At 64.0% G+C, this 112,758-nt stretch carries 112 protein-coding genes, 1 pseudogene and 1 riboswitch (1 of these 114 only partly in view); of the genes and pseudogenes, 54 read left to right on the top strand and 59 right to left on the bottom strand.

What is annotated here, in order from left to right:
• Both ptsP and VLA65_RS14055 read left to right on the top strand, forming a co-directional pair.
• Window positions 1–1,623 carry the 3' portion of a phosphoenolpyruvate--protein phosphotransferase gene (gene ptsP, locus VLA65_RS14060; RefSeq protein ID WP_284988965.1) on the top strand. The gene continues 66 nt to the left of window position 1, outside the view, so only the last 1,623 of its 1,689 coding nucleotides appear in the window; its start codon lies off the left edge, out of view; its stop codon occupies window positions 1,621–1,623.
• A 39-nt stretch (window positions 1,624–1,662) separates the two neighbouring features.
• Complete coding sequence (locus VLA65_RS14055) at window positions 1,663–1,941, top strand: HPr family phosphocarrier protein (RefSeq protein ID WP_332602861.1); 279 nt, start codon at window positions 1,663–1,665, stop codon at window positions 1,939–1,941.
• Between the two features lie 144 nt (window positions 1,942–2,085).
• Here the strand turns inward: VLA65_RS14055 and VLA65_RS14050 are convergent, their stop codons facing one another.
• Entirely contained in the window at window positions 2,086–3,342 is a 1,257-nt protein-coding gene (locus VLA65_RS14050) for an acyl-CoA dehydrogenase family protein (protein WP_332602919.1), read from the bottom strand.
• 113 nt (window positions 3,343–3,455) lie between these two features.
• Window positions 3,456–4,232, bottom strand: coding sequence for a TetR/AcrR family transcriptional regulator (locus VLA65_RS14045; protein ID WP_307053224.1), 777 nt, complete (start codon window positions 4,230–4,232; stop codon window positions 3,456–3,458).
• Between the two features lie 60 nt (window positions 4,233–4,292).
• On the opposite strand from VLA65_RS14045, the gene VLA65_RS14040 reads away from it, so the two are divergent.
• Window positions 4,293–4,688 carry a helix-turn-helix domain-containing protein gene (locus VLA65_RS14040; protein ID WP_284988963.1) on the top strand — a complete coding sequence of 132 codons (396 nt, stop codon included), beginning with the start codon at window positions 4,293–4,295 and terminating at the stop codon, window positions 4,686–4,688.
• Window positions 4,689–4,693: 5 nt separating this feature from the next.
• Here VLA65_RS14040 and VLA65_RS14035 read toward each other — a convergent pair whose 3' ends face one another.
• The gene (locus VLA65_RS14035) at window positions 4,694–5,314 is read right to left on the bottom strand and encodes a TetR/AcrR family transcriptional regulator (protein WP_307053223.1); all 621 of its coding nucleotides are present in this window, start codon (window positions 5,312–5,314) and stop codon (window positions 4,694–4,696) included.
• Between the two features lie 70 nt (window positions 5,315–5,384).
• Here VLA65_RS14035 and VLA65_RS14030 point away from each other — a divergent pair, with 70 nt between their 5' ends.
• Window positions 5,385–6,479: a flavin-containing monooxygenase gene (locus VLA65_RS14030; RefSeq protein ID WP_332602860.1), complete on the top strand. Its 1,095-nt coding sequence runs from the start codon at window positions 5,385–5,387 to the stop codon at window positions 6,477–6,479.
• 84 nt (window positions 6,480–6,563) lie between these two features.
• Window positions 6,564–6,709, top strand: a riboswitch (cyclic di-AMP (ydaO/yuaA leader).
• Window positions 6,710–6,723: 14 nt separating this feature from the next.
• Entirely contained in the window at window positions 6,724–7,839 is a 1,116-nt protein-coding gene (locus VLA65_RS14025) for a hypothetical protein (protein WP_332602859.1), read from the top strand.
• 158 nt (window positions 7,840–7,997) lie between these two features.
• On the opposite strand, the gene VLA65_RS14020 is transcribed toward VLA65_RS14025, so the two are convergent.
• On the bottom strand, window positions 7,998–9,212 hold the full coding sequence (locus VLA65_RS14020) for a PucR family transcriptional regulator (protein WP_306963614.1): 1,215 nt from the start codon (window positions 9,210–9,212) through the stop codon (window positions 7,998–8,000).
• Window positions 9,213–9,432: 220 nt separating this feature from the next.
• Here VLA65_RS14020 and ald point away from each other — a divergent pair, with 220 nt between their 5' ends.
• Window positions 9,433–10,551, top strand: a complete 1,119-nt coding sequence (gene ald / locus VLA65_RS14015) for an alanine dehydrogenase (protein WP_332602858.1) — start codon at window positions 9,433–9,435, stop codon at window positions 10,549–10,551.
• A gap of 320 nt (window positions 10,552–10,871) precedes the next feature.
• Here the strand turns inward: ald and VLA65_RS14010 are convergent, their stop codons facing one another.
• From VLA65_RS14010 to VLA65_RS13990, 5 genes are all read right to left on the bottom strand, one after another.
• Window positions 10,872–11,600, bottom strand: a complete 729-nt coding sequence (locus tag VLA65_RS14010) for a hypothetical protein (protein ID WP_306963617.1) — start codon at window positions 11,598–11,600, stop codon at window positions 10,872–10,874.
• Window positions 11,597–12,148, bottom strand: coding sequence for an RNA polymerase sigma factor (locus VLA65_RS14005; RefSeq protein WP_059388725.1), 552 nt, complete (start codon window positions 12,146–12,148; stop codon window positions 11,597–11,599). Before VLA65_RS14005 ends, VLA65_RS14010 begins: the two co-directional genes overlap by 4 nt.
• A 133-nt stretch (window positions 12,149–12,281) precedes the next feature.
• Window positions 12,282–12,953, bottom strand: a complete 672-nt coding sequence (locus tag VLA65_RS14000) for a hypothetical protein (protein ID WP_332602857.1) — start codon at window positions 12,951–12,953, stop codon at window positions 12,282–12,284.
• A 136-nt stretch (window positions 12,954–13,089) separates the two neighbouring features.
• The gene (locus VLA65_RS13995) at window positions 13,090–14,136 is read right to left on the bottom strand and encodes a Gfo/Idh/MocA family protein (RefSeq protein WP_332602856.1); all 1,047 of its coding nucleotides are present in this window, start codon (window positions 14,134–14,136) and stop codon (window positions 13,090–13,092) included.
• Window positions 14,137–14,178: 42 nt separating this feature from the next.
• Window positions 14,179–14,790 carry a TetR/AcrR family transcriptional regulator gene (locus tag VLA65_RS13990; protein WP_059390272.1) on the bottom strand — a complete coding sequence of 204 codons (612 nt, stop codon included), beginning with the start codon at window positions 14,788–14,790 and terminating at the stop codon, window positions 14,179–14,181.
• 123 nt (window positions 14,791–14,913) lie between these two features.
• Here VLA65_RS13990 and VLA65_RS13985 point away from each other — a divergent pair, with 123 nt between their 5' ends.
• The 3 genes from VLA65_RS13985 (at window position 14,914) to VLA65_RS13975 (ending at window position 16,829) form a co-directional block, all read left to right on the top strand.
• On the top strand, window positions 14,914–15,477 hold the full coding sequence (locus tag VLA65_RS13985) for an NAD(P)H-dependent oxidoreductase (protein WP_306963624.1): 564 nt from the start codon (window positions 14,914–14,916) through the stop codon (window positions 15,475–15,477).
• An 80-nt stretch (window positions 15,478–15,557) separates the two neighbouring features.
• The gene (locus VLA65_RS13980; RefSeq protein WP_306963626.1) at window positions 15,558–15,956 is read left to right on the top strand and encodes a DUF1801 domain-containing protein; all 399 of its coding nucleotides are present in this window, start codon (window positions 15,558–15,560) and stop codon (window positions 15,954–15,956) included.
• A 315-nt stretch (window positions 15,957–16,271) separates the two neighbouring features.
• Window positions 16,272–16,829: a GerMN domain-containing protein gene (locus VLA65_RS13975; RefSeq protein ID WP_332602855.1), complete on the top strand. Its 558-nt coding sequence runs from the start codon at window positions 16,272–16,274 to the stop codon at window positions 16,827–16,829.
• Window positions 16,830–16,838: 9 nt separating this feature from the next.
• Here the strand turns inward: VLA65_RS13975 and VLA65_RS13970 are convergent, their stop codons facing one another.
• Complete coding sequence (locus VLA65_RS13970) at window positions 16,839–17,666, bottom strand: isocitrate lyase/PEP mutase family protein (protein WP_284988951.1); 828 nt, start codon at window positions 17,664–17,666, stop codon at window positions 16,839–16,841.
• Window positions 17,667–17,780: 114 nt separating this feature from the next.
• Here VLA65_RS13970 and VLA65_RS13965 point away from each other — a divergent pair, with 114 nt between their 5' ends.
• The 3 genes from VLA65_RS13965 (at window position 17,781) to VLA65_RS13955 (ending at window position 20,007) form a co-directional block, all read left to right on the top strand.
• Window positions 17,781–19,088, top strand: a complete 1,308-nt coding sequence (locus VLA65_RS13965) for an aminotransferase-like domain-containing protein (protein ID WP_332602854.1) — start codon at window positions 17,781–17,783, stop codon at window positions 19,086–19,088.
• Window positions 19,085–19,513 carry a universal stress protein gene (locus VLA65_RS13960; RefSeq protein ID WP_059388730.1) on the top strand — a complete coding sequence of 143 codons (429 nt, stop codon included), beginning with the start codon at window positions 19,085–19,087 and terminating at the stop codon, window positions 19,511–19,513. Before VLA65_RS13965 ends, VLA65_RS13960 begins: the two co-directional genes overlap by 4 nt.
• Before the next feature lie 155 nt (window positions 19,514–19,668).
• Entirely contained in the window at window positions 19,669–20,007 is a 339-nt protein-coding gene (locus VLA65_RS13955) for a hypothetical protein (protein WP_113990649.1), read from the top strand.
• On the opposite strand, the gene VLA65_RS13950 is transcribed toward VLA65_RS13955, so the two are convergent.
• The 5 genes from VLA65_RS13950 to VLA65_RS13930 form a co-directional block, all read right to left on the bottom strand.
• Entirely contained in the window at window positions 20,004–20,468 is a 465-nt protein-coding gene (locus tag VLA65_RS13950; RefSeq protein ID WP_332602853.1) for a phosphatidic acid phosphatase, read from the bottom strand. The two genes, VLA65_RS13955 and VLA65_RS13950, sit on opposite strands and share 4 nt — an antisense overlap.
• Window positions 20,461–22,068, bottom strand: coding sequence for a dihydrolipoamide acetyltransferase family protein (locus VLA65_RS13945; RefSeq protein ID WP_332602852.1), 1,608 nt, complete (start codon window positions 22,066–22,068; stop codon window positions 20,461–20,463). The genes VLA65_RS13950 and VLA65_RS13945 overlap by 8 nt, the downstream gene beginning before the upstream one ends.
• Before the next feature lie 57 nt (window positions 22,069–22,125).
• Entirely contained in the window at window positions 22,126–23,106 is a 981-nt protein-coding gene (locus tag VLA65_RS13940; protein WP_332602851.1) for an alpha-ketoacid dehydrogenase subunit beta, read from the bottom strand.
• Window positions 23,106–24,314 (bottom strand): pyruvate dehydrogenase (acetyl-transferring) E1 component subunit alpha, encoded by a 1,209-nt coding sequence (gene pdhA / locus VLA65_RS13935; protein ID WP_059388733.1) that lies wholly within the window; start codon window positions 24,312–24,314, stop codon window positions 23,106–23,108. Before pdhA ends, VLA65_RS13940 begins: the two co-directional genes overlap by 1 nt.
• A 143-nt stretch (window positions 24,315–24,457) precedes the next feature.
• Window positions 24,458–25,576, bottom strand: a complete 1,119-nt coding sequence (locus VLA65_RS13930) for a histidinol-phosphate transaminase (RefSeq protein ID WP_332602850.1) — start codon at window positions 25,574–25,576, stop codon at window positions 24,458–24,460.
• Window positions 25,577–25,696: 120 nt separating this feature from the next.
• Here VLA65_RS13930 and VLA65_RS13925 point away from each other — a divergent pair, with 120 nt between their 5' ends.
• Window positions 25,697–26,122 carry a phage holin family protein gene (locus tag VLA65_RS13925; RefSeq protein WP_059388735.1) on the top strand — a complete coding sequence of 142 codons (426 nt, stop codon included), beginning with the start codon at window positions 25,697–25,699 and terminating at the stop codon, window positions 26,120–26,122.
• Window positions 26,123–26,174: 52 nt separating this feature from the next.
• Here the strand turns inward: VLA65_RS13925 and VLA65_RS13920 are convergent, their stop codons facing one another.
• Window positions 26,175–27,545 (bottom strand): hypothetical protein, encoded by a 1,371-nt coding sequence (locus VLA65_RS13920; RefSeq protein ID WP_332602849.1) that lies wholly within the window; start codon window positions 27,543–27,545, stop codon window positions 26,175–26,177.
• Window positions 27,545–27,853 (bottom strand): hypothetical protein, encoded by a 309-nt coding sequence (locus VLA65_RS13915; protein ID WP_332602848.1) that lies wholly within the window; start codon window positions 27,851–27,853, stop codon window positions 27,545–27,547. The genes VLA65_RS13920 and VLA65_RS13915 overlap by 1 nt, the downstream gene beginning before the upstream one ends.
• Window positions 27,854–28,045: 192 nt before the next feature.
• On the opposite strand from VLA65_RS13915, the gene purB reads away from it, so the two are divergent.
• The 3 genes from purB to VLA65_RS13900 all read left to right on the top strand — a co-directional run bounded on the left by purB (window position 28,046) and on the right by VLA65_RS13900 (window position 30,826).
• Complete coding sequence (gene purB / locus VLA65_RS13910) at window positions 28,046–29,488, top strand: adenylosuccinate lyase (protein ID WP_284988944.1); 1,443 nt, start codon at window positions 28,046–28,048, stop codon at window positions 29,486–29,488.
• A 50-nt stretch (window positions 29,489–29,538) separates the two neighbouring features.
• Complete coding sequence (locus tag VLA65_RS13905) at window positions 29,539–30,198, top strand: histidine phosphatase family protein (RefSeq protein WP_332602847.1); 660 nt, start codon at window positions 29,539–29,541, stop codon at window positions 30,196–30,198.
• 124 nt (window positions 30,199–30,322) lie between these two features.
• On the top strand, window positions 30,323–30,826 hold the full coding sequence (locus VLA65_RS13900) for a GNAT family N-acetyltransferase (protein ID WP_059388739.1): 504 nt from the start codon (window positions 30,323–30,325) through the stop codon (window positions 30,824–30,826).
• 33 nt (window positions 30,827–30,859) lie between these two features.
• Here the strand turns inward: VLA65_RS13900 and VLA65_RS13895 are convergent, their stop codons facing one another.
• Window positions 30,860–31,753, bottom strand: coding sequence for a cytochrome c oxidase assembly protein (locus VLA65_RS13895; protein ID WP_332602846.1), 894 nt, complete (start codon window positions 31,751–31,753; stop codon window positions 30,860–30,862).
• A 226-nt stretch (window positions 31,754–31,979) separates the two neighbouring features.
• Between VLA65_RS13895 and VLA65_RS13890 the strand changes: the two genes are divergently transcribed.
• Window positions 31,980–32,414: an acyl-CoA thioesterase gene (locus VLA65_RS13890; RefSeq protein WP_084784486.1), complete on the top strand. Its 435-nt coding sequence runs from the start codon at window positions 31,980–31,982 to the stop codon at window positions 32,412–32,414.
• A 177-nt stretch (window positions 32,415–32,591) separates the two neighbouring features.
• Here the strand turns inward: VLA65_RS13890 and VLA65_RS13885 are convergent, their stop codons facing one another.
• From VLA65_RS13885 to VLA65_RS13865, 5 genes are read right to left on the bottom strand one after another with little or no spacing between them, the layout of a single operon-like run.
• On the bottom strand, window positions 32,592–33,341 hold the full coding sequence (locus VLA65_RS13885; protein WP_059388741.1) for an SDR family oxidoreductase: 750 nt from the start codon (window positions 33,339–33,341) through the stop codon (window positions 32,592–32,594).
• A gap of 57 nt (window positions 33,342–33,398) precedes the next feature.
• Window positions 33,399–34,739: an MFS transporter gene (locus VLA65_RS13880; protein WP_059388742.1), complete on the bottom strand. Its 1,341-nt coding sequence runs from the start codon at window positions 34,737–34,739 to the stop codon at window positions 33,399–33,401.
• A gap of 57 nt (window positions 34,740–34,796) precedes the next feature.
• On the bottom strand, window positions 34,797–35,810 hold the full coding sequence (locus VLA65_RS13875; RefSeq protein WP_332602845.1) for a biotin-dependent carboxyltransferase family protein: 1,014 nt from the start codon (window positions 35,808–35,810) through the stop codon (window positions 34,797–34,799).
• Window positions 35,807–36,529, bottom strand: coding sequence for a 5-oxoprolinase subunit B family protein (locus VLA65_RS13870; protein ID WP_307053205.1), 723 nt, complete (start codon window positions 36,527–36,529; stop codon window positions 35,807–35,809). Before VLA65_RS13870 ends, VLA65_RS13875 begins: the two co-directional genes overlap by 4 nt.
• Window position 36,530: 1 nt before the next feature.
• Complete coding sequence (locus VLA65_RS13865; RefSeq protein WP_332602844.1) at window positions 36,531–37,319, bottom strand: LamB/YcsF family protein; 789 nt, start codon at window positions 37,317–37,319, stop codon at window positions 36,531–36,533.
• A 611-nt stretch (window positions 37,320–37,930) separates the two neighbouring features.
• On the opposite strand from VLA65_RS13865, the gene VLA65_RS13860 reads away from it, so the two are divergent.
• Both VLA65_RS13860 and VLA65_RS13855 read left to right on the top strand, forming a co-directional pair.
• The gene (locus tag VLA65_RS13860) at window positions 37,931–38,857 is read left to right on the top strand and encodes a LysR substrate-binding domain-containing protein (protein WP_059388746.1); all 927 of its coding nucleotides are present in this window, start codon (window positions 37,931–37,933) and stop codon (window positions 38,855–38,857) included.
• 141 nt (window positions 38,858–38,998) lie between these two features.
• Window positions 38,999–39,220, top strand: a complete 222-nt coding sequence (locus VLA65_RS13855) for a hypothetical protein (RefSeq protein WP_332602843.1) — start codon at window positions 38,999–39,001, stop codon at window positions 39,218–39,220.
• 112 nt (window positions 39,221–39,332) lie between these two features.
• Here VLA65_RS13855 and VLA65_RS13850 read toward each other — a convergent pair whose 3' ends face one another.
• Both VLA65_RS13850 and VLA65_RS13845 read right to left on the bottom strand, forming a co-directional pair.
• On the bottom strand, window positions 39,333–40,007 hold the full coding sequence (locus tag VLA65_RS13850) for a 4-carboxy-4-hydroxy-2-oxoadipate aldolase/oxaloacetate decarboxylase (protein WP_332602842.1): 675 nt from the start codon (window positions 40,005–40,007) through the stop codon (window positions 39,333–39,335).
• Between the two features lie 45 nt (window positions 40,008–40,052).
• Window positions 40,053–41,261 carry an aspartate transaminase gene (locus VLA65_RS13845; protein ID WP_332602841.1) on the bottom strand — a complete coding sequence of 403 codons (1,209 nt, stop codon included), beginning with the start codon at window positions 41,259–41,261 and terminating at the stop codon, window positions 40,053–40,055.
• 294 nt (window positions 41,262–41,555) lie between these two features.
• Between VLA65_RS13845 and VLA65_RS13840 the strand changes: the two genes are divergently transcribed.
• The gene (locus VLA65_RS13840; RefSeq protein ID WP_284988938.1) at window positions 41,556–42,086 is read left to right on the top strand and encodes a hypothetical protein; all 531 of its coding nucleotides are present in this window, start codon (window positions 41,556–41,558) and stop codon (window positions 42,084–42,086) included.
• Window position 42,087: 1 nt separating this feature from the next.
• Here VLA65_RS13840 and VLA65_RS13835 read toward each other — a convergent pair whose 3' ends face one another.
• The 7 genes from VLA65_RS13835 to VLA65_RS13805 form a co-directional block, all read right to left on the bottom strand.
• A complete protein-coding gene (locus VLA65_RS13835) occupies window positions 42,088–42,522 on the bottom strand; it encodes a hypothetical protein (protein WP_284988937.1) in 435 nt (144 codons plus the stop codon).
• A 117-nt stretch (window positions 42,523–42,639) separates the two neighbouring features.
• A complete protein-coding gene (locus tag VLA65_RS13830) occupies window positions 42,640–43,476 on the bottom strand; it encodes an HpcH/HpaI aldolase family protein (RefSeq protein ID WP_332602840.1) in 837 nt (278 codons plus the stop codon).
• Window positions 43,461–44,246, bottom strand: coding sequence for a 2-oxo-hept-4-ene-1,7-dioate hydratase (hpaH, locus tag VLA65_RS13825; RefSeq protein ID WP_332602839.1), 786 nt, complete (start codon window positions 44,244–44,246; stop codon window positions 43,461–43,463). The genes VLA65_RS13830 and hpaH overlap by 16 nt, the downstream gene beginning before the upstream one ends.
• 58 nt (window positions 44,247–44,304) lie before the next feature.
• Entirely contained in the window at window positions 44,305–45,393 is a 1,089-nt protein-coding gene (gene hpaD / locus VLA65_RS13820; protein WP_332602838.1) for a 3,4-dihydroxyphenylacetate 2,3-dioxygenase, read from the bottom strand.
• A gap of 147 nt (window positions 45,394–45,540) precedes the next feature.
• Window positions 45,541–47,064, bottom strand: coding sequence for a 5-carboxymethyl-2-hydroxymuconate semialdehyde dehydrogenase (gene hpaE, locus VLA65_RS13815; RefSeq protein ID WP_284988934.1), 1,524 nt, complete (start codon window positions 47,062–47,064; stop codon window positions 45,541–45,543).
• A 55-nt stretch (window positions 47,065–47,119) separates the two neighbouring features.
• On the bottom strand, window positions 47,120–47,809 hold the full coding sequence (locus tag VLA65_RS13810; RefSeq protein ID WP_332602837.1) for a GntR family transcriptional regulator: 690 nt from the start codon (window positions 47,807–47,809) through the stop codon (window positions 47,120–47,122).
• Window positions 47,802–49,268 carry a fumarylacetoacetate hydrolase family protein gene (locus VLA65_RS13805; RefSeq protein WP_332602836.1) on the bottom strand — a complete coding sequence of 489 codons (1,467 nt, stop codon included), beginning with the start codon at window positions 49,266–49,268 and terminating at the stop codon, window positions 47,802–47,804. Before VLA65_RS13805 ends, VLA65_RS13810 begins: the two co-directional genes overlap by 8 nt.
• A gap of 206 nt (window positions 49,269–49,474) precedes the next feature.
• Here VLA65_RS13805 and VLA65_RS13800 point away from each other — a divergent pair, with 206 nt between their 5' ends.
• Both VLA65_RS13800 and VLA65_RS13795 read left to right on the top strand, forming a co-directional pair.
• Window positions 49,475–51,391, top strand: a complete 1,917-nt coding sequence (locus VLA65_RS13800) for an FAD-binding monooxygenase (protein ID WP_332602835.1) — start codon at window positions 49,475–49,477, stop codon at window positions 51,389–51,391.
• Window positions 51,392–51,465: 74 nt separating this feature from the next.
• The gene (locus tag VLA65_RS13795; RefSeq protein WP_284988930.1) at window positions 51,466–52,170 is read left to right on the top strand and encodes an alpha/beta fold hydrolase; all 705 of its coding nucleotides are present in this window, start codon (window positions 51,466–51,468) and stop codon (window positions 52,168–52,170) included.
• Here the strand turns inward: VLA65_RS13795 and VLA65_RS13790 are convergent, their stop codons facing one another.
• The gene (locus VLA65_RS13790; RefSeq protein WP_332602834.1) at window positions 52,171–53,112 is read right to left on the bottom strand and encodes an NAD-dependent epimerase/dehydratase family protein; all 942 of its coding nucleotides are present in this window, start codon (window positions 53,110–53,112) and stop codon (window positions 52,171–52,173) included.
• A 177-nt stretch (window positions 53,113–53,289) separates the two neighbouring features.
• On the opposite strand from VLA65_RS13790, the gene VLA65_RS13785 reads away from it, so the two are divergent.
• Complete coding sequence (locus VLA65_RS13785) at window positions 53,290–54,444, top strand: hypothetical protein (RefSeq protein WP_306964584.1); 1,155 nt, start codon at window positions 53,290–53,292, stop codon at window positions 54,442–54,444.
• Window positions 54,445–54,506: 62 nt separating this feature from the next.
• Window positions 54,507–54,950, top strand: coding sequence for a hypothetical protein (locus VLA65_RS13780; protein WP_332602833.1), 444 nt, complete (start codon window positions 54,507–54,509; stop codon window positions 54,948–54,950).
• A 71-nt stretch (window positions 54,951–55,021) separates the two neighbouring features.
• On the opposite strand, the gene VLA65_RS13775 is transcribed toward VLA65_RS13780, so the two are convergent.
• From VLA65_RS13775 to VLA65_RS13765, 3 genes are all read right to left on the bottom strand, one after another.
• Window positions 55,022–55,336, bottom strand: a complete 315-nt coding sequence (locus VLA65_RS13775; protein ID WP_307053193.1) for a carboxymuconolactone decarboxylase family protein — start codon at window positions 55,334–55,336, stop codon at window positions 55,022–55,024.
• Between the two features lie 248 nt (window positions 55,337–55,584).
• The gene (locus VLA65_RS13770; protein ID WP_332602832.1) at window positions 55,585–55,863 is read right to left on the bottom strand and encodes a hypothetical protein; all 279 of its coding nucleotides are present in this window, start codon (window positions 55,861–55,863) and stop codon (window positions 55,585–55,587) included.
• A 183-nt stretch (window positions 55,864–56,046) separates the two neighbouring features.
• Window positions 56,047–56,478, bottom strand: a complete 432-nt coding sequence (locus VLA65_RS13765) for a MarR family winged helix-turn-helix transcriptional regulator (protein ID WP_284988925.1) — start codon at window positions 56,476–56,478, stop codon at window positions 56,047–56,049.
• Between the two features lie 100 nt (window positions 56,479–56,578).
• Between VLA65_RS13765 and VLA65_RS13760 the strand changes: the two genes are divergently transcribed.
• A complete protein-coding gene (locus tag VLA65_RS13760) occupies window positions 56,579–58,465 on the top strand; it encodes an ABC transporter ATP-binding protein (protein WP_307053191.1) in 1,887 nt (628 codons plus the stop codon).
• Here VLA65_RS13760 and VLA65_RS13755 read toward each other — a convergent pair.
• Entirely contained in the window at window positions 58,455–59,132 is a 678-nt protein-coding gene (locus VLA65_RS13755; RefSeq protein WP_284988923.1) for a response regulator, read from the bottom strand. The two genes, VLA65_RS13760 and VLA65_RS13755, sit on opposite strands and share 11 nt — an antisense overlap.
• A complete protein-coding gene (locus tag VLA65_RS13750) occupies window positions 59,129–61,777 on the bottom strand; it encodes an ATP-binding protein (protein WP_332602831.1) in 2,649 nt (882 codons plus the stop codon). Before VLA65_RS13750 ends, VLA65_RS13755 begins: the two co-directional genes overlap by 4 nt.
• A gap of 352 nt (window positions 61,778–62,129) precedes the next feature.
• Here VLA65_RS13750 and VLA65_RS13745 point away from each other — a divergent pair, with 352 nt between their 5' ends.
• The gene (locus tag VLA65_RS13745) at window positions 62,130–63,707 is read left to right on the top strand and encodes a hypothetical protein (RefSeq protein WP_332602830.1); all 1,578 of its coding nucleotides are present in this window, start codon (window positions 62,130–62,132) and stop codon (window positions 63,705–63,707) included.
• Entirely contained in the window at window positions 63,691–64,344 is a 654-nt protein-coding gene (locus VLA65_RS13740) for a hypothetical protein (RefSeq protein ID WP_332602829.1), read from the top strand. The genes VLA65_RS13745 and VLA65_RS13740 overlap by 17 nt, the downstream gene beginning before the upstream one ends.
• A gap of 51 nt (window positions 64,345–64,395) precedes the next feature.
• Here the strand turns inward: VLA65_RS13740 and kdpC are convergent, their stop codons facing one another.
• Genes kdpC through VLA65_RS13720 form a run of 4 tightly spaced genes read right to left on the bottom strand, consistent with a single transcriptional unit; the run spans window position 64,396 to window position 68,891 of the window.
• Window positions 64,396–65,004, bottom strand: a complete 609-nt coding sequence (gene kdpC, locus VLA65_RS13735; protein ID WP_059388763.1) for a K(+)-transporting ATPase subunit C — start codon at window positions 65,002–65,004, stop codon at window positions 64,396–64,398.
• Window positions 65,005–65,013: 9 nt separating this feature from the next.
• Window positions 65,014–67,140: a potassium-transporting ATPase subunit KdpB gene (gene kdpB / locus VLA65_RS13730; RefSeq protein ID WP_332602828.1), complete on the bottom strand. Its 2,127-nt coding sequence runs from the start codon at window positions 67,138–67,140 to the stop codon at window positions 65,014–65,016.
• Entirely contained in the window at window positions 67,137–68,804 is a 1,668-nt protein-coding gene (gene kdpA, locus VLA65_RS13725; protein WP_332602827.1) for a potassium-transporting ATPase subunit KdpA, read from the bottom strand. Before kdpA ends, kdpB begins: the two co-directional genes overlap by 4 nt.
• A 6-nt stretch (window positions 68,805–68,810) precedes the next feature.
• Window positions 68,811–68,891 carry a potassium-transporting ATPase subunit F gene (locus VLA65_RS13720; RefSeq protein ID WP_284988983.1) on the bottom strand — a complete coding sequence of 27 codons (81 nt, stop codon included), beginning with the start codon at window positions 68,889–68,891 and terminating at the stop codon, window positions 68,811–68,813.
• A gap of 385 nt (window positions 68,892–69,276) precedes the next feature.
• Between VLA65_RS13720 and VLA65_RS13715 the strand changes: the two genes are divergently transcribed.
• Window positions 69,277–71,253 carry a hypothetical protein gene (locus VLA65_RS13715; RefSeq protein WP_059388766.1) on the top strand — a complete coding sequence of 659 codons (1,977 nt, stop codon included), beginning with the start codon at window positions 69,277–69,279 and terminating at the stop codon, window positions 71,251–71,253.
• A 33-nt stretch (window positions 71,254–71,286) separates the two neighbouring features.
• Here the strand turns inward: VLA65_RS13715 and VLA65_RS13710 are convergent, their stop codons facing one another.
• On the bottom strand, window positions 71,287–71,523 hold the full coding sequence (locus VLA65_RS13710; RefSeq protein ID WP_059388767.1) for a hypothetical protein: 237 nt from the start codon (window positions 71,521–71,523) through the stop codon (window positions 71,287–71,289).
• A gap of 188 nt (window positions 71,524–71,711) precedes the next feature.
• Here VLA65_RS13710 and VLA65_RS13705 point away from each other — a divergent pair, with 188 nt between their 5' ends.
• The 3 genes from VLA65_RS13705 (at window position 71,712) to VLA65_RS13695 (ending at window position 74,333) form a co-directional block, all read left to right on the top strand.
• Window positions 71,712–72,344 carry a hypothetical protein gene (locus tag VLA65_RS13705; protein ID WP_332602826.1) on the top strand — a complete coding sequence of 211 codons (633 nt, stop codon included), beginning with the start codon at window positions 71,712–71,714 and terminating at the stop codon, window positions 72,342–72,344.
• 73 nt (window positions 72,345–72,417) lie between these two features.
• Entirely contained in the window at window positions 72,418–72,552 is a 135-nt protein-coding gene (locus tag VLA65_RS13700; protein WP_332602825.1) for a hypothetical protein, read from the top strand.
• Between the two features lie 230 nt (window positions 72,553–72,782).
• Window positions 72,783–74,333 (top strand): sigma-70 family RNA polymerase sigma factor, encoded by a 1,551-nt coding sequence (locus tag VLA65_RS13695; protein ID WP_332602824.1) that lies wholly within the window; start codon window positions 72,783–72,785, stop codon window positions 74,331–74,333.
• 139 nt (window positions 74,334–74,472) lie between these two features.
• Here VLA65_RS13695 and VLA65_RS13690 read toward each other — a convergent pair whose 3' ends face one another.
• Window positions 74,473–75,507, bottom strand: coding sequence for a LacI family DNA-binding transcriptional regulator (locus VLA65_RS13690; RefSeq protein WP_284988916.1), 1,035 nt, complete (start codon window positions 75,505–75,507; stop codon window positions 74,473–74,475).
• Window positions 75,508–75,794: 287 nt separating this feature from the next.
• Here VLA65_RS13690 and VLA65_RS13685 point away from each other — a divergent pair, with 287 nt between their 5' ends.
• From VLA65_RS13685 to VLA65_RS13655, 7 genes are read left to right on the top strand one after another with little or no spacing between them, the layout of a single operon-like run.
• A complete protein-coding gene (locus VLA65_RS13685; RefSeq protein ID WP_059388771.1) occupies window positions 75,795–77,114 on the top strand; it encodes an extracellular solute-binding protein in 1,320 nt (439 codons plus the stop codon).
• Between the two features lie 3 nt (window positions 77,115–77,117).
• Window positions 77,118–78,020 carry a carbohydrate ABC transporter permease gene (locus VLA65_RS13680; RefSeq protein ID WP_059388769.1) on the top strand — a complete coding sequence of 301 codons (903 nt, stop codon included), beginning with the start codon at window positions 77,118–77,120 and terminating at the stop codon, window positions 78,018–78,020.
• Window positions 78,020–78,943, top strand: coding sequence for a carbohydrate ABC transporter permease (locus tag VLA65_RS13675; protein WP_306964519.1), 924 nt, complete (start codon window positions 78,020–78,022; stop codon window positions 78,941–78,943). The genes VLA65_RS13680 and VLA65_RS13675 overlap by 1 nt, the downstream gene beginning before the upstream one ends.
• A 33-nt stretch (window positions 78,944–78,976) precedes the next feature.
• Window positions 78,977–80,170: a Gfo/Idh/MocA family protein gene (locus VLA65_RS13670; protein WP_332602823.1), complete on the top strand. Its 1,194-nt coding sequence runs from the start codon at window positions 78,977–78,979 to the stop codon at window positions 80,168–80,170.
• A gap of 12 nt (window positions 80,171–80,182) precedes the next feature.
• Complete coding sequence (locus tag VLA65_RS13665) at window positions 80,183–81,187, top strand: sugar phosphate isomerase/epimerase family protein (RefSeq protein ID WP_284988914.1); 1,005 nt, start codon at window positions 80,183–80,185, stop codon at window positions 81,185–81,187.
• Window positions 81,188–81,234: 47 nt separating this feature from the next.
• The gene (locus tag VLA65_RS13660; RefSeq protein ID WP_332602822.1) at window positions 81,235–81,933 is read left to right on the top strand and encodes a ThuA domain-containing protein; all 699 of its coding nucleotides are present in this window, start codon (window positions 81,235–81,237) and stop codon (window positions 81,931–81,933) included.
• Entirely contained in the window at window positions 81,918–83,039 is a 1,122-nt protein-coding gene (locus VLA65_RS13655) for a Gfo/Idh/MocA family protein (protein ID WP_284988912.1), read from the top strand. Before VLA65_RS13660 ends, VLA65_RS13655 begins: the two co-directional genes overlap by 16 nt.
• On the opposite strand, the gene VLA65_RS13650 is transcribed toward VLA65_RS13655, so the two are convergent.
• From VLA65_RS13650 to xylA, 4 genes are all read right to left on the bottom strand, one after another.
• Complete coding sequence (locus VLA65_RS13650; protein ID WP_332602821.1) at window positions 83,021–84,217, bottom strand: ROK family transcriptional regulator; 1,197 nt, start codon at window positions 84,215–84,217, stop codon at window positions 83,021–83,023. The genes VLA65_RS13655 and VLA65_RS13650 overlap by 19 nt on opposite strands.
• A 120-nt stretch (window positions 84,218–84,337) precedes the next feature.
• Complete coding sequence (locus tag VLA65_RS13645) at window positions 84,338–85,423, bottom strand: Gfo/Idh/MocA family protein (RefSeq protein ID WP_307053178.1); 1,086 nt, start codon at window positions 85,421–85,423, stop codon at window positions 84,338–84,340.
• Complete coding sequence (gene xylB, locus VLA65_RS13640; RefSeq protein ID WP_332602820.1) at window positions 85,398–86,900, bottom strand: xylulokinase; 1,503 nt, start codon at window positions 86,898–86,900, stop codon at window positions 85,398–85,400. The genes VLA65_RS13645 and xylB overlap by 26 nt, the downstream gene beginning before the upstream one ends.
• Before the next feature lie 4 nt (window positions 86,901–86,904).
• On the bottom strand, window positions 86,905–88,095 hold the full coding sequence (gene xylA / locus VLA65_RS13635; RefSeq protein ID WP_332602819.1) for a xylose isomerase: 1,191 nt from the start codon (window positions 88,093–88,095) through the stop codon (window positions 86,905–86,907).
• A gap of 204 nt (window positions 88,096–88,299) precedes the next feature.
• Here xylA and VLA65_RS13630 point away from each other — a divergent pair, with 204 nt between their 5' ends.
• From VLA65_RS13630 to VLA65_RS13620, 3 genes are read left to right on the top strand one after another with little or no spacing between them, the layout of a single operon-like run.
• Window positions 88,300–89,565 (top strand): FAD-binding protein, encoded by a 1,266-nt coding sequence (locus VLA65_RS13630; RefSeq protein ID WP_306964532.1) that lies wholly within the window; start codon window positions 88,300–88,302, stop codon window positions 89,563–89,565.
• A 10-nt stretch (window positions 89,566–89,575) separates the two neighbouring features.
• Window positions 89,576–90,802: an ROK family protein gene (locus tag VLA65_RS13625; protein ID WP_059388778.1), complete on the top strand. Its 1,227-nt coding sequence runs from the start codon at window positions 89,576–89,578 to the stop codon at window positions 90,800–90,802.
• Window positions 90,792–91,739, top strand: a complete 948-nt coding sequence (locus VLA65_RS13620; RefSeq protein ID WP_332602818.1) for an aldose 1-epimerase family protein — start codon at window positions 90,792–90,794, stop codon at window positions 91,737–91,739. Before VLA65_RS13625 ends, VLA65_RS13620 begins: the two co-directional genes overlap by 11 nt.
• Window positions 91,740–91,757: 18 nt before the next feature.
• On the opposite strand, the gene VLA65_RS13615 is transcribed toward VLA65_RS13620, so the two are convergent.
• The 5 genes from VLA65_RS13615 to VLA65_RS13595 form a co-directional block, all read right to left on the bottom strand.
• Window positions 91,758–92,945 carry a 4-hydroxybenzoate 3-monooxygenase gene (locus VLA65_RS13615; RefSeq protein ID WP_332602817.1) on the bottom strand — a complete coding sequence of 396 codons (1,188 nt, stop codon included), beginning with the start codon at window positions 92,943–92,945 and terminating at the stop codon, window positions 91,758–91,760.
• Window positions 92,946–93,058: 113 nt separating this feature from the next.
• Entirely contained in the window at window positions 93,059–93,811 is a 753-nt protein-coding gene (locus tag VLA65_RS13610) for an IclR family transcriptional regulator (RefSeq protein WP_332602918.1), read from the bottom strand.
• A 48-nt stretch (window positions 93,812–93,859) separates the two neighbouring features.
• Entirely contained in the window at window positions 93,860–94,423 is a 564-nt protein-coding gene (locus VLA65_RS13605; RefSeq protein ID WP_059388779.1) for a hypothetical protein, read from the bottom strand.
• A gap of 106 nt (window positions 94,424–94,529) precedes the next feature.
• A complete protein-coding gene (locus VLA65_RS13600; RefSeq protein WP_284988978.1) occupies window positions 94,530–95,300 on the bottom strand; it encodes a GAF and ANTAR domain-containing protein in 771 nt (256 codons plus the stop codon).
• Between the two features lie 93 nt (window positions 95,301–95,393).
• Window positions 95,394–96,443, bottom strand: coding sequence for an FUSC family protein (locus VLA65_RS13595; protein ID WP_253257332.1), 1,050 nt, complete (start codon window positions 96,441–96,443; stop codon window positions 95,394–95,396).
• A gap of 306 nt (window positions 96,444–96,749) precedes the next feature.
• Here VLA65_RS13595 and mscL point away from each other — a divergent pair, with 306 nt between their 5' ends.
• The 4 genes from mscL to VLA65_RS13575 all read left to right on the top strand — a co-directional run bounded on the left by mscL (window position 96,750) and on the right by VLA65_RS13575 (window position 99,479).
• Window positions 96,750–97,181 carry a large conductance mechanosensitive channel protein MscL gene (gene mscL, locus VLA65_RS13590; RefSeq protein WP_059388782.1) on the top strand — a complete coding sequence of 144 codons (432 nt, stop codon included), beginning with the start codon at window positions 96,750–96,752 and terminating at the stop codon, window positions 97,179–97,181.
• Between the two features lie 121 nt (window positions 97,182–97,302).
• Window positions 97,303–98,166: an amino acid-binding protein gene (locus VLA65_RS13585; protein ID WP_332602816.1), complete on the top strand. Its 864-nt coding sequence runs from the start codon at window positions 97,303–97,305 to the stop codon at window positions 98,164–98,166.
• A 30-nt stretch (window positions 98,167–98,196) separates the two neighbouring features.
• On the top strand, window positions 98,197–98,451 hold the full coding sequence (locus VLA65_RS13580) for a hypothetical protein (protein ID WP_332602815.1): 255 nt from the start codon (window positions 98,197–98,199) through the stop codon (window positions 98,449–98,451).
• 80 nt (window positions 98,452–98,531) lie between these two features.
• Complete coding sequence (locus VLA65_RS13575) at window positions 98,532–99,479, top strand: proline dehydrogenase family protein (RefSeq protein WP_332602814.1); 948 nt, start codon at window positions 98,532–98,534, stop codon at window positions 99,477–99,479.
• A gap of 306 nt (window positions 99,480–99,785) precedes the next feature.
• Here VLA65_RS13575 and VLA65_RS13570 read toward each other — a convergent pair whose 3' ends face one another.
• The 3 genes from VLA65_RS13570 to VLA65_RS13560 are packed head-to-tail and all read right to left on the bottom strand — an operon-like array spanning window position 99,786 to window position 101,760.
• Window positions 99,786–100,790: a cysteine desulfurase family protein gene (locus VLA65_RS13570; RefSeq protein ID WP_332602917.1), complete on the bottom strand. Its 1,005-nt coding sequence runs from the start codon at window positions 100,788–100,790 to the stop codon at window positions 99,786–99,788.
• Window positions 100,754–100,996 carry a hypothetical protein gene (locus VLA65_RS13565; protein WP_332602813.1) on the bottom strand — a complete coding sequence of 81 codons (243 nt, stop codon included), beginning with the start codon at window positions 100,994–100,996 and terminating at the stop codon, window positions 100,754–100,756. The genes VLA65_RS13570 and VLA65_RS13565 overlap by 37 nt, the downstream gene beginning before the upstream one ends.
• Complete coding sequence (locus VLA65_RS13560) at window positions 100,993–101,760, bottom strand: EamA family transporter (protein ID WP_332602812.1); 768 nt, start codon at window positions 101,758–101,760, stop codon at window positions 100,993–100,995. Before VLA65_RS13560 ends, VLA65_RS13565 begins: the two co-directional genes overlap by 4 nt.
• A gap of 1,175 nt (window positions 101,761–102,935) precedes the next feature.
• Here VLA65_RS13560 and VLA65_RS13555 point away from each other — a divergent pair.
• The 5 genes from VLA65_RS13555 (at window position 102,936) to VLA65_RS13535 (ending at window position 108,048) form a co-directional block, all read left to right on the top strand.
• Window positions 102,936–104,276 (top strand): MFS transporter, encoded by a 1,341-nt coding sequence (locus tag VLA65_RS13555; protein ID WP_332602811.1) that lies wholly within the window; start codon window positions 102,936–102,938, stop codon window positions 104,274–104,276.
• Between the two features lie 101 nt (window positions 104,277–104,377).
• Window positions 104,378–105,058: a GntR family transcriptional regulator gene (locus VLA65_RS13550; RefSeq protein WP_332602810.1), complete on the top strand. Its 681-nt coding sequence runs from the start codon at window positions 104,378–104,380 to the stop codon at window positions 105,056–105,058.
• Window positions 105,055–105,864 (top strand): aspartate/glutamate racemase family protein, encoded by an 810-nt coding sequence (locus VLA65_RS13545; protein ID WP_332602809.1) that lies wholly within the window; start codon window positions 105,055–105,057, stop codon window positions 105,862–105,864. The genes VLA65_RS13550 and VLA65_RS13545 overlap by 4 nt, the downstream gene beginning before the upstream one ends.
• An 8-nt stretch (window positions 105,865–105,872) precedes the next feature.
• Window positions 105,873–107,306, top strand: a complete 1,434-nt coding sequence (locus VLA65_RS13540; RefSeq protein WP_332602808.1) for an amidohydrolase family protein — start codon at window positions 105,873–105,875, stop codon at window positions 107,304–107,306.
• A gap of 7 nt (window positions 107,307–107,313) precedes the next feature.
• Window positions 107,314–108,048 carry a maleate cis-trans isomerase family protein gene (locus tag VLA65_RS13535; protein WP_332602807.1) on the top strand — a complete coding sequence of 245 codons (735 nt, stop codon included), beginning with the start codon at window positions 107,314–107,316 and terminating at the stop codon, window positions 108,046–108,048.
• 19 nt (window positions 108,049–108,067) lie between these two features.
• Here the strand turns inward: VLA65_RS13535 and VLA65_RS13530 are convergent, their stop codons facing one another.
• Entirely contained in the window at window positions 108,068–108,271 is a 204-nt protein-coding gene (locus VLA65_RS13530) for a cold-shock protein (protein ID WP_035743560.1), read from the bottom strand.
• Window positions 108,272–108,539: 268 nt separating this feature from the next.
• Here VLA65_RS13530 and VLA65_RS13525 point away from each other — a divergent pair.
• Window positions 108,540–108,866 (top strand): annotated as a pseudogene (locus VLA65_RS13525) (SDR family oxidoreductase); the annotation flags it as partial.
• A gap of 4 nt (window positions 108,867–108,870) precedes the next feature.
• Here VLA65_RS13525 and VLA65_RS13520 read toward each other — a convergent pair.
• Complete coding sequence (locus tag VLA65_RS13520; RefSeq protein WP_284988896.1) at window positions 108,871–109,923, bottom strand: iron ABC transporter substrate-binding protein; 1,053 nt, start codon at window positions 109,921–109,923, stop codon at window positions 108,871–108,873.
• Between the two features lie 325 nt (window positions 109,924–110,248).
• Here VLA65_RS13520 and VLA65_RS13515 point away from each other — a divergent pair, with 325 nt between their 5' ends.
• The 3 genes from VLA65_RS13515 to VLA65_RS13505 all read left to right on the top strand — a co-directional run bounded on the left by VLA65_RS13515 (window position 110,249) and on the right by VLA65_RS13505 (window position 112,151).
• Entirely contained in the window at window positions 110,249–110,902 is a 654-nt protein-coding gene (locus tag VLA65_RS13515) for a hypothetical protein (protein ID WP_113990654.1), read from the top strand.
• Between the two features lie 57 nt (window positions 110,903–110,959).
• Window positions 110,960–111,391 carry an SRPBCC family protein gene (locus VLA65_RS13510; RefSeq protein WP_332602806.1) on the top strand — a complete coding sequence of 144 codons (432 nt, stop codon included), beginning with the start codon at window positions 110,960–110,962 and terminating at the stop codon, window positions 111,389–111,391.
• A 130-nt stretch (window positions 111,392–111,521) separates the two neighbouring features.
• Window positions 111,522–112,151, top strand: a complete 630-nt coding sequence (locus VLA65_RS13505) for a hypothetical protein (RefSeq protein ID WP_332602805.1) — start codon at window positions 111,522–111,524, stop codon at window positions 112,149–112,151.
• A 27-nt stretch (window positions 112,152–112,178) separates the two neighbouring features.
• Here VLA65_RS13505 and VLA65_RS13500 read toward each other — a convergent pair.
• A partial coding sequence (locus VLA65_RS13500) for a hypothetical protein (protein WP_442880301.1) occupies window positions 112,179–112,758 on the bottom strand: 580 nt, incomplete at its 5' end.

Below are 112,758 nucleotides of genomic sequence, written 5' to 3'. Positions count from 1 at the left end.
AAACCAGTCAGCGAACCGCCGTCGGGCGAGCAGCTCGCCGCATCGACAACCGCGGAAGACGCCGTCGCGGGCCTCAAAGCGGCGGCACAGTCGGTCCACGACGAACTCAAAGCACGCGCGGACAAGGCCAGCGGCGACGGTAAGGCCGTGCTGGAAGCCACCGCCCTCATGGCCAAGGACACCATGCTCCTGAAATCGGCCACCAAGCTCATCAACAACAACGGCAGCTCCGCCGAACGCGCCATCTGGGAAGCCGGCGCCTCCGTGTCCGAAATGCTCCACAACCTGGGCGGATACATGGCCGAGCGCGCCACCGACGTCCTGGACGTCCGCGCGCGGATCGTCGCCGAACTTCGCGGAGTCCCCGCCCCGGGGATCCCGGCGTCGGACACTCCGTTCATCCTCGTGGCCGAAGACCTCGCTCCCGCCGACACCGCAACGCTGGACCCCGCCGTCGTGACAGCACTGGTTACCTCGGGCGGCGGACCGCAGTCCCATACGGCGATCATCGCGCGCTCGCTCGGCCTGCCCGCCGTCGTCGCGGCCCGCGGAGTGGACGAAATTCCTGACGGCGCAGAAGTCTTTGTGGACGGCGCGGCCGGCTCACTCTCCCTCGAACCCAGCGAAGAACAGCGCGCGGCCGCCCTCGCATGGGTCGAAAACGCCGCCACTCTGGCGGTCTTTGACGGAAACGGCACGACGGCGGACGGCCACTTGGTGCCCCTCCTCGCCAACGTCGGCGGCGCCAAGGACGCTGCCGCGGCCGCCGCGCTTGGCGCGCAGGGCGTGGGCCTTTTCCGCACCGAATTCTGCTTCCTGGAACGCGACACCGAACCGACGGTGCTGGAACAGGCCGCCGCGTACAGGGGCGTGTTCGACGCCTTCCCGGGCAAAAAGGTTGTACTCCGTACCCTCGACGCCGGCGCTGACAAGCCCCTTCCCTTCCTCACCGACGCCACCGAGCCCAACCCTGCCCTCGGTGTGCGCGGCTACCGCACCGACTTCACCACGCCCGGTGTTTTGGATCGCCAGCTCGAGGCCATCGCCATCGCTGCCGACGAAACAGAAGCCGAGGTGTGGGTCATGGCACCCATGATCTCGACCGCCGCCGAGGCCGCCCATTTCGCGTCGATGTGCGATGCCGCGGGAATCAAGACGCCCGGCGTGATGGTGGAAGTTCCCTCCGCGGCATTGACCTCGGCGTCGGTCCTCCGACACGTGGGCTTCGCGTCCCTCGGCACCAACGACCTCACCCAGTACGCCATGGCCGCCGACCGGCAACTCGGCCCCCTCGCCGAACTCAACACCCCGTGGCAGCCCGCCGTCCTGCGCCTCGTTCAGCTGACGGTGGCAGGCTCGGCGGAAGAGGGCCACGGCAAACCGGTTGGTGTCTGCGGTGAGGCTGCCGCGGACCCGGCCCTCGCCGTCGTGCTCGTTGGCCTGGGCGTGTCCACGCTCTCCATGACCGCCCGCTCGCTGGCCGCCGTCGGAACCGTGCTCAAAACGGTGACGCTGGAACAAGCGCAAGAGCTGGCCCGGCTGGCGCTCAGCGCACCCGATGCGCTTGACGCGAAAGCCTGGGTCCGCGCCAAACTGCCGATCCTCGAAGAACTCGGGCTCTGAGCCCCGCTGTACTGCCCCACCTGAACACAAGGAGAAACCATGCCCGAACGCACCGCCACCATCGCCAGCCGCTCCGGACTGCACGCCCGTCCGGCGGCGATCTTCGCCGAAGCCGCGGGGGAATCCCCGGTCGAAGTGACCATCGCGATGGCCGGTTCGCCTGCCAATGACGCGCTCGACGCCGCCAGCATCCTATCGCTCATGACGCTCGGCGCGGCGAAGGGCGACGTCGTCGTGCTTCGGGCCGAGGGCGACGGCGCCGACGCTGCCCTCGATTCCCTGGTGACACTGTTGGAAACGGACCTCGACGCGGAGTAGGCGCCTCCCCCTCAGACGCTCGCTCACCGTTGATTAGCGAGCGAGCGTTACGTCGATTGCGCTCATATCTGAGCGAGCGTCCGGGATTTTGCGCTCATATCTGAGCGAGCGTCTGGGGGGCCGCGCCGGGGGCGGGATACCGCTTTAGGCGAAGGCGGAGATACCCGTGATCGAGCGTCCGATGATCAACGCTTGGACAGTCTCTGTGCCTTCATAGGTATGGATGCCCTCTATGTCGGCGAAGTGCCGGGCCACGCGGTTGGCCAACAAGATCCCGTTGCCACCGAGCAAGTCGCGCGCGTTCGAGGCGATGCTGCGGGCAGTGCGGGTGCAGGTGAACTTCGCGAGCGCCGCCTGCGCGGGAGTCAGCACGCCCTCATCGTCCAGCTTGGTCATCTGCATGACCATGAGCTGCATGGTGGCGAGCTCCGAATGCATCCGGGCAAGTCGCTCCTGCACAATCTGCGAAGCGGCCAGTGGGCGGCCGAACTGCCGGCGTTGGGCCGCGTACTGCACCGCGGTTTCGTAACAGGCAGTGGCGTGCCCGACGGCGGACCAGGCCACTCCCAGCCGGGTCGCCAAGAGCACCCGGGCTGTGTCCTTGAAACTCCGGGCACCCGGGAGCGCGTTTTCCGCCGGGACGAAGACATCCTCAAGGCGGATGTGTGCCTGCCAGATTGCCCTGAGTGACAGCTTGCCTTCAATGGTCGTGGCGGAGTACCCGGGGGAATCCTGGGGGACGAGGTATCCGTGAACCTGCCCGTCGTCGCCACGGGCCCAGACGACGGTCAGCCCGCCGATTGAGCCGTTGCCGATCCATTTCTTTTCACCGTTGAGCACATAGCCGCCATCGACGGCGGTCGCAGTCGTCTCGAGTCCCACCGAATCGGAACCGTGCGCGGGCTCGGTCAAGGCGAAAGCGCCATATTCCTCGGCCCGGGAAAGCACGGGAAGCCAACGGTCCTGCTGCTCTGGGGAACCGCATTCCGCCACGGACCGCAAAGCCAAGCCGCCCTGGACAGCGACCACCGTGCCGATGGAGCCGTCCCCGCGGCTCAGTTCCATGGTGACCAGTCCAGCGGCGGTTTTGCTCATGGCCGGGAACCCGTCGACGTTGATTCCGTCGCGCAGCAGATCAATTTCACCCAGGCGCTTCACCAGATGGAGCGGATACTCCGCGCGCTCCCAGTACCCCGCGATGACCGGGAGCACGTCGTCCTGGACAAAGGTCCGCGCGCGGTCCCAGTAGGCGCGGTCTTCGCGGCTAACGTCCTTGAAGACGGAGGCCGGGTCCGGGTCCAGGGATTCGTTCAGGACATACTCGGGCTCCATGGTGCCAGCCGGAAAAGCTGCGCCGACCGGGAATATGGCATCCAGTTCCTCGGAAGCGCTGTTGGACATCGTCGTCATGGGGGATCCTCGCTCGGGGTTGCGATCTACGACTCCCAGCATGCGCTGACACTCAGTTTCATGTCAAGGAACTCAGTTCCAACCATGGACTCTGCTGGATCGAACTAAGCCAGCGCGTCCCGAACCGCTTGAATGATCTCTTCCGTACCCGCTGCCGGATCGAGGACAGCAACCACGACGGCGGGACGGCCGCCTGGCGCGGACGCGGCACCGGCTGCGTCGCTACCCGCCTCGCCGGTTGAAACATGGGCGAAAGTGTCCGCCAACGCGCCCAATTCACGCCCGAGCCGCGCGGCCAGCTCTTCGGCTTCAGCTTCCCGCACATCGCGCTCCGCGCCCGTGACGCGCTCCGCACCCGCCTCGCGATCGCCAGCAGAAATAGCGCGCAGCCACTGGCGCAAGACGCTGTTGTGCACAGCAACCACCGAAGCGGCAAAGGCCACGGCCGTGACCTCGCGGCTTTCGCCCTCGGGCAGCGCGGAAAGAAGATGATTCCGGAAAGCCCGTTGATAGCGATGCGTCATGACCAGTTCACGGTCACGAAGAGCCGGCACTTGATGCAGAAGCTTGTAGCGGGCGAGGGAGGTTTTCCGGTTGCCCACATGGTGGCCAAAAACGAAGAGCGCGGCATCCACGACGACACCCAACGGATCCGCCGTCGTCCGCGCAAGGAGGTCCTGGACCCGCGCCAGAATACGGTCGTGATCAGCGAAAACAATGTCCTCTTTGGAGCCGAACTTGCGGAAAAACGTGCTCCGGCTGATCCCTGCGGCATCGGCCAGGTCGTCCACGGAGGTCGCGTCATAGCCTTGCCGCACCAGTAGATCGATTGCCGCGGCCACGGCGAGCGCGGGATCCGGATTGGCGGGGTAGTTGACCATAGGCGTGAATCTAACACGGCGGCGTAACCGCACAGCCTTGAGCGCGGCTAGGCTTCTGCCATGGCATTGATAGCTCCCCGCGTGACGCCTGGCTTGCCCGCGGACGACGCCCGTAACCTGGCGCGCTCACTCCAGGACAGCAACGACATCACCGTCTTCGTGGATGGCACGGTCCACCGGCTGCCGGATGAGGCGAGGGACGCCGTCGTCGACCTCCTTGGCAGGCTGGGCCGAGGTGAAGCTGTGACCGTGAGCAGCGTCGAGGAAATGCTCACGACGTCGAGGGCGGCCGAACTCGCGGGAATCTCGCACACCTACCTGCGGAACATGACTGACCGTGGCGAAATCCCGGTGGAATACCGCGGCACGCATCGGCGCATCAGGCTCGCGGACATCATGGCGTGGCTGGAAACCCAGAAGAAGACGGCCGCGGCGGAAGAGGAAAGCAACAAGTAGAAAAGCTACGCGAGGGCGGCCTTGAGCGCAGCGTGGACCCAGTCCCGGTAGCGGTCCAATCCCCAGGCGAAGTCCAGCACGAGTGACCGGTAGGTGTCCGGATGACCCACCGACCAGATCACGGCAGCGGCTTGCTCGTCGCTCATGCCGGAGCTCAGTGCCCCGCGCCGCCTGAGCGCGGCCGCAGCTTCCGCATAGTTCCGTAGCCGGGTTTCGGCCCGGTCCCGCTCCACTTTTGCGGCTTCGGCGTCGACGGCGGAGGCCTGCCGCATGACGGTGAACAATTGGGTGCTCCGCGGATTCACCTCGGCAAACCAGTCGGCCAACAGCGCCAGGACCGCTCCGGCGTCGGCGGCTGCGGCAGTCCGCTCGCGCATGGTCTCCGGCACGGAACGGGGGGCGTCCGGACCCGCCGCCGTCGCGTCGACCACGGCGGAGAGCAGCGCAGCCTTGTTGCCCACGGAGTTGTAGATGGTCTGGACGGCCACACCTGCTTGCTCGGCAACGGCCCCGATAGTGGTGGCCACATACCCTTTGCTCAGAAACAGCTGACGGGCGGCCTCCACCACGGCAGCTTTGGTTGCGACAGCTTGAGCTAAGCGCCTGTCATTTTGCCGGATTTCCACGAAAAAAGAATAGCATTCCAGTGACTGGAATGCTATTCTAATGACCTCGGACACCTCAGGAGGCTTCGCGATGGACAGCAATGAGGCAGTGAACACGGTAATTGTGGGCGCCGGGCAGGCGGGGCTCGCCACCGGATACCACCTGAAGAAACACCGGCAAGATTTCCTCATCCTGGACTCGCAGGCCCGCGTCGGCGACGTGTGGCGGAGCCGATGGGATTCCTTGCGCCTCTTCACCCCGGCGCAGCACGATTCCCTTCCCGGCCTGCCGTTTCCAGCCGCCCGAGGGACCTTTCCCGGCAAAGACGCCATGGCCGAATACCTCGAGAATTACGCCACGAACTGGGAACTCCCGGTAAGCCATGGCGCCCGCGTCGTCGGCATCGAGCGGGAGGACGGCCGGTTCCGGGTGCAGTCCAGCGCCGGGTCGATCCTGGCGAGAAACGTTGTTGTTGCCACGGGCCCGAATACACAGCCACGGGTCCCGGCGTTCGCCAGGGATCTCGATCCCGGCATCCACCAACTGCACGGAGCGAAATACGCCAACCCGGACTCAATTCCGCCCGGAGATGTCCTGGTGGTCGGCTCCGGCACCTCCGGCGTCGAAATCGCCTTGGAGCTCGCACTCACGCACCGCACCTACATCGCAGGAAACCCTCCGTTCCACATTCCAGGCCCCGTGACGCGATACGCCGGCGGGCTTTGGTGGCTCTTCATCCACAAGGTGCTGAACAGATCCACCCCTATCGGCCGCAAGGTCGCGCTCGGGTTCACCCAGCACGGCGCGCCACTGATCCGGACCTCAACGCGGGAGCTCGACGCCGCTGGAGTCACCCGCCTGCCACGCCTGAAGGGCACGCGCGATGGCCAACCCCTGACCGATGAAGGTCACGCGATACCGGTGTCCACGGTCATCTGGGCTACTGGTTACCAACCGGACTTTGGCTGGATCCAAGGACTTCCCACGGATGAGGACGGCTGGCCGCTCACCCTCCGGGGCGCCGTGGAACAACTCCCAGGACTGTTCTTTGTGGGCATGCCCTTCCAATACGGGTTGACCTCCGGCCTCGTGGGCGGGGTCGGCCGCGACGCCGAACACGTCGCGGGACTCATCGCCGGCCAGGCCGGGCAAAAACGGGTCACCGCGCCCGTTATTCAAATGTGACTTTGCATGCCGGCTGTTGTAACGTCGAGGGGCGACCCGGTCCCCAACCGGGCCGCTTCCGGGTTGACGCCGAGCTCTGCCGCAACCCGGAATCCGCCAGACCCGCGGCAGAGACGGGGGACCCAGAGTCTCCGGGCCTACTTCAGGCCCTTGGGGTGAAGCCGCCACGCGCGGCCGGACGGCCTCGTCCGAACCCGACAGCTAACCTCGAAGGCGTTGAGAGGCAATCACCATGTCCCCAACCATGGATCAGCCTCGCCGTGCCCAAGTGGCGGGCGAGAGCACCAAACCAACCGGACGTCGTCGGGCCACAGACAGCGAACCGTTCATCGCTGCGCCGGCTTCCGAACCTTTGAGTTCGACGGCGGCGCCCACCCCCACGGCAACACCGACGACGGCGGCACCCACCACGCGCGCGGCCGCCCGCGCAGCCGAACGGAAGCGGGCCTCAGAAGCCAGCGAAACTGCGGCCATTGAAACAGTGCCTGCCGCGGCGGCAGAACCTGCCACCGCGGCCGTACCGACTGTCGCTGCCGAGACCGCGGCTCCTGCGACAGCTGAGCCGGCCACCGCGGCCATACCGACGGTGTCTGCTGCGACCTTGGCTCGCGCGGCAGCAGAGTCGGCCAAAACCGAGAACGCAGCCACAACGGCACTTCCCGCGGCAACCCGCGCCGGCGCCGGTCCGGCGCCCCTTACCGGTTCCTCCTTCAGCCGTGAACCACACGCCGTCCTCAAGAAGGCCGCCGCCGTCCGGACGATGAGCAACCGAATGGCAGTGGTGACAGGTGCCCTAGGCATCTTGTTGGCCGCCGGCTCCCTGGGACAAGCCCTCGAGTTGCCCTTCTTCGGCCAGGAATCCCGCGCCCAGGACGCTGCCAGCGCAGACAGCCAGGACTCCACGCAATCCGGCGCTCCTTCCACGACGCCAAGCACCTCCCCCAGCGCTGCGGGATCACCTTCGGCAGCTACCCCGAGCGCCAAGTCCGGCCAGGCCGGGGACCCGGCGCAGCATTCGCCGCAAGGACCGGTAGCTGTGGAACCGTCGAGCGTCCCTGCACCGTCGATCTCCGTTCAGGTTCCGGCCCTCCCGTCAGCGCTGCCCCCAAGCCTCACCCCGGCGCCTGTTCCTTCCACCCCGGTTCCGGCTCAGCCTGCGCCGGCTCCCAGCCCCGGTCCGACCGGACCCGCTAGCCCAACCCCGACACCGGATCCGACGGATCCAGCGTCTCCGACTCCCGCACCCACAGGTTCTTGGAAGCCACGGACCCCGGCCAGCCCCACACCGACGCCACCGCCTACCCAACCGGGCGTCGATCTTGGGTCGATTCTGGACGCAGCAACCAAGGCACTGCAGTGAGGATGGGAGGGCATCGAGCATTTGCCGTCGAGTGGCACGGACGATGCTGCCGGAACACCCGGACGCAGATGATTCAGCACCGCCCGGACCGCTGGCGCTGCAGCCTTCAGTTGAGGCAGTTCAACAAGTAGGCCAGCGCGGTTTCCGGTACCTGCGCTTCAAATCCGCGGTCGGCCAGCCCAGCGGCGCGCCTTGAGCGTTGCGTGGAGTTCGAGCCGGGTGGCGCCATTCAGCGGATCCGCTCCGATAAGCTGGCGGACCCTGGCCAGTCGGTTGTAGATGCTGCTGCGGTGCAGGTGGAGCTTCGAGGCCACATCCTGAACGGAGCCGTCGCTGTCGTAAAGCAGTTCGAGCACGGGCAGCAGCTCGCCGTTGCGGTCGGCGTCCTCGATCTCCTGGAAGTGCACGGAACCCGAATCGTCCCAGCCCCCGGGCGCCTGTAGCCGTTCGAACAACTGGTAGATCCCGGCCGAGCGGCTGTCCACGAGCTCGCCGAGCGGAGGATCGACGGCGGCAGCCTGGGCCGCGAGCTTCGACTGCCGGTACGCCCGGCCCAGTTGGCGAATAGCCGCAAACGGCTCGCTGATGCCAAGAATGACGCGGTCCACTTTTCGGCCGGCGCGCTTGGCGAGTTCCAGCTGATAGTGGACCAGGACCTGGGCATGCTCTGCCCGTCCGCCCGTTTCGCGGAACAACAGGACCGAGTGCGTCTCAGTCCCGGCGCTGAAAAGCACGGAATCGACCCCGATAGTGGCCTGCAGTGCGGCGGAACGGTGTGTCAGGGTCGCCGCGATCGGATCAGAGACACCGCCGCTGTCCGCAGCATCGAGCACGGTAACCAGCTGCCACGGTCCCCTGCCTTGGATCTCCTTCCATCCCGCCACGGCCGCCACCGCGTTGGACTCGCCTTGGCATGCAGCGAGGAATTCCTGCTCACGGCGTCGCCGGAACTCCGATTCCGCCGTGTTGGAATCGAGCAACAACCCCGCGAGGAGGTCCAACTCGTCCCGGACACCAGGCAATTCGGCGAGTATCGCCGTCGCGGTCTGCTCGTCAAGGTCCTGCTGGACCCAGAGGTACCCCACACGGAATCCGCGCACCAGCAACGGGACGCAAACGCGCCCGACCATCCCGAGTTCTTCATTGGCGGGTACGACGACGGGACGCACCGCGGTTGCGATGCCGTGCGAGAGCTGCCAGGCGCTGACGTCCACCGGGACACGCTTGCTCAGGAGGAAATTCACGCGCACGCGGTCGGCGTGGGACTGGTTGGAACTGTAGGCGAGCAGCACGCCGTCGAGGTCTTCCAAGGAGAGGCCGCGGCCCAACTTGAGTGCTACGTCCTCGACGATTTTCTCCACGTCTTGCTGCATGGAGAAAACACTACTTTGCCCCACGAACATCAGGCGACACCTGACGCCCTCAATATCGACAAATGTCGAGTCGGGGGCGGCAAAAACCGCGGAATTCCAGGGAAGTCGGCAACCGTGACGATCGCCTTTCCTGTCGGCTGGCTCACAGCGGATTTATTCTGGAAGCACAGTCCCCCGCAGAGAAAAAGGCCGTTGAAGCCTTTCGAAGATGGAGCCCAAAATGATCATCGGTGTCCCCAAAGAGATCAAGAACAACGAATTCCGCGTTGCCATCACGGCCGCGGGCGTTCACGAGTTCCGCACCCACGGCCACACCGTTCTGGTGGAACGGGGCGCAGGCCTGGGCTCCGGTATCACGGACGAGGAATACTCGGTTGCCGGCGCTGAGATCGTGGCCGAGGCCGACGACGTCTGGGCACGCGCTGACATGGTCATGAAGGTCAAGGAACCGATCAAGGCCGAGTACCACCGCTTCCGCAAGGGCCTGATCCTCTTCACCTACCTGCACTTGGCCGCCGAGGCCGAGCTGACCCAGGAACTCATCAACTCCGGCGTCACGGCCATCGCCTACGAAACCGTCCAGGACGGCCGCGCGCTGCCTCTGTTGGCACCCATGTCCGAGGTTGCCGGCCGCCTGTCGGTCGTCGTCGGCGCTTCCTCCCTCATGGCTCCGGCCGGTGGCAAGGGTGTGCTGCTGGGTGGCGTCCCCGGCGTCCGCCCGGCCAAGGTTGTTGTCCTCGGCGCCGGTGTTGCCGGTACCAACGCCGCCGCCATGGCCTTGGGCCTGGGCGCCGACGTCACCATCCTGGACATCAACATCAACCGCCTCCGCGAACTGGACGCGCTCTACCAGGGCCGCCTGAAGACGGTCGCCTCCAACGCATACGAGATCGAGAAGTCCGTGGTCGACGCCGACCTCGTCATCGGTTCCGTGCTGATCCCGGGCGCCAAGGCCCCCAAGCTGGTCACCAACGAGCTGGTCTCCCGCATGAAGCCCGGCTCCGTGCTGGTGGACATCGCCGTGGACCAGGGCGGCTGCTTCGAGGACACGCACCCCACCACGCACCAGGAACCCACGTACAAGGTCCACAACACGATCTTCTACTGCGTCGCCAACATGCCGGGCGCCGTTCCGAACACCTCCACCTGCGCCCTGACCAACGTCACCCTGCGCTACGCGGTGTCACTGGCCAACCTGGGCGTCAGGGCCGCATTCGACCGCGACCCCGCACTGGCGGCCGGACTCAACATCGCGGCAGGCAAGGTCACGCACCGCTCGGTTTCCGAGGCGCACAACCTGCCCCTCGTCGCCGATTGGCACAACCTGGTCTCGGCATAGTTTCCTCTCCGCCCCTCACCGGGGCGGCTTAGCGATCACGACGGCGGGGTGCGGCTTCCACGGGAAGCGGCACCCCGCCGTCGTGGTCCCCACCGACGCTCGCTCACTTATGTGGGGTTCTTGCGGGACGCTCGCTCACTTTTAGGGCATTATGGCCCGACGCTCGCTCAGATCTTCTGAGCGAGCGTTGAAGGTATCAGGCGTATTGGTGAGCGAGCGTCGGGTGAAAATAGGCCATATCTGCAGGAGCGTCTAATGGAGTACCCCCGGCCGCCGGAGCGGCTCGTCCGAGCACGACGCCGGACACTCCACGACGCCAGTTACGGCTTGACCGGGCTGCCCGGAAGAATCTCGGACGGAACCGGTTGGGGCAACGGCAGCGTGGGCGTTGGGACCTCCGGCGTCGGGATCGTGATCTGTCCCGGGCGGCCCTTGGCGATATCGTGCAATCCATTGCGCGGATCCGACTCGGACCCCGGCGCAGTAGTGCCGGGAGTGGCGTGCGGCGAAGGATGCGCGGTGTTTTGGGCCCCAGGCGCAGAGGACTCCGGAGAGGGCGATCCGGGAACGTTTGTTTCCCGGGTGGGCATAGGGACCGGCTCCTGGCGGGTTCCTTGCTGTTGTGGAGCGTTGCCGCCCGATCCAGGGGTGAGCTGCGAAACAACGGATCCCACCACGGCGCCCAAGTGTTCGATCGTTCCCGGAATGCCGCCGTCGGACGCAGCCGCGGCGGTAGCTCCGGCTGCAAGGGAAGCCGCAACGGCAAGAGCCGCAATGCCGGCACGGCGCTTACGACGGCGACGAGCGGCCAGCTCATCAACAGGGGTGGCTGCGGCGCGGGCTAGCGGGGTTGTGGCCGCGACAGGAGCAGCCGCAACGCCCGCAGGTGCCATCAAAGCCTGCACAGCCGCCGACGGCTGCGGCCGGGTGCTCGCAAGGGCGCGCAGTTCCAGCAGCTCGGTCCGGATCTCGTACGCTTCGTCGAGCCCGGCTTCAGCAAGCAGGCGGTCAACGCCTTGCTCGCCGAAGGATGCGGATTTTTCGCTCATGATGTGCCATTCCTTAGTAGTGCACGTTCTCTCAGTGCACTCAATGCCCTGCGCTGCAACTGCTTCACGGCTCCTTGGGACTTGCCCATGATGTCCGCTGTTTCTTCCAACGAAAGGTCCGCCACGACCCGTAGTGCCAGGACCTCCCGGTAGTCGGGATTGAGGTCGGCCAGTAGCTCGGTTACACCCAGGCCTGCGCCATGCCCGAATGCCTGGTCCTCGGCCGAAGGCGCGCGCCGCGAATCCAGATCGGATTCATAGGGCGCGGAATCAGGGGTGCGTTCCCGCTTCCGGTAGTGATCCACCATTCGCGCGTGCGCTATGGAGAAGAGGAGGGTCTTGGCTCCCTGGAGACCTCCGCGGAGGGAATCCAGTTTGGGATAGAGGGCCAGGAACACGTCCTGGGTAACTGCTTCCGGATCGTCTACGCCGCGGGCTCGCAGGTATCCAAACACCGGTCCGGAAAATTCGTTGTAGGCAGCCGTGAAGAGCAGGGCGGGATCTTCCTCGTCCGCCTGCAAATATTCGTCAGCCAAAGGGTCAAGCACCCGCGACCCCTCCATCCCACGCAGCACGGTCATCGTCCCTGGCCTAGGAAATGACCACTGCCGCCGTCTGTTGCGTCGCGGGGCTCCTTGTCATTTAGCCAAGGAGCCCCGCCGTTCAAGCGTAGCCGCAGTGTTACGGGCTGACAGAATCGGACGGCACGTGCACCGGTGCGGTCGGCACGTGGGACGGCACAGCCGGGACGGCCGGTACAGCAGGAACGGCCGGTGCAGACGGCACGGCGGGAACAGCCGGTACGGCCGGCACTGCGGCGTTTCCATCGGCGTCGGCCTTGGCGGAAGCAGATCCGTCAGCGTTCAGGCCGGCGGCCTTGCCTTCGCTCACGACGGTGGCGCAGTGTGCGTTGACGTTGGCCTCGCCGCCAGCGGCGACTACCAGTGAGGAGTAACCGGGTACCTTGGCGTCAGCCTTCAGGCCGCCGTTGAGGAGGGCGGTGCAGAGGCCGAATGCCTCAGGCGAGGTGGCTTTGGCTGAAGCGGCTGCCGCTGCGGCCTTGGACTTTGCGTCGTCGACGGCGTCCGTGGCCTTGGACTTGGCATCGGCAGCGGCGTCAGTTGCCTTGGACGTTGCCGTCTGGGATGCGTCGGCCGTCTTGGACAGTGCGGACTCGGCTGCTTTGGACGCTACCGGAGCCGGGGCGCCGAGCAGCTCGTGGGCGCTCTTCTGCAGATCGTTGGGAAGTGCTCCGTTGAAGGCTGCGACGCCGGTTCCGCCAACCGCTACAGCTCCGGCAGCGAAGACGCCGGCGGCGATTTTGCTAGTGGCAAGGACAGTGAACAAGGACATGAAACCCTCCGACAAACGTTTTGGGACTACTCCGGCAGCGGCTTTGTCGCTACTGGATGATCAGTGCGGACGTTGCCCACACTCCCCTTACATCGCTGGCGGTCCCGTCGAAGTTACGCCCTTATCCAAAAAACTTTCAGGCGAGTGTCCGGGCCTGCTCAATCAGCTTGAGTACCTCGACTGGCCCGGCCGGATCCACGGGGAGCGGCAAAGCGGAGGCGGCACCGCCGTCGGCGATCTTCTCCGCAAGGATCCGGTAGAACTCCTGGTAGGCGCCGCGCTCGGTGGGTACCGTGGTCCGCACGCCGTCGATTTCCAGGGTGCCGTAGTGGTGCGGATCGTCGACGCCGTAGGCGCCATCCGTGGGCCGGCCGCCCGCCACGATGAACGGTTCCTGGGGGTCGATTCCGAACTTCACGAATCCACCCTTGCTCCCCAGGATGCGGAAGCGCGGTGCGTGAAGCTGGCTGTTGACGTTCATGGCGACGTGGCTGAGCACTCCGGAAGCGTGTTGAAGGACCAGGAAGACGTCGTCGTCGGCTTTCTCCCGGGGCCTTCGGGCAAGGATTTCGGCATGGATGACTTCGGCGGGACCGAACATCTGGAGGGCAAGGTCAAGCAGGTGGGTTCCCAGGTCGAAGAGCAGCCCACCGCCGTCGTCGGCCGTGGCGCCGGCCTTCCACGCCTTGCTGATTTCGGGCGCCCACCGTTCCATTGACGCCTCGCAGCGCATCACGACGCCCAGCGTCCCGGCGTCGAGCAGCTTCTTCACGGTGAGGGCGTCGCCGTCCCAGCGGCGGTTTTGGTAGACGGTGAGCACGCGGCCCAGCTTCGCGGCCAACTCGATCAGCTCCTGCCCCTGCGCGCTGGTCACCGCGAACGGCTTGTCGACGACGACGTCGAGCCCGGCTACCAGCGCGGCTTTCGTGAGCGGGTGATGGGTCGCAGGCGGCGTGCCGAGCACCACGAGGTCGAGGTCACCGGCAAGCGCCAAGACGTCATCCGGACTGTCCACGATCCTCGTGCCGGGATACCGTTCCTGCGCTTTGGCCTTACGGCCCGCGTCCGAAGTGGCGATGACGTCGAGGGAATACGCGGGATTGGCCGCGATAAACGGCGCGTGAAAGACGCTGCCGGAAAGGCCAAAGCCGACGACGGCGGTGCGGATCGGTGTGTGGGTCATGCCGCTACGCTACCGGGCGAAGATGGCACGGCGAAGGTTATGTCAGCAGTCTTTCAGTAGGCGAGTGACGAGCTCGCGCCACGACGCAGCCAGGCGTTCCGGCGCAACTCCGTGAACTCGGAGGGAATGGAGCATGCGCTCTGGATCCAGGGTGGCGCCGAGGGAAAGAGCCAGAAGCCAAGGATCGCTGTCCAGGCCCGCTTCCCGCAACAGCATCTCGATGTGCCGGTGCCACAACACCACCGGCGGGGCGTCGTGCCGGTTTTGCGGGGAATGTTCCGCCGCGGCACGGGCCAGCTCGCCGTACTCTTCGACATATTTGATACGTGCTTCGCCGAAGGCGATGAGGCGCTCGAGCGGGGGCGCTCCCGGGCCCAGGGGCGGCGGACCGAAGATGAACTCGCGCTGGAATTCCGCCTCGGCATCGCTCAGGAGGGTCATCATGAGTCCGGCCCTGCTGCCGAAACGGCGGAAGACCGTTCCCTTCCCGACGTCGGCCCGGCACGCGAGCATGTCCATCGTGACGGCGTCCACTCCGTGTTCGGCCACGAGATCCCTGGCAGCTTGAAGGAGCCGTTCGCGGTTACGCGCGGCGTCGCTGCGCTCCGGCGGCGTCCCGAAAGGCGAACCGGGCCGGATGGGGATGAGGCTCACAGAAACATTCTAGCCTTGGGAATATTAAGCGGACCGCAGTCCGTTTAGAATCTACGAAGGCAGCAAAAGCCTCCAAAACCGAGCGCCTGCGGCACCGTCCGCGGCCAGACCCAAGGAGTTCCCATGTCCAAGAACACCGTTCTCGCCCTTGTTGGCAGCCTCCGCGCCGATTCCCACAACCGCAAGCTCGCCGAAGCCATCCAGCTCAACGCCCCGGAAAACGTCGAAGTACAGATCCACGGCTCCCTCGGCAACATCCCGTTCTACAACGAAGACATCGACGTCGAAGGCCAGGTTCCGGCCGAAGCCGCAGCCCTCCGCGCTGCCGCCGCCGAAGCAGACGCCATCCTGCTCGTCACACCGGAGCACAACGGCACCATGCCGGCGTCGCTCAAGAACGCCATCGACTGGCTGTCCCGCCCGTTCGGTGCCGGCGCGCTGGCAGGCAAGCCGACCGCCGTCGTCGGTACCGCCTTTGGCCAGTTTGGTGGCGTCTGGGCACAGGACGAGGCCCGCAAGGCCGCTGGCATCGCCGGCGCCAAGGTCCTCGAGGACGTCAAGCTTGCCGTTCCCGGCTCCATGATCCGCTTCGCTGAACTGCACCCGAAGGACGACGCCGAAGTTGTCGAGCAGATCAAGGGCATCTTCGAGCCGTTGACCGCCGTCCAGGAAGACGTCGCAGCCTAGTTTCCCAGCTCGCCGCGAGAACGCCCCCGTCCAGCCGTTGAGGCGTGGGCGGGGGCGTTCTTTGTCGATACGATGGCGGCATGGCCGACTACAACCGCCATCCCGACGTCGATGCCTACCTTGAGGCCCTCCCGGACTGGCAGCGCGCCATCGGAGAGCAACTACGCGATCTCATCCACGAAGCCGAGCCTGAAATCGTCGAAACGATCAAGCGCCGCACCCGGCCCTACTTCGTCCTCGAGGGCAACGTTTGCGCGTTGCTCGCAGCCAAGGACCACGTCAACCTGTTCCTCTACGACGGTGCGATTGTTCCCGACCCGGACAACATCATCACATCGGGTCACGACAACAAGACCGCCCGCATGATCACCTTCCACCAGCACGGGCCGATTCCCCGCGCGCCCCTCATCACCATGCTGCGGCAGATCGCGGCGAACAACCGTGCCGGCGGTTGGCGGAAGATCAAGGGAACGGACTAGCCGGAACGCGCTTCGGAACGGAAGCGCGTCGCCGCGCCGCTACCATTCCGTGACTGAGCTGAGGCCGAACCGTCATGGACGGAGCGGCCCACACCCGATCGGCCAGCCGTAACGTTGAGTTACAGGCACCAGGAGTGATCAGGGCAAAGCGCGGGGGCTTTCATGCGGGTCGGACGCGGCGTGAAATGCACGACGACGGCGGTCGCCGCGCTGTGCCTATCCCTCGCGCCCTGCCTGGCTGGCTGCGCTTCCCCCGGCGGCACCGATCCGGGCGGCTCACTCTCCACACAACCGGCCTCATCGGGCTCCGTCCAGATGACGCAGGAGCCGGTAGCTGGCCCGATTCCCATGCCCCTCCCGGCGCCTCCCCCGTATATCAACCCGCCGCCCACGGCTCCGCGGCCGACCGCTGCGAGCCCGCAGGCGCCCGTAGCCGCGCCGGTTCCCGTGCCCCTCCCCACCGCCGGAGAAGCGACTGGGACTTTCGTGTATTTCGTGGCAATCGGCGACGGCGGCAGCCGCGGCGTGCGGTTCGGCTGTGACGACAGCCTCGTGGCCGTCCACGTCACCACCCCTCCCGGCAGCGACCGCTTGGCAGGGGCAATGGCGCAGTTGCTGGCGCCCGACGGCACCGCGTCCCGGGCAGGTTTGTACAACGCGCTCTCGGGTTCCGCGCTGCGCTACGTTTCCGGCTACCTCGACGGCACCACCGCCGTCGTGAACCTGAACGGTTCACTTCGCCCTGGAGGCGTGTGCGACAACCCGCGGATCGAGACTCAGCTGGCGCAAACCGCGGTGGCGGCTACGGGAGCATCCCAGGCAGCGATCTACATCGACGGGAATGCCCTGGCGGATGTCCTGAGTCTGCGCTGAGGTGGCCAGTCACTCGAAGAGCGCATCCATGTCTGCGTAGCTCCGGCTTCCGGCGAGGCCCGACCAGTTCCCGTCGCCAAGAACTTCCATGGCCAGCCTGGAGACCTTCGCGTAGGCCGCCCTGGCAGTACTGCCGCCGATGCTGATCCGCCGCACGCCGACGTCGTGCAGTTCTCCGGGCGACGGCGAACCCAAGCCGGCCAACGCATTGAGCGGTACGCCGATCCGCCGGGAAAGTTCGTGCAGGACATGGAGGTCCGCCAAGCCGGGCACGAATATTCCGTCCGCCCCTGCCCGCTGATAGGCATCCGCCCGGCGCAGCGTTTCCTCATATGCAGTGTCCGGGAACTTTCCAGACCAATAAGTGTCCGTTCGCGCATTGATGAACAGCCGGACGCCCGCGTCCTCGGCAGTCTGCCTGATCAGCGCGATGCGCCTGGACTGTTCAGTGATCTCGCTCAACGGCTGGTCCGCCGAGTCCTCGATGTTGATCCCGACGGCGCCCGCGTCCAGCACCGCTCGAACCGTGGCCTGGAGTTCTTCGTCTGCGCGTCCGTACCCGGTCTCGATATCCGCGGTCACGGGCAAGCGGGTGGCCTTCGCTATCCGGGCGAGCGCCTCCATTGCGAGGTGCCGCGGAAGGTGGTCCCCGTCCCGGTACCCCAGGCTCCAGGAGACAGCCGAGCTGGAAGTCGCCACCGCCGTCGCGCCCGCTTCCTCGACCATCCGCGCAGACGCGGCATCCCACGCATTAACCAGCACCAACGGCGCATGCGGCACGGCATGGAGCTCGTGGAAGCGGAGGGCCTTGGATTCGAGTTCGGGGTGCGTCGTCATTGCTCTATTCCAGCCTTCCTCTGTCCGGACGTAAAGCGCTTCGCACCGCGAATCCAAAAAATGGGATGAAACATCCGTTGCCCAATTGGCAACTCCGGGGAGTATCCTTTCCATGTGACCCACGAAACATTGGACGCCGGGCCTGAATTGCCCGCGGAAGCAATCGACGCAATAGAGCGAGCAGCAACTGCCGCACACCGCCACGAGGAACTTTTCTCGGAGCGCGCCGCCAACATCAAGCAGTCCGCTGTGCGTGACGTCTTCGACATTTCAATGCGGCCGGGACTCGTGTCCCTCGCTGGCGGAAACCCCTATCTGCAGTCCCTGCCCCTCGAGAAGCTCGGCCAGACCGCGGCCCGCATCATCGCGGAAGAAGGCATGACGGCACTGCAGTACGGCGGCGGCCAAGGCACCGAGGAACTGCGTACCCAGATCTGCGAGATCATGGCCGCGGAGGGCATCATGGACGCCCGCCCGGAGAACGTGGTGATCACCGCCGGTTCCCAGTCGGCCCAGGATGTCGCCACGAAAGTCTTCTGCAATCCTGGCGACGTCGTCCTCGTGGAAAACCCCACCTACGTGGGTGCCCTGAACACCTTCGAGGCCTACCAGGTCCAGGTTGAGACCGTGGACATGGACGACGACGGTTTGGTTCCGGAGCTCCTCGAAGCCAAGATCGCTGAGCTTCAGGCCGAAGGCAAGACCATCAAGTTCCTCTACACGATCCCCAACTTCAACAACCCCTCCGGCATCACGCTTGCTCCGGCGAGGCGTCAGCGCATTGTCGATATATGCCGCAATGCGAATATTCTGGTGCTCGAAGACAACCCTTACGGTCTTTTGCGCTTCGACGGCAAGCCGTTGGAACCAATGCGTGCCGCGAATGAGCACGACGTCATCTACATGGGCTCGTTCTCCAAGATCTTTGCCCCGGGACTGCGCATCGGGTGGGCCCTTGTACCCGAGCACTTGCAGCGGCGCTTCTACCTGGCTTCGGAAGCCGTGACCCTATGCCCTCCCACCCTGAACCAGATGATCATCTCCGCATATCTTCGGGACTACGACTGGCGCGGGCAGATTGACACCTACCGGGCCCTGTACGAGGAACGCTGCAATGCCCTGCTGGTGGCGCTGGAAGAGCACATGCCATCGGGGCTCAGCTGGACCAGGCCCGAGGGCGGCTTCTTCGTCTGGGTCACTTTGCCCGACGGCGTCGACACGTATCCGCTGCTCAAGAGGGCAATCGCCGCGGGGGTCGTGTTCATCCCCGGCGCGGCGTTCACGCACTCGGACGAACCATCCAACAAACTGAGGTTGGCTTTCAGCGCAGTGCCACCGGAGTCCATCGCCGAAGGTGTCCGCCGATTGGCGCCGGTTTTGCAAGAAGCCATTGATGTCATCAGCAAAGGAGCAGATATATGAGCGGAATAGTCCTCGTCGGAGTCGACGGCAGCGTAACAGCGAGAAGGGCCGCCGATTCGGCAAAGAATTTGGCGACCGCACTGGGCGCGGAACTCCGCGTCATCACCGCTTTTGAAGGCGCCCACGTGGAGGTCGTCGAAAGCGGAGGGGACAAGTGGATTCTCTCCGACGCCGACGCCGCGGAGAAGGTCGCCAGCAAAGTCGCCGCAGAACTCGCCTCCGAGCAATTGACCACCAGCTACGGGGCCGTCTTCGGCAAAGCCGGAGAGGCCTTGGTCAAGGAAGCCGAACGAGTGGGTGCCCAAGTGATCGTGGTCGGCAACCGCCGTATGCAGGGACTGGCAAGGGTTCTCGGCAGCGTTGCGAACACGGTGGCGCACAACGCGCCGTGCGACGTCTACATTGCCAAGACGGACGAACCGTAGGGAACACGCCGACCCCTGGACTTTGACGGGGATCACGCGTTGTGGTGGGCGGTCTCACCCCGATTTTGGCCGTGCGGCTAGGATGCCGCCGATAAAATTGAAGTGGCCCCCAAGGGCGCGAGCCGCCCATCACATCAACCCGTAGGGGATCCCTTTTGCTTACTCTGCAGCCGCGCCAACGCGTCGGACACGACATTCTGCTCGCCCGCCATGGCAACCACATCAGTTCCATGCGCTTCGACCGGGCGAATGACCGCATCGTGGCACTTCTCGACGACGGCTCGGTAGACAGCGCCCCGAACATGATCTCCCCGTTGCTCCAGATGCCGGAGACCTTCCGCAGCATCCTTCGCTCCGACTGGAAATTGTTGCTTGTGGTTGCTTCCGCGATGCTCGCCGTCGGAGCCCTGGCGATGGTGCTGTCATTCGGAATGATCGGCAGCATGAGCGATCAGCAACTGCGCGACCTCGCGCTCAGCTACACGTCCTACTAGCCCGCGGAAATTGCCGAGGCATGGCCGCTGATTTTCCACACGAGGCTGACCGCGGCCAACACCGTGATGCCGCCAATCAGTGCAAGGATCATCGCTGAGACGCTCGTCGGGGCGTGGATGAGATTGAGGGCCACCAGCGCCACGACCACGGACACGAGCGCAAGCATCAGCAACGGCGCCCGCTCCTTGCGATCACTGACGTGGTGGTCGCTGAGTTTGCCGAGCCGCACCATGAGCAGGACGTAGGCCAGCGGCAGCACGCAGACAAAGAGCGCTGCCAGGACACCGAACCATATCGTGCCCGGGAAGCCTGGTTCCACCGCGGGGCTCATGAGCAGCAGGACGGATACGACGGCGGGCGGCTGGAAGACTTCCGTCAGGACCCTGGCAACGCGGTGCCGCTCTCCCCTAACGCCGCGCTGCCCGCGCCGCCCGTCCTTGATGCCGCGATGCTCAGTCAAGCAGCAGGGCAGGCTCTTCGAGGATGGATGCTACGTCGGCCATGAAACGGGCAGAGAGGTCGCCGTCCACCACGCGGTGGTCGAACGAACCGCCAAGCGTTGTGATCCAGCGGGGGATGACCTCGCCGTCGAGCACCCACGGCTTTTGCTTGATGGTGCCGAACGCGACGATTGCCACCTCACCGGGGTTGATAATAGGCGTTCCGGTGTCGATGCCCAGGGCGCCGATGTTCGTGATGGTCAGCGAGCCGCCCTGCATCTGCGACGGCTGGGTCTTGCCGGCGCGTGCCGTGCTGGCAAGCTCATTGAGGGCGAGGGCCAGTTCCTTGAGGGAAAGATCCTGGGCATCCTTGATGTTCGGAACCATAAGCCCTCGCGGCGTCGCCGCGGCAATGCCCAGGTTCATGTAGTGCTTGACGTGGATCTCCGCGTTTCCGTTGCCATCGGCGTTCTCCACCCAGGTCGCGTTAACGCTCGGATTGCGCGCCGCGGCCCAAATCACAGCTTTCGAGAGGATCAGCAGCGGCGATACTTTGATGCCCTCAAAGTCCCTGGAGGCCTTGAGCCGCTTGACGAATTCCATGGTGCGGCTGGCATCCACGTCAACGAAGATACTCACGTGCGGCGCCGTGAACGCCGACTCCACCATGGCCTTGGCAGTGGCCTTGCGGACACCCTTGACCGGGATCCGTTCCACTCGCTGATCCTGCGGCTTCTTGGACGCACCCCAGAACTTGTCTGCTTGGTCCACCTCGGCATCGCGCTGCGACTGGTAGCTGACCAAGTCCTCGCGGGTCACTTCGCCGCGGGCTCCGGTGGGAACGACGTCGGCCAGGTCAATCCCAAGTTCACGGGCGATCTTGCGCACGGGCGGCTTGGCCAGCACCCGGTTGACGAGGCCACTGACCGTTGCACCGATGCCGGTGAGACCCGGCGCCTGGTTTGCGGATGTCTGGCTTGCGGATGTCTGGCTTGCGGTTGCGGGCTGTTGTGCGGCAACGGGCGGCAGGGCCGGAGCGCTGGGCTCTGCCACTCGCTCGACGGCGGTCTCGACGGCGGCGGGTGCCGCGCTCGGCGCCGCGGCGGGTACCGAAGCAGCACCTTCCGGGCGCTTGCGCGGGCGGCGCTTGACCGCGTCGGCCTTGGGACCGGAGCCAACCAGCGGGCCGCCGGCCGGACCGCCGTCGGACGTTCCGGCGTCGGACGTTCCGGCGTCGTCGGGCAACTTGCCGTACATCGAGGCTTCGAAGACCTGTTCCGCTGCAGGCGCGGCGGCGGGCGTCGCGGCGGCGGTCGGAGCCGCAGGCTGCTCGGCGAGCGGCGCACCGGGCGCTGACGCGGGCGCGGTGCCACCCGGCGCATTGTCCGAAATTCCGATAATCGCGGTCCCTACTTCAACCGTGATGCCTTCGGCAACGAGCAATTCCGCCACGGTGCCGGCATACGGGGACGGCAATTCCACGAGGGACTTGGCGGTCTCGATCTCGCAGATGACGTCGTTGATGGCCACGGTATCGCCGGGCTTGACCTTCCAGGAGACGATTTCCGCCTCGGTCAGGCCTTCGCCGACATCCGGCAGGTTGAATTTCTTAACAGTCACTTAGGTCCTCGATCTCGGCTGGCCCGTCCGCGTGGCGGCGGGTGCAATCAGGGGCGGCTAGTAGGCCAGGGAACGGTCCAGGGCTTCGAGGATCTTGTCGATGTCCGGCAAGTAGTCCTCTTCCACCTTCGCCACGGGATATGGCATGTGGAAACCGCCCACGCGGATGACCGGAGCCTCCAGGTGCAGGAAAGCACGCTCACTGATCCGCGCAGCGATCTCGCCGCCGATCCCTCCGAACGTCGGTGCCTCGTGGGCAACGATCAAGCGGCCGGTCTTCTTGACGGAAGCCGTGACGGTGTCGAAGTCGATGGGGGAAATCGAGCGCAGGTCGATCACTTCGATGCTGTGCCCGTCCTCTTCCGCGGCCGCTGCTGCGGCCAGCGCGACCGGTACCAGCGGCCCGTACGCCACGATGGTGGCGTCGGAACCTTCGCGCAGAACGTGCGCTTGGAAGGGGTCCGAAGCCAATCCGGCGCTCTCGGTATCCACCTCGCCCTTGAGCCAGTAGCGGCGCTTGGGCTCGAAGAAGATGACCGGGTCCGTGCAGTCAACGGCCTGCTGGATCATCCAGTAGGCGTCGTGGGCGTTGGACGGGGTGATGATGCGCAAGCCGGCGGTGTGGGCGAACAGTGCTTCCGGTGATTCCGAGTGATGTTCGATCGAGCCGATGCCGCCACCGTAAGGAATGCGGATGACTACGGGGACAGTCAACTTGCCGCCGCTGCGGGAGTGCATCTTGGCCAATTGGGTGGTGATCTGGTTGAACCCGGGGAACACAAAACCGTCGAACTGGATTTCGCAGATGGGACGGTAGCCGCGCAAGGCGAGGCCAATAGCCGTGCCGACGATGCCGGACTCAGCCAGTGGGGTATCCACCACCCGGTCTGCGCCGAACTCCCTGATGAGTCCGTCGGTCACGCGATAGACGCCGCCCAGCGGGCCGATGTCTTCGCCCATGAGCAAGGACTTCGGGTTATTGGTGAGCGAGGCACGCAGGCCTTCGTTGATGGCCTTGGCAATGGTCATAGTGGTCATCAGTTGCCTGCCCCCTCTTCCTCGTTGCCTTCGAATCCGGCGGAGTATTCCTCGAACCAAGCAAGTTCCTCGGCCACCAAGGGGTGCGGCTCGGCATAGACACCCGCGAATGACTCGCGGAAGTTGGGACCCTGCAGGCCTTGCGTGGTGCTGCGGACGTGAGCGGCGAGCTTGTCGCCGTCGACCCTGACTTGCTCAAAGAAAGCTTCGTCGGCGAGGCCCTCGTTGCGGAGGTACTTCTCAAGACGATCCAAGGGATCCTTGCCCCGCCATGAAATCTCCTCGGCGGATTCGCGGTACTTGGTGGGGTCGTCCGCCGTCGTGTGGGCACCAACGCGATACGTGTATGCCTCAATGAGCACCGGGCCGCGGCCTTCCCGTGCGTGCTCAAGCGCCCACTCGGTGACCGCATGGACTGCGATGACATCGTTGCCGTCAACGCGGATGCCCGGGAAGCCGTATCCCTTGGCCCGGTTGAACAGCGGAACCTTGGTCTGGACCTCGGTAGGGACGGAGATGGCCCAGTGGTTGTTCTGGCAGAAGAACACCACGGGAGCATTGTAGGAAGCCGCGAAGACCATGGATTCGTGGACGTCGCCTTCGGAGCTGGCACCGTCGCCGAAGTAGGCCACCACAGCAGCCTTCGGGTCGTTGGAACCATTGGCTTCCGCAAGCTTCTGGTCGCGCTGGATTCCCATGGCGTAACCGACGGAGTGCAGCGTCTGGGCCGCAAGGACGAGGGTATAGAGATGGAAGTTGTTCTCGGTGGGATCCCAGCCACCATTCGAAATTCCGCGGAACAACTTGAGGAGTTCCGCCAGGTCCACATCGCGGGTCAATGCGACGCCGTGTTCCCGGTACGTCGGGAAGATGTAGTCCTGCCGTTGGGTAGCCCGCCCGGAACCGATCTGGGCGGCCTCCTGGCCGGTGAGGGGAACCCAAAGTGCCAGCTCGCCTTGGCGCTGGAGTGCAGTGGCCTCCTGGTCGAAGCGGCGGACCTTGGCCATGTCGGCATAGAAGCCCCGGAGTTGCTCAGGATCAAGGCGCTTGGCGTAGTCCGAGAAGACTGGATCTGTCCCTAGCTTGCCGTCCGGCCCCAGCAGCTGGATCATGTCGGCCGCGGGATCGCTCGAAGCGCCTCCCGCAGGAGACTGCTGATCCAGTCCCGTTCCGTTGATCCCGGGGGTGGGCAATTGAGTTGCGCCCATTCCGTCTCCTTGCCTGCCACAGCCGATGCTGAGCAATATTCGCTGATATATGCCGATTCCGGAATGCATTCCGGAATCGGCATATCTTGGCTTTCGTCCCTTACTTTATCCGCAGTAAGGGACGCAGGGGCATTTGTTAACCGCTAGGAAGGCAGCGGCGCTTTTGTATAGGACGCACAGAGTTCCAGGAATCGAGTATTGGCCTCGACCTCTCCAATGCTGACCCGGACACCTTCGTTGCCGAAGGCCCGCACGGACAACGCCCGCTCGCCTGCCCGTCCGGCAAATTCGGCGCTATTCTCGCCAAGATTCAGCCATACGAAGTTGCCTTGGGCCTCGGGCACGAACCATCCGAGCTCGCGAAGTCCCGCGGTAACCCGGTCCCGCTCGTCCACCAGGCTTTGTACCCTTTCAACAACTTGGTCGAAATTCTCCAACGAAGTAATGGCGGCGCGTTCCGCAATCTGCGAGACAGCAAATGGGGTGGCAGCGACGCGCAGGTGCTGGGTGAGATCCGGACCGGAGACGCTGTATCCAACGCGCAGCCCGGCAAGGCCGTGAGCCTTGGAAAAGGTACGGAGGACCACGACGTTAGGGTACTTGCGGTACAACTTGATGCCGTCCACGGCGTTCTCGTCCCTGACGAACTCCTGGTAGGCCTCATCGATGACCACGACGACGCCCGCCGGAACCGACTGGATGAACCGTTCAGTTTCCTCGGCCGTGAGGATGGGACCCGTGGGATTGTTCGGCGTGCAAAGCAAGATCACCTTGGTGCGGACGGTCACGGCGGCCGCCATGGCCTCGAGATCGTGACGCCCATCGGAAAGCAACGGGATCTGGACGCTCTCGGCACCGGCCAGTCCTACGGAAATGGGGTAGGCCTCGAAGGAACGCCAGGCGTAGATGACCTCATCAGACTTGCCGTCGTGGTTCTGTCCGGCAAAGGTGGACAAGATTTGGTTGAGGGCCCCGAGGCTTCCGGCTCCGGTGACGACGTCGTCAGCGGGAATTCCCAGGAAGTCAGCGAGCGCCGTGCGCAGCTTGGTGGACAGCGGGTCCGGATACCGGTTGATGTCCGACTGATCAGCGATCGCCTCGAGTACGGCGGGGATCGGGGGTAGCGGGTTTTCATTGGACGACAGTTTGTAACTGGTCAGGCCCTCAATCGCGGCGGGCGGCTTGCCTGCGGCATATTTGGGGAGCCTGTCCACCACCGGGCGGGGACGCACGCCCTCCGGTGCGTTGTCAGAAGAATTCATGGCACCAGCCTACTTGCAGGGCTTCGGGCCATGCTCGAAGCCCCTTGGCCTGTGCACATGAAAACCGGCGCATGTGAAAACGATCGCGTGTGAAACCGGCGCGTGTGAAAGCATGGGCGTATGGGTTCATTCATTGTGCGTGTCCTGATCAACGGACTGGCCCTCTGGGTTGCCAGTTGGATTCTGCCTGGGATGGATATTTCCACGTCGGCAACTACCAATGCGGTAAGCAACGCGGGGGTCACTCAAGGGGGCGACACTTTGGGCGTGGTTCTTGCCTATCTCTTCATAGGGCTCATTTTTGGCATCGTCAACGCCTTCGTGCGGCCTCTGGTCAAGCTACTCTCCCTTCCGATCACGATCCTCACCCTCGGCTTGTTCACGATTGTCATCAACGCGGCCATGCTGTCCCTGACAGCCTGGCTCAGTAGCTACACGCCGGTACACCTCACCATCGACCGTTTCTTCTGGACCGCAGTTCTCGCGGCGATCATCATCAGCCTGATCTCCATGGTGGCCAGCTGGATTCCAGGCGGTAGGCGGTAACAGGCCGTGAGAGGCCGTAAGTGGCCTTCGCCAGCATGTTCCTCGGCTTTCCTCACCGCCCTCCCCGAGGGGCCGGGGGCGCTTCGCGGTTCAGCTTGAACCGGCTCACCTTGGCCACTCCTCCGGCGCCCAGTATCCCGCCCAGAGCGGCCGTGGAAGCGGCCAGTGAAGGATCGGAACTGAGCTGCACCAGCTTCGCCCCTTCCTCATAGCGTGAGAGCTTGTGTGCCGGCCCAATGCCTGGGTCCTCACCGGGTTCCAGGATCACCGGACTGGTCATGGTGACCGTGACTCTGTCCTTGGTGTCCGGATTCGCTTTGCCTTCCGCGCCGGGTACCCAATCCTGTTCGTGCTCCAAGTGCAGGCTCCCGATGCCGGCCTGCGGGGTAATCCCGCCGACGGGTGATCCAGCTGTCACCACAAACTTGAGGTCATACTCGGCGAGGAACGCTTTGTCCTTGCTCAGGTTCATGGCGTGGATTCCGCCTTGGCTGTGGCCGACTGCCACCACCGTTTCGCCGGCCGCGGCGCCAGCCTCGAGCAACGCCTGACGGATGGCCTTGCTGGTTTCCATCGAGTTGTAACCCAGCGCTTCGGCAATCCCGGCCTCGTCCAATGGATTTCCCCCTCCCGGCGGGTTGCCTGGCTGGGTGCCCGGAATCAGCACCACCCACGCCTGTTCGCCGCCCTTATCTACCTGCATCACTTCAATTTCGCCCTCCGACGTGGCGCCGACGTGATCCAGTTCCCTGAGCATTCCTGCTGCCGACAGGTCCACGCTCTTGGTGGTTGCCTCTCCCCGGCTGACCGTAATGGGACGTGGCTTGAGGAAAGCCAATGCGGGAATCGCGACGATCGCTCTCAGGACTGCACCGACATCAGTGGGCCCGACGATTGCCCCTGCAAGGTTGGCCGCGGCCGGCGGTATCCCCACCAGCAGCTCCAATATCCGGGTCAGGTCCCGCACGGCTCCTTCGGTGGCGCCCCTCAAGCCAACGTCGAGGGGAGCAGGACCAGTCGCAGGACCTGGCATTCCCAATCCCATCCGCAACCTGATCGCCGCATGTGATTCCGCAAACTCGTATTCACGATGGCTCGCCCTGACCCCGTTGCCGATCCGCTGAAGCTGTTCGCGGACGCGTCCAATGTCCCGGCCGCTCTCACCAACGGCGATGATTGCGTTGCTGCCGCTCGCGTAGGACGAGGCCTGGTGCGGGAAGAGAGCCACCCTCACCGCTTCAGCCTCCACTTCAATGGCCTGCAGTTGGAGCACCAGTGCGTCCAGCGCGGCGGCGCCAGCAAGCAGCTCTTCGAATTGGAAATGGATTCCCCCGACTCCGCCGCGTATCCGCAATGTGCCATCCGGCTCGGGTGCTCGGGGGTGGGGTGTTCCGCCCGCGCCGATAGGAGCGACCTCGGCCATCAGAAGCCAGGCTGGAGTTTCGTAGCCACATTTTGGGCATGGCGAAGGGTCGCTTCAGCTGCCTCATGCAAGGCATCACGCCCCCTTCGAAGGGAGGCGGCCTGAAAAGCCAGCGTGGTCCGGTAGGCACGGCCGGCCGGCGACTCCCATTGCTCGAGTTGCAACTGAGCAAGCCTTGCAAGAACGGCATCGGCTTGGTCGGCGCAGATCCTCATCCGCCATCCGAGCCTCTGGATCTCCGCGCCTCGTGAAATACACTGCTGCGAATCCAGATCCGTTCCTCCGGCCGCCATAAGAATGCCGCTCAAGACGTTGCCCTCCTCCGTGTCCATTGATGTTGTGGCACCGACGCTACGTTGTGCCCCGACAGCTCGGAACCGCCGTGATGGGCTATGTGGATAACCTGTAGGAAACGTGGTCGGGGAGGGCAAGCTGCGACGTTATTCACATAGAGAAGTCCGGCTTAAGGGCGCGAGCCGAGTTCATGAAAGAATTGCCCCATGCCTGAAACCGTCGCCGCCGCTGTTACCCGTACGCCCTCTGGACGCCTGGCCCTCGCCGCGTCGCCGGAGCCGATCGCCCTGGGCCCGCTGGACGGCCGGTACCAGTCCGCCGTCGCTCCCCTGGTCGACTACTTGTCCGAGGCCGCGCTGAACCGCGACCGCGTTGCCGTCGAGGTCGAGTGGCTCATCCACCTGACCAGCAACAACGTACTTCCCGGCGCCGGGCCCCTCACCGCCGAGCAGCAGGAGAAGCTGCGCGCCATCGTCACCGAGTTCGACGCCGCTTCGGTCACGGAACTCGCTGAAATCGAAGCCGTCACGGTCCACGACGTCAAGGCAGTCGAGTACTACATCGGCCGCCGCCTCCCGGCGATCGGTATCGAGAAGCTGACCGCGATGGTGCACTTCGGCTGCACATCGGAAGACATCAACAACCTTTCCTACGCCCTGGGCGTCAAGGGCGCAGTGGAAGATGTCTGGCTCCCTGCAGCCCGCGCCTTGGTGAAGCAGATCGAGGCAATGGCCGAGGAGAACCGCGCCGTCCCGATGCTTTCCCGCACCCATGGCCAGCCGGCCACTCCCACTACCCTCGGCAAGGAACTGGCCGTCATCACGCATCGCCTGAGCCGCCAGCTGGACCGCGTTTCCAAGACCCAGTACCTGGGCAAGATCAACGGCGCTACCGGCACGTATGCTGCGCATGTCGCTTCCGTTCCCGGCGCCGATTGGCAGGCCGTAGCGCAGTCCTTCGTTGAGGGACTGGGGCTGACGTGGAACCCGCTGACCACCCAGATCGAGAGCCACGACTGGCAGGCCGAGCTCTACGCGGACGTCGCCCGCTTCAACCGCATCCTGCACAACGTCTGCACGGATATCTGGAGCTACATCTCGATTGGCTACTTCCGCCAGATCCCGGTAGCAGGCGCCACCGGCTCCTCCACCATGCCGCACAAGGTCAACCCGATCCGCTTCGAAAATGCCGAGGCCAACCTGGAGATTTCCAACGGCCTGTTGGACACCCTGGGCGCCACGCTGGTTACCTCCCGCTGGCAGCGAGACCTGACCGACTCTTCCTCGCAACGCAACATCGGCGTCGCATTCGGACACTCGCTCCTTGCGATCTCGAATGTCGCCAAGGGGCTGAAGGCCCTGGACGTTGCCGAGGACGTACTGGCGGCCGACCTCGACACCAACTGGGAAGTCCTGGGCGAAGCGATCCAGATGGTCATGCGCGCCGAGGCCATCGCCGGGGTCGCTGGAATGGAAAACCCGTACGAGCGGCTCAAGGATCTCACCCGCGGCCAGCGCGTCGATGCCGTCCGCATGCAGGAGTTCGTCTCGAGCCTGGGATTGTCTCCCGAAGCCGAGGCACGCCTCCTGGCGCTTACTCCAGGCAAGTACACGGGCATCGCGGACCAGTTGGTGGACCACCTGAAGTAGCGGCCACATGGGCCCTGCGTTTCCGAATCGACGTAAGGAATTGTGTCAGCATGAGGCTCTTGCTTATCCGCCACGGGCAGACCCCTGGAAACGTCTTGGGGCAGTTGGACACGGCGTTTCCCGGTCCGGGACTGACTGAACTTGGCGAACGCCAGGCCGCTGCGCTCCCGGAGTCCCTCGCCAACGAAGACATCACGGCCATCTATGCATCCACGCTGGTCCGCACCCAGCTGACCGCCGCCCCGCTTGCAAAAGCCCTCGGACTCGAGGCCACTGTATTGGACGGCCTGCAGGAGATTGAGGCCGGGGCCCTGGAGAAACTCACCGACCACGAGTCGCACCACCGGTACATGAGCACCGTTTTCGACTGGACCGACGGGGAACTCGACGTCCGCATGCCGGGAGCTGGTGATGGACACGAGTTCTTCGCCCGCTACGACGCTGCCATTGCCAAAGTGGCAGCGTCGGGCGACGAAACCGCCGTCGTAGTCAGCCATGGTGCCGCGATCCGCTGTTGGGCAGGCCGCCGTGCCGTGGATGTTGGCCGTGAGTTCGCCGCCACCCACCAACTGCAGAACACCGGAATCGTGGTGCTCGAAGGCGATCCGGAGACCGGGTGGCGGCTGCTGCACTGGGACCAAAGCCCCGTAGGCGGACTTGCCTTGGCCGACCGGACGGTCGAGGATCCCACCGGCGACGCCGTCGAATAAGGGCTGATTGGCGTCAGTTCCGCCTCACCGGTATTTCTCCGGACGCTTACGCGGAGGAAACACCGCGGTAACCCCCGCTTCTTAGGCTTGATAGGCATAACCCCCTTCGGCGAAAGAGGTTCCGATGCAGACAAATCCGCGGCTCAACATCAGACAGGTCACCTGGGCAAACCCGGTGGGTGCGGACCTCCGCGCAGCGCAGCAAGCGGAACTGGACGCACGTTTCGGCAACTCGGACCACGAGCCCGGACCCGCGCCGTCGGAAGCAGATACCGCCGTCTTCGTTGTAGCCTACGAAAAGTGTTCCGGCCAGCCCCTGGGTTGCGGAGGGCTAAGGATCCTGGATGCCGAGACGGCCGAAATCAAGCGGCTATACGTCGTCCCGTACGCCAGGGGCTCAGGAGTGGCCAGTTCAATCCTTGCCGCGTTGGAGGCGCAGGCACATGCCCACGGTTTCAGCATGATCACCGCGGAAGCGGGCTCGGCCCAATCGGACGGCCGCAGCTTCTACGAAAGCGCCGGCTTCGCTGCGGTGCCAAATTTCGGCCCCTACATCGGTGTCACCCACTCGCAGTGCTACGCCAAGCCGATCGATTCGCACAGCGCATCGCACACGGCAATGGCGTGAGGCACAGGGGGATGGCCTAAGGACGGGACCGGATCAATCCAGGCTGCGTCCGCCTTGGCCCAGATGTGCCCGATTCAGAGCTTCGATTTCTTCGTCGCTCAGGTCGTCGAAGCTCTTGGCCTCGTGTTTGTCGCTCCGGGAGAAGCGGACAAACATCAGGATGATAAGGGGAAGATCCACAATCTCTGCGAGGAACCACATCAGGTCTCCCGCGAGTTGCTGGTCGCGCAAGGGTGAGGGGAACCAGCCTGGCTGATTGCCCAAAACTGACGTGGCGCCGTCGAGAATTTCCGGGCTGAGCCGCATCAGGACCCCAGGCACTGCGTCGGCAAGCAGCTCAATGAATACAAAGATGAACTCGACCACAATGAGCGATGAGGTGCGTCCTGCGCCGTCTTCCATGATCGGTACGGTCATGAGGAGGCCCATGACGGGCACGAGCAACGTAAGGATGACGTCGGCGGCGGGGTTGGTCCGCAGCACGTAGAAAAACGGGGTCAGGAACACTGTGAACATTGCGAGCCCCAGAAGCGCCGCCACGAGCGTGTTGCTGAGCATGCGAACGAGCCGGTGCCCAAGCACAGCTTCCACCCTCGCCGCACCCGCGGGGCCAAGGGTCTGCCTGGCAAGGGTTAGCGGCTTGCCCAGGCCAACCAACAGCGGGACCACAAACAGATAGGACGTCACTTTGAGGGTGAATGCCCACCTCAGGTCGTGGCTGTAGGTTCCCGGGAATCCAAAGCTCAGTGCCGCGAAGCTCCCCAGGCCAAGGGCGAAGAAGGCAAAGGAGTTCCACAGGGGCCAGCGGATATCACGGCGCTTGGCAGCAATCAGGCCCTTTGAATACAGGGCGACTGCGGCAATAAGAATGACCAGGGCAGGCCAGTTCATGGACCAGGCGCCCAATACAGCGTCCAACGGTGGCATGGTCAGTGATCCAAGCCGGAAGGCCGGGCGCTCAGCCAGGCGCTACGGCGGGTTTTGTCGATCTTCATGGTGTTCCTCCAGCGCGTTCCCGGTGTACCGCATGGTGCGCGAATCGGCGTGTCGTTTTGTGCCCTGAACCGGGTGCACCGTATCCATGTTACGGAGTCGCGCCAAGCATGGCACGCCGCAGGAGACGCAGGCGCCCGGCCTCGGCTAATCTCGCATTATGGAAAAGGCTGACATCACGTTCCGGACGCGCAAGTGGATACGCCCGGAGGACCTCAACGCCAACGGCACGCTGTTCGGTGGAAGCCTGCTGAAATGGATCGACGAGGAAGCGGCAATCTACGCAATCCTCCAGCTTGGAAACGGCCGCGCCGTCACCAAGTACATCTCCGAAATCAACTTCGTCAGCTCGGCCGTCCAAGGCGACCTGGTGGAGATGGGCCTGACGGCGGTCCGTTTCGGCCGGACGTCTCTGACCATGCGCGCGGAGGTGCGCAACATGATCACCCGCGACAGCATCCTGACCATCGAGGAAATCGTGTTCGTCAATCTCGGCCACGACGGCCGCCCGGAACCGCACGGCTACACGGAAATCACCTATGACCGTGACCGCATCCCGACACACCACCTGACGCAAGCCCTCCACGAGGACTGAGCGCCCGACGTCGGGCCCTCCCTAAGCGGCGGGCCCGCACCAAAGCTCCTTTCCCCGGAAACGGGTGCTGGCGGCCGCGAAATTCGCGGCCGCCAGCTTGTATTTCCAGCAACGGGAGTGATGTCACTGGAACTTCGGGGCGCCCAGACGGGCGCGGCGCCTCAAGGGAGGCGGGGGTCAGCGCCTGTCGAAGGTGAGACCACCGGGGACCTGGAACGTCGGCATAAGTTCCAGCATGCCCACATTGACGTGGCGCGGGGTTTCGATGGCGTAATCGAGCGCGTTGACGATGTCGTCAGTGGTCAACGACTCGTAGCCTTCGTAGTACGTCTTCCATGCTTCTTCCATGGCTTCAGGCGTGCCGCCCATGTTCCGGCCGAAGATCTCGGTTTCCACACGCCCCGGGCAGATCTCGGTCACGCGGATGCGCTTGCCGACCGTATCGTTCCTGAGCTGGCGGGAGATCTGGTGCACGGCGGCTTTCGTGGCGTGGTACACCGTATGGCCATAGAAGTTGTAGACGCCTGCGATCGAGCTGATGTTGATGACGTGGCCAAGGTCGCGCTCCACCATGCCCGGCAGGACCAGCCGCGTGAGCTGAAGCAGGCCGCGAAGGTTGACGTCGATGAGCTCGTCGATGTCCTGCTCGGACGAGTCCAGGAGGTTCCCGGGCCGGGAAACTCCGGCGCAGTTGACCAGGACGTCGACCTTCAGCTCGCTCACGACGGCGGTCAGGGCAGCTGTGTCGGTCAGGTCAACTACGTGCGGGATGGCACCCGTACGATCGGCCAGTTCGCTGAGGCGTTCCTCGTTGCGGGCCACGGCGTGAACGGTCAGGCCCCTTTTGGCCAGCCGCTCCGTGATCGCGGCACCCATACCGGTTGACGCTCCGGTGACGAGGGCGGTGGTGTAGTCGGAAAAAGACATCGGTTCTCCAAAGAGTGGAAATGGAAGGCACGAACTGTGCCCGGAGGTCAGCGGCGCCTAAGCGTCGCGCAGGGGTTCGTGTGCCCGGTCCTTGACCGTGCTCACGGCTGCGAGCGTGCCGAGTGCCGTGATCACTGCGTAGAAGGCCGGCATGTAGATGTTGCCGGTGCTGCTGATAAGCCAGGTCATCAGCAACGGAGCGGTTCCGCCGAAGAGCGCGGAGGAGATGTTGTAGCCGAGGCCGTAGGCGGAGTAGCGAACCCGGGTGGGGAACAGCTCAACGATCAGGATGTGGATGACGGCCGTGTGGCCGGCGAAGACGATGGCCATGATCGAGGCGCCAAGGATAGCCAGGCCCATGTTTCCCGTTGCGATGAGGGCGTAGGACGGAATGCCCAGGATGGTCATGGCGATGGCGGAGCCGGCGATGACTTTCTTGCGGCCGATGCGGTCGGAGAGGGCACCCATGAAAGGAATGGCGATGCAGATGACAACCAGGCTGCAGGCGGTGATGAACAGTGCCTCGCCGATGGTGAAGTTGAGCTGCTTGCCTTTGAGGAACGTAGGCATGTAGGAGAACAGGACGTAGTAGCCGGAGCCGTTCATGAGCGGGATGAAGAGGGCAAGAACCATGGCCCGGCGGTGCTCAGCGGACTGGAAGGCTTCCTTGAGCGGGTTCTTGGAAAGGCCGCCTTCTTCCTTGAGCTTGGTGAAGTTGGGGGTGTCCGCGATGGCCTTGCGGATGTACCAGCCGATGACGCCCATGGGAATGGCGACCAGGAAAGGAATGCGCCATGCGAAGGAGCCGAAGCCACCGCCGTCGATCGCGGCCTGGGTGAGCCACGGAGACATGGAGAACGCCACAAGGGTGCCGGTGAGGAGGGCTGCGAACGAAGCGATCTGCGCGTAGGAAGTGATGATGCCGCGCTTGCCCTCGGGGGCATGTTCAGCGAGGAAGGTCATGGCGCCGGCGGCTTCGCCGCCGACCGAGAAGCCCTGCAGGAGCCGCAGTAGGACGAGCAGGATGGGAGCCGCAATGCCGATGGCCGCGTACGTGGGCAGGATTCCGATACCGGCTGTGGCGACGCTGATCAGCAGAATGACGAAGACCAGTAGCTTTTGCCTGCCGATCCGGTCGCCCAGGTAGCCGCAAACAACCGCGCCGAGGGGCCGGACGAAGAACGAGACTGCGTAGCCGGCGAAGACGAACAACAAGGCGTTGTCCGGGTTACCGGGGGCGAGGAATACCAAGGCAAGTGTTCCGGCCATAAACGCGAAGATGCCGTTGTCATAAAGTTCCACGAAGATGCCAACGCAGCCTGCGGTGACAACCTTGCGCGTTTGACGGCCTGTGAGCCGTTCATGCTGCACTTGTGCAGCGTTGGTGTTAGCGGTCATGACATTTCCTTCTTGATGTTGAGCGTAGCAACGCCTATTGGTTTTGACGACAGGTTTTTAGCTGCATGCCGCAACCGGGAGGTCCTGCCACTGGGGTCGGCATCCAATGCCAAGTAGTCCGAAGACTGTGTTGACGGATTCGCGGAGGGTTTCAAGCTGCGCCCGCGAGCGCCGGTGGGCGGAAGTTGCCTCCGCCACTGTTGTTTTCCTGAAGCGGACCTTGTCGCCCGGGCGGGCTTGGGCAAGGACGTCCAGGCCATTACTGGTGACCACGGCGAGGACTGGATATCCGGCGGTGACGCCGCGTCCCCGGTGCAGTACCAGCAACTCTTCCCGGGAGGGAACCTCGACGGCGCCCACCGGTACCCCGCGTGAAAGCACTTCGCCACTCGAGGTTCTTTCCGGAAGTTCACCCCCGAGCCTCAGGCCGATGTGATTGCTCCGGCCACTTACGGCGTATTCCGAGGTGAAGAGCAGCTCGGCGGAATCGCCAAACTCGGCGACATCCGGACCGTCAGTCACATCGACCATCAATTCCTGCCCCATGTCCGGCCGTTCAAGACCAAGCCGGAAGAGCGGAAGGTCGAAGTACGGTTGGCGAATAGGGCCCACGCTGCGGCGGGTCAGGAGGGTGGTTCCTTCCTTGAGCTGCAGGCCGAAGCCCACAACGGTGTCCGGGGCACAACTACCCAGCAGCGTCGGCGCCTCCACGGAACCGTGGACGGCCAGGTAGGCACGGAGGCCCCGGTTGATTCCCCGGACGGCCACCGTCTCGCCAGCACGGACCGAAACCGGTTCCCACTGGCTGCACGGACGCCCTCCGACGGTGAGGTTCAACGGAGCCCCCGTGACTGCGATCAGGATGTCTGACTGCGCTTTCATCCTGAAGTCGAGGGCCGTGATCTCCACCAGGGGATCGTTGTCCGCGTTGCCGGCAAGGATGTTGGCGGCCCGGGCCGAGTACTGGTCCAGGGCGCCGTTGACCGGAAGCCCAAAGCGGGGTCCACGGAACCGGCCAAGGTCTGTGACCACGGCGTTACCGGGTTGCTGGATGAGGATGTGCCCGCTCATGGCCTTGGTTCCAGTTCCTTGCCGACGTAAGAGCCGAATTCTCCGGCCTCGATGCGACGGAAACGGAGAATGTCCCCTGGCTTGTAAGGGACAAGTGGTTCACGGCGAATGTTCAGGACAGTCAAAGGGGTCTGACCGATGACGCACCAGCCACCCGGTGCGGACGCGGGAGCGATGACGGCTTGGCGTCCGGCCACAGCCACTGCCCCGGCCGGGACGCTGAGCCGCGGATCCTTGAGGCGCGGCACGGGCTTGGGGAAAGCCGGACCGTCCATCATGGGCGAGCCGGCAGGAGCACCCAGGCAGCGGACGGTGTAAGTCTTCTCGGTGTGGACGCGGATGACTTCCTCGGTGGAGATGCCCTGGTATTCGGCTACTTTCTCCAAGTCGGGACCGTATTCGCCGCCATAGACCACCGGAACATCAAATTCACGGGGTGCCTTTGCTGCGCCGGCGGACCGGCCCATTTCGAGGAGTCCCAGCTTGACGAACGCGCGCACCTGACGGGCCGACACCAGGACGGGGTCGAATTCCACCAGCACGGAATCGTAGGTGGGTACCGCGCCGTGAAGGCCCTCGGCGCCACAGCTCTCCAGCCAGTCGGCAAGACGGTGGACCGTGAGCCAGTTGTCCTCGCTTGCTTCGGCAAGGGCGACGACGCGCAATGCGGAGTCTCCTGATTCGTAGATCTCGGTGGGAGCCGCCATGAGAACGGACATGTCAGGCCGCCTTCCTCTTGGCATCCATGACTTCGGTCAACGGGGCAATACGGACGCCGGCCGAAATGAGCTCCGAACGGATCAGCCGGGCGAGCTCGACGGCGCCGGGGTTGTCCCCGTGAAGCAGGACGGTGTCCGCGGAGATGTCGATGTCAGTGCCGTTGGCGCATCGGATCTTGCCCTCGCACACCATGCGGACGGTTCGCTCGACAATAGCCGAGGGATCGTGCAGCACAGCGCCCGGCTGGCTGCGCGGGACCAGGGTCCCGTCTTCCTGGTAGGCACGATCGACGATGCCCACAATCGCCACGTCCAGGCCGGCGGAACGTGCCGCCTTGGCCAACTCGCCCTCCTGCGCGACCACGATCAGTTCGTTGTCCACGCGGGCAGCGGCCTCAGCCACGGCCTCCGCGTAATCCGCCCGGACGGCGACGAGATTTCCCAGCCGGCCGTGCGGCGCGATGTGGGTCACCTTGGTTCCGTGGAAGGCAGCGAAGCCGTTCAGGGCGCCCAGTTGGTAGAGCACATCCGCACGCACTTCGTTGGCAGTCAGGCCCATGTCCCGGCGGCCGAAACCACGCAGGTCCGGGAAGCTCGGGTGGGCTCCGATTCCCACTCCGCGGCGAACGCATTCGGCGACCGTGGCGTCCATGATGTCCGGATCGCCCGCGTGGAACCCGCAAGCGATATTGGCACTTGAAACGATCTCCAGAAGATCGGTGTCGCTGCCTATGGTGTAGGCACCGAATCCCTCTCCAAGATCCGCTACAAGATCAATTGTCGGGTTCACGTGGTTCTCTTTCCGTGGTTCTGCATTGGGGTCCGGCAATTCCGCTCGAACGGCTGGAATATCCGGTAAACTCAGTCGCCTTTTCGATTGAAAGTGTTTAGCTAAAATTCTTCAATCCGGGGAACTGTCGGTAATTCTTTGGTGATAGAAGTCTCGCACCCACGAACTTCGGGCACAAAGACCTATTCCCTATCACGGGATAGCTCCCGGTTATGACCTACGGCACACATGCTGGTGGCGGAGACGGCATGCTGCCGGGCCGCCGTCGTCGTCCTCCGTGCTGAAGGTCGACGACGGCGGGCGGCGGCGCGCGCGGTGGACCTGCCGCTGTTGCCGGAGGGCGATGTGCCCGAAAGTCTCATAGGGTGCTCTTTACGTGACGATCGATTTGTGAGGCAGCGTCCCGAATGCGTCTATATTTGGGTATCGGGACAATTCGGTCGATGGGGAGTCAACGAACTGTCAGTAAATGGTTGGGAAACGCCACCATGGGGATGTGGATCTCAAATTAGTCGCTGAGAGACAGGTCACACAAAGACGGATTGTGTGTCCCTACATAGAATTTCCTTATGGCATCCAGGCCCCAAGTGGACTTGGAGGAAGGCAGACCGATGGATACGCGGAAGCTCTCATATTTTGTAAAGATCGTCGATTCGGGGAGCATCACCAAGGCCGCTGCAGCGCTCCACGTCGCCCAGCCTGCCCTCAGCCAGCAGGTGTCGGCACTGGAAAGCGATTTGAAGCAGCGCCTGCTGATCCGCAGTAAGCAAGGTGTCGAGCCGACCGCCGCGGGGCACACACTCTACCGCCATGCCCAGACCATCCTGCGGCTTGTTGAACAAGCGCGGCAGGACGTAGCGACATCCGGGGCCGCACCATCGGGCAGGGTGTCCATCGCCATCGCACCGTACAGCATGGCCTCCAGCCTCACACCGCAGATCATCCGGGAGGTCGGCCGGCGATACCCGGACATCGTGGTGCATTTGACCGAGATCTTCGGGGGCGTGCTGAGCGAAGCAATTAAGAACGGGCGCCTCGACATGGCCCTGATCTACGAGCCGGGGAAGATCCGCGGGGTTCAGTTCACCACCATGATCGTGGAAGACCTGCACCTGGTCACCCACGAAGACGTCGATGTTGCCCAGGGCCGCACTACTGTCACTCTTGAAGAAGCCAGCACCCTTGGACTGTTCCTCCCCGAAAAGAACCACACCCTGCGCCAGATCATCGAAAAGGGACTGGCCGAGCACGGGTTGCCCCTGCGGCTCGTAGGAGAAGTGGAGTCGGTTCCGTCGCTTGTCCGGCTCATCCGCGCAAACCTCGGGGCCACCGTGCTGCCGAAATCGGCTGCCGATGCGCTCTTCCCTGATGAGAACTTCAAGGTCCTGCGGATCGTCGAACCGGCCCTGCAGAGCAAGATCGCCCTGTGCACCCCCGACCACGAACCGCTGTCAGAGGCCGCCTCGGCCGTGCTCATCCTGGTCAAGGAGATGCTGCAGCAACAGTTGATCAGCAAGTACGCGGCCGATCCATCCTAGGGTTGATCCATCCATAACATTGCCTTATCCGGACAGACATCTTTGGTCTTATTCACGGGCATTTTTATTTCCTATTATCGAATTAGCAAGTAATTCGAAAGCGGCTCGCGGATTCCGTGAACCCAATCAAAGGAAACAGCGGTGAAAAAGATCAGCCAGACCCGGTGGGTTTCGAATCCAACCCTCGGAACGATCAGCGCACGGACCGGATTCCACTGCCCTAGGAACGGTTTCTGGCGTCCTTTGGGCGGCGTGGGCGAGCCCCTCTTCGTCTTCGAAGGAAGCCTCATGCCGCCCCATGCCGGACAAAGCATCGAGTGGTACCTGGTCGACGCACGGCCAGGACGCCCCGGACTGGACTGACTCGACTAACCACCCAAGGCGCCTTGCCCCAGGCAAGGCGCCTTCTTCGTGCCCGGAAACGGGCGCGCAAAAGGCCGGCCACCGCATTCGGTGACCGGCCCCAGCGTGACAATCAGTCCTCGACCAGCAGTCCCTTGGCCTTCAGCTTTTCCGTTAGTCCGCACAACTCGATGGTTGTGCCGCCGGCGTGGTAGGCCTTGATGAGCTCGCGTTCGGCGTCGTCCCGGGCCTGGGAGAGCGCGATGACCTCCTCCGCTTCCTCACGGCGGACGACAACGACGCCGTCAGCGTCACCGCGGAGGATGTCTCCGGGGTAGATGATCTCATCGCCGAACACCAGGGGGTGGTTGATGGGTCCGAGGGTTTCCTTGACCGTGCCTTTGATGCAGACGCTGCCCGAGAATACCGGCAGGCCCAATTCAATGAGGTCCTGGGTGTCCCGCACGCCGGAATCCGTCACCATCGCCGCAATGCCCTTGGCTTTCATGGCATTGCCCAAGACGTCGCCGAACGTTCCGGCGTCGGAAAATTCCTGGGCACCGACCAGGACCACGTCGCCGGCCTGGGCGTAGTGGATGGCCACCTGCAGCATGAGGTTGTCCTGCGGGGCACAGGCCACGGTCACGGCCGGGCCGCAGAAGGACATCGAGCGGTCGATCGGCTTGATCTTGGAGCTCAGGGCGCCGCGGCGGCCCTGGGCTTCGTGGATGGTCGCGGAGGAGAACGCCGCGAGGCGGCTGACGACGTCGGCGTCCGGCCTCTGGATCTTGGTCTTGACGTGGATCATTTCCTGAATCTTTCTCTTGGCTGGCTTCTGGGGTGCCCGTGGGGCTTAGTTGAGGGCGCTGACTGCCTTGCGGATCGAGTCCACGCCGGCATTGATGGTCTCCAGCGATGTGGCGAAGGAGATCCGGAAGTAGGGGCCAAGGCCATAGGCCGAACCCTGGATGACGGCGACCGCAGCCGCGTTGAGGAGGTACAGCGTGAAGTCCTGGTCGTTCTCAATGACCGTGCCGTCCGGAGCGGTCTTGCCGATGACGCCGCTGCAATTCACGTAAGCGTAGAAGGCACCCTCGGCCGGCGCGACGGAAAGTCCGTCTATGGCGTTGAGGCCCTCGACGGCGACGTCCCGGCGCTTGCGGTACACCTCCACGCTGTCCCGGACGAACGACTGGTCGCCGTTCAGGGCGGCCGCCGCAGCTGCCTGGCTGACCGACGACGGGCAGGAGGAAGTCTGCGACTGCAGCTTGTTCATGGCCGCGATCAAAGGCGCTGGACCCACGCCGTAGCCAAGGCGCCAACCGGTCATTGCGTAGGCCTTGGAGACTCCGTTGACCAGGAGGATGCGGTCGCGGAGGGTCGGAACCGCCGTGACGAGGCTGGTCACCCGGCCGTCGCCGAAGTGGATTTCGTCGTAGATCTCGTCCGTGAGGATGTAGACATGCGGGAATTCCTCAAGGACGGCACCCAGGGCCTGGAGTTCTTCGCGTGTGTACACGGCTCCCGTCGGGTTGGACGGAGCGTTGAGGATGAGCCATTTCGTCTTGGGCGTGATGGCTTCGCGGAGGGCGGCCGGTGTGAGCTTGAAGCCGGTGTCTTCTCCGCAAGCGACGATCACGGGCGTGCCGTCGTTGGCGAGGACCATGTCCGGGTAGGACACCCAGTACGGTGCGGGGACGATGACTTCATCGCCCTCGTTGAGCGAAGCCATGAGTGCTACGTAGAGGACTTGCTTGGCACCGCCGCCGATGGTCAGCTGGTTCGCTGCGTAATGCACGCCGGTGTGGCTTTCAATCCGGCGGAGGATGGCGGTCTGCAGTTCCGGCGTTCCAGTCACCGAGGTGTACTTGGTCTGGCCGGCGTTGATCGCTTCGATCGCTGCCGCCTTGATGTGGTCAGGGGTGTCGAAGTCCGGCTCGCCGACGGTCAGGTCGATGATCGGGATGCCTTCGGCTCGTAGTTCACGGACGCGGGCGGCGGCCGCAACGCTCGCTGAGGACTTGATGCGTGTGACCCTCGACGCCGGCAGGTACTCGGACATTTGTCTTCTCCAGAATCGTGAAACTCAGGATTCGGGTGTCGAATCCCCAATTTCGAGACTAGGCACTGCCGGGCGCCGTGGATAAGACCTAATGTGCGTGGATCAATAAGAGGCCCTTATGACCACCTGACCTATATAGGGATTCTGTGGTCGTTTAGGGACATTTCAACCCTATATGGGAATCTTCCATGCACTTCGCTTATGGGTTCACGCGGTATTGGTATTTCCGCGGCGCTGCAAGCACCGCCTAGATTTCATAGATCAGAAGTTCGCGAAGAGTCCGAAAGGGATCCAATGCCAGCCCAATCCGGGTCCCTTCCGGGCCCGTCAACCACCGGCAGGTATACCTACCGGGCCAAGGTTCCAGCCCGGTCCCAAACCGTGGCCAAAGGAGAGCGTGCCAAGCTCACGCACGCCCTCGCGGCGCACAGGCAACTCCTGTCCCATGCTTCGAGCGCCATCCGCACATTGACCGCTGCCCGCAACGAGATGATCGCCCAGGCCCTTGAAGACGGGCTCACGTTGGCCACAATTTCGGCGGTGACCGGGGAAAACATTCGGGCTGTCCGAACCATCGGTTTGGCTTATGACGACCTTCACCCGAGCGGGCTCACGCGAGGCGCGCATGTGGATGGCCTGAGGGCGAAAAGCGAGCAACTCAAAGCAGCCGAAAGGCATCGCGACCGGATCGTTAATCAGCGGGAAGCGTTGATTGTCACGGCGCTCCGCACCCAAGCCTGCGATGACCTTGAACTTGCCTCGCTGACCGGTCTCACACCCGAGCATATCCGCCGGTCAACGCGGGGCATCGCGCGCTCCGCCTAGCTTACTTCGTTGCGTCTTTCTTTTCCGGGGGCGTCCTGCAGCTAAACAGTTCCTGTGTTCCCGTTTTCCTCGCGATGAGCACCGTCAATGCGCGGGCCGACGTCGAGATCGGTTCAAAATGCTGGATCGACCGCGCACCAACGTTCCAAATGCGCTTCACGCCCAGCACCCGGTCGTGCTCATCCGTGGCAACCAGGGGCGGACTTCCCTGCCCTGCCATGGGCCTGCGTTTCCAGCACAGACTGACTACCGTCGCGTGCTCCCAGAATTCCACGGCGGTTACAAAGAATTCGCGCCCCTCATCATCCAGGAACAGCCCGGACTGCGGGACGTAAACAGCCCGCAGATCGTACTCCACGGGGCCTGGACGCCGTGCAGCCGGCGATTCGGCGATGGCTGCGGCTTGTTGAGGATTGAGATCTGGTTGCGGGACCACGGCATGCTCCATTGAAATTGCGGCCGACCCCCTCCTCGACCGCCCCCGAGCGGCCTCGGGATATCCAATGTAGCTCCGTCCAAGGACCTCCGGAAGAGTACCGACTACCTACCTAGTTCAGTAGCTCGACGGGGCGTCACCTGTCCCGCCTAAGGGCGCTCCGCCGTCGGGGTTTGTTGGGATGAACTTGTCGGCGAGGGCTTCGGTGCCGCGCGCCAGCAGCGCGACGTCGGCGCCGACCAGCAGGAACGAGGCACCGGCGTCCATGTAAGCACGGGCCGTGGCCTCGCCGAAGGCGTTGACGCCGGCCGGTTTGCCCGCGGTCTTTGCCGCGGCGAGGCAGTGCTCGACGGCGGCGCGCACCGTGGGGTGTTCCTGTTCGCCGAGGAGGCCCATGGACGCCGCGAGGTCCGAGGGGCCGAGGAAGATGGCATCGACGCCGTCGACCGCGAGGATCTCCTCGACGGCGGCGACGGCGGCCCCGGTTTCGATCTGGACGGTGACGCTGATGGTTTCGGCGGCGCGGGCGAGGTAGTCCGGGATGCGGTTCCAGCGCGACGCCCGGGCCAGGGCGGAGCCGACGCCGCGGACCCCGTGCGGCGGGTAGCGGACGGCGGCGATGGCGGCCTGTGCCTCCGCGGCGGAGTTGACCATGGGGATGAGCAGGTCCTGCACGCCCAGGTCCAGGTATTGCTTGAGGAGCACGGTGTCGTTGACCGGCGGGCGGACCACGGCCTGGACCGGGTAGCCGCGGACGGCCTGGAGCTGGGCGAGGATGGATTCGAGGCCGTTGGGGCTGTGTTCGGCGTCGATCAGGAGCCAGTCCAGCCCGGCCCCGGCGCATAGTTCGGCGATGAGCGGGCTGCCGGAACATACCCACATGCCGGCGAGTGGCCTGTCCGCGGCGGCCAGGGCTTGGCGGAACGTGCGGTCTGGTTCTACTCGAACCGGCATGTGACAACTCCCAAGGGTCCGTAGTCGGCGTGGACGGTATCGCCTTTGTATACCCAGAGGGGGCGGGTGAAGGAGCCGGCGAGGATGATCTCCCCGGCCTTCAGCCCGTCGCCATGCGGGGCGATCTTGTTAACGAGCCAGTGCACGCCGTTGGCGGGGTGGTCCAGGACGCCGGCGGCGACGCCGGTTTCTTCCACCACCTGGTTTTTGTACAGGATCGCCGAGACCCAGCGGAGGTCGACGGCGTCCGGGCGGACCGGGCGTCCGCCGACCACCATGGCACCCATGGCCGCGTTGTCCGAGATGGTGTCCACGATGGTCCGGCCCTCCATCTCGATCCTGGAATCCAGGATCTCGAGGGCCGGAACCACGTAGTCGGTGGCGTTCAGGACGTCGAAGATGCTGCAGCCGGGCCCGGAGAGGTCCTTCTTGAGCACGAACGCCAGTTCCACCTCGACCCGGGGGTGGGTGTACTGGTCCCAGGCCACGGAGCAGCCGGTGTCCAGGACCATGTCATCGAAAATCGCGCCGTAGTCCGGTTCGGTGATGCCGGTGGCGTCCTGCATGGCCTTGGACGTCAGCCCGATCTTGCGGCCCACCAGTTTCCGGCCGGCGTCCTCGTTCCGGCGCCGCCATAACTGCTGGACGGCGTAGGAATCCTCCACCGTCATCTCCGGGTAGCGGGCGGTCAGGCGCGGAACCGGGGTCCGGTTCCGGCCTGCTTCTACTAGTTCGTCGGCAATGGTTTCTATCGTCTTCGGGTCAAGCATCTCCACACTCCGTTCGGCTCGGCCATCCTGCGGTCAGCATACGTTGAGGGCCGCCGGCCTAGAGCTGCGAGCCGACCTTGAAGCCCTTCTTTTCCCCCGAGGGGCCGTCCTCGGGCTGGCGCGTGTACGAGAAGCCGTCGGCACCCACGGTGACCGCCATTTCGCTCTTTTCCTCGCGGACGACGACCGGCTGCGGGTTGCCGTCCAGGTCCAGGACGAGGGAGGCCTCGGTGTACCAGGACGGGACCACGGGGTTGCCCCACCAGTCGCGGCGCTGGTTGTCGTGGACGTCCCAGGTGACCGTGGGGTTGTCCGGGTCACCGGTGTAGTAGTCCTGGGTGTAGATCTCGATGCGGTGCCCGTCCGGGTCCAGGATGTACAGGTAGAACGCGTTGGACACGCCGTGCCGGCCCGGGCCTCGTTCGATCCGGTCGCTGATGCGCAGGGCGCCCATCTTGTCGCAGATCTGGATGATGTTGTGCTTCTCGTGCGTGGAGAAGGCGATGTGGTGCAGGCGCGGGCCGTTGCCCCCGGTCAGGGCGGTGTCGTGCACGGTCTGCTTGCGGTGCATCCACGCGGCGTACGTGACGCCGTCGGAATCCTTGATGTCCTCGGACACGCGGAAGCCCAGGTCCTCCAGGTAGGCCCGGCCGCGGGGAACGTCCGGGGTGACCTGGTTGAAGTGGTCCAGGCGGACCAGCTCACCGGCGGAGTACAGGTCGTAGCGCTGGGTGAGGCGTTCGACGTGCTCCACGTCGTAGAAGAACTCGTACGGGAAGCCCAAAGGGTCCTCGACGCGGACCGAGTCCCCGATGCCCTTGGTGAAGCCGTTCTTGCGGCGCTCCACCCGGCAGCCGAGCTCGCGGTAGTAGGCCTCGGCGGCGTCGACCTCGGCCGGGGACTTCACCCGGTACGCGAACGCTGCCGCGGCGGCGACCGGTCCCTTGCGCAGGACCAGGTTGTGGTGGATGAACTCCTCGAAGGAACGCAGGTAGATGGTGTTCTCGTCTTCCTCGGTGACGTGCAGGCCGAGCAGGTCAACGTAGAACTCGCGGGACTTGGCGAGGTCCGTGACCACGAGTTCAAGGTAGGCGCAGCGGACGATATCCGGCGCCGGGACGGTGGGGGTCGGGACGAAGTTGCTCATGGGGTTCTCTCTTCTTTGAAAGGGTCTGTGGTGTTCGACGGCGGGATGCTCGCCTTTGGTGCCGGGTGCCGCCCAACTGACTCGCAGTAAGTGTCGTTTTGGAGCCCCATAACGACAACAAGTGCGAGGTAGTTGGGCTGGGCGGGGTCAGGCGCCGAACTTCGGGGTGTGCACAGCGCCGAGGGTGATGTGCACGGCCTGCTGGTCGGTGTAGAAATCGATGGAGCGGTAGCCGCCTTCGTGGCCCAGGCCCGAGGCCTTGACCCCGCCAAAGGGGGTGCGCAGGTCCCGGACGTTGTGGCTGTTGAGCCACACCATGCCAGCCTCGACGTTCTGCGCGAAGTTGTGCGCGCGGGTCAGGTTCTGGGTCCAGATGTAGGCCGCCAGGCCGTATTTGGTGTTGTTCGCCAGGGCGAGGGCTTCGTCGTCGTTCTCGAACGGGGTGATCGCGACAACCGGGCCAAAAATCTCCTCCTGGAAGATCCGGGCGTCGGGCGCGACGTCGGCGAACACCGTCGGCGCGATGTAGTTGCTGTTGTTGAGCCCTGCGGGCAAGTCTTCCGGGCGGCCTCCGCCGGCGAGCAGCCGGCCTTCGGACTTGCCGATCTCCACGTACGAGGCGACCTTTTCGTAGTGCTCGGGGTGGACGAGTGCGCCGACCTGGGTCTTGGGGTCGTGCGGGTCGCCGACGACGATATTCTTCGCGCGGGCGGCGTACTTCTCGCAGAACTCGTCATAGATCGCGCGTTCGACGAGGATCCGCGAACCGGCGGTGCAGCGTTCTCCGTTGAGGGAGAAGACCCCGAATAGTGCCGAATCGATCGCGGCGTCCAGGTCGGCGTCGGCGAACACGACGCACGGGGACTTCCCGCCCAGCTCCATGGACAGGCCCTTGAGGTTGGCGGCGGCGTTGCGGAAGATCGTCTGGCCCGTTGTGGTCTCGCCCGTGAAGGAAATCAGCGGCACGTCCGGGTGCTTGACGAGGGCGTCACCGGCTTCCTCGCCGAGGCCGTTGACGAGGTTGAACACGCCGTCGGGCAGGCCTGCGTCCTTGAAGATCTGCGCCCAGAGCGAGGCCGAGAGCGGGGTGAACTCGGCCGGCTTCAGGACCACGGTGTTGCCGGTGGCCAGGGCGGGGGCGAGTTTCCAGGACTCGAGCATGAACGGGGTGTTCCACGGCGTGATCAGGCCCGCGACGCCGATCGGCTTGCGGTTCACGTAGTTGATCTGGGAGCCCGGGACCTTCATGGCGTCGTCGAACTGGGCCACGATCAGGTCCGCGAAGAAGCGGAAGTTCTCCGCCGCACGCAACGCCTGGCCCTTGGCCTGGGTGATCGGCAGGCCGGTGTCGAAGGTCTCCAGTTCGGCGAGGCGCTCCTCCTGGGCTTCGACGGCGTCGGCGATCCTGTTCAGGACGCGGGCACGTTCGCGCGGCTTCATCTTCGGCCACGGGCCGTTCACGAAGGCTTCGCGGGCCGCGGCAACGGCGAGGTCGATGTCTTCCTTCTGCCCGGCCGCTGCGGTGGCGTAGTTGGTGTTGGAGACCGGGTCCAGGACGTCGAAGGTCTTCCCGCTGACCGAGTCAACGAATTCGCCGTTGATGAAGTGCTGGATGTGGGTGGGAAGGTCCTTCGGGACGTAATGGGTGGTTTCTGGTGCAGTGAACGTCATTGTTTTCTCCTTTGCTATTGGAACGCGGGGTCACTTACGGCCCATGTTGGGCCCTCTAATGGGCGCTAAGTGACCCCGCGTTGGTCTGTGCGAGGTATGCGTCGAGGGTGGCGCTGCGGTGGCGGCGGGCGGCTTGTTCGATGGTGTCGGCGTCGGCGTTGCTTTCGATGAGCTGAAGCAGCGCCTCGTGCTCTTTGACGGATTCCTGCGCGCGGCCGGGGACGAAGCGGAACGTCGAGGCCCTGATCGAGGCGAGGCGGTTCCAGCCCCGGTGCACGAGGTCCAGGATGTGCGGGTTGGGGCAGTGTTCGAAGAGCACGCTGTGGAAGTCCTGGTTCAGCGCCGTGAAGCGGACCGGATCGAAATGCTCCAGGCAGTCGCGCATCTCGGCATTGACCGCACGGGCCCGGGCAATCGCCACAGAATCGATCAGGGGGGCCGACAATGCCGTGGCCGCTCCCTCGATGATGCTCAGGGTCTGCATCGTGTACAGGTACTCCGTCGGATCGATCCCGGAGACCGTGGCGCCGACGTTGCGCTCGAACGTCACGAGCCCCTCGGCCTCCAGGCGGCGGATCGCCTCCCGGACCGGGACCACGCTCACGCCGAGGTCCTCGGCGATCTTGGCCAGCACCAGCCGGTATCCCGGCGTGTACGTGCCCTCCACGATGCGCGCCTTCACGGCCGCGTAAGCCTGCTCGGACTTGCTCCCGACGGCGGTGCTGCTTACGGCGGTTTCAGTCACCTTGGGCTCCTTCCCACTCCTCGTAACGGGCACGCCACTGCGCGTTCATCGGATACAAACCGTCCACGCTGTTGCCCTGCTTGACCATCTCGAAGATGAAGGCCTCTTCCTTCTCCTGCTCGATGCACTCATCCACCAGCTCCTCCGCGATGGCCGGCGGGATCACCAGGATCCCGTCCGAATCGGCCACGATGATGTCCCCGGGCTGGACCGTGGCCCCGCCGCAGGCGATGGTGATGTCCGTGTCCCACGGGATGTGGCGCCGGCCCAGCACGGCGGGGTGCGGGTTGGCGAAGTAGGTGGGCATGTCCAGTCCTGCCACGGCGGAAAAGTCCCGCACGCCGCCGTCGGTGATGATGGCCGCGGCACCGCGCATCTGGGCACGCAGCGCCAGGATGTCTCCCACGGTCCCTGTGCCCTTTTCTCCCCGGGCCTCCATGACCAGGATCTCGCCTTCGTTCACGGAGTCGATCGCCCGTTTTTGGGCGTTGAACCCTCCGCCGTGGGTCGTGAAGAGGTCCTCACGGTTGGGGACATAGCGCAGCGTCCGGGCGAGCCCGACGACGCGGCGGTCCGGGCGGGTGGCCTGCAGGCCGTCGATGCTCACGTTGTTCAGCCCGCGCTTGCGCAACTGGCTGGACAACGTCGCGGTCGCCACGCTTTCGAGCTTCTTCTTCAGCTCCGGGCTCAGGACGGGCGCCGGATTTTCCAGCCGCGGCAACCCGGCCGCTTCGCGGGAACCGTACGCTTCCTCCCGCTGCGTGTCGTCGGATTTGGGCCGGGCACCAAAGTCCGCGAACGGCGTCGTACCCTCCGCGACTGTGGTGGCCAGGCGGCCACTGCTGAGCCCGCCGCCGGTGACTTCAACCTCGACGACGTCGCCGGGCCGGGCGACGGAGGCGCCGGCCGGGGTGCCGGTCAGGATGATGTCGCCGGGTTCGAGGGTGAGGAGCTGGGAAAGGTCGGCGACGAGGCGCGCAAAGGGGAACAGCAGCTCTTCGGTGGTGTCGTCCTGGACGAGTTCGCCGTTGTGCCAGGTGCGGATCCGCAGCCCGGAGGGGTCGACGTCGGCGGCCGGAATGAGCGCGGGGCCTACCGGGGTGAAGCCGTCGCCACCCTTGGACCGGAGGTTGGAACCCTTGTCCGCGTAGCGCAGGTCATAGACGCCCAGGTCGTTGCTGGCCGTGACCCACCCGACGTGGTCCCAGGCGTCCTCCAGACCCACGCGGCGGGCGGGCGTGCCGATCACCAGCGCGATCTCGCCCTCGTACCCGAGGAGTTCACAGCCAGCCGGACGCTCCACCGTTGAGCCGCTGAGGGCAAGGGACGACGAAGGCTTCAGGAAGTACGACGGCTGCTCCGGCATCCGGCCCCGCTGCGCTGCCCGGCTGGGGTAGTTGATATGCACCGCGATGACCTTGCGGGCCGCGGCCAGGGTGTGGTCGGTGACCTGTTCCAAGTTTCACTCCTCATCGAGTACGAAATCGTATACGATAACTATGACCCTGGAGTTTCGGGACGTCAACCCCCTGCATCCCCGGACGGATCGTGAGGCCCTTGTAGCCCCCGTCACGCCTGCCGTACAGTATGAATCCAAACAAAGGTTCAAATAAAGAATTCACAGTTCTATAATTGAACAACCGCACAATGAAGTGAGGAAAGCCCATGCAGTTCCACCACAACGGTTATGTATCCGGCGACCCGCGTGTCCAGGCGGCCGCCGGCGTCGGCATCAACAGACCCACTGATCTTCCCGACGAGGTCGACGTACTCATCGTCGGCAGCGGGCCCGCCGGCATGCTCGCCGCCGCGCAGTTGTCCCAGTTCTCGGGCGTCACAACCCGTATCGTGGAGCGTCGCCCCGGCAGGCTCGCGATCGGGCAGGCCGACGGGATCCAGGCCCGGAGCGTGGAGACATTCCAAGCCTTCGGATTCGCCGAGCGGATCATTGCCGAGGCGTACCGGATCACCGAGATGGCGTTCTGGAAGCCGGACCCGTCAGACCCTTCACGCATCATCCGTACCGCGCGGGCCCTCGACGATCCGACCGGGGATATCAGCGAATTCCCGCACCTGATCGTCAACCAGGCGCGCGTGCTGGACTACTTCGCCGAGTACATGGCGAACTCCCCCACCCGCATGACCCCCGACTACGGCTACGAGTTCCGCGGCCTCGAAGTCACCAATGACGGTGACTACCCAGTCACCGTCACGCTCCTCCACACCGCCGGACCAAACGAGGGCCAGGAACGCATTGTCCGGGCCAAATACGTCGTGGGCGCGGATGGCGCGCGGAGCAAGGTGCGCGAGTCGATCGGCTGCACCCTCGCCGGCGACCAGGCCAACCACGCTTGGGGCGTCATGGACGTCCTTGCCGTCACGGACTTCCCCGACATCCGCACGAAGTGCGCCATCCAGTCCGGCACGGGCGGCAGCATCCTCCTGATCCCGCGCGAAGGCGGCCATCTCTTCCGCATGTACGTCGACCTTGGCGAGGTGGATCGGAACGACAACCGCTCCGTGCGGAACACCACCATCGAGGAGATCATCTCCAAGGCCAACGACATCCTCCATCCCTACACGCTCGATGTGCGTAACGTCGCCTGGCACAGCGTGTACGAAGTGGGCCACCGCCTCACGGACAGGTTCGACGACGTCCTGCCGGACCAGCGCGGCACCCGCACACCGCGTGTGTTCATTGCCGGCGACGCATGCCATACGCACAGCGCCAAGGCCGGCCAAGGCATGAACGTCTCCATGCAGGACGGCTTCAACCTGGCCTGGAAGCTCGGGCACGTACTCGAAGGACGCAGCCCGGAGAGCCTGCTGTCCACATACTCCGCCGAGCGCCAAGTGGTTGCCAAGAACCTCATCGACTTCGACAAAGAGTGGTCCACGCTCATGGCGAAGAAGCCCGAAGAATTCGAGGACCCCACCGAGCTGGAGAACTTCTACGTGAGCACCGCGGAGTTTCCGGCCGGCTTCATGACCCACTACGCCCCCTCGCCGCTCATCGCCGAGCCTGCGCACCAAGACCTGGCCAAGGGATTCACGATCGGCAAGCGTTTCAAGTCGGCGCCCGTGGTGCGCGTCTGCGATACCAACCCGCTGCAACTCGGCCACCAGGCCAAGGCTGACGGACGGTGGCGCATCTACGTGTTCGCGGACGCAGGCAAGGCCGGGACGGCACAAGGGGGGTCGTCGCCCATCTCGGACTTTGCCGAGTGGATCGCGAACTCGCCGGACTCGCCGCTGGCCGCAACGCCGTCGGGCGCTGACCGGGACGCGTGGTTCGACGTGAAGGTGATCTATCAGCAGGAGCACACGAGCGTCGACATCGGAGCGGTGCCGGAAGCATTCAAGCCGGAGGTCGGACCGTTCAAGCTCACCTACCTTGAGAACGTCTACGGCACCGATCCTTCGGCAGACATCTTCGAGTTGCGCGGCGTTGACCGCGGCGGCGTCGTGGTGGTGGTGCGGCCGGACCAGTACGTGGCGAACGTCTTGCCCTTGACCGCGACGGCGGAACTCGCCGCGTTCTTCGCGCCCCTCCTGCGATCGGGACGGACCGCAGCGGTCTGAGCTGTTGGCGCGTTCCGGCGTGCGGGACCAACGCAAGGGTTCATTCTGTCGGTGGCCCGTCGTAGGGTACCGGCATGGACATCATCATGGTTCCCGGATTCTGGTTGGACGCTTCTTCGTGGTCGGAGGTCACGCCGCCGCTCGTTGCTGCGGGCCACACGGTCCACCCGCTCACGCTGCCTGGGCTGGAGGCAATTGACGCCCCGAGGTCCGGTATCGGCCTCAGGGATCACATCGAGGCAGTAGTGGCAGCCGTCGACGCCGTTGGCAGTCCTGTTGTACTGGTCGGCCACTCCGGTGGAGGTGCCATCATCCACGGCGCCGTCGACGCCCGCCCGGACCGGGTGGTCCGGGCGGTCTACGTGGACAGCGGACCGCTTGGCGAGGGCGGCGTCATCAACGACGAACTGCCTGTCGAGGGCGATGCCGTGCCCTTGCCGCCATGGGAGCTGTTCGAAAACGAGGACCTCGTGGACCTCAACGAGGAGCTGCGGGCCGCGTTCCGGGCACGCGCCATCCCGGAGCCAAAGAACGTGACCACGGATAAGCAGCGCTTGCACGATGTGCGCCGCTACGACGTCCCCGCCACCATCATCGCGTGCGAGTTCCCCTCCAGCCTGCTCGGCGAGTGGATCGAATCCGGCCACCCCTTCGTAGCTGAGCTCGCGCGCATCAACGACGTGGAATTCATGGATCTGCCCACCGGACACTGGCCCCAGTTCACGAAGCCCCATGAACTCGGCGAGGCCATTCTTGCGGCGGTTGAGCGGACGGGTTAGTCACCGCACCGAATGGCTCGTTTCGGGCTTACGGTAGCTGTCCACAGTGACCTCCAGTGCTTGGTCCCACGATGTTGCCTTAACACCCAGCATCTTCCGCGTCTCCTCGGAGTCGATCACGAAGGGCATCGTGAATTGGTAGCTGGAAGCTGAGATCTCGCGCATGATCGGAATGACGGTGCCGAGGGCTTTAAGTGACCACTGCGGGATCGGGGCCACCCGGCCCTTCACGCCCCACCGCTCATTCACCTGCCGCGCGATTTCCGAGCGCGGGACGGATGCACTCGGCACATGCCAGGCCCGTCCCCATTCGCCCGGGTGGTCTGCGGCCGCGATAAGTGTCGCGGCGATATCGGGCAGGAAGCTCCAACTGTGCTCCAGTACGGGGTCCCCCACGACACGCGCCGTTTTGGAGGCCAGGAGTGGTTGAAAAAAGCCGCCGCCAAGATGAGTCGACATCCCCGCCGCCCCAGGACCGAAGTAGTCGCTCGCCCGAACCTCCACGGCCCGGATTTCACCGCGTTCGTGCGCGGCAAGGACTTTCTCCCAACCCGCTTTGCGCACAAGGCCCTTCTTCTCGGTGGTGGCGAGCTGTGAATGCTCGGTCATCGGACCGTCCGGCGGGCCGTACGCATAGAGGTTGCCCATGAGCACAAGACCGGCCCCGGAGTCACGCGCCGACTTGATCACAGCGTCGAAGATCGGAGGCCAATCGGCTACCCAATTGGTGTAGGGCGGATTGGTGCAAACGAAGATCGTGTCGGCTCCACGCGCAGCCCCTGTCACGTCGGCCGGGCTGCTCGCGTCCAGTTTCACGGGAGTCGCCCCGGGGACCGTAGTGCCGCTGCGCGTGCCGAGAGTTACCTGGTCTCCACGGGCGGAGAGCTGCCTCGCGAGCGTCCCGCCTACGAGTCCGGCGCCGAGGATAAGATGGCGTGCCACGATGGTTACTCCCTAACTCTCCGGCGATGCTTTGCTAGTGACGTCGCACCGAAGTACGGCGCAGCCGCTTACCCTTGACAAGATCCGAGGGTGGAATGAATGATACGAGCCTCATCAGCTTTGTACCTACCGGTGGTCAATAGCTGAATTGGTGTCTAACAATGTCGAAAGAGCACATTGACTGTATTCGTGTGGGCATGTTTTTCAGTCGGGTTGCTTGCGTTGCTCCTGAACTGGATGAGCGTGATCGGAACGCTGATCGTGCCACGTCCGCTGCACAGCAACCTTTCACGGATGACCCATTTGGTCACTGCGAAAATCTTCTTTGTCATCACTAAGCCCGTCTCCTCGTACGAAGTACGTGATCGGATCCTTGCCTGGCAGTCCCCCATGGCGCTGTTCGTCCGTCTGCTGGTTTGGGTGATCGTGTTCGACTTGTCGTTCAGTCTCCTGCTTCTTCCCTTCGTCGACGGTGACCTCTGGCAAGCCGCAAGCGAGGCTGGCTCCGCGATGTTCACGCTTGGCTATGCTGCTCCATCGAATGTCGGCAACACCGTGTTGGTTTACGTCGCCGCCTATACCGGGTTGATCGTGATCGCTCTGCAGATCGGTTATCTGCCAACGCTCTATGCAGCCTTCAACAGGCGGGAGGCGGAAGTAACGCTCCTCGTATCGAGGGCAGGCTCACCCTCATGGGGACCCGAGCTTCTGGTGCGCACACGGTTTGGGATGGCCGCCCAAACCAGCACCAGCGAGCTCAGCGAGCTTTACCAAAGGTGGGAGCGATGGGCCGCGGATGTCGCCGAATCACACAGCACCTACCTGACGCTGGTATGGTTCCGTTCGCCTTCACCGCAATCGAACTGGCTCAACTCCCTCCTCAGCGTCATGGACGCGGCCGCGTTGCAGCTTGCCCTGAGTCCGGGGTCCGCCCCGAGCACCCGGGCTCGGCTGGTCATTCGGATGGGATTCACCTGCCTGAACCAAGTGGCCCGGGCCATTCGTATCCCGGTCGAGGAAGACCCCGATCCCGATTCCGAACTAGATGTGACCTTTGAAGATTTTCAAGCGGCCGTGGAACTCCTGAGGACTGTCGATTACCCGATTGAGGTGACGGCGGAGCAAGCATGGCCACATTTCAGGGGCTGGCGCGTCAACTACGAAAGGGTCGCATACGCCCTTGCCTACGCGATCGATGCCCCGCCATCAATGTGGAGCGGCCCACGACGCTTCGCATCCGAACCGGTCATGCCGCACAGGCCGAAGAACCGCACTTCCAAGGACGTCAAGCCGGACGATCCGCAAATGATTGCCCAGAGGAAGACACGGTGACAGCAAGGTGCAAGGATGGCAACGCACATGACGGTTGAACTGCATCGAAGAGGAGAAGCATCATGCCCATGATCGACGTGTACGCCACCGCAGGGACTTTCGCAGACAAACACCAGCTCGCGATTGACCTGGCGTCGACGGTGATGCGTGTGGAGCAGGTGCCGGATATCCCGATGTTCCGCAAGAACACGGCGGCATTCATCCATGAATTCCCGGCGGGGGATCTGTCGAATGTCGACGGCGACAGCAATTACGTGCGCGTCCAGGTGCTCACGAACGCGGGCGCGCTGAACCGCGAAAAGCAGCTCGCCGTTGTCGAACAACTCACCGCGCTCGTCGCGACGGCGGCCGCGGACCCGACGCTGCCTGATCGAACCTGGGTCCTGCTCACAGAAGCGCCCGACGGCGGCTGGGGCCTCAACGGCCACGCCAACACTAACGAGGAACTCATCGCAGCCGCGCGTGCACAGATTGCCTCACTCCAGGGGCACACCCCGCAGGCCTGACTTCCGGCAGCAAGCCGGGCTAGGGGCGCCAAGCGCCCCTGACGCGGACTTGGCTACTCGCGCGGACTTGGCTACTCGGCAAACACCTGCTTGGCGACCGCCATGGCGGACATCGCCTTGGGCCAGCCCGCATAGAACGCCAGGTGCGTAATAGCCTCGCTCAATTCGGTTTCGCTGAGTCCGTTTGCCTTCGCGAGACGCAGGTGGCCAAAAAGCTGTTCAGTGCTGCCGCTTGTCACGAGACAGGCAACGGTAATGAGGCTCCGGTCCCGCTTGGCCAATTCGGGGCGTTCCCAGACGTCAGCGAAGAGAACGTCGTCGGTGAGTGAGGCAAGTTTGGGCGAGATGTCTCCGACGAGTTGCTGGGCACGGGATGGTTCGGTCATGGGGTTCTCCTTGTTAGTGAAAGCTTGTCGACTTGCTTTCAATCCTAGGAATGGCCACCGGAATGAGGCAGGGTCCGCTATTACCTGTTTCCCGATGAACTCCGCGGGCCGGGGGTTAGAGCGGCGGATATCTTCTGAGGCCTACCACTCCGCCTGCGGCGATGAGGGTTCCGCCGAAGGCCAACAGGATTCCAGCCACTGAAACGCTTGGAGCAATGGGATGGTCACTCTGGGCGGGGGCGCCCGGGTCAATCCGGGTAGCGGTCGCCGCAGAGGTTGAATTTTGCGTCGAGGGGCTCAGGCTGGAAACGATCGGCGAAGGCACTGTAGCTGTGGTTGCCGCCGGTGGCGCGGCCTGAGTTGGGTCCGCCCGCACGGTCACCGCCGTCGAAGGCGTTGAAGCGCCACCGGACGGAACCGCGACGCCGGGATCCGGCTGGGGCTGCGGTTGTACAGGCGGGATAGCCGTGGCCGACGGAGTGGGTTTTTCCGATGGCCGGGGAGATGGGGAGTTGGCGGGAGAGCACATGCCAACCACCCCCAGAAGCCCTTGCGAATCGCAGTTTGCGGCCCCCGCTCTCTCTGCTGGCGCAAGTGCGATCAGGCACAACGCGAAAGGGAGCGCGACGAGGGCAACTGGAACCTTCCGGCGAGTCATGGCTTCGACTCTACCTACTCTGCGGCAACTTGGCAGGCGGGCGGCGTTCGCTTCAGTCCCCGAGCTGACCCAGAATCCGGGCCAATTCGGCGCGATCTTCTGCGCTGAGCCGGGCAAAGTACTCGGAAGACTTGCCACGCCTTTCAGCGCTGATCTTCGCAAAGAGTTGCTGCCCGTCCCTGGTGGCGGCGACGAGGGTGGCGCGCCGGTCCGTGGGGTCCGGATCGCGGCGGACGAGGCCTTTGACCTCGAGCTGGTCCACCACTTCCGTGGCCGATCGTGGCGCAATGCGCAGCCGTTCCGCCAAGTCTTTCAGCCGAATCGGGTCCCCTGGCGCCGGGCGCATAAGAGTCATCAGCGCCCGCCATTGGTGCGGCGTCAGCTCCCACGGAGACAGCTGCTCGGCCCAGGTCCGGCGCAGCCCCCGGAAGGCGGCATGGAAGAGATCGCCAAGGTCGGCAGAATCTGAGGGCTGTGACTGCATTCTGTCAGTCTAGCAATTTGACCTGTAGCCACATAGTGAGGTAACCTCTGTATTAGTAGGCGCGATTCCCGCGCCCCGCTCGCCACTGGAGGTGGTGCTTATGACGGAGAACATCCTCACCCAAAATCCCCATCGACCGGGCGTCGGAGCCCGAAGTCCCGGCCGCGGCCCCGCCCGCCTCAATCCCGCGGACCGTACCCAGTTGAAACAGCACCCCGTGAGCCTCAAACGGATCGCCGGGCTGTTCACCCCGCACAAGGCGACCATCGCCGTCGTCGTGCTTCTCATCAGCGCTTCCAGCATCATCGGCCTGGCGCAGCCGTTCCTGGTCCGCCACATCATCGACGTCGCGCTGCCCGGCAAGGATCTGCCACTGCTCGCGTGGCTGGCCGCCGGATTGATCGCCGTGGCCGCCGCAACTGCGCTGATCGGCGTGCTGCAGACGTGGATGACCACGGGCATGGGCCAGAAGATCATGCACACCTTGCGCACGCGCCTGTTCACCCACTTGCAAAAGCAATCGCTCGGATTCTTTACCCGGACCCGCAGTGGCGAGGTGCAGTCGCGGCTGAACAACGACATTTCCGGCCTGCAGCAAGTCATCACCTCCACCGCGACCGGTGTTGCGTCCAACCTGACCACGGCCATTGCCACCGCCATCGCCATGGTGGCCATTTCGCCCGGGCTCTCGCTCTTGTCCCTGATAGTGATACCGCCGGCTGTTTGGTTCACGCGCCGGGTGGCCCTGCTCCGGCGCAACATCACGTCAACGCTGCAAAGCGAGCTGGCCACCATGAACACCCAGGTCGAGGAAGGGCTGTCAGTCTCCGGCGTCAGGCTCTCCAAAACCCTCGGAACCACCAAACGCGACGCCCACCGCTACACGGAAAGCTCCAAAAGGCTGATCGGCCTGGAGATGCGCTCCCAGTTGGCCGGCCGCTGGCGCATGTCCACCATGGGCATAATCTTCTCGGCCATTCCGGCGCTGATCTACCTCGCCGCCGGACTGCCCGTCACCAGCGGCGGCATGACCATCGGCACGCTCGTGGCGTTCACCGCGCTGCAAGGCGCCATCTTCCGCCCGGTCATGAGCTTGCTGGATCTCGGCGTCCAATGGGTCACCGCAATGGCCCTGTTCAGCCGCATCTTTGAGTACCTGGACTTGGCTCCCGAGATCACTCCCCCGGCGCGGCCCGTCCCGCTGGACCCGGCCGCAGTGCGCGGCGAGGTCCGCTTTGAGGGCGTCCGTTTCGCGTACGACGGCGGCACGGACGTTCTGCTCGACGTCGACCTCACGCTTCCGGCCGGCACCAGCACCGCAATCGTGGGCCCCACGGGCTCCGGCAAATCGACGCTGGGCTCGCTGGTCCCGCGCCTGCATGACGCCACCGCCGGGCGGATCACCATTGACGGCGTCGACGTGCGCGACATCGCCCCTGAGGACCTGACGAAAATCGTTGGCGTGGTGTCCCAGGAGACGTACTTGATTCACGACACCATCCGGGAAAACCTGCTGCTGGCTGCACCCGGCGCGGACGACGCAGTGCTGTGGAGCGCGCTGGCCTCGGCACAGATCGCGGACCTGATCGCAAGCTTGCCCGACGGCCTGGACACCATGGTCGGCGCTCGGGGCCACCGCTTCTCCGGAGGAGAACAGCAGCGCTTGGCGATTGCCCGAACCATCCTGCGCAATCCGAAAGTGCTGGTCCTCGACGAAGCTACCTCCGCCCTGGACAACGCAACCGAGGCCCATGTCCAGGCGGCGCTCGACCGGCTGGCCGTCGGCCGGACTACGCTCACCATCGCCCACAGGCTCTCCACCGTGGAGAAAGCCGATCAGCTCGCAGTGCTCTCGCGCGGTGCCATCGTGGAGTTCGGAACGCCCGGAAACCTTCGCGATTCAGGCGGCGCGTATGCGCGGCTTGTCGAGGCCGGGGAGACTGTGGAGTTTGCCGGTCATGCTGCCGCAGCCCGCCTCACGGCATGAACCGGTACCCGATCCCTACCTCGGTGATCAGGTGGCGCGGGTTCCCGGGCTCCGGTTCCAGTTTCCGGCGGAGCTGGGCCATGTACACGCGCAGGTAATTGGCCTCCTTGGCGTAGGCCGGGCCCCACACCTCGCTGAGGAGCTGCTGTTGGGTGATCAGCTTCTCGGGATTGCGCACGAAAAGATCCAGGATCCTCCACTCCGTCGGCGTGAGGCGGACGTCTTCGCCGTCGCGCGTCACGCGTCTCATGGCAAGGTCCGCAGTGAACGATTCAGTGACCAGCACGGGCGCTTCTTCGCCCGGGTCAGAGGTGCGCCGCAGGATCGCCCGGAGGCGCGCGAGCAGCTCGTCGAGCCCGAACGGTTTGGTGATGTAGTCGTCCGCGCCGGCGTCCAAAGCTTCCACCTTGTCGTCCGAGCCGTGACGTGCGGAGAGGACCAGGATGGGTACGCTACTCCACTCACGCAAGCGGGTGATGACTGTGGTTCCGTCGATGTCTGGCAGCCCCAGGTCGAGGATCAAGACGCCAACCGGGTGCTGGGCGGCAGAGCGCAAGGCCGATTCGCCGTCGGACGCTGTGGCCACAGTGTAACCGTGCGCTTGGAGCGTAATCCGCAAGGCCTTGACGATGTGGGGATCGTCGTCCACCACCAGGACGTGGCTCATCCCGCCTCCCTCGAGGCGCTATCCGGACTGCCCGACGGCGGCATGTGGCGGTGCTGCAAAAGAACGGATTGCGCCTCCAGGGGAGCTTGCGCCTCCTCGTGCGGGAACGCGACCCCTGTGGATAGCGGAAGCCGGATGACCATGGTCAGGCCGCCGCCCGGAGTCTCTTCCGCGGTGAGCGTGCCTCCCATCGCCTCCGTGAATCCCTTGGCCACGGCGAGCCCCAAGCCAACCCCGGTGGTGGAAGGGACGTCGTTGAGCCGCTGGAATGGCTGGAACATCCTGACGACGCTTTCGGCGGGGACTCCTTGGCCGTGGTCGATGATGCGCAGTTCTCCGGACGGCCTCCCGTCCAGGGTGGACGAGCTGAAGCCACCAGCGGCTCCCACCAGCACAACATCGGAATCCGGAGCGTACTTGATGGCATTCTCCACGATGTTTGCGATAACGCGTTCCAGCATCCCGGCGTCGGCGTCGATCTCCGGCATGTTCCCGGGCAGGTCGACGCGCACCCGCCCCGGCGGCATGCCATGGAGGGCCGTGGGGATCACTTCGTACCAGCGCACCGGGCGAATAAGGGCGTTCACCGAGTCCGAGGTAATGCGGGACATGTCCAGGAGGTTCCCCACGAGGACGTCGAGCCTGTCCGAGCATTCCTCGATGGTTGCCAGCAGTTCCTGCTCCTCCTCCGGTGTGTAGTGGACGTTGCTTTGCCGCAAGCCGCCGACGGCCAATTTGATCCCGGCCAGCGGAGTCCGCAAGTCGTGGGAGACGGCGCGCAGGATGGAGGTTCGCATGGTGTTGCTTTCGGCCAAGCGCCTGACTTCACGTCGGCTTGCCGCCAATTGCCGCCGCTCGAGCTGGGCCGAAAGGTGCGCGCCGAAGGCGCTGAGTAGGCGGCGGTCGCTGGCTGGCAGGATGCGGCCGGACAGGACCAGGCGGGTTCCGGCGTCGATCTGTTCGGTGTTTTCGCCCCCGTCGGCAGGGAGGGGTGCGGCCTCTCCGGCCTTGGCGACGAGGCGCCAGCCGCCCGCTGTCCCGCCGCCCGGGCCCGCGGTGCCAGCCCTGTACAACGCAGCCCCGCGCATCTGGAATACGTCCAACGCTTGCTTCAAAAGTCCTTCGACGGTGTCCTCGGCGCTCGATGCCCCGCGCGTGAGGTCACCCAGGGTGGTGGCCTCGGCACGGGCACGGGCGGCTTCCTTGGAGCGCCTGGCCGAGACGTCCACCACGGCCGCAACAGCGGCTGAAACGCCCACGAAAACCAGCAACGCGATGATGTTCTCGGGGTCGCTGATGGTCAGGGTCCCCACAGGCGGTATGGAGAAGAAATTCACCAACAGGCTGCTCCACAAGGCACCGAGCAGAGCGGGCCACAACCCGCCCACCAGGGCGACGGCAACCGAGCCCGTCAACTGGAGGAGCACCGCCGTCGTGATGTTGTGGGAAGGACTCGCCGCCAGCAGGAGCTGCAAAAGAACCGGCAGGACCACCGCCATAGCAAACCCGACGATCACCCTTGTGCGACCAAGGTCCCGCTGCCGTGGACGGTCCACGCCCCGGCCGCCCAAGGGATGCGAAACCATGTGCACGTCAATATCGCCGGAGTCACGCACCACCCGGTTGCCGATCCCCCGCCCGGTCAGCCTGGCGACGAGGCTCCGGCGCCGGGAAATCCCGACGACGATCTGCGTCGCGTTCACGCTGCGGGCAAAGTCAAGCAAGGCCTTCGCTGGGTCCTCCCCTGCCACCGTGTGGTAGCTGCCACCCAAGTCCCGGACCAACAGGCGCTGGGCTTCCAGCGCCCGCGGAGATTCCGAAGCCACACCATCAGCGGCGCGGACGTGCACGGCGAGCAGGTCGCCGCCATTGACGCGCTTGAGGATCCGGGCGGCCCGGCGGACAAGGACCTCCCCTTCCGGCCCGCCTGTGAGGCCGATGACGATGCGTTCGCGGGCGGGCCAGCTCGCCTCGATCCCCTGTTCCGAACGGTACTTCGCGAGCCCTTCGTCCACGCGGTCGGCCAGCCACAGCAGCGCCAGTTCCCGTAATGCCGTCAGGTTGCCCATCCGGAAATAGTTGGACAGGGCAGCGTCGATCTTGTCCGCCGAATAGATCTTGCCGTCGCCCAGCCGTTGCCGCAACAGCTCCGGTGAGATGTCCACAAGATGGATTTGATCGGCACGCCGCACGACGTCGTCGGGCACTGTCTCCGCCTGCCGGACGTCGGTGATGGCACTCACGACGTCACCAAGGGAAGCCAGGTGCTGCACGTTGACGGTGGAGAGGACGTTGATGCCGGCGTCGAGCAGTTCCTCGACGTCTTGCCAGCGCTTTGCGTTGCGGCTTCCGGGGATGTTCGAGTGGGCGTATTCGTCGACGACGGCGATGCGCGGCTTGCGTGCCAAGACCGCGTCGACGTCCATCTCTTCAAAGCTGGTGTCCCGGTACGCAATCGTGTGCGGCGGGATGACTTCCAATCCGTCCATCAAGGCACGGGTGTCGCTGCGCCCATGGTCCATGGCGAAGGCCACCACCACGTCTTCACCGCGGCCGCGCAGCCGGTGAGCCTCCTCAAGCATGGCGTAGGTCTTCCCTACTCCCGGGGCTGCCCCGAGGAAAATGCGCAACGTTGCCCGTGCCATGTGGTCATTCTTTCACTTGTTTAACGCGTCGGTTGCCCGCAAGAAAGCCAGCCTTTTTGACCGGCGCGTCTGCCCGCCGGGGAACTTTCGGAGCGGTAGTCTCACGATCAGCAATACATGTGCCTCGGGGGATGGTTCTCTTTACGGCTGCGTCACCGCGGCCACTGTCCTTACCGACCGTGGCTTCGGTTTGAGCGTGGCGGTAAAGGAGAAAGCAATTACTGGCATACAAGATAGCCCCAGGATGTCCACCGGGCGCGCACGCCTTCAATTCCCCCGTACACAGCGCCTCCATCGATTCGGAGCCGCAATAGCAATTGGCGTTTGCCTGTCCCTGTTGCCCGCCCCGGCCATGGCAAGCCCAACACCTGCACCGTCACCCTCAGCCTCCACGGACTCCGTGGCACCACAGGTTCCCGGGACCGGGGTCCCCGCGCAGGTGCCTGTGACGCCGTCGCCATCATCGACGACGTTACCCGCGCCCGGGCCGACCGGTCCGGCCCCGACGCCGGCTCCCACCGCGACGCCGGTTCCGACACCGGGCGCCACGCCGCCAAAGGCAATCGAACCTTCGCCCACCACGTCAGCCACCCCTGCACCTTCCTCCACAACCGTAAAGGCATCCGGCTTCGCCGTCCCTGGCGCGATCGGCGCCAAGCACGAAAGCCTCGGCGGTGACGCCGGCGGACTCGGCCCGGCGATTGCGGAGCAACAGTGCGATCTCCCCGGAGGGGCTTGCCGGCAGCAATTCCAGAGGGGGTGGATCTACTTCGTCCCGGGATACGGGACGTTCGCAGTTTGGGGCGCGATCAACGGCCGCTACCAACAGCTGTCCGCAGACACGGGCGGTCTGGGGTACCCGAGCAGCGACGAGCAATGCGGACTGTCGGGAGGGGTATGCTCCCAGCAGTTCCAACGCGGATCCATCTACTTCGTCCCGGGATACGGGACGTTCTCCGTTGTGGGCGCCATCAGTGGCCGCTACCAGTCCCTGGGCGGCCTCAGCGGCTACCTCGGAGCCCCGCACGGTGACGAGCAGTGCGGCCTGCGGTTCGGCGGCTGCTCGCAACAGTTCACGCGGGGAAAGATCTACTTTGCGATAGGCGCCGGAACCCAGCCGGTTTGGGGCGGCCTTGGCAGTTTCTACGACTCCCGCCATTCCCAGGACGGCGTCATCGGGTACCCCGTCACGGGCGAAGCCTGCGACGGGGCCGGGAACTGCAGCCAGAGCTTCCAGTTCGGACAGCTTCAGTGGATCAACGGTGGAGGTGTCAGGTACACGATCTCCACCGCAGGGTACTGCCCCGCTTTGAACTCCGGCGCCGTGAAGTACCCGACTAACGGGGCGCAAAGGGTGTCCCTGGCGGTAGCGGACGCGTACCGGGCAACCCAGGTATCGATGATCACCTGCGTCCGCAGGCCCGGTGACGGGCAGTACGTGAAGGAGTGGGGCGCGATCGGCTCCGCCGGGGAGTCGGGGTTCGCCGGTCCCGGCGTGGCAACCGGCCCCACTTGGCAGGCGTTCTCGCCCACTGGTTCGTTCACGGTGACCGAAGCGTTCGGCCTCGGCAACCCGGGAACGGCCCTGTCCTACCGGACGCTGAACCAGTTCTCGCGCTGGGGCGGCAGGCTCAATGCGAACTACAATCAGTACTTCGAATCCAGCTCGGACATCTTCCCGGACGAGAACATGTGGTACTTCGCGACCCGGCCAACGCACGATTATCGTCAGGGAGTGGTGATCAATTACAACCGGCCACCGGACTCGCCCATCGTCATGAACGCCGGATTCGCGATCTTCATGCACGGCAACAACAAACCCACCTGGGGTTGCCTCGCGTTCAACGATCCGGACTTGCTGCAGTTCATGCACACCGCCCAGGCCGGGGACAGGATTGTGATGGGAGTAGGCTATGAAATCTTCTGGTAGGAGCGTCCGCACCTGGGCGGTGCCACTGTCCGTTGCCCTGGCCGGGCTCTTGCTGACTGCTTGCCAGGGCGGCTCGGAGCCAAGTGGCTCAGCGGCGAGCCCGGCACCAGCCAGCGCCCTGGCCTCTCCAAAAACCGATGCCACGGCCTCCCCGGGCACCACGGCCATGGACGGCAGGATCATCGGGACCCCCGACGCGCAGGCCTGCAAAGTGCCTGGCACAGACGAGATCCGGCAAAAGCTTGGAGCCATTGCCGCGCAGATCCAGCCGGGTGTGCAATCAGTCACGGAAACCCAAGGCGTAAAAGAAACGAGTTGCACTTTCAGCTTGGTGGGTGTGCCCAACGGACAGGATCCCGATCCGGGCAACGCCCTGACCATTTCCACAACCGTGTACCCGGACACGGCTGCCTTGGGCAAAGTGGAACTGCCTCGGCTCATGATGTCCCCCAAGTCCGTCGACGGCGCAGGCGAACGGGCTTGGTACGCGCGGAACCAGTTGTCCTCGAGTACCGAGTACGTCCTTGAATCAGCTTCGAAGAACGTCATCACGAGGATCACGCTGGCCGTCCCCGTCCAAGCACCGCCGGTCGAACAGTCCCAGGACAAACTCACCTCACTACTGCAAGCTCCCTGACGCGGGACGGCCAGCCACTTCACATGGCCGGTTTCCTTTAATTGGTTTCCTTTATTTGGCTGCAACTGCCGCCACGTCCAGGTTCAGCTCGGTGACGTTGACGGACGGCTGCCCAAGGAAGGCCTCAAGTCCGGTGACGGTTCGGCGGTCAACCATGGCCTGCACCGTCTCGGGACTCAGCCCGTGCGCCTTTGCCACCCTGGGCACTTGGAGGCGGGCGTAGGCAACCGAGATCTGCGGGTCCAGCCCTGAACCGCTCGCCGTCACGGCGTCCGCGGGGACGTCAGACTCCTTGACACCTTCCGCAGCGGCAACGGCGGCACGGTTGGCTTTGACGGCGTCGAGCAGTTTGGGATCGTTGGGTCCCAGGTTGCTGGCAGTGGATGCCCCCGGGTCCCACTTGGCCGCCGACGGGCGGGCGTGGAACCACAGCGGGTTCTGGGTGCCGGCGTCGTTGGCAGAGACTTGCGCGATCAGGGCAGAAGCGGCGGGCTTACCTGCCGCGTCTTTCACGATGGAGCCATTGGCCTGGAAAGGCGCAACGGCCTGGCCGATACCGAAAATCGCCAATGGGTAGATCAATCCAAGGACCACGGTGGCCAGGAGCAAGAACCGAAGTGCCGTTCCTGCTTGCCGAAAATAGCCGGGAAGGGTGTTCATGGTTGTCTCCTAGCCGATGCCGGGGATGAGGGAAATGAGCAGGTCGATGAGCTTGATCCCGATGAAGGGAGCCACAAGACCGCCGAGGCCATAAATGGCCAGGTTCCGGGCCAGTGCCTGGTTTGCCGAGACAGCGCGGTACTTGACCCCCCGCAAGGCGAGCGGCACCAGGGCAATGATGATCAACGCGTTGAAGATCACCGCGGAGAGGATGGCCGAGGACGGCGAGGCCAGGCCCATGATGTTCAAGAGCCCGAGTCCGGGAAAGGCGCCTGTGAACAGGGCTGGCACGATTGCGAAGTACTTCGCCACGTCGTTGGCGACCGAGAACGTGGTCAAGGCGCCGCGGGTGATGAGCAACTGTTTGCCGATGCCCACGATGTTGATGAGTTTGGTGGGATCCGAGTCCAGATCCACCATGTTGGCAGCTTCCTTGGCAGCCGGAGTACCCGAATTCATGGCGACGCCGACATCCGCCGCTGCCAGCGCGGGGGCATCGTTGGTGCCGTCGCCCGTCATGGCCACCAGCCAGCCGTGCGCCTGTTCTTCCTTGATGACAGCGAGTTTGTCCTCCGGAGTGGCCTCGGCGACGAAATCGTCGACGCCTGCCTCTGCAGCGATTGCCTTGGCCGTGATGGGGTTGTCACCCGTGATCATCACCGTCCGGATGCCCATCCGGCGTAGTTCGGCAAAGCGGGCATGCATGCCCGGCTTGACCACGTCGGCGAGGTGGATCGTGCCGAGGACCCGGGCTCCGCCGTCGTGCCCGACGCCGGCCACCAACAGCGGGGTGCCGCCCTGGGCTGAGATTTCCCGCACCTTGCGGTCCACTTCGGCGGGCGTCTTGCCACCGGCGTCCGCCACGAACTTCGCGACGGCGGTAGCGGCGCCCTTGCGGATCTTCCGCCCGTCGAGGTCCAGGCCGCTCATCCGCGTGCTCGCGCTGAACTCGACAATTGCGAACTCTTCCGTTCCCTTCAGGAGAGCGGCAAGGTCCGGGCCGCCGACGCCCTTTTCCGCTGCGAGATCCACGATCGAGCGTCCCTCCGGCGTCTCGTCGGCAAGGCTGGATAGCCGGGCAGCCTCGATGAGTTCGGTCCGCTCGACGTCGTGGGCGGGGAAGAAGTTGACCGCGCGGCGGTTGCCGTAGGTGATGGTGCCGGTCTTGTCGAGCAGGAGGGTGGTGATGTCTCCCGCGGTCTCCACGGCGCGGCCGGAAGTGGCCAGGACATTGTGCTGCACCAAGCGGTCCATGCCAGCGATGCCGATCGCCGGCACGAGCGCGCCGATCGTCGTCGGGATCAGGCAGACCAGCAGCGCCACCAGCACGATCGGCGATGGCGTTGCCCCCGGCAGGGAAGCGAACGGCGCCAAGCTCATGGTGACCGCAAGGAACACGATGGTGAGCGAGACAAGGAGGACGTGGAGGGCGATTTCGTTGGGCGTCTTTTGCCGAACAGCGCCTTCCACAAGCTTGATCATCCGGTCAATGAACGTTTCGCCCGCCTCAGCCGTAATGCGAACGGCGATGCGGTCCGAAAGGACCTTGGTGCCGCCGGTCACGGAGGAGCGGTCGCCACCGGATTCACGGATCACGGGCGCCGATTCACCCGTGATGGTGGATTCGTCCACGCTCGCCAGGCCCTCGATGATCTCGCCATCGGAGGGGATGACGTCCCCTGCTTCGCACATGACGACGTCGTTCTTCCGCAGTTCCGTTCCCGGCACTTCCTTGAGGGTGCCGTCCTCCAGCCGAAGCCGGGCAACGACACCTTTCCTGCTGGCCCGGAGACTGTCTGCCTGGGCCTTGCCGCGGCCCTCGGCGATGGCTTCCGAGAGGGTTCCGAAGAGCACCGTCAGCCAAAGCCAGATTGTCACCGATATGCCGAACACTGCTGGCTTGAGGATGCAGATGGCCGTGCAGAGAGCCGCCCCTACCAGCACGGTGAACATCACGGGAGAGTGGATCATCTGGCGTGGCCCCAGTTTCCGTACTGCAACCGGCAGCGCAGTCCGGATACTGGCAAGGTCCAGCTTTGCCGGTGCCTTGGTGTGGTGCTTGTGCTCTCCCGGAGTTCCCAGGGGATTTCCGTCTGCGTAGGTCCGGGCGGCGGTGTCCGTTGTGGACGGGGTCATTTGAGGAGTCCTTCTGCGAGGGGGCCCAGGGCGAGGGCAGGGAAGTAGCTCAACGCCGTCATGATCACCGTGACGGCGAGCAAGAGCGAACCGAAGAGCCAGCCATGGGTGGGCACTGTTCCGGCGGATGCCGGGATCCGGGGCTGTTTTGCCAGGGATCCTGCCAGGGCCAACACCAGCACGATGGGGAGATAGCGGCCAAGCAGCATGGCGATTCCCATCATGGTGGACAGGTAGGGGCCGGAGGTGGTGATACCGGCGAACGCGGAGCCGTTGTTGTTGGCTCCGGAGGTGAAGGCGTACAGCACTTCGCTGAATTGGTGCGGTCCGGTGGCAGGGGCATTGGCTACGGCGTCCGGGAGAAGGACGGTGATTCCGGCCGTGGCCAGCACGATGACGGGCGTCACCAGGATGTACATGGCCGTGAGCTTCATCTCGCGTGGCCCGATCTTCTTGCCCAGGAATTCCGGAGTGCGGCCCACCATGAGCCCGGCGATGAACACGGAGACGATCGCGAGCATGAGCAGGCCATAGAGCCCCGACCCCGTGCCGCCCGGAGCCACCTCGCCGAGCATCATGTTGACCATGGCCACGCCGCCGGCCAAGGGCGGAAGCGAATCGTGGGCCACGTTGATCGCTCCCGTTGAAGTCAGGGTGGTGGCCGTGGCAAAGATGGAGCTCTGCGCCGCGCCAAAACGCTGTTCAAAGCCCTCGCCCAAACCGCCGGCTGCCGCCGTTGCCGTTCCCGCAGCGCCGGCAACGGCCCAGCCCATCAGCAAGGTGGACGCCAGCCAGAGCATGCCCATGACACCTACTACTGTGTGCCCCTGCCGCTGGTCCCCCACCATGCGGCCATAGGCGTACGGCAAGGCAGAAGGAATGAGCAGGATCAAGAAGACCTCGAACATGCTGATGAAGACGTTCGGGTTCTCAAACGGGTGCGAGGAATTGGCGTTGAAATAGCCGCCGCCGTTGGTGCCGAGGATCTTGATGGCCTCCTGGGAGGCCACCGGCCCGCCGGGGATGGTCTGGGTGACGCCTGTTGCTTGGTTGACGACGTCGGTGGACCAAAAGTTCTGCACCACACCGCCAATCACCATCACGATGGCCGCGAGCGCAGCCATCGGAAGCAGTACACGGAACGAGGTGCGGGCAAGGTCCACCCAGAAATTCCCCAGCCTGTCAGTCCGGGTGCGAGCGATGCCGCGGATCAGGGCAATCACCACCACGATTCCGACTGCGGCAGAGAGAAAGTTCTGCACGGCCAGCAGGCACATCTGTACGAAGATGCCCATGGTGGTCTCGGGGACGTAAGTCTGCCAATTGGTGTTCGTCGCGAAGGAGATGGCCGTGTTCATGGCCGTCCAGGGATCCACGCCGGCCAGGGAATTATTCCCTGGCAGGACGCCTTGGAGCCGCTGGAGCAAGAACACCACCAGGATGGACACTGCAGAGAAGACCAGGACACTGCGCAGGTAGATCGACCAGCTCTGTTCGGCGCCGGCATCCACTCCCGCGAGGCGGTAGAACAGCTTCTCCGCCCGTGATGACTTCTTGCCGTCAAACACGAGGGCAAGGTAGATGCCCAGGGGCTTGTGCACCAAGACCAACAGCAAGAGCAGGACAACCACCTGGGTGAGGAAGGAGGCAACGCTGAAAACCATCCCGCATCACCACTTTTCCGGGTGGATCAACACGGCCAACAAGTAGCCGAACAGACACAGGCCTGAAATGAACAGGACCAACCACATCACGGCGTCCGCGCTCATTGCCCGCTCACCGGCCCATCGCCGTCGACGATTTTGCCCAGAAAGTGGGCAATCCACATCACGATCCCCATGGACACCACGAAGATCCCCACAACAGCCACGTCGGCCATTGGAACGTCCTTTCATCCGCGCCCCGTTTGCGGGGCTGATGCCAGTCAACTCCCCGGCAGACGGCGAAAATCGGTTCCTGATGGTTCCTTAACACCGTAGGGCCGAATCTTGACGGCTTCTTAACAGGCGCAAAGTGGATTCCGGGAAATCGACGTTAAGGATTCATCAAGATCGGCTTCAACCAGCGAAAACACCTGTGACCGGTGTTATGTTCAGCAATGATCGCGGTGCCTGCGCGTCGCGCGGAAAGGACACCATGACTACCTTGAGCAGGCCCCCGGCTGATCCTTCGGCCCCACGGCCCGGAGGCATGGCCTCCCTTCGGACATGGTTGCTGTTCGGACTGCAAGACTCCAAAGGATCGCACCAAGGACCTGGTGCGGTGGGCGATCCCCATCTGAAGAAGCATTCGTGGTGGCAGGTCATGTGCCTCACCGGCGTCGACTATTTCTCCACCCTCGGCTACCAGCCGGCCATCGCAGCCTTGGCCGCCGGAGTGATTTCGCCGTTGGCCACCATCGTCCTGGTGGCCGTCACGCTGCTGGGTGCCCTGCCTGTGTACCACCGCGTCGCGGGTGAAAGCCACCGTGGCGAGGGATCAATCGCCATGCTTGAGCGCCTCTTGCCACGATGGGGAGGAAAGCTCCTCGTCCTCGTTCTCCTCGGGTTCGCGGCAACGGACTTCATGATCACCATGACCCTCTCGGCCGCGGACGCCACGGCCCACGCAATCCAGAATCCACTCGCCCCGGGCTGGCTGCAGGGACAGAACATCCTGGTCACTTTGTTCCTTCTGGCCCTGCTGGCCGCAGTATTCCTGCGCGGGTTCAAGGAAGCCATCGGCGTGGCGGTGGTTCTGGTCATCGTCTATCTGGGCCTCAACGTCGTGGTCGTGTTCTCAACGTTTGTGGAAGTGTTCGCACATCCGGTCGCAGTGGGTGACTGGTGGCATGCACTTTCCACTTCGCACGGAAACCCATTCATGGTGATCGGCATCGCGCTACTCGTTTTCCCCAAACTCGCCTTGGGCCTGTCCGGTTTCGAGACGGGAGTCGCCGTGATGCCCCAGATCCGCGGACGTGCCTCGGACACGGAGGAAAACCCTGCCGGACGGATCAAGGGAACCCGCCGTCTCCTGACCACGGCCGCGGTCATCATGAGTTCGTTCCTGATCGCCACCAGCTTCACCACCGTTGTGTTGATTCCGGACCAGGAATTCCAAACCGGCGGCCAGGCCAATGGACGGGCCCTGGCATTCCTTGCGCACCAATATCTCGGCGTGGGGTTCGGCACTGTCTACGACCTGAGCACCATCGCCATCCTGTGGTTCGCAGGCGCCTCCGCCATGGCGGGGCTGCTGAACCTGGTCCCGCGGTACCTGCCGCGATATGGAATGGCACCGGGATGGGCCCGGGCAGTGCGCCCCCTCGTGTTGGTATTCACCCTCATCGGGTTCCTGATCACCTTCCTGTTCAACGCCGACGTCGACGCCCAGGGTGGCGCGTACGCCACCGGGGTGTTGGTGCTGATGACGTCGGCCGCCGTGGCGGTGACCCTCTCCGCCCGCCGTTTGAGGCAGCGCAAGCGCACCGTCGGATTCGGCGTCATCGCCCTTGTCTTCATCTATACGACAATTGCCAACATCTTCGAACGTCCCGAAGGCATCCGGATCGCCGCGATCTTTATCGTGGGGATTATCGTGATCTCGCTGCTTTCCCGGATCCGGCGCTCGTTTGAATTGCACGCGACCCACGTCCACCTGGACCGCCAGGCGCTGGAATTCATGTCCACCAACCTAAGTGGCCCGATTGCGCTCATCGCCCACGAACCCCTCCGCCTCACCGCGGAGGCCTACCGGGACAAACTCACCTCAGCGATCGAAGTCAGCCACATTCCGGTGGATTACCAGGCGCTCTTCCTGGAAGTGATTGTGGACGATTCCTCCGACTTCGAAACCGCGCTCGAAGTCCACGGCGTGGTTCGGCACGGACACCAGATCCTCGAAGTCCACGGCCCGGTGGTCCCCAACACCATCGCCTCGGTGCTGCTGCACATCCGCGACGTGACCGGCCTCATGCCGCACATCTACTTCCGCTGGACCGAAGGCAACCCGGTCATCAATCTCCTTCGCTTCCTGTTCCTGGGCGAGGGAGAGATCGCTCCAGTCACCCGGGAAGTGCTGCGTGAAGCCGAACCCGATGTCAGCCGCCGCCCGTGGGTCCACGTGGGCTAAGCGCGGCTACAAGGTGGCCTGACGGCGATGCCGTCAGGGCCGCTCAGGCACCTCGCCGTTCGCTACCGCTTCGATCCAGTCGACCGCCTCGTCCGAGAAATAGAACCCCGAAGGCCCGTTCTCACCAACCCACCAGGCATCGGAAGTAACAACACCTCCAACTTGGGCGATCTCGGCAAGCACCTCGGGGGACACTGCGTCGCCATTGTTCTCGATCAGCCATTCTTGGGTGGACGGCTTCAGCTTCGGCCACCAGTGCTCGATACTCATGGCCGAAGTCTGCCATGCCTGCCCCATTTGCTCGAGCCTTGACCGTTAAGAGAGTGCTAAATCTCCGTCCTGCCGCATATGGAAACCGTAAAGACCACCGTTGGCGGGTCCTTTCGGTGATCTGATCGAGTGAAGAATTCACGGCCACCCGGGCTGTGGACTGGTCCTCCGCAGGAGCTGACGTAAGCATGAAGCGCTTTGGCTTTACCCACGGAACGGCACCCGACACCACGGTTCCCGGCAGCAGCCCGATCGACTATGTTGTGGTCGACGACGTCGGTGATTTCTCGTACTATCCGTCCGAGGCCGCCATGCTCGACAACTTGGAATACGTTGACGAAGCAGCATGCATCCTTGACCGAGCCGGAAACGACTACCGCCTGACCATGGATAAGGACAGGCACCTGCGCCTGGGCCCTTCGTTGGGCACTGTCGAATTCAACTGGCTCCGCCAAGCGTGGACAACCAACCAACGTCGGAATATGCAGACCCACCCCTTACAACGGTTCTCCCCGGAAACGTTAGAAGCCCTCCTTGCCGGATTGTTTGAAATGCTTTACCTCGAACAATCCGGCAGGACCACGGATGCGCCGTGGGTGTTGGAGGTGGATGGCGAAGTAACCCATCCTGCGACGCTCCAAGAAGTCAACGGCCTCCTCACACGCGAGGATCACCTCGAACGAGTCACGGTGCATGACCCATTCGGCCACGACTATCAGCCAATCCGACACGCAGGGCACCGCTTCTCCTTTCCCACCGGGAGGTCCATCTACTACGTCGAGGTTCCTGGGAGATTCAAGTGGGACGGCGTCCACCACTGAGGCCACCCGCACGGCACGCAAATACTTCTCCGCACTTGCGACATGAATCGTCTGCACGCGCCACACAGTAGGCATGAAGATCCAAACAGCGGCTGCGGTGCCCTTCGCGGATGGCATGTGGCTGCTTCTGACCCGGTGGCGGGACCGGAGCCTCGTTGCGCAGCTCAGGACGCGGCAACCGGCACGCGGCGATTTGCTTCGTCAATAGACGCGATCCCCGAACCGATGGAGCCTTCCGAGAACGACGTCGTCGACCAAGTGCCCGTCCGCGGGCGCCACCGGGCCGAACCACTGAGGAACAAATGGCTGATCACCCTTTTCGCGAGAAAAGATTCCAAACCTGCGTCATAAATTCCGGGTCCGGCCACTGTGTCTATATGGTCGGAAATATTTATGCTCGCGGGGAAGCCGGTAATGGCGCCTAGTACTACCTCTTCAATGGCCGACGCTGTTAGCGACAGTGAAATAATCGCCATGGTCCGCGGTGGAAACCTGGATGCGTATGACGGGCTGTACGCTCGCCATGTTTCCATCGCTTCTACCGTTGCCCGCAGGAACGTTGACAACCTCAGCGATGCCGACGACGTCGTCGCCGAAGCATTCCGGTCGGTCCTGCAGAGCCTTGTCGAGGGCAAGGGGCCTGAGCAATTCTTCCGTGGGTACCTGTTGTCCACGGTGACCAGGCTTTCCCATCATAGGAACCGGAATGCCCGCCGCGCCCTGCCGACCGCCGACGAGGCTGTTCTTGACCACAAAATGACACCCGGGGATCCGGTCGTCCAGGCTTTCGAATCCCATACCGTGGCCCGTGCCTTCCGATCACTGCCGGAACGATGGCAATCGGCCCTGTGGTACCTGGACGTGGAACGGATGAAGCCCGCCGTCGTCGCTCCGATCCTCGGGCTCTCGCCCAACGCTGTCTCCGCACTGGGCGTGCGCGCGAGGGAAGGATTGCGCAAACAGTATTTGCAGATGCACGTCAGCGAGATTCCGCAAGGCGCCTGCACGAAAGTCGTACCCCAGCTCGGATCCTATGTTCGCGGGGGCTTGTCCAAACACGCCGAGGCAAAGGTCCGGGATCACCTTGACGAGTGCGCCAAGTGCACGGCCGTGCTGCTGGAGCTCAGGGACGTGCAGGCAACCATGCGGGCCGTGCTCCTGCCATTGATGACAGGCGTCCCGCTGGCAGCATGGGGAAGCGGCGCCTCGGGGCTGGGCATTGCAGGGCAGTTTCCTTCAGCGCCGGTGGCATCCGGGATGACCCGGATCTCACAGCCTCTATTGATGTCTATCCTCGCTGGCCTCGCAGTAGGGCTGGTCGTGGCAGGGGTCGGTTTTGTCCAGGTCCTGGGTGGCCAGCCGGCGCCGCAGGGATATCAGGATGCCCGGATACAAACAACCGGGTCTGCCCGGCCGACGCCCGCGCCGTCCCGAGACCAGTCCCCCACCCGTGTTGCCTCCGAAGCGCTCCCGCCGCTTCCTGCGCTGCCGGACGAAGCGGCGACGCCTGTGATCACCGAACCCCTCTTTGCGACACCGGCGCCGGCACGAGGGCCCGCGCCAGCCAGCACACCATTACCCATTGCCGTTCCCGTGCGGACCCCGGCTCCCACGCCGACGCCGACGCCGACGGCAAATCGCGGGAAGATCAGCGGTACAGCGAGTCGGACAGACACGGGTGCGGACCCCACGACGGCGACGCTCGAGACCGTCTTCACCCTGTCCCGAGGAATCGGGAATGCCACAGCCGACTTCTCGATCAACGCGCCCGGCACAATTTCAGGCGGATCCGTTACTGCCCCCTCGGGCTGGAGTTGCTCGGCGAAGCCACTGGATCCTTCCGGCATCAGTTGCACCACAAATTCGGCACAACCTGGCGAACTGACCTTCCGGCTCAACGTCACCGTCGTGAACCAGGGCGTCCACACCTTGACGTATGGCCTGAGTGGAACCGGGATTGCAACGAGCACATTCCGCTACGACTTCTGACAGATCAATCGGCCCAAATTAGACCCTGACGCGCGGAACACCAAGCTGAGGGAAGGCCACCGCCCCGTCGTCGGGCTCGAAGATGTGAGCTAGCGTCGGCGAAAACACCCCCAAAAGTGAGCGGGGGTCGGGACTACGCCTACGCCGGCGGGGCGGTGGATTCGCGGACCACAAGGTGCGTGGCGAGTTCCACGCGCCGCGAGTCCAATGCGTCACCGCGCATTTGGCGGAGCACGAAGCGCAGGGCGGCACGGCCCATCTCCTGCAGCGGCTGGGAGACGGACGTCAGCGGCGGCACCGATTCCTCTGCTTGGTAGGTTCCGTCGAATCCCACCACGCTGATGTCCTCCGGGATGCGGATCTTTTGCCGCCGCGCCTCGGCGAGCACACCCAGGGCGATGCTGTCGCTTGCGGCAAAGATGGCCGTTGGGCGCTCTTCGAGTTGAAGCAGGGTTTTCATTCCCGCCACCCCGTTCTCGGAGCGGAAGGGCCCTGACAGGATGTAACGCTCCTCGACGGGCACACCATTCGCCATCAGCGCCGCCATGTAGCCGTGGAGACGGGCCTGGTTGCACTCGGCGCCTTCCGGGCCACCCAGGTAGGCGATCCGGCGGTGCCCTAGATCCAACAGGTGCGCCGTGGCGGCCTTGCCCCCGGCCCAGTTGCTGGCACCGACGCTGACCACGTCACCCGGCGGCGGGTTGAGCGGGTCGATGACCACGATGGGTATCTGCCGCCGTCGAAATGGATCCAGCTGGGCCGAACTGAACGCCGAGGTCACCACGATCATGCCGCTGCGGCCTTCGTCGACGATCCGCTGCGCCCGCTGCTCGAGGCTCAGCTTCGACGCCGACTGCTGGCCGGTGATGTTGAGCAGGACTTCGACGTCGGAGGCGGCCGCGTGCTCCAACACGCCGTTGAGCACTTCCACCCCATACGCCGAATTCAAGGTGTCGAACACAACCTCCACCACGGGCCGGCGGCCGGCGGTGTTCTTTCGCTGAAGCGGCGACTTGTATCCCGTCCGCTCCAAGGCGGTCAGAACTTTGGCGCGCGTGTCAGCTGCAACATCCTCGCGCCCATTGACCACCTTCGAGACGGTCGGCATCGAGACGCCCGCTTCCCGGGCAATGGCGGCCAATGTCACCTTGGCGGAACTTTCACTGCTGGCCATGGATCCTCAACTCTTTCGAAATATTTCGCTGACACAAGTGTGGGCGGCGAGGCAAGCAGAGTCAATCGCCATTTCGTAAAAGAGTTGAACTTTATGCCCGAATCGCCTTGACGGTGACCCAGACCACAGCTAAATTTGCCTAACGGACCGAAAAGATTATCGAAATATTTCGAAGATTCGGATCAAGCATATTCAGCGGCAGTGCAGCCTCGCTCCCCGAAGGCCGGACTCCCGAAACCAATAACCGGGCAATCAGCGTCGAGCCCGGAGGACGAATGGAATTGCAAATGGTAAAACTCACGTTGCGCACGGCAGCGATCGCCGTCACTGCCGCGGCCGTATCGATCTCCCTCGCAGCCTGCGGATCAAGTGGACCGGCAAGTTCGGCAGGAAACGCCGATTCGGCCACCATGTGGGGCCTCACGGGCGGTAACCAGCCCGTACTCCAGAAGTCCATCGATGCATGGAACAAAGCCCACCCGGACGAGGCCGTCAAGCTCGACTTCTTCGCGAACGACGCGTACAAGACCAAAGTGCGCACCGCCGTCGGCGCCGGCCAAGGACCCACCTTCATTTACGGTTGGGGCGGTGGCGTGCTGAAGTCCTACGTCGACGCCGGCCAGGTGGCCGACCTGTCGGACTTCGTATCGTCAAACCCGGATGTCAAGAGCCGCTACCTGCCGTCCGTGCTCAAGAACGGCGTGATCGACGGCAAGACGTATGCCCTGCCCAACAACAACGTGCAGCCCGTCGTCCTGTACTACAACAAGGAAGTCTTCGATAAGATCGGCGCCCAGGCCCCCAAGACCTGGGATGAACTCATGGCCCTGGTGCCGAAGTTCAAGGCTGCAGGCATCGCTCCCTTCTCCCTGGGCGGCCAGTCCAAGTGGCCTGACCTGATGTGGCTCGAATACCTGGTGGAGCGCATCGGCGGACCCGAGGTCTTCGCGAACATCGCCGCCAACAAGCCCGGCGCCTGGTCCGACCCCGCCGTCAAGGCAGCCCTCAGCAAGATCCAGGACCTGGTGGACGCCGGCGGATTCGCCAACGGATTCTCCTCCATTGCCGCCGACAGCAACGCGGACCAGGCCCTCCTTTACACCGGCAAGGCCGCCATGATCCTGCAGGGTGGCTGGATCTACCAGAGCATGAAGAAGGACGCCGCGGACTTCGTCAAGAACGGCAAGCTGGGCTACGTCACCTTCCCCACCGTGTCCGGTGGCAAGGGCGATCCTGCCAACGTCGTGGGCAACCCTTCCAACTTCTGGTCGATCTCTTCCAAGGCCACTGACAGCCAGAAGAAGGCGGCGCTCGACTACGTCAAGAGCGGAATGTTCACCGACGCCGACACCCAGTCCTTGATCGACTCCGGAGCGGTTCCCGTGACCACGGGCATCGAAAGCAAGCTGGCCGCATCACCGGACAAGGATTTCCTGAGCTACGTGTACGGCATGGCCAAGAACGCACCGAGCTTCACCCTCTCCTGGGACCAGGCCCTCAGCCCCGCCCAGGGAGACGCCATGTTGGCGAACCTGGACCAGATCTTCCTGAAGAAGATCAGCCCCGATCAGTTCGTCTCAACCATGAACGCCACGATCGGAAAGTAACCAGTGTCTACCTCAACCGGTTCTTCCCGGCGGGTCCTTGAAAAGGGCCCGTCGGGGTGGCTGGCCGCACCAGCCCTTGTCTTCTTCCTCCTCTTCGCCATCATCCCTCTCTTCGGCGTGCTCTTCCTCAGCTTCACCAAATGGGACGGGCTGGGCGAAATCAAACTGGACGGCTTGTCGAGCTGGACCACGGTCCTGACCGATCCCGTCACCGGCAATGCGCTGTGGGTCACGGCCAAGATCATGTTCTTCTCGTTCATCGTGCAAGCCCCCATCAGCTTGCTCCTCGGAGTTTTCACGTCCGCGTCCCAGAAATACCGCGCGGCCCTCGCAGTCCTCTACTTCGTGCCGCTGCTGCTGTCCTCCGCGGCCGTCGCGATCGCATACAAGGCCCTCTTGGACCCGAACTTCGGACTCGGTCCGGGCTTGGGCCTTCCATTCCTCGCCCAGGACTGGCTCGGCAACTCGGATCTGGTGCTGTTCGTCGTCGTCTTCGTCATCGCCTGGCAGTTTGTCCCGTTCCACACACTCATCTACCAAGGCGGCGTGCGCCAGATCCCGGCGTCGCTGTATGAAGCGGCCCAAATCGACGGCGCGGGGCGCGTCCAGCAGTTCTTCGCCATTACCTTGCCCCAGTTGAAATACACCATCATCACGTCCTCGACCCTTATGGTGGTCGGCTCACTGGCCTACTTCGATCTCGTCTTCGTCCTCACCGGCGGAGGCCCCGGCTATTCCACGCGGCTGCTACCGCTGCACATGTACCTGACCGGCTTCAAGGCCAACGACATGGGAGCGGCGAGCGCCCTCGGCGTCATCCTCGTGGTGATCGGCCTTGCCCTGGCCTTGCTCCTGCAAAGACTCGGTGGCAAGAACCGCAACGCAAGCCAATTGGAAGGTGCCTGATGGCTTCCACAACCCAGATTCCCGCACCGCCGGCAAGGCCCAACGCGCCAAGCAACAAGCAAGGCCACAAACATGGCGAGCGAGCAAAAGGCGCCAAGGGCCCCGGCCGGCTCCGTCCCAACTACCTGGGCGGCCTGGGCGGCTGGCTTTGGCTTGCGATCATCATCGTTCCCATCTACTACGTGGTGGTGACCAGCCTGAAGAACCAGGCCGGGTTCTTCACCTCGAACCCGATGATGCCGCCCACCGAGCCGACCCTGGACAACTACAAGCTGGTCCTGGACAACGACTTCGCCATGTACTTCTTCAACAGCCTGATCGTCACAGTGGGCAGTGTTGTACCTGCACTCTTGGTCTCGTTCATGGCCGCCTACGCGATCGTCCGGGGGAAGGGCCGGTTCCTGACGTGGACGAACAACACGTTCCTCTTGGGCCTGGCGATTCCCTTGCACGCCACGATCATTCCCATCTATTGGATGATCACCAAAGCGCATCTCTATGACACCTTGTTGGCGCTGATCTTGCCCTCCATTGCCTTCGCGATTCCCATTTCCGTCCTCATCCTGAGCAACTTCATGCGCGATGTACCCAACGAGTTGTTCGAGTCCATGCGGCTCGATGGTTGCTCGGACTGGGCCATGATGTGGCGGCTCGCGCTGCCCATGACGCGCCCCGCCGTCGTGACCGTGGGCATCTACAACGCGCTCGGCGTCTGGAACGGCTTCCTGTTCCCGCTGATCCTGACCCAGAGCCCGTCCACCCGCGTGCTTCCGCTGTCCTTGTGGACGTTTCAGGGCGAATTCAGCGTGAACATCCCCGCTGTGTTGGCTTCCGTGGTGCTCGCCACCTTGCCGCTGCTGGTCATCTATGTGGTGGCCCGCCGTCAGCTGCTCAGCGGGTTGACCGCAGGATTCAGCAAATAGCCAACGCTCTTTGAAAGCACGAAAGGAAACACAATGACTACCGCAAAGCCCTTGCGGGTCGGCATGGTCGGCTACGCATTCATGGGCGCCGCCCACTCCCACGCTTGGCGGACAGCGCCGCGGTTCTTCGATCTCCCGCTTGACCCCCAGCTCACCGCACTGTGCGGCCGGAACGACGACGGCGTCCGCGCCGCCGCGGGCAAGCTCGGCTGGGGATCGGTGGAGACTGATTGGCGCCGGCTCCTCGAGCGGGACGACATCGACCTGATCGACATCTGCACCCCGGGCAATACGCACGCCGAGATCGCGATCGCAGCCCTCGAAGCGGGCAAGCACGTGCTCTGCGAGAAACCCCTCGCCAATTCTGTGGCGGAGGCGGAGCGCATGACCGAAGCCGCCCAGGCCGCGGCAGAACGCGGAGTGTTCTCGATGTGCGGCTTCAGCTACCGCCGCACCCCTGCTTTGGCGCTGGCCAAGCGGATGGTCGAAGAGGGCCGTTTGGGAACCATCCGGCACGTGCGGGCGCAGTACCTGCAGGACTGGCTTAGCGACGAAAACGCGCCCATGACCTGGCGGCTGGACAAGTCCAAGTCCGGATCGGGCTCCTTGGGCGACATCGGAGCGCACAGCATCGACGCTGCGCAGTGGGTCACCGGGCAGCAGATCACGGGCGTTTCCGCACTCCTGGAAACCTTCGTCCACGAACGTCCGCTGGCCGGTGACCTCGTCGGGTTGGGCGGCCATGGCGACGTCGGCGCGGATGCGCCGCGCGGCGCGGTCACGGTCGACGACGCCGCCATTTTCACCGCGAGGTTTGACGGCGGCGCTACTTCCGCGGGCGCCGTCGGGGTCTTCGAGGCCACGCGGTTCGCGCTGGGACGCAAGAACGCCATGCGACTGGAAGTCAACGGGACCAAGGCCTCCCTCGCGTTCGACTTCGAAGAGATGAACGTCCTGTCCTTCTACGACGCCGCGGAATCCCCCGACGCCGGATTCCGCCGGATCTTCGTGACGGAGCCCGAACACCCCTACGTCGGCAACTGGTGGCCCACCGGGCATGGCCTCGGATACGAGCACGGCTTCACGCACCAAGTGGTGGACCTCGTGACCGCGATCGGCGCAGGCGAGCAGCCCTCGCCGTCGTTCGCTGATGCCCTGCAGGTGCAAAAGGTGCTGGCTGCCGTGGAAGGCAGCGCCGCAGAGTCCAGCCGCTGGCAGGAAGTCTAGGAGGGAATCCCGATGACAAGACCCATCACACTGTTCACCGGCCAATGGGCCGATCTGCCCTTCGAAGAGGTCGCCCGGCTCGCGGGCGAATGGGGCTTCGACGGGCTCGAAATCGCCTGCTGGGGCGACCACCTGGACCCCCACCGGGCCTCCGTGGACGACAGCTATGTCCAGGAACGCCTCGACATCCTTGAGAAGAACGGCCTCAAGGTCTTTGCGATCGCCAACCATCTCACCGGCCAAGCCGTGTGCGACGACCCCATCGATGAGCGCCACCGGGACATCCTCTCCGACGAGGTTTGGGGCAATGGCGATCCTGAAGGAGTCCGCCAACGCGCTGCCGAGGCCATGAAGGACACGGCACGGGCCGCGGCACGCCTCGGCGTCAAGACCGTCACGGGATTCACGGGCTCCTCCATCTGGAAGGCAGTGGCCATGTTCCCGCCCGCCTCGGAGGCGATGATCGAGCGTGGCTACCAGGATTTCGCGGACCGCTGGAACCCGATCCTCGACGTGTTCGACGAAGTCGGGGTCCGCTTCGCCCTGGAAGTCCACCCCTCCGAGATCGCCTACGACTACTGGACCGCGAAACGTGCCCTGGAAGCCGTGGGGCATCGCGAGAGCTTCGGGCTGAACTTCGATCCATCCCACTTCATCTGGCAGGACCTGGATCCGGTGATGTTCCTCCAGGATTTCGCGCCGAAGATCTTCCACGTGCACGTTAAGGAATCCATCCGCCAGCTCAACGGACGCAACGGCCGGCTCGGCTCCCACTTGCCATGGGCGGATCCGCGCCGGGGCTGGGACTTCGTCACCGCAGGCCATGGCGACGTGAAATGGGAGCCGATCTTCCGCGCCCTCAATGCCATCGGCTACGAGGGGCCAACCAGCGTCGAGTGGGAAGACGCGGGCATGGACCGACTCGTGGGAGCACCGCAATCCTTGGCCATGGTCCGGGAACTCGCCGCCATCGCCCCGCCAGTCGCCGCTTTCGACGCGGCTTTCTCAAGCCGCTAACCATTTCATTTTCGGCTCTCCGGCCGTATTTCTCAGCAAAGGAAACCATGACTGACAAGAAGACTGCCCTGGTGGTCCGTGGCGGCTGGGATGGCCACCAGCCATTCGAAGCCACAGAACTCTTTATCCCCTTCCTCAAGGAGAACGGCTACGACGTCCGGGTGGAGGAATCCCCGAAGGTATATGCCGATTCGGCATATATGTCCGGCGTGGACCTGATCGTGCAATGCATGACCATGTCCACCATCGAGAAGGACGAATTCGAGGGGCTCCGTACCGCCGTCGAAAACGGCACGGGACTTGCCGGCTGGCACGGCGGCATCGCCGATTCCTACCGGAACAACTCGGACTACCTGCACATGATCGGCGGCCAGTTCGCCTGCCACCCCGGCAAACATCCGGACGAACGCATCGGCGAACAGCCGGACAACTACGTGCCGTACACCGTCAACATGGTCCCGGCTGCCGCGAGCCACCCCATCACCCAGGGAATCGGCGACTTCGATTTGGTCACCGAGCAGTACTGGGTCCTGTCTGACGACTACATCGACGTCCTCGCCACCACCACCCAGAAGGTCCGCGACTGGGACCAATGGAACCGGGAGGTCACCTCCCCTGCGATCTGGACCCGGCAGTGGGCCGAAGGACGGATCTTCGTCTGCACCCCGGGACACAGCGTGGAAATCCTCCAGGACAGCAACGTCCGCACCATCATCGAAAGGGGCATGCTGTGGGCAAGCCGCTAAGAGTAGGCATCATCGGCTGTGGCGCCATCATCGCCCAGTACCTCAAGAACTTCCGCCGGCTGGACGACATTGACCTGGTAGCCGTCGCGGACCTCGATCCCGCGCGCGCACAAGCGGTCGCGGATTCTTACGACGGCGTCCGCGCGGTGACCGTCGACGAGCTCCTGGCGGCGGACGACATCGAGCTCGTACTCAACCTCACCATTCCGGCCGCGCATGCGCCGATCGCATTGAGGGCCATCGCCGCCGGCAAGAGTGTCTATGGTGAGAAGCCGCTCGCTGCGACAACCGCCGAGGCACGGCAAGTGCTCGACGCGGCGCGGGAGGCCGGCGTCGTGGTCGGCTGCGCGCCGGATACGGTGCTCGGCACCGGGATCCAGACTGCCCGCAAAGCGATCGACGACGGCCTGATCGGTGCGCCGATCTCGGCCACGGCAACCATGGTGACACCGGGACACGAGCGCTGGCATCCCAACCCGGACTTCTACTACCAGCCCGGCGGCGGACCGCTGCTGGACATGGGTCCCTACTACGTGAGCGCCCTGGTCACGCTATTGGGCCCGGTGGTCTCGGTCATTGGTGCCGCAAGCCACACACGGGACACGCGCACCATTGGTTCAGGACCGCGGGAGGGCGAGGTGATTCCGGTGACCATCGATTCGCACGTGACCGGGGTCCTGGTCCACGCCTCCGGCGCCCTGTCCACGCTGGTGATGAGCTTCGACGCGGTGAAGACCAAGTCGGCCAACATCGAGATCCACGGTTCGGCGGGATCTCTTGTTGTTCCTGATCCGAACCACTTCGACGGCGACGTCCAGCTCTTTACGCTTGGCGCCGACTCCTGGCAGACCCTTCCGATCTCGGCCGGCTACATCGATTCGGGCAGGGGCTTCGGCATCGCCGACCTCGCCGCAACCCCGGCCGGGGTCGAACCACGCGCTGGCGGCCAATTGGCGTTCCATGCGCTTGAGGTCATGGAATCTGTGCTGGCATCTGCCCACAGTGGTTCAGCGGTCTCGATCGAAAGCACGGTTGCGCGGCCGGCCCTCGTGGAACTGACAGCCTTGGCGGCCCCGCTCGCGGAAGTTCAGGGAATCAGTTCGTAGGCCTGGCTCAATATTCTCCGGACTGCGGTTGCTGCGGCGCCCCTGAGGGCCCCCGTCTGCCCCAGTCCGGAGAACGCCAGGTTTCCTTCCGGGATCAGTCCCGGTGCGTGGTGGTCCAAGCTCCGGCGCAGCGCAGGAGCGATCCACTCCTCGAGTACGGCGAAATGACCGCCCAGCACGACGGCGGAAATGTTCGCCACCCGCGCCGTCGAGGCAATCGCGATTCCTAGGTAGTGCCCGGCCTGTTCCACCGCTGAAACCGCGCTCCTATCTCCGTCGGCAAGGCGGCTCAGCAGGTATTCCATGTGCTTTGGAGTCGCATCCTGATGTATTCCACCTGCAGAATATATGGCGTCTTGGCCCGCGAACGTCTCAAGGCAACCGTGGCCGCCGCAGGCGCACAACGGGCCGTCGGGATGCACCACCACATGCCCGATCTCACCGGCATGGCCGTGCGGGCCGGCGAAAAGCCGGGAATCTATGACCAGCCCTCCACCGACGCCCACTTCGCCGGAAATGTAGAGGAAGTCAGGGAAGCGGTCGCCGTGGCCAAACCAGAGTTCCGCGAGCGCGGCGCTATTGGCCTCGTTGGAGAGGGTCACTCCGAAGGGGGCTGCGGGCAGGAGCCTGGGCAGCTCTTCGGAGAGTCCGACGTCGGCCCAGCCCAGGTTCGGCGCGGCCAGCACCACGTTGCGTTCCGTATCCACCAAGCCGGGCACGGTCAATTCCCCACCAAGAAGTTCGACGCCGTCGCCCGCCGCCTGTGTTGCCGCCCGCTGCGCCATGGCGACGAGGAGCGGCAGGATGTCGGAGGGCAGGCTTCCGCGGTTATGCCGTTCAAGGGTCTCGTGGAAGACCAGTTCCCCTGCGAAGTCCAGGACTCCCACCGCGAGGTAGTCCACATTGATTTCCGCGGCCAAAGCGCCGCGGGCCGGATTGAGGACGAGACCGGTTCCGGGCCGTCCGCGTTCGCCGTCGCGGGTGACACTTGTTTCCCGCACCAGGCCGGATTCGAGCAAGTCGGTGACCAGGCTCGAAACGGAGGCCTTCGTCAGGCCGCTTTCCACGGCAAGCTGCGCGCGCGTGGCCCCGCCGTTCCCCTGGATGCCTGCGAGGACAAGCGCAAGGTTCTGCCTGCGGACATCGCCCACTCTTCCCGGCGACGGCGTGGCGGGCATGTTTCCTCCAGGATCCTGTTTTGACTGCGTGACTTACATCATCATTCAGGGATCGGAGGTTGCTGGCTATTTCGACCGGGCCGTGCCGCGCTGGTCACTTGCCGAGGCGCTGCCCTGCCCCTAGTCCCCCGGGTAGCTGATTCCCGCTTGCCTGCGTGCTTCATCCAGCAGGGACATGGTGGTCAGGGTATCCGCCAACGGCATCGTGGGGCACTCGAGCAGGCCCAGCTGCAGGCAACGAATCACTTCGCGCAACTGGTAGGTGTAGCCATGGCCGACCGGGGTGAATTTCTCCAGCCGTTGCTCGCCGGAGCTGGAGGTGATGGTCAACTCCGTCGGATTGAACAGCGGTGCGTTGGATCGGAGCATCCCCTTCGTGCCGCATATGGTGGCCGTTTGGGGGGTGGCCGAGGTCAAAGAGGTCATGGCCTGGACCTGCGCCCCGGAAGGATAGGACAGTGTCAGTGCGGTCTCGGAATCCACTCCGCCGTCAGTCAGATGCGCCGTGGCCGTCAACGATTCCGGGCGTCCTAGGCTGATCAGCGCCCATGTCAGGGGATAGACACCAACGTCCATCAGGGCACCTCCCCCGTCGTCGAGCCTCCACAGCCGGGATTCTGGATTGTACGGCGCCGGAAACCCGAGGTCAGCTTGCAGCCACCGGATCTCGCCGAGTTCGCCGGATGCGATGATTTCCGCCGCCCGTTGCACGCTGGGCAGGAACCGGGTCCACACTGCTTCCATCAGGAACAGGCTTTTCTCCCGGGCCAGCCGAACCAGGACCTCTGCTTCACGGGCGTTGATGGTCAGCGGCTTCTCGCACAACACGTGCTTCCCCGCTTCGAGGGCCGCCTTCGCCGCCGAGAAATGACTCGTGTGAGGGGTTGCCACATACACGACGTCCACCGCGGGATCCTGGAGGAGCCGCTGGTACCCCGGAAGCCCGCCGTCGTCGCCGTAGGCGCTCTGGAAGCCGTGCTCGGAAGCAAACGCGTCCGCGTTTTCCTGGGTCCGGGAACTGACGGACTGCAAAACGGCGTCGGGAAGGAGCGCGAGGTCGCTGACGACCGTGGAGGCGATCCGTCCGGTGGAAATGACTCCCCACCGGACGGGACTGCCCGATGCGGGCACCGGATCCTGGTTCAGGGAATCAAGAAGCGGTGTCCTGATGAGCAGCGATTCAGTTGCCGGCGTCAACGCGGGCACTGACCTTCCTGTAGTTCTGCCCGATCGAATCCCGGAAGTCCGGCTCGGGTGTGGCGTCGAGGGCCACGGGCCAATCCGGGCGGTAGCCTGCGAGCGCCCACGCCGCCTGCACGGCTGCACCGCGGGCAACGTATTCGCCCGGGCTCGGAATCACGACAGGCAGGTCGAATACCTGAGCCGCTATCCGTTGCACGGCAGGATTCTGTACCGCGCCCCCGATCAACTGCAACCGTTCCGCACGGACACCCTGGTCACGCAGCGCGTCCAGGCCTCCGGCGAGTCCACACAGCATGCCTTCGATGGCGGCCCGGGCGATATTCGGCCGGGTGGTGGAGGCGATGCTGAGGCCGTGGAAACTGGCCTTCGCGTGAGGCAGATTGGGAGTCCGTTCCCCTTCGAAATACGGCACCAGCACCACGCCTCCCGAGCCAGGCTCAGCTTCAAGGGCGAGCCTGGACAGCCCGTCGAAGTCGACGCCGAGCACTGCGGCTACCGAGCTGAGCACGCGGGCGGCGTTCAAGGTCACTGCGATGGGCAAATACTCGCCGCTCGCATCGGCGAAGCCCGCCACGGTCCCGCTCGCATCATGTCCGGGTGAAGAGTCGACGGCGAACACGGTGCCGCTGGTGCCCACGGACACGACGACGTCGCCGGGTTTGGCTCCGAGCCCAAGCGCGGCGGCGGCATTGTCCCCCGCCCCGACGCCGAGCAGGATCCCGCCGCCCAACGCTTCGCTTGCGCCACGGCCCCCGAAACACGCCGGGTGCACGCGGCCCGCGGTTTCGCCCGGACCTAGCACCCGGGGAAGAACGACGACGCCGGGCGCCGCCGTCGTCGTCCCGCCCGAGGCTTCCCGGGCGTCCTGGCCGAACGCCAGTTTGAACAAGTCCAGATCGTAGCGTCCGGTCAGCGGGCTCCAATAGCCGGTGCCGCTGGCGTCCGAACGGTCAGTGGTGAGTTCGTCCAGGTCCGGCCCCAGCGGGCTGGAGCCCGCCGGACCGTAACCGCGGAGACGCCACGTGAGCCAGTCGTGGGGGAGCGCGACGGCGGCCACCCGAGCCATGCTTTCGGGTTCGTGGTCCCTAATCCAGCGGATTTTCGTGATCGTGAACGAAGCCACCGGAACCAGGCCGGTCCGCCGGGCGAAGTCCTCCGCCCCCACTTCGGCGGTGAGATCTTCCGCCGACCCGGCCGAGCGAGTGTCATTCCACAGCAGCGCCGGCCGCACCACATTGCCCTCGAGGTCCAGCAGCACCATCCCGTGCTGCTGGCCCCCTACGGACAGTGCGCTGACATCGGCCAGGCCGCCGGCGTCGCCGAACGCTTCGGACAGCGCCCGCCACCACTCGTCCGGATGGACTTCCGTTCCATCCGGGTGGCTCGCGCGGCCCGCACGCACGAGCGCACCGCTTTCCGCGTCCAAGACCACCACTTTGCAGCTTTGGGTAGAGGAATCAACCCCGGCAACCAGTGTCATGAGGTCAGCGCGCTCCGAGGAGGTGCTCGATGAAGAGCTGCTGGAGCTTCACGAACCCAAAGCCCTTGCCGCCGAAGTAGGCATCGGCGTCGAAGTCCTCGTACGCGGACTTGTCCGCACGCAACTGCTCGTAACCTTCGCCCGGGTTCAGGGTGGGTTCGTTGATTTCTGCCACGCGGGACGTCTGGAGGGCCTCCTGGACCTCGGGGTCGGCGCGGAATGCCTTGGCGCGCTCCTTGAGCAGCAGGTAGGTCTGCATGTTCGCGGCCGCAGAGTCCCACACGCCGTCGATGTCCTCGGTGCGGCTGGGCTTGTAGTCGAAGTGGCGCGGACCGTCGTAGGCGGGGCCGCCGTCGGGACCGCCGTTTTCGAGCAAGTCAACCAAGGAGAAAGCGTTCTGCAGGTCACCGTGGCCAAACACCAGGTCCTGGTCGAACTTGATGCTGCGCTGGCCGTTGAGGTCGATGTGGAAGAGCTTGCCCTGGTACAGGGCCTGGGCGATGCCGTGCGTGAAGTTCAGGCCCGCCATCTGCTCGTGGCCGGTCTCGGGGTTGATGCCCACGAGCTCCGGGCGTTCCAGGGTTTCGATGAAGGCTAGGGCGTGGCCCAGGGTGGGGAGCAGGATGTCGCCGCGAGGTTCGTTCGGCTTCGGTTCAATCGCGAAGCGGATGTTGTACCCCTTGTCCGTGACGTAGTCGCCCAACAGGTTCACGGCCTCGCGGTAACGCTCGAGCGCGCCGCGGATGTCCTTGGCGGCGTCGTATTCGCTGCCTTCACGGCCGCCCCACATGACGAACGTTTCGGCGCCGAGTTCTGCGGCGAGATCGATGTTGTCCAGCACCTTGCGCAGGGCAAAGCGGCGGACGCCGCGATCGTTGCTCGTGAAACCGCCGTCCTTGAAGACGGGGTGGCTGAACAGGTTGGTGGTGACCATGGGAACGATCATCCCCGTGGCTTTGAGCGCACCCTGCAAGCGGTCGATTTCGCGCTGGCGATCAGCAGCCGAGCAGCCGAAGGGGAACAGGTCATTGTCGTGGAAAGTGATGCCGTAGGCGCCAAGGTCGCTGAGTCGGTTGACGGCTTCCACGGTGTCCAGGGGAGGGCGGGTGGCCGAACCGAACTGGTCCTGCGCCTCCCAACCGACGGTCCAAAGACCGAACGAGAACTTGTCTTCACGGGTGGGCTGAATCGTCATTGAGTGCTCCGGGTAGTCGAAAGGGGTTTGTTTCGCTATCCAACATATTATGAATTCCTGTGATGTCAACCACGTGAAGCCAACAAAGTTTTTTCATCCCCTCAAGGAAAAGTCAGGAAAAGATCTGGCGCATGGGCCATTCAGCCGTTATGTTGTTGTGGACATCAAATAAGGCCGTCGAGCCCTCGAACGAAGGATTCAACCGTGACTGATCAGCTGGTGGCGGAACGCAACTGGGCAGGAAACTACAGCTACCAGGCACCGCAACTCGCCCATCCCGCCAGCGTGGAGGAGCTACAAGGTCTCGTGGCAGGCGCCCAGAAGGTCCGTGCGCTTGGCTCCAGGCATTCCTTCAACTCCATTGCGGACACGGCCGGTACCCTCGTGGTGCTGGACCAGCTGGATCCGGGCATCAGCGTGGATGCGGCGAACATGACCGTCACCGTGAGCGGTGGCACGCGGTACGGGACCCTGGCGGCAGAACTCCAGCGCCAAGGCTTCGCCCTTCACAACCTCGCCTCGCTCCCCCACATTTCGGTTGCAGGAGCTGTCTCCACCGCCACGCACGGCTCCGGTGATGCCAATGGCAACCTTGCCAGCGCCGTCGCGGGCCTTGAACTGGTCACCGCGGACGGCAGCATTCTCAGCGTGCGCCGCGGCGACGAGGATTTCGACGGAATGGTGGTGGGACTCGGCGCACTCGGCATCGTCACCAAACTGACCCTGGACATCCAGCCAACCTTCGACGTCGCCCAGAACGTGTTCGAAAACCTCAACTGGGACCTCGTCCTGGAAAACTTCGACCAGATAACCTCCTCCGCGTATAGCGTCAGCCTGTTCACCGATTGGAGCGGAGAGACGGTGGGCCAAGCGTGGCTCAAGAGGCGCGGCGGCGATGCGGCCGCGGAAACGTCGGATTTCTTCGGCGGAACCCCGGCAACAGAAGCCCGGCACCCCCTTCCCGGCGTGTCAGGCAGCAACTGCACGCAGCAGCTCGGCATGGCCGGGCCGTGGTCCGACCGGCTGGCCCATTTCAGGATGGAATTCACACCGAGCCAAGGCGACGAGTTGCAGAGCGAGTACCTCATCCCCCGTGAACACGCCGTGGACGCCCTCCGCACCATGCGCCGGCTCTCCGACGTCGTGACTCCCCTGCTGCTGGTTGGCGAAATCCGCACGGTGGCCGCCGACCAGCTCTGGCTGAGCGCCAACTACGGCCGCGACGGCATCGGCTTGCACTTCACGTGGCGCCAGGACCAGCCGGCCGTCGAAGCCATCCTGCCGCTGCTTGAGGCGGAACTGGGTCCGTTCGCGGCGAGGCCGCACTGGGGCAAGCTGTTCGACGCCGGTGCTGCCGTCGTCGCGCCCTTGTACCCTCGCTTCAACGACTTCATCGCCCTGGCTGAACGCCTCGATCCGTCCGGAAAGTTCCGCAACGACTTCCTGGACCGAACGGTGTTTGGGAGCTGATATTGTCGCGATGATGCCCTCCCCCACCCGAAATCCCGTCACCGCCAGCGAGCCCGATCCGTCACGGCGAAACAACCTGGCGCTGCTGACCTCCCTTGTCCACCACAACGGTGTACTCAGTCGTGCCCAGCTGACCAAGCGGACAGGCCTGAACCGGTCCACGGTAGGGGCGTTGATAGGGCAACTCGTGAACTTGGAAGTGGTGTATGAGACGGCGCCCTCCGGCGAAGCGCAGGTGGGCAGGCCCAGCCCGATCGTCCATCCCCGGCCGTCCATAGCTGCCCTTGCGGTCAACCCGGAGATCGATGCTGTCACCATCGGTCTTGTGGGCCTCGGGGGGAAGGTCCAGAAGAAGATCCGTTTCGACACCGAGCGGATCCCGACGGCCAAAGAAGCCGTGAACATCGCGGCGGCCGTCATCGAGGGAATGCGGTCGGAGCTCGACACGTCGTACCAGGTCATGGGCGTGGGCATCGCAGTGCCCGGGCTCGTCAACCGGGGCGACGGCGTGGTCCGGCACGCCCCGCATCTGGGCTGGCGCGATGAACCCATAGCCCGAATGCTCGGCGAAGCTACCGGATACCCCTGCCACGCGGCCAACGACGCATCGCTCGGCGCCGAGGGTGAACTCCTTTTCGGCGCCGGCGCGGGCCAAAGGAACCTGATCTTCCTCAACGGTGGCGCCAGCGGCATCGGCGGCGGAATCATCGCTGACGGGGAATTGCTTCGCGGGACATCCGGCTACGCCGGGGAACTTGGACATACCTTTGTCCGCTCGACCGGCAAACCTTGCCATTGCGGGGCCGCAGGCTGCCTCGAGACCGAAGTCTCGCAGTCCTCGCTTTTTGAACTGGCCGGGATCGGCGGTGGGGATGCGGGTGAACTCGAGCAAGCGCTTCGCCGGAACAGCAGCGAAGCGGTGGGCGCCGAAGTGGCACGCCAGCTTGAGTATCTTGGCATCGCCTTGCGGAATGCGGTGAACATTTTCAACCCTGAAGCGATCGTCCTGGATGGCTTCCTCGGCGTCTTGCACGCCCTGTCTCCCGGGACATTGGACAGCTCGCTGCGATCCCAGGCGATGGACGGACCGGCTGGCCAGGTAAAGATCTACCGGGCCGCCCTCGGCTCGGATCTCATGATGATCGGAGCCGCGGAACTGGCCTTCGCACAGTTCCTCGCGGATCCGGCCGGCGCCTTAGCTGCGCTTCCTCTTAGCAAGGTCGACTATGTCTACTGACAATTCGCCCATGGGCGAACATTTCGAACTCACGGCCAGCATCGGCGGCCGCATCCAGCGCGCCGTCGTCACGGAAATCGCCGCCAGCCTGCGGGAGCTCGACGTCGACGGCGTGGCCCTGGTCCAGGACTATCCCGCCGATGCCCAACCGCCATGGTGCGCGGGCTGGGTCCTGGTCCCGTGGCCCAACCGGGTGGCTGGCGGCACATGGAGCTACGACGGCGTCACCCGACAACTCGACATCACCGAGCCGGACAACGGCAATGCTTTGCATGGATTGCTGACGCACACTCCATACGGGGTCAGTGCCCGGACCGCTGACAGCATTACGCTCGACGCCGGCATCTCGCCGCAAGCTGGGTACCCCTTCGAGCTGTCGACGTCGGTCCGTTATCAACTCGTGGAGGACGGGCTGCTTGTCACCCACCGCCTGGAAAACACGGGCCACCGGTCCGCGCCCGTCGCGCTCGGCGCCCATCCTTTCCTCCGGCTGGGCAGCGTGCCGACGGACGAACTCACGCTCTATATCAACGCCGCTACCCACATCGAGGTGGACGAACGCCTGAACCCCAGCGGAATCACCACGGACGTCGCCGGAACCACGAACGACTTCCGCACAGGCCAGCTGGTTGGTTCAGTTGACCTCGACGACGCCTGGAGCGATGTCCACCGCGAGGACGACGGAAGCTCGGTGCACTACCTCGAAGCGCCCGACGGCAGCCAAGTCCAAATGTTCATGGATGCCTCCTTCGGCTACGTCCAGGCCTTCACTACCACGGACTTCGCCACCGACGGCGGTATGGTGACCGCCGTCGCGGTTGAACCGATGACTGCGCCCGCCGATGCCTTCAATAGTGGCGAAGGCCTGCGCTGGCTGGAACCCGGGGAGGCCTGGGAGCCCAGCTGGGGCATCCGGTACGTGACGACGCGCGAGTAGCCAGCCGCGCGTCGCCGGCTACTTCCCCGTCGGCCACCCCGTGTACGACTCCGCAAGGTGGGCACGGGCGTGCCGGGACGAGACCACGGAGTGGAGCTCGCCGAGCTGGCGCGCGCGTCCGAAGTCGTCCGATCCAGGAGCGGTATGCAGCATGGACGTCATCCAGTAGGAGAAGTGCTGGGCTTTCCAGACGCGTTCCAGGGCGCGGTCGCTGTAGGACTCGAGCAGGCCGTTGGAACCGTTCGAGTAGAAGGACTCCAGGCCTTCGAAGAGCACCTTGACGTCATGGAGCGCCAAATTGAGGCCCTTGGCACCGGTCGGCGGGACGGTGTGCGCGGCGTCGCCGGCCAGGAACAGGTTCCCGTGGCGCATCGGAGTGTGGACGAAGCTGCGGAACGGCAGGACCATCTTCTCCAGGACCGGCCCTTCCTTGAGCTCAAAGCCGTTCCCGTTGACGCGTTTGCGGAATTCGGACCAGATGCGCTCATCGTCCCAATCCGCCACGTTTTCCTTGGGATCGCACTGGAAGTACATGCGCTGCACAGTCTCCGTGCGCTGGCTGATCAGGGCGAAGCCGTTCGCTGAGTTGGCGTAGATCAGTTCGTCCGAGCTGCGCGGGGCCTGGGCGAGGATGCCGAACCAGGCGAAGGGGTATTCGTGAAAGTACCATTTCCGGTCGGCCTCGGGGATCTGGAAGCGGCAGTGGCTGCGGGAACCATCCGCGCCCACCAGGAAGTCCGCCTGGATCTCGAATTCCTGGCCCTCGGCGTCGGTGAACCAGACTTTCGGCTTGCCTTCGAAGTCATGGACGGTGGTGTCCGTGACGCTGTACCGGACGTCGCCGCCATCGTCCTTGCGCCGTGCAGCGAGGTCGAGGAAGACGTCCGTCTGCGGGTACAGCCAGACCGATTCCCCCACGAGCCCCTTGAAATCGATCCGGTGGCTTTCACCGTTGAACCGCAGTTCGATCCCGTCATGCCTGTCGCCGTCGCGCAGCACGCGGTCCGAAACCCCGCTGTCCACGAGCAGGTTCACGGAGCCGTGTTCCAGGATGCCCGCACGGACGGTTTCGGCGATCTCCTGATGGCTGCGGACCTCGATGACGGTGGATTCGATCCCCGCTGTGGCCAGCAAGTGGGAGAGCATGAGGCCGGCCGGGCCGGCGCCCATGATGGCCACCTGGGTGGTAATGGGCTTGCGTGCCATGGTGTTCCTCGCTTCATTGCGGAACCGCGCCTAAGGGCCGCGGTGGTTCTGCTGATCAGTGTGACCCCCGCCGCATCGTCGGCGTTAGACGAATTCCGTTCAACGGAAAACCCTTAAGTGTTCCGCTGCTCCCCGAGCTGGCGCCCGATTCCGCGGGCCGCCGTCTGCAGCGCCGGCACCAACGCCTGCAGGCGCATTTCGGCGAGGGGAACCACCACACCGAGCGCCGCCACCGTGCGCCGCTTGCCGTCCGCGACCGGCACCGCGATTCCCCAAGTGTCCGGATCCACGACGCCCGCGAGCTGCGCGTACCCCTGCTGGGCGGTTTCAGCCAAAAGGTGACGGACGACGTCGGCCGTCACCTTTCCAGCTGGGTCGCTGAACTGTTTGAGGTAATCGGCCTGCTTTTCCCGCGGCTGGCTGGCCATTAACGCCAGCCCGGCCGAAGAAATGTGAACGGGCATCCGGCCGGCAACGCGGGCACGGTTGGCCACGGATCCCCGGCGGGACAGCCGCTCCACGAACAACGCTTCCCAACCATCGAGCACGGCAAGGTTCACGTTCTGGTTCAGGACCTGCTGGATATCCTCCATGAACGGCAGGGCCGCTTGCCGGAGGGCCAAGGTGGGTGAATTCCGGTTGACGAGTTCCCATAGCCGCAGGCCCAGGCGGACATCTCCGCCAGCAGCCAGATCCAGGAGACCGTGGTCGGCGAGCTGCCGGACCAGGCGATGGGCACTCGTGAGCGGCAAGCCGGCAGTCTCCGCGAGTTCGGAAAGACGCAGTGACGTGGATCCTTCGGGGAATGCCTCGATAATCCGGACGATGCGGTCCACGACGGAATCACCGGATGCCGAGTTGGCCACTGCGCTTTCCCCATTTCCCACGGATTCCATTCAATGGTGGGCTCAAGTTTACTGCGGTTCAGCGGGATCCGCAGGGGCATGCTTGGTTTCCCGGCGCGAAATCTCCAAGCCGATCGCGTCGTAGTGCGCCAGCACTACCGGCGAGGCGGATGTACCGGGCTGGTCCAGCAGGCCAAACGCGAAATCGCTGGCAGCAAGAAGTTCTTCATCGGAGCATTTGTCCAGCGGTTGGAGTCCCGCCGCGTCGATTGAGGCTGCGAATTCGCCGGTGATTTCAATCGATTTCGTTCCCGCCGCGGCCCCGAAACCGGGACTGGCAGGCTTGTCCGTGAATTCCAGGGAAACGCCGGATCCGGTGGGCAGGCCAACTTCGGTGGCTCCGCCGTCGATCGCATTGAGATCGTTGCGGAGTCCCGCTAGTGCCTGCGATTCGACAATCGCGGCGTGCGAAAAGCCGACTCTGATGTGGGAGGTGATGCCCATTCGGCGAATCCGGCGAACAATGTGAACCAGCGCGGAGCGGGAGTCCTGATTCAGGCTCCCCCGCACGTCGATCTCGACAGCGTCGGTGGAAACATCAAACTTTACAAGGGCGTGCAATCTACGGTCCATAGGTACTCCAAAAGAGGCGTCTATGGCCGACGGCTCAACCTCAAGAAGCCTATCCTCCGGAACCCTCGTTGTACACCCCGCGAGTCGACCGACGAGCGGGCCCGCCTCACCCGGCCCGGCTGCGGCCCGGCTCCTGGGCGGGCTCTTCGAAGTGGGTCAGGGTGCCCGCTGCGTCAACGGAGTCCACCAAGGACGTGGCGATATCGCGCAATTTCACGTTGCGATTGCTCGAGGCCTCCGTGAGAATCCGGACAGCGTCCTCCTGGCTGCAGCGGCTCTGTGCCATGACAATTCCAACGGCGATATCGATCACTGTGCGGGACTCCATGGCCGCCCGGAGATTCTTTGCGCTGTCTGCATGGAGGGCGAACCTGATAGCGAGACGCAAGGCCTGCGACACCTCACGGGTATATCCGCGGGCCCGATCAGCAGCCCGTTCGTCGAACTTGTACGGGGCCTCGGAGTACAGGTTGAGCGCTGCTTTGGCCTCTCCCTCCAGATTGAAGGGCAACGACAACACCGACCTCAGTCCGTGCGACGCAACGGCACTCGCATAGTCGGGACCCCAGCGGTTCTCTTCAAGAAGATCCGGGACGTGGACTTCCCTTTCCTCTTCGGCAGCCGTCAAACATGGCCCCTGGGCCAAGGAATACTGGATCTCGTCCACTTCGCGGGCCGCATCACTGCTCCAACCAATCGTGAGTGCCTTCCGCTCGCGCAGCAGCGTGATCCCACAGAGCGCGTCATCGCCGTCGCCCGCCATCTGGTGGGCAGAAAACCGCGCCAGCTCGTTGAGGAATTCCTCGAAGTCGGCACTCTCCAGGATCAGGTTCTGGATTCGGTCGATGGTGGTCAAAGTGTTATCTGCAGGAAGCATGGCGCGTTCTCCCGGTGAATATGCTGATTGGGGCATGTGGAAACAATAAGTCCCTTTACATAAGGTCCCACACGGTCGCCAATTGGGAAACGCCTAGCCGGAAGTGAGTTCCCTGACCCGGGACCATGCCGCAGGCGCCAATACCACCGCGACGCCGACGGCGGCCCCGATCACGGTCTCCACAATGCGGTCCCGCAGCAGGAGCGCGGGCGGAACGTTGGCAACCAGCAAAGTGGAAATGAGCGCGAGCGGTGTGACGAATATCTGCGCCACGAGATATTGGCGCGTAATGAAGAGCTCTGCTCCGAACTGGCATGCGGCAATCACCAACACCATCTGCCATGGCGCCGGGCCGAGCCAGAGGATTCCGGCCAACACCAGCAAACCGAGCAATGTCCCCACGATCCTCTGGATTCCCCGTTGCACCCGATGCCGGGTACTGCGCCCAACCAGGGGAACTACTGCCGCCACCATGGCCCAATAGCCGTGTCCGAATCCGAGCCACTGCCCAACCAAAGTAGCAAGCGTTCCGGCTAGCCCGGCAGCCACGAAGTAGCCCAGGCCTTCCAGCCAAGCTGCCCGGATTTCCTGGGGCAGCAACCGGTCCGCAGCCGGTCGCTTCCATGGTGTCCGGTGGCTCGGGACTACCCGCGCCGACATTCCGATCAGCAACGCCAACACGGCAGTCAAAACCGCCGCCAACATCCCTTCCCAGAGCGGGGGCTGCTGGGGAACGGAGGCGATCGCGGCGAAAGCGAAAATATGGAAGAGCGAACCTGCCGGGCGAAGCCTCCACAGCGCGGTCACCACGGAGCAAAATGCGGCAACCAATGTGGTGCCTAGCGTGAGGATCCACAGGTACGCGTCCGAGCCCTGGCCAACCCGGGCGGTCAGGGTGGCGAGCAGGATGATGCCGAGGAGCAACGAACCGGCACGGAGCTGGCTTCGAAAACGGTGGCTGTGGGGCTCGTTACGGCCGTAGATATTCGTGAACGCCGCAAAGCTGGCGAAGACCACAAGGTCCAGCCGTCCGAACAACACGAGGGTGATCAACGGCAGGAAGACGCCCACCGCGCAGCGCACAGCCGGGTGATGGTCCTTGTTGCCGGGACCGATCCTGAACATCTCTGCCAGGGCGTTCAATGGCTTGCCTGCCTCTTTGCTTCTCTTGAGCGCCGAACTGCTCAACTAATCCCCACCGCCACCCTCGCCTCGCAAGCTCGGCCAGGGAACCCTGGCGGCGTGGGCCCACGACGGCGGCACTGGCATCCGCTACGAGCTTACGCCGGGAGGCTCCAGGCAGCCGGACCGCCTTCCGTTGAATGGTAGATCGTGAAGCGAAGTAAGACGGCGGCACGTCTTCGATTGATAGTCTCATGTCGGTTGTTACCAGCCGGGCCGGGGCTATTCCGGCCACATCACCTGTACCCATTCACCGGAGGTCAATCCATGCTCAAAGGTTTCAAGGACTTCGTTCTTCGCGGCAACATCATCGAGTTGTCCATCGCCGTCGTCATCGGCACCGCGTTCACAGCCCTGGTCGCAGCGTTCACCACCAACATCATCAACCCGGTCATCGCCGCCGCCGGCGGAGTCAATGCCCAGGGGCTCGGCTTCGCGATTTGGCCCGACAACGCGAAGACCTTCGTCAACTTCGGCGCCGTCATCACCGCGTTCGTAACTTTCCTGATCACGGCCGCCGTGGTGTACTTCATTTTCGTTGCGCCCATGAACAAGATCAACGAACTGACCAAGCGCCGTGCCTCCATCGAAGAGCCCGAGGACGAGCCACTGCCGGCTGATACCGCCCTGCTTGTTGAAATCCGCGACCTCCTGACCGAGCTCGCCGCTGCCAACAAGAGCAACGAGAACGCCCGCTAGGTTTCGTGAATCACGGCCAGTTCGGCGCGTCCGGTCGGCGCCGAACTGGCCCCATGAATACCGCCCCAGATCGTGACGCAGGCGCAATCCGCCTGAAACAGGGTTCGGGCACGATAGTGCCATGAAGCCGAAGAAGAGGTCTTCCGTTACCGCTGAGCTCTCCTGCGAAGTGTGCGGGCAGATGCCCGAGGCTCCGAAGGCAAGGGTCACCGTGGCCCAAATCGCGGTGATGCTTCCCATCGAACTTCTTGTCCACGCCATTGTGGTTGAAACGCAACTCCCTTACCTGGCCAAGGTGCTCCTCCTGACCGTGACCGCAACGGTCCTGGTGATTTGGGTTGCCGAGCCCTCCGCGGCCAGGATCCTGCGGCGCTGGATCCACGCACCTGCCCTCCGCCACCGCAGGAAGCTCCATTCGGCCCCGGCGCTTTGGCGGGCGAGGACTGTGCTCCGCGACCAGCCAGGCTCCCTCCAACGCATGACCCACTCGCTCGCCCGGACGAACATCAACATCCTCAGCATCCATGTCCACCCCATGGATGGAGCCGTCATGGACGAATTCGTGGTGTCTGCCCCGGGCCACCTCGGCGAGCATGAGCTACTGACAGCGCTCGACGACGGCGGTGGCCGGGATTCGCACGTGTGGCCTACCACTGCACTCGCCATGGCGGACGGCCAGACAAAGGCCCTGAGCCTGGCTGCCCGGATCGCCGACAACCCGGACGAATTACCGCTGGCGGTAGCAGAACTGCTGTCGGCGAAAATCGTCACCCCTGAACCTGAAGGGCCGGCCGCCGAGGCAGGCGCCGCCGTCGGGCCCTCCACGACCGTCCTCAAGATTCCGACCGCATGGCACGGGCCGCTCCTGTTCTCCCGACCGGACGAACCGTTCACGCCGGCGGAATCGGCACGCGCACATCGGCTTGCCGAGCTGGCGGAAATCCTGGCGCACACCCGGAGCGCCGACGCCAAAGACCGGGACTAGGCCGGCCGACAACTGGAAGGTGGTGGCGGGATGAGCGCCATGGACATGAGGGAGATGGATTCCGGAGGAGTGTCCGTTCCCGGCCAGCCCAGCGCCGAGGCGGTGGCCACGAGCCGGGAGCCCCAGCACTGGGGCCGGGCGATGGCCGTTGCCATCAGCAAACTCGCCGACCAGCTGGCAAGCGAGGACGCGCATGAAGCCCTGATGGGCCGGGAACTGCGGCTCCGCGTCACCGCGGATCCGGACGGCGCACGCATCTCCGTGTGGTGTTTCCCGGAGGAGTAGCGAGGGCGGAGGGCCGATCCGGATTTCACATCATGAACCCGACGCCGGCGTCCACAAACTCCGCCGGTACAGTTTGTCGGGTGACTACCAAGATTGATCTCGAGCGTGCTGCCGATACCCTCCGCGCGTGGGCTTTGGATGAAGACCTGAAGCAACGCGTCATGTCCACGCCAGCCTTGGCAACAATGGCTTCGCGCGTGGCAAGGCGATACTCAGCCGGGGACACCACCGCCGATGCCATCGAGGTAGCCGCAGCGGCGGTGGCGCGCGGGCATGCCGCCAGCATCGAGTATGCCGGCGAGAGCGTGCGCAACGCCGAGCTCGCACGCTCGGAAGCCGGGGTCTTCCTTGAGCTGGGCGCTGCCCTCGGGAAGTCCGGCCTGCCGGGCACCATCTCTTTCGACCTCTCCCATCTCGGCGCACTCGTGGACCGCGATCTGGCCCTCAACCATGTACGCCAGCTCGCCGCGATAACTGAACCGTACGGAACGGGACTGATGATCTCGGCCGAAGGCTCCGACCGGACCGATTTGGTCCTCGACCTGTACGACGAGCTCGCAGCAGAGATCCCCCGCGTCGGCATCACGCTCCAAGCCCGCCTGCACCGCACCCCCGGAGACCTCGAGCGGGTCCTTCTCCACCCGGGTACCGTTCGCTTGGTCAAAGGCGCGTTCCTCGAGCCCGAGTCCGTCGCCTACCCTCGCAACAGCGCCGAACTGACGGCTGCCTACCTCGACCTCGCGAGCCAGCTCATCCGCTCGGGCCACTCCCTGTCCCTCGCAACCCACGACGACGAGCTCGTCAACACGCTCATCTCCAGGCACGGCGAGGCACTGAAGACAGACGCGATCGAATTCGAGATGCTCCTCGGACTCGGGACCGAACTTCTCGACCGGCTCCACAGGGCCGGGTACAGGACCCGTGAATACGTCATCTTCGGTGGCGAATGGTGGTTGTACGTCCTGAATCGCATCGCGGAACATCCCGAGCGGGCGCTGACGGCTCTCGCCGACCTCAACCCGAGCTAAGCCCTCCCCGATCCCGGCTGCCCTGCGACGCGGAAAATACCCTGCGATACCGGTATTCCAGCGTCGCAGGGTATTTTCCGCGTCGCGTAGCCAGCTGCGCATCGCGAGGTAGGAAGCGCGTCGGCAGGCCATTTGCGTGTCGCCATAGCAACGCCCCAGCGCCGGGTTGCCCGGTATCCCATGCAATACCCGGCAGACCTAGCGTGCGGCCTGCTAATATCCACTGTCAGATCTCTGAGGTAGGTTCCCGGTCCGCGGCCTCGTCTTCCTAGATCTTGACGGTGTCGGCCTTGAGTACGCTCCCGCCTACGAACTTTGGAGCCGCTGAACAGCCTTCGCAATCATGCCTGCTGCCTCGTCGATTTCCTCCGTGGTAGTGAAGCGCCCGAATCCTACGCGAATACTGGACCTGGCCATGGCGCCGTCAAGGCCAATGGCCATGAGAACATGTGAGGGATTCTGGTCGCTGCTGTTGCAGGCGGACCCAGTCGACATGGCTATTTTCGGTAGGGCTGATAGCAGGTCCACCGAATCGATGTCCGGAATCCTGAAATTCAGGCAATTCGGAAGAGCGTCATCGAGCGGCGAGTTGGCGGTGACCGTTTGGATGCGCTTGGACAACTGGTTCCAGAATCTGCTTCTCAGGTCGAGAACTCTTTGCTTTTCGCTGGCGGAGATCTCGTTGGAAATTTTTATTGCTTCCGCGAATCCGACGATGCCGGTGATGTTTTGCGTCCCAGGCCGGCGCCCTCCCTCTTGGCCGCCGCCGAACAACATGTTTTCGAACCCCCCATGCAGGGTCTGGGTTTCCTTGTCGATGTAGAGGGCTCCGATGCCTTTGGGCCCGTAAATTTTGTGCCCTGAGAAGCTGATCAGGTTTGGGCCCAGGGATTTGAAGTCCGGAGCGAGATAGCCGATGGCTTGCGTGGCGTCGCAGTGAAACCGAACCCCTGCCTCACGAGTGATGGCGGCGATGTCCGTGACCGGTTGTATGGTGCCGATCTCGTTATTAGCCAGCATTATCGACACGAGGCTGGTGTTGGGCCTGATCGCGTCGGCAATGTCATTGGGTGAGACGATCCCTTGTGCGTCCATGGGCAGAAAGGTGACTTCACCGCCCCGCTTTTGAAAGGCGAGGCAGGCATCCAGGACGGATTTGTGCTCGATGACAGAGGTAATGATGTGGTTGCTGCTGGACCCAGCTGCAGTTGCGATTGCCCAGTTGTTGGACTCCGTCGCCCCGGAGGTGAAGAAGAGCTCACCCGGGCGGCAATTCAGCACTCTAGAGATGCTGCGGCGGGCCTTTTCGATTCCGTGAGGTTCGCGGTGTTGGCACCGTCCAAGACTGTGCCAAGGCTGAGCCCTGCCATCATCGAACTCCGCGAAAAATCATCGATCCCGGTTGGTGCATCGAAATATCCGCATGAGATCAGGGCTTGCGTGTCGCCGGTAACCTCAACCGACAAATCCAAGCCGTCCAGAAGTCGATCAATATCCATGGCGGGTGCTGTCTTCATTGCACACTGACCTTCTTTTGTGAAGTTGATGATTCAGCAAAAACGGCAACGCCGGCGCAGACCGTGAGAATCGCGATACCTGCCATCTGCCGAAAGTCCAGGCTTTGATGTAGAACCACGGCACCTACGGTGGAAGCCAACGCAGGGTCAAGGGCAGCGACGAGCGCGAATACCAAAGCTCGAAGGCGTTTCATTGCAAATAGCTCCAGCGCAAACGGAGCCAGCAAGGTCAATATGGAAACAATGAGCGCATGGAGCGCCAATTCAGGAGTGAATAGAACAGCGGGCGGAGCGTTCACCATGAAGGCAGCCAGCGCAATGGGGAGGGCAACCCATAGCCCCTTACTAAGAGTGAGCATCGGGTGGTTGGCCTGCGGAATGGAAGTCCCGACATGGATGTATGCGGTCAGTAGCAGTCCCGTTGCCGCAGCAAAGAACAGACCTTCGAGTGCAGTCGTCGCGCCATAGGTCGGAATCATGAAGAGCCCCGCAACCGCCAGCCCCGCAGCAACCCGGGCCGTGGTGTTGCGGGACCGGATGCATCCGATAACGAGAGGCAGTGTGAACTCTATGGAGACGGCCAGGGATAGATCAATGGTGGATATCGCCCGGTAGAAGGTGACCTGCATCAGCCCCAGCACCAACCCGTACTTGAGGATGAATCGGACCGGCGCTCGACTCGATGATTTCATCATGAAAATCACTGGAAGAGTCAGGATCGCGGCAATCCCGATTCGCAAAACCGTCGCACTCGCGGCGCCCATCGAGCTAATCAACCCGACCGCGACGGCGTTACCGATTTGAAGGAGCGAGAGGCTCGCTACGGACGCCAGAATGCCGGCCCTGTGTCGGGATGACTCTGGCCTATTTGCTTGAAAAGTCAATTGCTGACCCGTTCCGAGTCGGCATGGTGCAAACACGCGGAGCCAGCGTCGGCCGTTTCCGCCGAAGGTATACGCGCTATTTTCACGAGAGGATCCCAATTATCCAGAAGTGAGTCGTGCATTTGCGCTTGTATGCGACGCCTGAAAATCCTCACACAAACCTTGTGACAGGGCCAAATAGTTTGTGACAGCAACGTGACACACAAATTCGGATGCGGTTGGCAGTGATTATCCCCACGTGAAACACCACCCCAGCCGATATGGCATCGTCCCCCTTGTCGACCTCCGCCGGCCGGCAGACCCCGAAAGGCGAATCGAGCAAGTGCCCTGAACCGGACGGGGATCCTCCGACCGTCGGGATCATCGTAGGTGCGACGCCTACCTTGAGGAAGGCGCAACGGGTGCGAGTGAACCCCTCCACGCCTCCGGTATCCCATCTGCGCACCCGCGTTTCAATAACAAGCCACCCTCCTCGCCGACCTCAACCCGAGCTGAGCCCTCCCCGACCCTACCCGCCTCGCGACGCCCCAAACGCCTCGTGACACCCTAAACGCGTCGTGACCCGGAAAATCCCTATCGACACCGGCATTCGGGCGTCGCCAGACTTTCTCCTCGTCGCATAACCAGTTGCGTGTCGTGAGGTAGACAGCGTGTCGTGGGGTCGGGAGCGCGTCGGCAGGCAGGAACACGCGAACACGCCGGTATCCCATGCCCCACCCGGGCAAGCCTAGGAATCGTGTCGGTATCCCATTTCCCGCACCGCTCGGGTGGGTGAACCCATATTCCGCCAAATCTCACCTCCGGTCACATTCTGTTTCTTCACTTTGTATACCAAAAGCCTTGACAGTGCCCCCGGTCACATCTACTTTTGATTTTGGGATCCCAAAGCGGGATCCCAAAACGGACCCAGCGAACCGGCAGCGTCCCTCCTCCCAGAAAGAGGACCGGGCCGCGACAGTTGCCGCCAGCGCGAGTCCAGCTGCCGCGGCAACCCGCACCCAGCTCAACAATTCAAGACTTTCCCCGCTCCTCAAACTCCCCCTGAAGGAGAAACTGTGTCTCTCCAAAACACTGAAGCAATAGCCTCGGAAGGCGAAGAAAAAGCCGGCAAGGACGGCGTGCAGCGACGCACGAGTGTCCGTTGGAGGCTCTTCGTCCTGCTGCTGATCCTGGTAGCCGTCAACTACATCGACCGCGGCTCCATCTCCGTGGCACTGCCCATCATCCAAAAGGAATTCAACCTCGCACCGGAGCTCGTCGGGCTCCTGCTTTCGGCATTCTTCTGGACCTATGCCCTCATGCAGATCCCGGTCGGCTTGCTCATCGACAAGTTCGGTCCCCGTAAGGTCGTCACGGCGTCGTGCATCGGCTGGGGTGCCGCAACGGCAGCATCCGGCCTGGCCGGCGGCTTCCTCAGCATGTTCATCGCCCGCTTGGGTATCGGCGTCGCCGAAGCAGGCGTCATGCCGGCCGGCGGCAAGCTCAACGCCATCTGGATGCACAAGAAAGAGCGTGGCCGCGGCGCCACGATCCTTGACGCAGGCGCCCCGCTCGGAGCCGGCCTGGGCGGTATCCTCATCACCTGGCTCATCGCCTCAACAGGCAGCTGGCGCTACTCGTTCATCATCGCCGGTGCCGCCACCGTCCTCATGGGCCTGGCTGTCTGGTGGTACGTCCGGGACAATCCCCGCAACCACAAAGCCGTCAACGACGCCGAGGCCGAATACATCGAGTCCTCCCACGCCGAAGAAGACGCCGAGGCCACGAAAGACGGCGTAAAGGGCAAGCGCGCACTTCTCCCCTACCTGAAGTTCCGCTCTTTCTGGGCCATGTGCTTTGGCTGGCTGGGATTCAACGGCGTGTTCTACGGCCTGCTGACGTGGGGCCCGCTCTACCTCGCCCAGGCCAAGCACTTCAACTTGAACACCATCGGCTGGTCCACGTTCGTGATCTTCGGCGCAGGCTTCGTCGGCGAGATCCTCGGCGGCGCTATCGCCGACAAGTGGCGCGCAGCTGGCGCCTCGGCCAACCTGGTCATGCGTACCCTGCTGGGCATCTCCAGCGTCGTGGTAGTCGGCGGCCTGGTTGGCGTGACGGTCGTCGCAGACCCGATCACCGCCGTCGTGCTCCTCTCAGTGGTCTTGTTCTTCCTCCGCTGGGTGGGCCTGTTCTGGAGCATCCCGTCAATCCTCGGCGGCCGCACCAACGCTGGCGTCCTGGGCGGTGCAATGAACTTCAGCGGCAACATCGCAGGGTTCGTCACCCCGATTGTGGTAGGCCTGATTGTCGGGGCCACGGGCTCCTACACCTGGGCGCTGCTGTACTTTGTAGGATCCGCCGTGATCATGGGCGTCTCCGTCCTGACCCTTAACTACAACAAGCGGCTTCCGGTCTAACTCGCCTGACCGGGCCGGCCGTGCGGTCCTGAACCGCCGCACGGCTGGACGCCTCCGGGTTGCCGGGCGCATTGACCCAAGAGAACACGAATGGAGCAAGAATGCTGATTGCAGAAGCCCCCACCACAGACCGTCCCCTCCGGGAATCCGTGCGGGACGCCATCCGTTCGCGAATCTTCGAGGGTCACTACGCGCCCGGCACCCGGCTGGTGGAGCGGGACCTCGCCGCCGAATTCAACGTCTCGCGACTCCCCATCCGCGAAGCCCTCCGCATGCTGCGGCAGGAAGGCCTCATCCAGGACCGGGCCTCCCGCGGTTCCGAAGTGGCAGGGTTGAGCCCCAAAGACGTCGAAGACCTCTTCGACGTCCGCCAGTCACTCGAAGTCCTCGCCTGCCGTCTGGCAGCGGCCCGCGCCACGGACAAGGACCTCAAGCACCTGGCCGGGCTCCTCGATGAGGCCGATCGCTTCCTTGCGAAAGGCTCAATTCTCGAGGCGCACCGCGCCAATAGCGAATTCCACGATGCCATCACGGCCATCGCCAACAACGATTTTCTCCGCACCGCGCTGGAACCGCTCCAAGGCCGCATGCACTGGCTCTTCCGCCACGTGGACGACCTGCCGGAGCTGATCCAGGAGCACCGCGATCTCTACGCCGCCATCGCCAGCGGCGATGCCGAGCGCGCCGCAACCCAATCGGCGTCGCACATTGGAAAGTACCGCGAGCAGTTCCCCCAGAACGAGCCCGCCACCGAACTCAAGTTGCAAGGCAAACGACCATGAAATTGCTAGTCATCAATCCCAACATCAGCGCGGATGTCACCGCGCTGATCGACGCCGAAGCCCGCCGCTCGGCGGGGACTGACACCGAGCTGATCGTCAGGACCGCCGGACATGGCGTCGAATACATCGAGACCCGCTTCGAATCCCTCATCGCAGCCGGAGCCGTCGCCGAAATCATCGCCGAGCACTGCGGCGGCGATCCGGCTGCGGACCGCATAGACGGCGTCGTCGTGGCCGCATTCGGCGACCCCGGGATGCCTGCGCTCAAGGAACTGACCGACGTGCCGGTCATCGGGATCACGGAGGCCGCCCTCTGCGCCGCGGCCCTGCAGGGCCAACGCTTCTCCATCATCGCCATTTCGGACCGCATCACCGCCTGGTACCGGGACTGCGTGGAGCATTTCGGACTTGGCAGCCGCCTTGCCTCGATCCGTTCCATCAACCAGAGCCTCAACGGCATCGGCACTGTGCAACAGGATTTCAAGGAGACCCTCCTGGCACTGAGCCGTCAAGCGGTCAACGAGGACGGCGCCGACGTCGTCATCCTGGCAGGTGCCCCGCTTGCCGGACTCGCGCGCGAGCTTGAAGGACAAATCCCCGTGCCCGTGGTGGACGGAATCTCCGCCGGGATCCGCATGACCGAAGCGGTTGTGGCCCTGCAATCCGGCTTCCACCGCCAAGGCGCTTTTGCGCCGCCCGTCAAGCACCGCCGGGGACTGTCCGAAAACCTCGACGCCGCCCTGACCGCCATCCAGTCCGCCGCCGGCACCTCCGTTGCCGGCACCGCCGTTCCAGCAGGAAAGTAGGAACCACCGTGACCATTCCCGATCTCGTCATCGCCCACGGCACCGTGGTCAACAGCTTCGGCCGGCAAGCCGCGCACGTCGTGGTCGACGGCGGCCGCATCATCCAGCTCATCGACGCCGCAGAACCGGTCCCCGCGGCCGCGCGTATCATCGACGCTTCGGGCAAGTTGGTCATCCCGGGCGGTGTGGACGGCCATTGCCACGTGGCCCAAGTGACCGGCCGCTTCCGCACCCTGGATGACTACCGCACCACCTCCACCGCAGCCCTGTGGGGCGGCACCACAACCATCATCGACTTTGGTATTCCGCGTGACGCCCAGGAATCCCCGCTGGACGCCGTCCTGAACAAGAAGCGCTTGGCCGCCGAATCCCGCTGCGACGTCGCGCTGCACGGCTCCGTGGTCAGTTGGGACGAGACCGTGCCCTGGCAGCTGGAGCAACTCGCCGCCGAGGGCGTCCGTTCGGTGAAGATGTACACCACCAACCGCGGCTCCACCATGGCCGACGGCGACACCATCCTGAAAGTCATGCGCGAAATGGTGCGCCTGGACGGACTCACGTACATCCATGCCGAACACGATCCCATCATCGCCGACTGCACCGAACAGCACGCTGCGGACGGCCGGATCGGCATCGAGCACCTGCATTCCACACGGCCCGAGCTCGCCGAGGAAATCTCTGTCAAAGAGACCCTCGCCATGGCCGAGTACACCGGTGCGCCGGTCTACTTCGTGCACCAGTCGACCCCCGGCGCGGTGGATCTGGTCACCGAGGCCCGCGGGCGCGGCCAGGTGGCCTACTCCGAGACGTGTCCGCACTACCTGACGCTGGATGACACCGTCTACGGCTCAAAATTCCCCGAATGGTATGCCTGCTGCCCGCCGATGCGCAGCGCTGAAACCGTCGCCGCGCTGAAGGAACGGCTCGCGGACGGAGCGATCCACACCGTCTCCTCGGACCACTCCTGCTACGACCTCTCGCAAAAGCGGGAGCGCACCGACGACGTCCGCTTCATGCCGCACGGGCTGCCCGGCGTCGAAACCCGAATGCCCGTCACATTCACCGCAATGGCGCCCAACAGCACAGTGGAGGACTTCGTCGAGGTCTTCTCGGCCGGTCCCGCGCGGATCAACGCCGTGCCCGGCAAGGGCACCATCGCGGCAGGGTTCGACGCCGATCTGGTCATCTTCGATCCCGCCGAAGAACGCGAGGTCGACGGCGGCGCGCTCCACATGGGTACTGACTTCTCGCCTTTCGAAGGGAAGACGCTGAACGGCTGGCCCGCCGTCGTCGTCTCCGCCGGACGCGTCGTGGTCGACGACGGCGGTTTCCACGATCCCGGACCGGTGGGCCGTTTCGTCGCCCGCAACGGCTTCGCCGCCCACCACGACGCCCTGTCCGTTCGAAAATTGCCGTCCGTTCCCGCCACCGTTTCTGCTTAGGAGAACCATGCCTTCCGAACACCGCCCCACCCGCATCGGCATGATCGTGCCGTCATCCAACACGTGCCTTGAACCGCAGAGCTACCGGATCCTGGGTGACCGCGAGGACGTCACCATCCACTTCACGCGCATTCCGGTCACACGCATTGCACTGGATGATTCCTCGGACAAACAATTCGATTCGGCCGTCATGAGGGAGGCCGCCGCATTGCTCGCGACGGCGGATGTAGACGTCATCGCATGGAACGGAACCTCAGGCTCCTGGCTCGGTTCCGCCCATGACGAAGCGCTGGTCCAGGAAATCACGGAGGCCACCGGGATCCCGGCCACGACCTCTACGTTGGCCTACCTGGAGGCCTTCAAGGCGTTCGGCACGGAAAGGATCAGCATGTTCACGCCCTATACAGGGGACGTGAACCATGCCGTCATTGAGTCATATGGGCGCGAAGGAATCAGGACGGTTGACCACCGCCACCTGGACCTCAGCAACAACGAATCCTTCGCCCGGGTCACGGACGCGGAGATGCTGCCCTGGTCCTTGGAACTTGCCGCCTCGAACCCGGACGCGCTCATTTATTTGTGCACGAACCTTTACGGCGCCAACATCACCGCGGAAGTGGAGGAAACCACCGGAGTACCGGTGCTTGATTCCGTGGCGGTGACGCTATGGCACTGCCTCAAGCTTGCCGGAGCGCCCTTACTGGCACCCAAGTGGGGCCGGCTGCTTGCCGAACTAGCCTGATTCGTCAGTGGTGCCCTCTTTAAAGAGGCTGGATGTTCTCCGCCTGGGGGCCTTTCGGGCCTTGGACGACGTCGAACTGGACCCGCTGATTCTCGTCCAGTGATCGGTACCCGCTTGAGGCGATCGCTGAGTAGTGGGCAAAAACGTCCGCCGAACCGTCGTCGGGGGCAATGAAGCCGAAACCCTTTTCGGCGTTGAACCACTTGACAATACCTGTTGCCACGGCCATGTTCCTTCTCTGAATCTGACTGGCCACCGGCTTCAAACCCGATGCCCCCGGACGCATACGTCCGCTTCCTCAAAGCTACGTGGCGGGGTTCGGGGGCGCAAGGATCTTCGGGGGTCTCGGTGTTCCCTGGGGCCCGAATCTTGAGGATTTCTTGTTCCTCTGCAGGGCGGGATCTTGAAACTGGGACGGCAGAGTGGTTGGCGATTAGCGTCGTCGGCCATGAAGGAGAACACCAGGTGGGGTTGTTCCGGCGCCGGTTCGAAACGGCCGGATTGTCGCCTTGACGAGCGACCACACTGTTCACAACCTGACGTATGGCGCGAGCAAGGGGGCCCTCGACCGGATCGTCACAGCGTCCGCCGTCGAGCTGGCAGGCCGGGGCGTGCGGGCGAACGTGGTGAACCCGGGCCCGATCGACACCGGATGGATGGACGACACGACGCGCAGCCGGGGCATTGGGGCGACCCCGGCCGGCCGGCTCGGCACGGCCGAGGACACCGCGGACCTCGTCAGATTCCTGTTTTCCGGGCAGGGCTCGTGGATGAATGGCCAGATTCTTTATAGCAACGGGGGCTTCAAGGTCGGCTGACCCGTTAGAGAAGCCCGACCTTGGTCATCAACTCGGTAACCTTTTCGCTGTTGAGCTTGGCGGGGTCCACCGAAGGTGCCTGAAGGTCCTTGAGGGGCACAAGCTTGGAGTTCGCCGGTACGTCGGAGCCAACGGTGTATTCAAAGGAGTCACCGTTCTGGAGGACCTGCTGACCCGCTTTGCCCGTGATGAACTTCAGGAACTGCTGGGCTTGGGCCTGCTTCTTGCTGGATGCCAGAACAGCGCCGCCGGAGACGCTGACGAACGCACCCGGGTCCTGGTTCTTGAAGTAGTGGAGATCAACGTTCTTGCTGTTTTCTCCGGTCTGGGCCTGGTCCACGAAGGAGTAGTAGTGGTACAGGACTCCCGCGTCGACCTCGCCTGCGTTCACAGCTGCGAGCACCGGGGTGTCGTCCTTGTAGGACTTGAAGTTGGTTTTAGCCGCCTCCAGCCATTTCTGGGTGGCGTCTTCTCCCTTGAGCGCAAGCATCGCGCTGACAATGGCCTGGAAATCGGCTCCACCCGTGGACGCACCGATGCGTCCCTTCCATGACGGGTCCGCAAGGTCCATCAAGGACTTGGGAAGCTTGTCTGCACTGAGCTTGGTCTTGTTGTAGGCCAACACGGTGGAGCGGGCCGCGATGCCCGTCCAGTCGCCGGTGGAGGGCCGGTACTGCGTAGGGACTTGGCTAAGGGTTGCCTGATCGACGGGGGCGAGCAACCCGGCACTCGCGATGCGGACCATCGCCGGGGAGTTTTCCGTGAGGAAGACGTCCGCCGGAGAGTTCTTGCCTTCCTCACTGAGCTGGTTGCTCATTTCAAGGTCGTCACCATTACGGAGCGTAACCTTGATTCCCGTCTCCTTGGTGAAGGCGTCCACCCATGCGCCGGTGAGGTTTTCATGCTGCGCGTTGTATACGACGATGCCGTCACCGGACGCCCCGGCCGTGGAACCACCGCTCGCAGTACCGCTTGGTGCGCCGCTACACGCAGAAAGTGCCAGCAGCGTGGCCGTGGCGGCGGCAAGGGCCGTAGCGGGTTTGATGCCGAATTTCATGGGGGGCCTTTCAAGGGTTCCGGCTGGGACCGGAATGGCTGGGGGTTGCCCTACCCTTCGGGCACGGCAGCCCGACGAGTCGGGAGGAACGGCAACGAGATAGGCAAGGCAATCCTTACTGTAATAACAACATGCTGCTGTTGCGTAATTCTGGGCACACTGAGGTCGACTGTTACAAACGGGAGCCTTGGCGCTAAATCTGTTCCGGTCCGCGTAAGGAAACCATTAAGGACCGACGACGGCCGCTCGGTTTGGTGGTCTGATGAAGAAAGGACGCACGGCCTATTCGGGCTTTGGGCCAACCTCGGTAGGAGCTGAATCCACCATGAAACGCAGTCCCCTCAACCAAGGAGCGGCACACGCTTCCGAGCTTGCCGGCGCGGCTCCGGAAGACTACGTCGTTGTCGATGAGCTCGGCGATTTCACGTACTACCCGTCCAAGACCGCCATGCTGGAAGACCTTGAGTACGTTGAGGAAGCGGCCAGCATCCTCGACCGGGCGGGGAACAACTTCCACTTGACCTTGGAGGAAGGCCGGAAGCTGACTCTTGGGTCCTCGTTCGGTCGGGTCGAATTCACGTGGCTCCGCCAAACCTGGATCAGCGACCGCCGCCGCGAACCGCAAGCGCATCGTTTGCTCCGCCTCTACCCCACAACGCTCGATGCCCTTCTGGCTGGAATATTTGAAACCTTGAGCCTGGAACTTGCCAGCGGCGCCACCGGTTCGCCCTGGGTATTGGATGTAGCGGGAGAAGAGACCCACTGCGCGACGCTCAGGGAGGTCGATGGCCTCCTCGCGCGGATGGACCACCTTGAACGAATAGCAGTGCGGGACCCCTTCGGACACGACTATCGGCCGATACGTCATGCGACCCACCGCCTTCACGCCCCGGGTGCAGGCGCGATCTACTACGTGGAGATTGAACCCCAGAGTGAAGAGGCCCAGCAGCGCCCCGAAGAATCTGAGCATCTGCCATGAGTTCCTTCAATGGGGGTTACCGCCCGCTAGGCGCGTTCTGCGATAGTTAGGGACACGGTGGACGTCCAGACCGAAATACTGATCCAGCGGCCCCGCGAGATCGTGGCAAGTTATGCTTCCAACCCGGACAACGCGCCGGTCTGGTATGTGAACATACGATCTGCACAGTGGCAGACGCCGAAGCCCCTCGCGGTCGGATCCCGGGTTGCCTTCACCGCACGGTTCCTGGGCCGAAATCTGGACTATGTCTACGAATTCACCGAGCTTGTCCCCGGCGAGAAACTCACTATGCGCACAAGCCAAGGTCCTTTCCCGATGCGCACCACTTACACCTGGTCCGATGAGAATGGCGCCACCCGCATGACCCTCCGCAACACAGGTGAACCCTCCGGGTTCTCCGCGCTTGCGGGCATCCTCATGGCGCCAATGATGCGCACCGCCATGCGCAAGGACCTGGAGAACCTCAAGAAGATCCTCGAAGCCGGCTAGTCCACGAGCCCCAGGCTCTCCCCACAGCGTCGAATCGCCGACACATTTATTCGCCGCAATTGCTGGCGAATTTCCTCTGTCGCGTGCAAGGATGACCCATACGATCGCCGCGGTCCACATTGGGGGAAACATGACCGAAAGCACCAACCTGCCGGAAAACACGCAGCCCGGCAGCAACGAATACGGCGCATCGCAGCGTCCCAAGCCTGAGTTCGGAATGAGCGCTCCGGATGCCCCGGGCCCCCACATTCCCTCTTGGCATCCGGAAGCCAACCAATCTCAGGCACCAGCATGGCCGCCCGCCCGCCCAGTTCGAACTGCCGAAAACGTGGGCCGAGGCGCGCTGTTCGCCCTCCCTGCCCTCCCGATCGGCGTCGTTCTGTGGCTCGTCATCTGGAATTTTGGCTGGATGTCCTCGCTCGTCACCTTCGCCGCTGCCGCGATGGCGGCCCGTTTCTATGTCATGGGAGCCGGCGGGCTGAGCAGAAAAGGCGTGTGGGTGATAGCAACCATCACAGCTGCCACTGCGATTTTGTCTTTCGTCGCTGGAGTCTGGCTGGACGCCGCCAAGTACATCAATAGCCAGCCCTTGTCTTTGATCACCAGCTCCGAGCCGTGGGACCTGATGAACTACAACCTGGCGAACAACCCGAATTTCGTGAAGAGTTACATGGGCGACTTCTTCATGGCGCTGCTCTTCGGCGCCTTGGGTTGCTTCTTCACGCTTCGACGCATGTTCGCAGCCACAAGGAACGGCTGAACGGCCACTAGGAGGTCGATCAACCCCCTACCTGTTGGTGAGGGTGATGTCGTCGAGGTACATCCAGGTGTCGTCGGCGGGGCTGGAGCCGTCGAGGTGGACGTTGTACCAGAGGGTGATGGTTTGGCCTTTGTAGGCGGTGAGGTCGGCGGTGAGCTGGGTCCAGGTGCCGTTGTTGTTGCAGAGTTTGAAGAGGCTGCCCAGGGTGGTGCCGGTGGTGGTGCGGACTTGTGCTTCCATCCAGTCGTACGGGCAGGCGTTGCCGGTGCAGGGGTCTTCCTGGCTGTGGGGCTGGTACCAGAAGGACAGGGTGGTGGTTCCGGTGGCGGGGATGGTGATGGTCTGGGACAGGCTGCTGTCACCCAAAGGTTCGGTTCCTGAGGCCAGGCCCAGGAGCGCGGAGCCGGTGCCGGTGTGGGCGGTGGTGGAGGCCACGGGTGCCCTGACCCCGCCGGTGGTCCAGGCGGTGAGCCCGGATTCGAAGCCGCCATTGGTGATGGCCGAGCTGGTGGTTCCCGTGGGGGTGACCGGTGCGGAGGCTGCCGACGCCGGGGAGGTGCCGATCGCGTTCGTGGCGGTGACGGTGAAGGTGTAGGCCGTGCCGTTA

The organism is Arthrobacter sp. S2(2024) (genome assembly GCF_036662515.1).
GTDB lineage: Bacteria > Actinomycetota > Actinomycetes > Actinomycetales > Micrococcaceae > Arthrobacter.
This window is presented reverse-complemented; position numbering and strand designations above follow the sequence as displayed.

Bases quoted from the DNA above. Each gene is read 5' to 3' on its own strand.
- VLA65_RS14055 (WP_332602861.1), top strand. From the start codon at position 1,663: ATGCCCGAACGCACCGCCACCATCGCCAGCCGCTCCGGACTGCACGCC.
- VLA65_RS14050 (WP_332602919.1), bottom strand. From the start codon at position 3,342: ATGTCCAACAGCGCTTCCGAGGAACTGGATGCCATATTCCCGGTCGGC.
- VLA65_RS14045 (WP_307053224.1), bottom strand. From the start codon at position 4,232: ATGGTCAACTACCCCGCCAATCCGGATCCCGCGCTCGCCGTGGCCGCG.
- VLA65_RS14040 (WP_284988963.1), top strand. From the start codon at position 4,293: ATGGCATTGATAGCTCCCCGCGTGACGCCTGGCTTGCCCGCGGACGAC.
- VLA65_RS14030 (WP_332602860.1), top strand. From the start codon at position 5,385: ATGGACAGCAATGAGGCAGTGAACACGGTAATTGTGGGCGCCGGGCAG.
- VLA65_RS14025 (WP_332602859.1), top strand. From the start codon at position 6,724: ATGGATCAGCCTCGCCGTGCCCAAGTGGCGGGCGAGAGCACCAAACCA.
- VLA65_RS14020 (WP_306963614.1), bottom strand. From the start codon at position 9,212: ATGCAGCAAGACGTGGAGAAAATCGTCGAGGACGTAGCACTCAAGTTG.
- ald (WP_332602858.1), top strand. From the start codon at position 9,433: ATGATCATCGGTGTCCCCAAAGAGATCAAGAACAACGAATTCCGCGTT.
- VLA65_RS14010 (WP_306963617.1), bottom strand. From the start codon at position 11,600: ATGAGCGAAAAATCCGCATCCTTCGGCGAGCAAGGCGTTGACCGCCTG.
- VLA65_RS14000 (WP_332602857.1), bottom strand. From the start codon at position 12,953: ATGTCCTTGTTCACTGTCCTTGCCACTAGCAAAATCGCCGCCGGCGTC.
- VLA65_RS13995 (WP_332602856.1), bottom strand. From the start codon at position 14,136: ATGACCCACACACCGATCCGCACCGCCGTCGTCGGCTTTGGCCTTTCC.
- VLA65_RS13985 (WP_306963624.1), top strand. From the start codon at position 14,914: ATGTCCAAGAACACCGTTCTCGCCCTTGTTGGCAGCCTCCGCGCCGAT.
- VLA65_RS13980 (WP_306963626.1), top strand. From the start codon at position 15,558: ATGGCCGACTACAACCGCCATCCCGACGTCGATGCCTACCTTGAGGCC.
- VLA65_RS13975 (WP_332602855.1), top strand. From the start codon at position 16,272: ATGACGCAGGAGCCGGTAGCTGGCCCGATTCCCATGCCCCTCCCGGCG.
- VLA65_RS13970 (WP_284988951.1), bottom strand. From the start codon at position 17,666: ATGACGACGCACCCCGAACTCGAATCCAAGGCCCTCCGCTTCCACGAG.
- VLA65_RS13960 (WP_059388730.1), top strand. From the start codon at position 19,085: ATGAGCGGAATAGTCCTCGTCGGAGTCGACGGCAGCGTAACAGCGAGA.
- VLA65_RS13940 (WP_332602851.1), bottom strand. From the start codon at position 23,106: ATGACCACTATGACCATTGCCAAGGCCATCAACGAAGGCCTGCGTGCC.
- pdhA (WP_059388733.1), bottom strand. From the start codon at position 24,314: ATGGGCGCAACTCAATTGCCCACCCCCGGGATCAACGGAACGGGACTG.
- VLA65_RS13930 (WP_332602850.1), bottom strand. From the start codon at position 25,576: ATGAATTCTTCTGACAACGCACCGGAGGGCGTGCGTCCCCGCCCGGTG.
- VLA65_RS13925 (WP_059388735.1), top strand. From the start codon at position 25,697: ATGGGTTCATTCATTGTGCGTGTCCTGATCAACGGACTGGCCCTCTGG.
- VLA65_RS13920 (WP_332602849.1), bottom strand. From the start codon at position 27,545: ATGGCCGAGGTCGCTCCTATCGGCGCGGGCGGAACACCCCACCCCCGA.
- purB (WP_284988944.1), top strand. From the start codon at position 28,046: ATGCCTGAAACCGTCGCCGCCGCTGTTACCCGTACGCCCTCTGGACGC.
- VLA65_RS13905 (WP_332602847.1), top strand. From the start codon at position 29,539: ATGAGGCTCTTGCTTATCCGCCACGGGCAGACCCCTGGAAACGTCTTG.
- VLA65_RS13900 (WP_059388739.1), top strand. From the start codon at position 30,323: ATGCAGACAAATCCGCGGCTCAACATCAGACAGGTCACCTGGGCAAAC.
- VLA65_RS13895 (WP_332602846.1), bottom strand. From the start codon at position 31,753: ATGCCACCGTTGGACGCTGTATTGGGCGCCTGGTCCATGAACTGGCCT.
- VLA65_RS13890 (WP_084784486.1), top strand. From the start codon at position 31,980: ATGGAAAAGGCTGACATCACGTTCCGGACGCGCAAGTGGATACGCCCG.
- VLA65_RS13885 (WP_059388741.1), bottom strand. From the start codon at position 33,341: ATGTCTTTTTCCGACTACACCACCGCCCTCGTCACCGGAGCGTCAACC.
- VLA65_RS13880 (WP_059388742.1), bottom strand. From the start codon at position 34,739: ATGACCGCTAACACCAACGCTGCACAAGTGCAGCATGAACGGCTCACA.
- VLA65_RS13875 (WP_332602845.1), bottom strand. From the start codon at position 35,810: ATGAGCGGGCACATCCTCATCCAGCAACCCGGTAACGCCGTGGTCACA.
- VLA65_RS13870 (WP_307053205.1), bottom strand. From the start codon at position 36,529: ATGTCCGTTCTCATGGCGGCTCCCACCGAGATCTACGAATCAGGAGAC.
- VLA65_RS13860 (WP_059388746.1), top strand. From the start codon at position 37,931: ATGGATACGCGGAAGCTCTCATATTTTGTAAAGATCGTCGATTCGGGG.
- VLA65_RS13850 (WP_332602842.1), bottom strand. From the start codon at position 40,007: ATGATCCACGTCAAGACCAAGATCCAGAGGCCGGACGCCGACGTCGTC.
- VLA65_RS13845 (WP_332602841.1), bottom strand. From the start codon at position 41,261: ATGTCCGAGTACCTGCCGGCGTCGAGGGTCACACGCATCAAGTCCTCA.
- VLA65_RS13840 (WP_284988938.1), top strand. From the start codon at position 41,556: ATGCCAGCCCAATCCGGGTCCCTTCCGGGCCCGTCAACCACCGGCAGG.
- VLA65_RS13830 (WP_332602840.1), bottom strand. From the start codon at position 43,476: ATGCCGGTTCGAGTAGAACCAGACCGCACGTTCCGCCAAGCCCTGGCC.
- hpaH (WP_332602839.1), bottom strand. From the start codon at position 44,246: ATGCTTGACCCGAAGACGATAGAAACCATTGCCGACGAACTAGTAGAA.
- hpaD (WP_332602838.1), bottom strand. From the start codon at position 45,393: ATGAGCAACTTCGTCCCGACCCCCACCGTCCCGGCGCCGGATATCGTC.
- hpaE (WP_284988934.1), bottom strand. From the start codon at position 47,064: ATGACGTTCACTGCACCAGAAACCACCCATTACGTCCCGAAGGACCTT.
- VLA65_RS13800 (WP_332602835.1), top strand. From the start codon at position 49,475: ATGCAGTTCCACCACAACGGTTATGTATCCGGCGACCCGCGTGTCCAG.
- VLA65_RS13795 (WP_284988930.1), top strand. From the start codon at position 51,466: ATGGACATCATCATGGTTCCCGGATTCTGGTTGGACGCTTCTTCGTGG.
- VLA65_RS13780 (WP_332602833.1), top strand. From the start codon at position 54,507: ATGCCCATGATCGACGTGTACGCCACCGCAGGGACTTTCGCAGACAAA.
- VLA65_RS13775 (WP_307053193.1), bottom strand. From the start codon at position 55,336: ATGACCGAACCATCCCGTGCCCAGCAACTCGTCGGAGACATCTCGCCC.
- VLA65_RS13765 (WP_284988925.1), bottom strand. From the start codon at position 56,478: ATGCAGTCACAGCCCTCAGATTCTGCCGACCTTGGCGATCTCTTCCAT.
- VLA65_RS13760 (WP_307053191.1), top strand. From the start codon at position 56,579: ATGACGGAGAACATCCTCACCCAAAATCCCCATCGACCGGGCGTCGGA.
- VLA65_RS13755 (WP_284988923.1), bottom strand. From the start codon at position 59,132: ATGAGCCACGTCCTGGTGGTGGACGACGATCCCCACATCGTCAAGGCC.
- VLA65_RS13750 (WP_332602831.1), bottom strand. From the start codon at position 61,777: ATGGCACGGGCAACGTTGCGCATTTTCCTCGGGGCAGCCCCGGGAGTA.
- VLA65_RS13745 (WP_332602830.1), top strand. From the start codon at position 62,130: ATGGCAAGCCCAACACCTGCACCGTCACCCTCAGCCTCCACGGACTCC.
- VLA65_RS13740 (WP_332602829.1), top strand. From the start codon at position 63,691: ATGAAATCTTCTGGTAGGAGCGTCCGCACCTGGGCGGTGCCACTGTCC.
- kdpC (WP_059388763.1), bottom strand. From the start codon at position 65,004: ATGAACACCCTTCCCGGCTATTTTCGGCAAGCAGGAACGGCACTTCGG.
- kdpB (WP_332602828.1), bottom strand. From the start codon at position 67,140: ATGACCCCGTCCACAACGGACACCGCCGCCCGGACCTACGCAGACGGA.
- kdpA (WP_332602827.1), bottom strand. From the start codon at position 68,804: ATGGTTTTCAGCGTTGCCTCCTTCCTCACCCAGGTGGTTGTCCTGCTC.
- VLA65_RS13720 (WP_284988983.1), bottom strand. From the start codon at position 68,891: ATGTGGTTGGTCCTGTTCATTTCAGGCCTGTGTCTGTTCGGCTACTTG.
- VLA65_RS13715 (WP_059388766.1), top strand. From the start codon at position 69,277: ATGACTACCTTGAGCAGGCCCCCGGCTGATCCTTCGGCCCCACGGCCC.
- VLA65_RS13710 (WP_059388767.1), bottom strand. From the start codon at position 71,523: ATGAGTATCGAGCACTGGTGGCCGAAGCTGAAGCCGTCCACCCAAGAA.
- VLA65_RS13705 (WP_332602826.1), top strand. From the start codon at position 71,712: ATGAAGCGCTTTGGCTTTACCCACGGAACGGCACCCGACACCACGGTT.
- VLA65_RS13700 (WP_332602825.1), top strand. From the start codon at position 72,418: ATGAAGATCCAAACAGCGGCTGCGGTGCCCTTCGCGGATGGCATGTGG.
- VLA65_RS13695 (WP_332602824.1), top strand. From the start codon at position 72,783: ATGGCCGACGCTGTTAGCGACAGTGAAATAATCGCCATGGTCCGCGGT.
- VLA65_RS13690 (WP_284988916.1), bottom strand. From the start codon at position 75,507: ATGGCCAGCAGTGAAAGTTCCGCCAAGGTGACATTGGCCGCCATTGCC.
- VLA65_RS13685 (WP_059388771.1), top strand. From the start codon at position 75,795: ATGGTAAAACTCACGTTGCGCACGGCAGCGATCGCCGTCACTGCCGCG.
- VLA65_RS13675 (WP_306964519.1), top strand. From the start codon at position 78,020: ATGGCTTCCACAACCCAGATTCCCGCACCGCCGGCAAGGCCCAACGCG.
- VLA65_RS13670 (WP_332602823.1), top strand. From the start codon at position 78,977: ATGACTACCGCAAAGCCCTTGCGGGTCGGCATGGTCGGCTACGCATTC.
- VLA65_RS13665 (WP_284988914.1), top strand. From the start codon at position 80,183: ATGACAAGACCCATCACACTGTTCACCGGCCAATGGGCCGATCTGCCC.
- VLA65_RS13660 (WP_332602822.1), top strand. From the start codon at position 81,235: ATGACTGACAAGAAGACTGCCCTGGTGGTCCGTGGCGGCTGGGATGGC.
- VLA65_RS13650 (WP_332602821.1), bottom strand. From the start codon at position 84,217: ATGCCCGCCACGCCGTCGCCGGGAAGAGTGGGCGATGTCCGCAGGCAG.
- xylB (WP_332602820.1), bottom strand. From the start codon at position 86,900: ATGACACTGGTTGCCGGGGTTGATTCCTCTACCCAAAGCTGCAAAGTG.
- xylA (WP_332602819.1), bottom strand. From the start codon at position 88,095: ATGACGATTCAGCCCACCCGTGAAGACAAGTTCTCGTTCGGTCTTTGG.
- VLA65_RS13625 (WP_059388778.1), top strand. From the start codon at position 89,576: ATGATGCCCTCCCCCACCCGAAATCCCGTCACCGCCAGCGAGCCCGAT.
- VLA65_RS13620 (WP_332602818.1), top strand. From the start codon at position 90,792: ATGTCTACTGACAATTCGCCCATGGGCGAACATTTCGAACTCACGGCC.
- VLA65_RS13615 (WP_332602817.1), bottom strand. From the start codon at position 92,945: ATGGCACGCAAGCCCATTACCACCCAGGTGGCCATCATGGGCGCCGGC.
- VLA65_RS13605 (WP_059388779.1), bottom strand. From the start codon at position 94,423: ATGGACCGTAGATTGCACGCCCTTGTAAAGTTTGATGTTTCCACCGAC.
- VLA65_RS13600 (WP_284988978.1), bottom strand. From the start codon at position 95,300: ATGCTTCCTGCAGATAACACTTTGACCACCATCGACCGAATCCAGAAC.
- mscL (WP_059388782.1), top strand. From the start codon at position 96,750: ATGCTCAAAGGTTTCAAGGACTTCGTTCTTCGCGGCAACATCATCGAG.
- VLA65_RS13585 (WP_332602816.1), top strand. From the start codon at position 97,303: ATGAAGCCGAAGAAGAGGTCTTCCGTTACCGCTGAGCTCTCCTGCGAA.
- VLA65_RS13580 (WP_332602815.1), top strand. From the start codon at position 98,197: ATGAGCGCCATGGACATGAGGGAGATGGATTCCGGAGGAGTGTCCGTT.
- VLA65_RS13565 (WP_332602813.1), bottom strand. From the start codon at position 100,996: ATGAAGACAGCACCCGCCATGGATATTGATCGACTTCTGGACGGCTTG.
- VLA65_RS13560 (WP_332602812.1), bottom strand. From the start codon at position 101,760: ATGGGCGCCGCGAGTGCGACGGTTTTGCGAATCGGGATTGCCGCGATC.
- VLA65_RS13550 (WP_332602810.1), top strand. From the start codon at position 104,378: ATGCTGATTGCAGAAGCCCCCACCACAGACCGTCCCCTCCGGGAATCC.
- VLA65_RS13545 (WP_332602809.1), top strand. From the start codon at position 105,055: ATGAAATTGCTAGTCATCAATCCCAACATCAGCGCGGATGTCACCGCG.
- VLA65_RS13535 (WP_332602807.1), top strand. From the start codon at position 107,314: ATGCCTTCCGAACACCGCCCCACCCGCATCGGCATGATCGTGCCGTCA.
- VLA65_RS13520 (WP_284988896.1), bottom strand. From the start codon at position 109,923: ATGAAATTCGGCATCAAACCCGCTACGGCCCTTGCCGCCGCCACGGCC.
- VLA65_RS13515 (WP_113990654.1), top strand. From the start codon at position 110,249: ATGAAACGCAGTCCCCTCAACCAAGGAGCGGCACACGCTTCCGAGCTT.
- VLA65_RS13505 (WP_332602805.1), top strand. From the start codon at position 111,522: ATGACCGAAAGCACCAACCTGCCGGAAAACACGCAGCCCGGCAGCAAC.